The 113,837-nt window shown below is 68.7% G+C and carries 86 protein-coding genes and 13 pseudogenes; 44 read left to right on the forward strand and 55 right to left on the reverse strand.

The features are described 5' to 3' along the window. Window positions 1-211: 211 nt before the first annotated feature. Window positions 212-706 (forward strand): phosphatase domain-containing protein, encoded by a 495-nt coding sequence (locus CCL05_RS00005; protein WP_086558445.1) that lies wholly within the window; start codon window positions 212-214, stop codon window positions 704-706. A gap of 73 nt (window positions 707-779) precedes the next feature. Here CCL05_RS00005 and CCL05_RS00010 read toward each other — a convergent pair whose 3' ends face one another. The 5 genes from CCL05_RS00010 to egtA all read right to left on the reverse strand — a co-directional run bounded on the left by CCL05_RS00010 (window position 780) and on the right by egtA (window position 5,518). Then, window positions 780-995 (reverse strand): dodecin, encoded by a 216-nt coding sequence (locus CCL05_RS00010; RefSeq protein ID WP_020275707.1) that lies wholly within the window; start codon window positions 993-995, stop codon window positions 780-782. Window positions 996-1,120: 125 nt separating this feature from the next. Next, window positions 1,121-2,083 carry an L-histidine N(alpha)-methyltransferase gene (gene egtD / locus CCL05_RS00015; protein WP_086558368.1) on the reverse strand — a complete coding sequence of 321 codons (963 nt, stop codon included), beginning with the start codon at window positions 2,081-2,083 and terminating at the stop codon, window positions 1,121-1,123. Beyond that, on the reverse strand, window positions 2,080-2,871 hold the full coding sequence (gene egtC, locus CCL05_RS00020; RefSeq protein ID WP_086558369.1) for an ergothioneine biosynthesis protein EgtC: 792 nt from the start codon (window positions 2,869-2,871) through the stop codon (window positions 2,080-2,082). The genes egtD and egtC overlap by 4 nt, the downstream gene beginning before the upstream one ends. Continuing rightward, on the reverse strand, window positions 2,871-4,208 hold the full coding sequence (gene egtB, locus CCL05_RS00025) for an ergothioneine biosynthesis protein EgtB (protein WP_086558370.1): 1,338 nt from the start codon (window positions 4,206-4,208) through the stop codon (window positions 2,871-2,873). The genes egtC and egtB overlap by 1 nt, the downstream gene beginning before the upstream one ends. Further along, entirely contained in the window at window positions 4,205-5,518 is a 1,314-nt protein-coding gene (gene egtA / locus CCL05_RS00030) for an ergothioneine biosynthesis glutamate--cysteine ligase EgtA (RefSeq protein ID WP_086558371.1), read from the reverse strand. Before egtA ends, egtB begins: the two co-directional genes overlap by 4 nt. Before the next feature lie 291 nt (window positions 5,519-5,809). On the opposite strand from egtA, the gene CCL05_RS00035 reads away from it, so the two are divergent. Next, on the forward strand, window positions 5,810-6,661 hold the full coding sequence (locus CCL05_RS00035; protein WP_167409481.1) for a TIGR02452 family protein: 852 nt from the start codon (window positions 5,810-5,812) through the stop codon (window positions 6,659-6,661). On the opposite strand, the gene CCL05_RS00040 is transcribed toward CCL05_RS00035, so the two are convergent. Both CCL05_RS00040 and CCL05_RS00045 read right to left on the reverse strand, forming a co-directional pair. Further along, window positions 6,615-7,061 (reverse strand): type II toxin-antitoxin system PemK/MazF family toxin, encoded by a 447-nt coding sequence (locus tag CCL05_RS00040; RefSeq protein ID WP_086558372.1) that lies wholly within the window; start codon window positions 7,059-7,061, stop codon window positions 6,615-6,617. The two genes, CCL05_RS00035 and CCL05_RS00040, sit on opposite strands and share 47 nt — an antisense overlap. Before the next feature lie 72 nt (window positions 7,062-7,133). Next, window positions 7,134-8,561 carry an amidase gene (locus CCL05_RS00045; protein ID WP_086558373.1) on the reverse strand — a complete coding sequence of 476 codons (1,428 nt, stop codon included), beginning with the start codon at window positions 8,559-8,561 and terminating at the stop codon, window positions 7,134-7,136. A 240-nt stretch (window positions 8,562-8,801) separates the two neighbouring features. Between CCL05_RS00045 and CCL05_RS00050 the strand changes: the two genes are divergently transcribed. Further along, on the forward strand, window positions 8,802-10,190 hold the full coding sequence (locus CCL05_RS00050) for a glycoside hydrolase family 43 protein (protein ID WP_086558374.1): 1,389 nt from the start codon (window positions 8,802-8,804) through the stop codon (window positions 10,188-10,190). A gap of 7 nt (window positions 10,191-10,197) precedes the next feature. Here CCL05_RS00050 and CCL05_RS43750 read toward each other — a convergent pair. After that, window positions 10,198-10,487 (reverse strand): annotated as a pseudogene (locus tag CCL05_RS43750) (transposase); the annotation flags it as partial. Window positions 10,488-10,950: 463 nt separating this feature from the next. Between CCL05_RS43750 and CCL05_RS00060 the strand changes: the two are divergent. Next, complete coding sequence (locus CCL05_RS00060; protein WP_086558375.1) at window positions 10,951-12,774, forward strand: condensation domain-containing protein; 1,824 nt, start codon at window positions 10,951-10,953, stop codon at window positions 12,772-12,774. A 467-nt stretch (window positions 12,775-13,241) separates the two neighbouring features. On the opposite strand, the gene CCL05_RS00065 is transcribed toward CCL05_RS00060, so the two are convergent. The 3 genes from CCL05_RS00065 to CCL05_RS00075 all read right to left on the reverse strand — a co-directional run bounded on the left by CCL05_RS00065 (window position 13,242) and on the right by CCL05_RS00075 (window position 14,638). Continuing rightward, window positions 13,242-13,514 (reverse strand): acyl carrier protein, encoded by a 273-nt coding sequence (locus CCL05_RS00065; protein WP_086558376.1) that lies wholly within the window; start codon window positions 13,512-13,514, stop codon window positions 13,242-13,244. A gap of 38 nt (window positions 13,515-13,552) precedes the next feature. After that, window positions 13,553-14,203, reverse strand: coding sequence for a class I SAM-dependent methyltransferase (locus CCL05_RS00070; protein ID WP_158102398.1), 651 nt, complete (start codon window positions 14,201-14,203; stop codon window positions 13,553-13,555). Window positions 14,204-14,362: 159 nt separating this feature from the next. Further along, window positions 14,363-14,638, reverse strand: a complete 276-nt coding sequence (locus CCL05_RS00075) for a phosphopantetheine-binding protein (protein WP_086558378.1) — start codon at window positions 14,636-14,638, stop codon at window positions 14,363-14,365. Window positions 14,639-14,901: 263 nt separating this feature from the next. Between CCL05_RS00075 and CCL05_RS00080 the strand changes: the two genes are divergently transcribed. The 3 genes from CCL05_RS00080 to CCL05_RS00095 all read left to right on the forward strand — a co-directional run bounded on the left by CCL05_RS00080 (window position 14,902) and on the right by CCL05_RS00095 (window position 23,306). Next, window positions 14,902-17,373: a beta-ketoacyl synthase N-terminal-like domain-containing protein gene (locus CCL05_RS00080; protein ID WP_086558379.1), complete on the forward strand. Its 2,472-nt coding sequence runs from the start codon at window positions 14,902-14,904 to the stop codon at window positions 17,371-17,373. Beyond that, a complete protein-coding gene (locus CCL05_RS00085) occupies window positions 17,373-21,704 on the forward strand; it encodes a non-ribosomal peptide synthetase (RefSeq protein WP_086558380.1) in 4,332 nt (1,443 codons plus the stop codon). The genes CCL05_RS00080 and CCL05_RS00085 overlap by 1 nt, the downstream gene beginning before the upstream one ends. Before the next feature lie 969 nt (window positions 21,705-22,673). Further along, window positions 22,674-23,306, forward strand: a complete 633-nt coding sequence (locus CCL05_RS00095; protein WP_279629916.1) for an LmbU family transcriptional regulator — start codon at window positions 22,674-22,676, stop codon at window positions 23,304-23,306. A gap of 261 nt (window positions 23,307-23,567) precedes the next feature. Here CCL05_RS00095 and CCL05_RS00100 read toward each other — a convergent pair whose 3' ends face one another. Then, window positions 23,568-24,299 (reverse strand): class I SAM-dependent methyltransferase, encoded by a 732-nt coding sequence (locus tag CCL05_RS00100; protein WP_086558381.1) that lies wholly within the window; start codon window positions 24,297-24,299, stop codon window positions 23,568-23,570. A 445-nt stretch (window positions 24,300-24,744) separates the two neighbouring features. Between CCL05_RS00100 and CCL05_RS00105 the strand changes: the two genes are divergently transcribed. The 7 genes from CCL05_RS00105 (at window position 24,745) to CCL05_RS00135 (ending at window position 41,968) form a co-directional block, all read left to right on the forward strand. Next, on the forward strand, window positions 24,745-26,100 hold the full coding sequence (locus CCL05_RS00105) for a class I adenylate-forming enzyme family protein (protein ID WP_086558382.1): 1,356 nt from the start codon (window positions 24,745-24,747) through the stop codon (window positions 26,098-26,100). Beyond that, on the forward strand, window positions 26,097-26,843 hold the full coding sequence (locus CCL05_RS00110; RefSeq protein WP_208641283.1) for an SDR family NAD(P)-dependent oxidoreductase: 747 nt from the start codon (window positions 26,097-26,099) through the stop codon (window positions 26,841-26,843). The genes CCL05_RS00105 and CCL05_RS00110 overlap by 4 nt, the downstream gene beginning before the upstream one ends. Window positions 26,844-26,892: 49 nt before the next feature. Then, a complete protein-coding gene (locus tag CCL05_RS00115; RefSeq protein ID WP_086558383.1) occupies window positions 26,893-27,168 on the forward strand; it encodes an acyl carrier protein in 276 nt (91 codons plus the stop codon). Further along, window positions 27,165-32,519, forward strand: a complete 5,355-nt coding sequence (locus CCL05_RS00120) for a type I polyketide synthase (protein WP_086558384.1) — start codon at window positions 27,165-27,167, stop codon at window positions 32,517-32,519. Before CCL05_RS00115 ends, CCL05_RS00120 begins: the two co-directional genes overlap by 4 nt. Next, entirely contained in the window at window positions 32,516-34,366 is a 1,851-nt protein-coding gene (locus CCL05_RS00125; protein ID WP_158102399.1) for a condensation domain-containing protein, read from the forward strand. Before CCL05_RS00120 ends, CCL05_RS00125 begins: the two co-directional genes overlap by 4 nt. Next, entirely contained in the window at window positions 34,359-38,498 is a 4,140-nt protein-coding gene (locus CCL05_RS00130; RefSeq protein ID WP_086558385.1) for a beta-ketoacyl synthase N-terminal-like domain-containing protein, read from the forward strand. Before CCL05_RS00125 ends, CCL05_RS00130 begins: the two co-directional genes overlap by 8 nt. A gap of 128 nt (window positions 38,499-38,626) precedes the next feature. Then, window positions 38,627-41,968 carry an aminotransferase class III-fold pyridoxal phosphate-dependent enzyme gene (locus CCL05_RS00135; protein ID WP_244204099.1) on the forward strand — a complete coding sequence of 1,114 codons (3,342 nt, stop codon included), beginning with the start codon at window positions 38,627-38,629 and terminating at the stop codon, window positions 41,966-41,968. A 202-nt stretch (window positions 41,969-42,170) separates the two neighbouring features. On the opposite strand, the pseudogene CCL05_RS00140 reads toward CCL05_RS00135, so the two are convergent. The 13 genes and pseudogenes from CCL05_RS00140 to CCL05_RS00190 all read right to left on the reverse strand — a co-directional run. Continuing rightward, window positions 42,171-42,350, reverse strand: a pseudogene (locus CCL05_RS00140) (helix-turn-helix domain-containing protein); the annotation flags it as partial. 170 nt (window positions 42,351-42,520) lie between these two features. Next, complete coding sequence (locus CCL05_RS00145) at window positions 42,521-44,347, reverse strand: ATP-binding cassette domain-containing protein (RefSeq protein ID WP_086558387.1); 1,827 nt, start codon at window positions 44,345-44,347, stop codon at window positions 42,521-42,523. After that, entirely contained in the window at window positions 44,344-46,200 is a 1,857-nt protein-coding gene (locus CCL05_RS00150; RefSeq protein ID WP_086558388.1) for an ABC transporter ATP-binding protein, read from the reverse strand. The genes CCL05_RS00145 and CCL05_RS00150 overlap by 4 nt, the downstream gene beginning before the upstream one ends. Continuing rightward, window positions 46,197-46,790, reverse strand: coding sequence for an acyl-CoA synthetase family protein (locus CCL05_RS00155; RefSeq protein WP_086558389.1), 594 nt, complete (start codon window positions 46,788-46,790; stop codon window positions 46,197-46,199). The genes CCL05_RS00150 and CCL05_RS00155 overlap by 4 nt, the downstream gene beginning before the upstream one ends. 1,039 nt (window positions 46,791-47,829) lie before the next feature. Further along, complete coding sequence (locus CCL05_RS00160; RefSeq protein WP_086558390.1) at window positions 47,830-49,683, reverse strand: outer membrane protein assembly factor BamB family protein; 1,854 nt, start codon at window positions 49,681-49,683, stop codon at window positions 47,830-47,832. Continuing rightward, window positions 49,677-50,465, reverse strand: coding sequence for a hypothetical protein (locus tag CCL05_RS00165; RefSeq protein WP_143589791.1), 789 nt, complete (start codon window positions 50,463-50,465; stop codon window positions 49,677-49,679). The genes CCL05_RS00160 and CCL05_RS00165 overlap by 7 nt, the downstream gene beginning before the upstream one ends. 160 nt (window positions 50,466-50,625) lie before the next feature. Continuing rightward, window positions 50,626-50,863, reverse strand: a pseudogene (locus tag CCL05_RS45775) (hypothetical protein); the annotation flags it as partial. Window positions 50,864-51,514: 651 nt separating this feature from the next. Further along, window positions 51,515-51,676, reverse strand: a complete 162-nt coding sequence (locus CCL05_RS44675; protein ID WP_158102401.1) for a hypothetical protein — start codon at window positions 51,674-51,676, stop codon at window positions 51,515-51,517. Further along, window positions 51,666-52,165 (reverse strand): annotated as a pseudogene (locus tag CCL05_RS00175) (PadR family transcriptional regulator). Before CCL05_RS00175 ends, CCL05_RS44675 begins: the two are co-directional and overlap by 11 nt. Window positions 52,166-52,637: 472 nt before the next feature. Next, window positions 52,638-53,471 carry a PIG-L family deacetylase gene (locus CCL05_RS00180; RefSeq protein ID WP_086558392.1) on the reverse strand — a complete coding sequence of 278 codons (834 nt, stop codon included), beginning with the start codon at window positions 53,469-53,471 and terminating at the stop codon, window positions 52,638-52,640. Window positions 53,472-53,707: 236 nt separating this feature from the next. Beyond that, complete coding sequence (locus CCL05_RS45780) at window positions 53,708-54,268, reverse strand: Rossmann-fold NAD(P)-binding domain-containing protein (protein ID WP_244204100.1); 561 nt, start codon at window positions 54,266-54,268, stop codon at window positions 53,708-53,710. 61 nt (window positions 54,269-54,329) lie between these two features. Beyond that, window positions 54,330-54,659 (reverse strand): annotated as a pseudogene (locus tag CCL05_RS47355) (SDR family oxidoreductase); the annotation flags it as partial. Window positions 54,660-54,922: 263 nt separating this feature from the next. Then, the gene (locus tag CCL05_RS00190) at window positions 54,923-55,678 is read right to left on the reverse strand and encodes an MBL fold metallo-hydrolase (RefSeq protein WP_158102402.1); all 756 of its coding nucleotides are present in this window, start codon (window positions 55,676-55,678) and stop codon (window positions 54,923-54,925) included. Window positions 55,679-55,892: 214 nt separating this feature from the next. Here CCL05_RS00190 and CCL05_RS00195 point away from each other — a divergent pair, with 214 nt between their 5' ends. Continuing rightward, window positions 55,893-56,429 carry a TetR/AcrR family transcriptional regulator gene (locus tag CCL05_RS00195; protein ID WP_158102403.1) on the forward strand — a complete coding sequence of 179 codons (537 nt, stop codon included), beginning with the start codon at window positions 55,893-55,895 and terminating at the stop codon, window positions 56,427-56,429. 91 nt (window positions 56,430-56,520) lie between these two features. Then, window positions 56,521-56,906 (forward strand): annotated as a pseudogene (locus tag CCL05_RS47360) (helix-turn-helix domain-containing protein); the annotation flags it as partial. A 54-nt stretch (window positions 56,907-56,960) separates the two neighbouring features. On the opposite strand, the gene CCL05_RS00205 reads toward CCL05_RS47360, so the two are convergent. After that, window positions 56,961-57,539 carry a TetR/AcrR family transcriptional regulator gene (locus CCL05_RS00205; protein WP_086558397.1) on the reverse strand — a complete coding sequence of 193 codons (579 nt, stop codon included), beginning with the start codon at window positions 57,537-57,539 and terminating at the stop codon, window positions 56,961-56,963. A gap of 169 nt (window positions 57,540-57,708) precedes the next feature. Here CCL05_RS00205 and CCL05_RS00210 point away from each other — a divergent pair. Together CCL05_RS00210 and CCL05_RS00215 are read left to right on the forward strand one after the other, a co-directional pair. Beyond that, window positions 57,709-57,840, forward strand: a pseudogene (locus CCL05_RS00210) (transposase family protein); the annotation flags it as partial. A 35-nt stretch (window positions 57,841-57,875) separates the two neighbouring features. Further along, window positions 57,876-58,349: a nitroreductase family deazaflavin-dependent oxidoreductase gene (locus CCL05_RS00215; RefSeq protein WP_086558398.1), complete on the forward strand. Its 474-nt coding sequence runs from the start codon at window positions 57,876-57,878 to the stop codon at window positions 58,347-58,349. Window positions 58,350-58,453: 104 nt separating this feature from the next. Here the strand turns inward: CCL05_RS00215 and CCL05_RS00220 are convergent, their stop codons facing one another. Further along, on the reverse strand, window positions 58,454-59,215 hold the full coding sequence (locus CCL05_RS00220) for an SDR family oxidoreductase (RefSeq protein WP_086558399.1): 762 nt from the start codon (window positions 59,213-59,215) through the stop codon (window positions 58,454-58,456). Window positions 59,216-59,231: 16 nt separating this feature from the next. Next, window positions 59,232-60,410, reverse strand: coding sequence for a phytanoyl-CoA dioxygenase family protein (locus CCL05_RS00225; RefSeq protein ID WP_086558400.1), 1,179 nt, complete (start codon window positions 60,408-60,410; stop codon window positions 59,232-59,234). A 109-nt stretch (window positions 60,411-60,519) separates the two neighbouring features. On the opposite strand from CCL05_RS00225, the gene CCL05_RS00230 reads away from it, so the two are divergent. Further along, window positions 60,520-61,542 carry a LacI family DNA-binding transcriptional regulator gene (locus CCL05_RS00230; protein WP_086558401.1) on the forward strand — a complete coding sequence of 341 codons (1,023 nt, stop codon included), beginning with the start codon at window positions 60,520-60,522 and terminating at the stop codon, window positions 61,540-61,542. Between the two features lie 141 nt (window positions 61,543-61,683). On the opposite strand, the gene CCL05_RS00235 is transcribed toward CCL05_RS00230, so the two are convergent. From CCL05_RS00235 to CCL05_RS00270, 8 genes are all read right to left on the reverse strand, one after another. Next, window positions 61,684-62,400, reverse strand: a complete 717-nt coding sequence (locus tag CCL05_RS00235; RefSeq protein WP_086558402.1) for an SDR family NAD(P)-dependent oxidoreductase — start codon at window positions 62,398-62,400, stop codon at window positions 61,684-61,686. A gap of 64 nt (window positions 62,401-62,464) precedes the next feature. Next, entirely contained in the window at window positions 62,465-63,511 is a 1,047-nt protein-coding gene (locus CCL05_RS00240; RefSeq protein WP_086558403.1) for an ABC transporter permease, read from the reverse strand. Then, window positions 63,508-65,070, reverse strand: coding sequence for a sugar ABC transporter ATP-binding protein (locus CCL05_RS00245; RefSeq protein ID WP_086558404.1), 1,563 nt, complete (start codon window positions 65,068-65,070; stop codon window positions 63,508-63,510). The genes CCL05_RS00240 and CCL05_RS00245 overlap by 4 nt, the downstream gene beginning before the upstream one ends. After that, entirely contained in the window at window positions 65,067-66,068 is a 1,002-nt protein-coding gene (locus tag CCL05_RS00250; RefSeq protein WP_158102404.1) for a sugar ABC transporter substrate-binding protein, read from the reverse strand. The genes CCL05_RS00245 and CCL05_RS00250 overlap by 4 nt, the downstream gene beginning before the upstream one ends. A 121-nt stretch (window positions 66,069-66,189) precedes the next feature. Further along, complete coding sequence (locus CCL05_RS00255) at window positions 66,190-67,212, reverse strand: zinc-dependent alcohol dehydrogenase (RefSeq protein ID WP_086558406.1); 1,023 nt, start codon at window positions 67,210-67,212, stop codon at window positions 66,190-66,192. A 139-nt stretch (window positions 67,213-67,351) separates the two neighbouring features. Continuing rightward, the gene (locus tag CCL05_RS00260; protein ID WP_086558407.1) at window positions 67,352-68,152 is read right to left on the reverse strand and encodes an SDR family NAD(P)-dependent oxidoreductase; all 801 of its coding nucleotides are present in this window, start codon (window positions 68,150-68,152) and stop codon (window positions 67,352-67,354) included. 116 nt (window positions 68,153-68,268) lie between these two features. Then, the gene (locus CCL05_RS00265; RefSeq protein ID WP_086558408.1) at window positions 68,269-69,126 is read right to left on the reverse strand and encodes a sugar phosphate isomerase/epimerase family protein; all 858 of its coding nucleotides are present in this window, start codon (window positions 69,124-69,126) and stop codon (window positions 68,269-68,271) included. Window positions 69,127-69,897: 771 nt separating this feature from the next. After that, on the reverse strand, window positions 69,898-70,794 hold the full coding sequence (locus tag CCL05_RS00270) for a LysR family transcriptional regulator (protein WP_086558409.1): 897 nt from the start codon (window positions 70,792-70,794) through the stop codon (window positions 69,898-69,900). Between the two features lie 190 nt (window positions 70,795-70,984). Between CCL05_RS00270 and CCL05_RS00275 the strand changes: the two genes are divergently transcribed. The 9 genes and pseudogenes from CCL05_RS00275 to CCL05_RS00315 all read left to right on the forward strand — a co-directional run. Further along, window positions 70,985-72,166: an iron-containing alcohol dehydrogenase gene (locus tag CCL05_RS00275; protein ID WP_158102405.1), complete on the forward strand. Its 1,182-nt coding sequence runs from the start codon at window positions 70,985-70,987 to the stop codon at window positions 72,164-72,166. 72 nt (window positions 72,167-72,238) lie between these two features. After that, a complete protein-coding gene (locus CCL05_RS00280; RefSeq protein WP_086558410.1) occupies window positions 72,239-73,132 on the forward strand; it encodes an intradiol ring-cleavage dioxygenase in 894 nt (297 codons plus the stop codon). Beyond that, the gene (locus CCL05_RS00285) at window positions 73,129-74,202 is read left to right on the forward strand and encodes a maleylacetate reductase (RefSeq protein WP_086558411.1); all 1,074 of its coding nucleotides are present in this window, start codon (window positions 73,129-73,131) and stop codon (window positions 74,200-74,202) included. Before CCL05_RS00280 ends, CCL05_RS00285 begins: the two co-directional genes overlap by 4 nt. A 48-nt stretch (window positions 74,203-74,250) precedes the next feature. Continuing rightward, on the forward strand, window positions 74,251-74,628 hold the full coding sequence (locus CCL05_RS00290; RefSeq protein WP_086558412.1) for a nuclear transport factor 2 family protein: 378 nt from the start codon (window positions 74,251-74,253) through the stop codon (window positions 74,626-74,628). 1 nt (window position 74,629) lies between these two features. Next, window positions 74,630-75,385: a CoA transferase subunit A gene (locus CCL05_RS00295; protein WP_086558413.1), complete on the forward strand. Its 756-nt coding sequence runs from the start codon at window positions 74,630-74,632 to the stop codon at window positions 75,383-75,385. Further along, entirely contained in the window at window positions 75,385-76,029 is a 645-nt protein-coding gene (locus CCL05_RS00300) for a CoA transferase subunit B (protein ID WP_086558414.1), read from the forward strand. The genes CCL05_RS00295 and CCL05_RS00300 overlap by 1 nt, the downstream gene beginning before the upstream one ends. Then, the gene (locus CCL05_RS00305) at window positions 76,026-77,228 is read left to right on the forward strand and encodes a thiolase family protein (RefSeq protein ID WP_086558415.1); all 1,203 of its coding nucleotides are present in this window, start codon (window positions 76,026-76,028) and stop codon (window positions 77,226-77,228) included. The genes CCL05_RS00300 and CCL05_RS00305 overlap by 4 nt, the downstream gene beginning before the upstream one ends. A gap of 189 nt (window positions 77,229-77,417) precedes the next feature. Further along, the gene (locus CCL05_RS00310) at window positions 77,418-78,806 is read left to right on the forward strand and encodes a CoA transferase (RefSeq protein WP_086558416.1); all 1,389 of its coding nucleotides are present in this window, start codon (window positions 77,418-77,420) and stop codon (window positions 78,804-78,806) included. Between the two features lie 49 nt (window positions 78,807-78,855). After that, window positions 78,856-79,264 (forward strand): annotated as a pseudogene (locus CCL05_RS00315) (TetR/AcrR family transcriptional regulator); the annotation flags it as partial. Window positions 79,265-79,320: 56 nt separating this feature from the next. Here CCL05_RS00315 and CCL05_RS45785 read toward each other — a convergent pair. Further along, window positions 79,321-79,711: pseudogene (locus tag CCL05_RS45785) on the reverse strand (MFS transporter); the annotation flags it as partial. A 56-nt stretch (window positions 79,712-79,767) separates the two neighbouring features. After that, window positions 79,768-80,343 carry a CGNR zinc finger domain-containing protein gene (locus CCL05_RS00325; protein WP_086558417.1) on the reverse strand — a complete coding sequence of 192 codons (576 nt, stop codon included), beginning with the start codon at window positions 80,341-80,343 and terminating at the stop codon, window positions 79,768-79,770. A gap of 103 nt (window positions 80,344-80,446) precedes the next feature. On the opposite strand from CCL05_RS00325, the gene CCL05_RS00330 reads away from it, so the two are divergent. From CCL05_RS00330 to CCL05_RS00345, 3 genes are all read left to right on the forward strand, one after another. Next, on the forward strand, window positions 80,447-81,619 hold the full coding sequence (locus CCL05_RS00330) for an epoxide hydrolase family protein (protein WP_086558418.1): 1,173 nt from the start codon (window positions 80,447-80,449) through the stop codon (window positions 81,617-81,619). A 257-nt stretch (window positions 81,620-81,876) separates the two neighbouring features. Then, entirely contained in the window at window positions 81,877-82,599 is a 723-nt protein-coding gene (locus tag CCL05_RS00340; protein WP_086558420.1) for a dienelactone hydrolase family protein, read from the forward strand. Between the two features lie 347 nt (window positions 82,600-82,946). Beyond that, on the forward strand, window positions 82,947-86,081 hold the full coding sequence (locus CCL05_RS00345; protein ID WP_086558421.1) for an ATP-binding protein: 3,135 nt from the start codon (window positions 82,947-82,949) through the stop codon (window positions 86,079-86,081). On the opposite strand, the gene CCL05_RS00350 is transcribed toward CCL05_RS00345, so the two are convergent. The 5 genes from CCL05_RS00350 to CCL05_RS00370 form a co-directional block, all read right to left on the reverse strand. Further along, window positions 86,062-86,853 carry an ABC transporter permease gene (locus tag CCL05_RS00350; RefSeq protein ID WP_086558422.1) on the reverse strand — a complete coding sequence of 264 codons (792 nt, stop codon included), beginning with the start codon at window positions 86,851-86,853 and terminating at the stop codon, window positions 86,062-86,064. The two genes, CCL05_RS00345 and CCL05_RS00350, sit on opposite strands and share 20 nt — an antisense overlap. Then, window positions 86,850-87,821 carry an ATP-binding cassette domain-containing protein gene (locus CCL05_RS00355; RefSeq protein WP_086558423.1) on the reverse strand — a complete coding sequence of 324 codons (972 nt, stop codon included), beginning with the start codon at window positions 87,819-87,821 and terminating at the stop codon, window positions 86,850-86,852. Before CCL05_RS00355 ends, CCL05_RS00350 begins: the two co-directional genes overlap by 4 nt. 94 nt (window positions 87,822-87,915) lie before the next feature. Further along, the gene (locus CCL05_RS00360) at window positions 87,916-88,677 is read right to left on the reverse strand and encodes a ZIP family metal transporter (RefSeq protein WP_086558424.1); all 762 of its coding nucleotides are present in this window, start codon (window positions 88,675-88,677) and stop codon (window positions 87,916-87,918) included. A gap of 59 nt (window positions 88,678-88,736) precedes the next feature. Beyond that, window positions 88,737-89,759, reverse strand: coding sequence for a DNA-directed RNA polymerase subunit alpha (locus CCL05_RS00365; protein WP_086558425.1), 1,023 nt, complete (start codon window positions 89,757-89,759; stop codon window positions 88,737-88,739). Window positions 89,760-89,897: 138 nt separating this feature from the next. Beyond that, window positions 89,898-90,863, reverse strand: a complete 966-nt coding sequence (locus tag CCL05_RS00370; RefSeq protein WP_086558426.1) for a glycoside hydrolase family 6 protein — start codon at window positions 90,861-90,863, stop codon at window positions 89,898-89,900. Between the two features lie 245 nt (window positions 90,864-91,108). Here CCL05_RS00370 and CCL05_RS00375 point away from each other — a divergent pair, with 245 nt between their 5' ends. Continuing rightward, window positions 91,109-92,122, forward strand: a complete 1,014-nt coding sequence (locus tag CCL05_RS00375; RefSeq protein WP_086558427.1) for a LacI family DNA-binding transcriptional regulator — start codon at window positions 91,109-91,111, stop codon at window positions 92,120-92,122. A 109-nt stretch (window positions 92,123-92,231) separates the two neighbouring features. Here the strand turns inward: CCL05_RS00375 and CCL05_RS47365 are convergent, their stop codons facing one another. From CCL05_RS47365 to icmF, 4 genes are all read right to left on the reverse strand, one after another. Continuing rightward, window positions 92,232-94,649 carry an MFS transporter gene (locus CCL05_RS47365; protein WP_086558428.1) on the reverse strand — a complete coding sequence of 806 codons (2,418 nt, stop codon included), beginning with the start codon at window positions 94,647-94,649 and terminating at the stop codon, window positions 92,232-92,234. A gap of 138 nt (window positions 94,650-94,787) precedes the next feature. Further along, window positions 94,788-95,243, reverse strand: coding sequence for a MarR family winged helix-turn-helix transcriptional regulator (locus CCL05_RS00385; protein ID WP_167409483.1), 456 nt, complete (start codon window positions 95,241-95,243; stop codon window positions 94,788-94,790). 97 nt (window positions 95,244-95,340) lie between these two features. Next, a complete protein-coding gene (locus tag CCL05_RS00390) occupies window positions 95,341-96,201 on the reverse strand; it encodes a 3-hydroxybutyryl-CoA dehydrogenase (protein ID WP_086558429.1) in 861 nt (286 codons plus the stop codon). Between the two features lie 56 nt (window positions 96,202-96,257). Beyond that, on the reverse strand, window positions 96,258-99,485 hold the full coding sequence (gene icmF, locus CCL05_RS00395; RefSeq protein WP_086558430.1) for a fused isobutyryl-CoA mutase/GTPase IcmF: 3,228 nt from the start codon (window positions 99,483-99,485) through the stop codon (window positions 96,258-96,260). Between the two features lie 96 nt (window positions 99,486-99,581). Between icmF and CCL05_RS00400 the strand changes: the two genes are divergently transcribed. The 3 genes from CCL05_RS00400 to CCL05_RS00410 are packed head-to-tail and all read left to right on the forward strand — an operon-like array spanning window position 99,582 to window position 100,676. After that, entirely contained in the window at window positions 99,582-100,019 is a 438-nt protein-coding gene (locus CCL05_RS00400) for an SRPBCC domain-containing protein (RefSeq protein ID WP_086558431.1), read from the forward strand. Further along, on the forward strand, window positions 100,016-100,366 hold the full coding sequence (locus CCL05_RS00405) for an ArsR/SmtB family transcription factor (RefSeq protein WP_086558432.1): 351 nt from the start codon (window positions 100,016-100,018) through the stop codon (window positions 100,364-100,366). Before CCL05_RS00400 ends, CCL05_RS00405 begins: the two co-directional genes overlap by 4 nt. Before the next feature lie 34 nt (window positions 100,367-100,400). Next, window positions 100,401-100,676, forward strand: a complete 276-nt coding sequence (locus tag CCL05_RS00410; RefSeq protein WP_208641284.1) for an SRPBCC family protein — start codon at window positions 100,401-100,403, stop codon at window positions 100,674-100,676. Here the strand turns inward: CCL05_RS00410 and CCL05_RS00415 are convergent. The 3 genes and pseudogenes from CCL05_RS00415 to CCL05_RS00425 form a co-directional block, all read right to left on the reverse strand. Beyond that, window positions 100,660-101,316: a hypothetical protein gene (locus CCL05_RS00415; RefSeq protein WP_086558433.1), complete on the reverse strand. Its 657-nt coding sequence runs from the start codon at window positions 101,314-101,316 to the stop codon at window positions 100,660-100,662. The genes CCL05_RS00410 and CCL05_RS00415 overlap by 17 nt on opposite strands. Window positions 101,317-101,320: 4 nt before the next feature. Further along, window positions 101,321-102,025, reverse strand: a complete 705-nt coding sequence (locus CCL05_RS00420) for a YqjF family protein (protein WP_244204102.1) — start codon at window positions 102,023-102,025, stop codon at window positions 101,321-101,323. A gap of 96 nt (window positions 102,026-102,121) precedes the next feature. After that, a pseudogene (locus CCL05_RS00425) lies at window positions 102,122-102,496 on the reverse strand (alpha/beta fold hydrolase); the annotation flags it as partial. A gap of 1 nt (window position 102,497) precedes the next feature. Here CCL05_RS00425 and CCL05_RS00430 point away from each other — a divergent pair. Together CCL05_RS00430 and CCL05_RS00435 are read left to right on the forward strand one after the other, a co-directional pair. Then, a pseudogene (locus CCL05_RS00430) lies at window positions 102,498-102,683 on the forward strand (TetR family transcriptional regulator C-terminal domain-containing protein); the annotation flags it as partial. A gap of 163 nt (window positions 102,684-102,846) precedes the next feature. Then, the gene (locus CCL05_RS00435; protein WP_086558435.1) at window positions 102,847-103,584 is read left to right on the forward strand and encodes a flavodoxin family protein; all 738 of its coding nucleotides are present in this window, start codon (window positions 102,847-102,849) and stop codon (window positions 103,582-103,584) included. Between the two features lie 31 nt (window positions 103,585-103,615). On the opposite strand, the gene CCL05_RS00440 is transcribed toward CCL05_RS00435, so the two are convergent. After that, window positions 103,616-103,762: a hypothetical protein gene (locus CCL05_RS00440; RefSeq protein WP_244204103.1), complete on the reverse strand. Its 147-nt coding sequence runs from the start codon at window positions 103,760-103,762 to the stop codon at window positions 103,616-103,618. A gap of 10 nt (window positions 103,763-103,772) precedes the next feature. After that, window positions 103,773-104,190 (reverse strand): annotated as a pseudogene (locus CCL05_RS00445) (isocitrate/isopropylmalate family dehydrogenase); the annotation flags it as partial. A gap of 237 nt (window positions 104,191-104,427) precedes the next feature. On the opposite strand from CCL05_RS00445, the pseudogene CCL05_RS00450 reads away from it, so the two are divergent. From CCL05_RS00450 to CCL05_RS00460, 3 genes and pseudogenes are all read left to right on the forward strand, one after another. Then, window positions 104,428-104,622 (forward strand): annotated as a pseudogene (locus tag CCL05_RS00450) (LysR family transcriptional regulator); the annotation flags it as partial. 333 nt (window positions 104,623-104,955) lie between these two features. Then, window positions 104,956-105,387 carry an NfeD family protein gene (locus CCL05_RS00455; RefSeq protein ID WP_086558451.1) on the forward strand — a complete coding sequence of 144 codons (432 nt, stop codon included), beginning with the start codon at window positions 104,956-104,958 and terminating at the stop codon, window positions 105,385-105,387. A 4-nt stretch (window positions 105,388-105,391) separates the two neighbouring features. After that, window positions 105,392-106,435, forward strand: a complete 1,044-nt coding sequence (locus tag CCL05_RS00460; protein ID WP_086558436.1) for an SPFH domain-containing protein — start codon at window positions 105,392-105,394, stop codon at window positions 106,433-106,435. A 78-nt stretch (window positions 106,436-106,513) separates the two neighbouring features. Here CCL05_RS00460 and CCL05_RS00465 read toward each other — a convergent pair whose 3' ends face one another. Both CCL05_RS00465 and CCL05_RS00470 read right to left on the reverse strand, forming a co-directional pair. After that, window positions 106,514-106,888, reverse strand: a complete 375-nt coding sequence (locus tag CCL05_RS00465; protein ID WP_086558437.1) for a TraR/DksA family transcriptional regulator — start codon at window positions 106,886-106,888, stop codon at window positions 106,514-106,516. Between the two features lie 59 nt (window positions 106,889-106,947). Further along, window positions 106,948-107,262: a TraR/DksA C4-type zinc finger protein gene (locus tag CCL05_RS00470; protein WP_086558438.1), complete on the reverse strand. Its 315-nt coding sequence runs from the start codon at window positions 107,260-107,262 to the stop codon at window positions 106,948-106,950. A 271-nt stretch (window positions 107,263-107,533) separates the two neighbouring features. On the opposite strand from CCL05_RS00470, the gene CCL05_RS00475 reads away from it, so the two are divergent. The 3 genes from CCL05_RS00475 (at window position 107,534) to secD (ending at window position 112,483) form a co-directional block, all read left to right on the forward strand. Further along, complete coding sequence (locus CCL05_RS00475) at window positions 107,534-108,487, forward strand: HAMP domain-containing sensor histidine kinase (protein WP_086558439.1); 954 nt, start codon at window positions 107,534-107,536, stop codon at window positions 108,485-108,487. 2 nt (window positions 108,488-108,489) lie between these two features. Then, entirely contained in the window at window positions 108,490-109,173 is a 684-nt protein-coding gene (locus tag CCL05_RS00480; protein WP_086558440.1) for a response regulator, read from the forward strand. Between the two features lie 1,027 nt (window positions 109,174-110,200). After that, window positions 110,201-112,483, forward strand: a complete 2,283-nt coding sequence (gene secD / locus CCL05_RS00490) for a protein translocase subunit SecD (protein WP_086558442.1) — start codon at window positions 110,201-110,203, stop codon at window positions 112,481-112,483. Between the two features lie 83 nt (window positions 112,484-112,566). Here secD and CCL05_RS00495 read toward each other — a convergent pair whose 3' ends face one another. After that, window positions 112,567-113,004, reverse strand: a complete 438-nt coding sequence (locus tag CCL05_RS00495; protein ID WP_086558443.1) for a DoxX family membrane protein — start codon at window positions 113,002-113,004, stop codon at window positions 112,567-112,569. Between the two features lie 86 nt (window positions 113,005-113,090). Between CCL05_RS00495 and CCL05_RS00500 the strand changes: the two genes are divergently transcribed. Continuing rightward, window positions 113,091-113,792: a helix-turn-helix transcriptional regulator gene (locus CCL05_RS00500; RefSeq protein WP_244204106.1), complete on the forward strand. Its 702-nt coding sequence runs from the start codon at window positions 113,091-113,093 to the stop codon at window positions 113,790-113,792. The last annotated feature ends 45 nt before the right edge of the window (window positions 113,793-113,837 follow it).

A 113,837-nucleotide genomic window follows, 5' to 3' on the forward strand; every position in this document is an offset into this window, starting at 1 on the left:
AGATGTGTATAAGGGCCGGTTCCCCCGGGCCGGGGCGGACGTGGGAGTACTGCCGGTGCGGTCCGGGCCACGCACCGGCTCCGAGGGGTGCGGCTCGCGGGCCCCTGCCGGGCCCCGGGGAGAGGGCCGTCTCCGCCCGTCCCCGGCGCTCGCGCGGTCGGCGTGGCCTGGGCGGGCGACTGGAACCGCCGGACGGCCTAGGGTGGGCAGCGTGAGTGACGATCGCCGTGTGGCCCCGCTGGCCGTGTTCGACCTGGACAACACCCTCGCCGACACCGCGCACCGGCAGCGGTTCCTGGAGCGCCGGCCGCGGGACTGGGACGGGTTCTTCTCGGCGGCGCCCGAGGACCCGCCGCTCCCGGAGGGCATCGCCCTGGTCAAGGAGAGCGCGCGGGAGTGCGAGATCGTCTACCTCACCGGGCGGCCCGAGCGCTGCCGGCGGGACACGCTCGACTGGCTCGCCGCGCAGGAACTGCCGGAGGGGCGGGTGTACATGCGGCGCGACGCCGACCGCCGGCCCGCCCGGTTCACCAAGCTGGAGATCCTGCGGCGGCTCGCCCGCACCCGCGAGGTCCGCGTCCTCGTGGACGACGACGAACTGGTCTGCGAGGACGCCCGGCGCGCGGGCTTCACCGTCGTACGGGCCGACTGGGCGGCCAGGTCCGCCGAGCTGAAGGCGGCGCAGGAGCGGGAAGGGCGCACCTGAGGGTTCGCATGGGCAAAAGTGTTCACCTCTGCCGGGCGACTTGCCAGGAGCCGGCCTTGCGCAGGGCCGCTGGCTACTCGGACTCCTCCAGCCGGAAGCCCACCTTCAGCCCCACCTGCCAGTGCGCGATCTGCCCGTCCTCGAGCTGCCCGCGCACCTGCGTCACCTCGAACCAGTCCAGGTTGCGCAGCGTCTGCGAGGCCCGGTTGATGCCGTTGCGGATGGCCTCGTCGACGCCGTCGGGGGAGGTGCCGACGATCTCCGTGACCCGGTAGGTGTGGTTCGACATGCCGCTGCTCCTCTTCAGTGACGGGTGTCACACGTGACTCCACCGTGCCCCAAACGGCGGCGAAGCGCGAGACGTCGCCTCCCGCCCCGCCGCACACGCATGCGACAGATGTCAGCGCACCACGCTCATCGCACCACGCTCAGCGACAGCGCGAACCGGCCCGCCTCGTCCGTCCACCAGTGGGCCAGGTCCAGCCCCGCCGCGGACAGTTCGCCCCGCACACTCTCCTGCCGGAACTTCGCCGACACCTCGGTGCGCAGCTCCTCGCCCGCCGCGAAGTCGACGGCGAGGTCGAGCGCCGGCACCTTCACGGTCTGCGCCGTACGGGAGCGCAGCCGCATCTCGATCCACTCGTGCTCGGCGTCCCACAGCGCCACATGGTCGAACGCGGCGAACTCGAAGTCGGCGCCGAGTTCACGGTTGATCACGGTGAGCACGTTCTTGTTGAACGCGGCCGTCACCCCGGCCGCGTCGTCGTACGCCCGGACCAGCACCTCCTCGTCCTTGACCAGGTCCGTGCCCAGCAGCAGGGCGTCGCCCGGGGCGAGCAGGGTCCGCACGGACGCCAGGAACGCGGCACGCTCGACGGGCAGCAGGTTGCCGATCGTGCCGCCGAGGAACGCCACCAGCCGCGGCCCCGGGGTGTCCGGCAGCGTCAGCTCCGCGGTGAAGTCGGCGATCAGCGCGTGCACGTCGAGCCCCGGCCGCTCGGCGGCGAGCGCCTGCCCGGCCTGGGTGAGGGCGCTCTCGCTGACGTCGACGGGGACGTAGGTGTGCAGATCCGACAGGGCGTCGAGCAGATGCCGCGTCTTCTCCGAGGAACCGGAGCCGAGCTCGACCAGGGTCCGGGCCCCGGTCGCCGCGGCGATGTCGCCGGAGCGCGTGAGGAGGATCTCCCGTTCGGCGCGCGTCGGGTAGTACTCGGGGAGTTCGGTGATCTTCTCGAAGAGGTCGCTGCCGTGCGCGTCGTAGAACCACTTCGGCGGCAGCGTCTTGGGACGGCCGGTCAGACCCCGGTGGACGTCGGCGCGCAGCGCGGCGTCCGTGGCGTCCTCGGGCAGCGTGCGGGTGAGGCGGAACGGGCTCACGTACGGGGCTCCTTGGGTGAGGCGGGCACGAGGGTGTCGGCCGGCTCCTTCAGCGGCGTGAGCAGCACGTCCGTGCGGCTCGCCGTGAGCAGCGTGCGGTCGGGTACCTCCTGCCAGTGCGGATCGTCGTCGTAGGGCTCCGAGGCCACGGCGGTGCCGCCGCCGGGCCGGGTGAGATACCAGAGGGTGTCGCCCCAGGCGGTGGCGGTGATGGTGTCGCCGTCGGTGAGCAGGAGGTTGAGCCGGGAACCGGGCGCGGCGGCGGCGACCTCCAGAACCGTGTCGGCCAGCGCCTGGCCCTGCTCGTCGCCGCTCCTGAGCCGGGCCAGGACCAGGGCCCACACGAGCGCCGAGTCGTTGCGGGCCTCCAGCGACAGCAGGTCCTGTGGCGGCAGGGTGCGGGACACCGACGCGAGCGAGCCGGGCCAGCCCTTGACCGCCCCGTTGTGGCTGAACAGCCAGGTCCCCGCCGCGAACGGCGCCGCCGCGGCCTCCGCGTCCGCACCCGACAGCGTCGCGTCCCGCACCGCGGCGAGCAGTGCCGTGGACCGTACGACCCGGGCCAGATCGGCGAACGACAGGTCCGCCCAGATCGGCCCGGCCCGGCGGTAGCGTGCCGGCACCGGATCGCCCTCGGCGTACCAGCCCACGCCGAAACCGTCGGCGTTGACCGTCCCGTACTTCTGCCGCCGGGGCGCCCACGACTGCCGGTACAGGCCGTGCGCGGGCTCCACGAGGAACCGGCCGAGCGGCTCGGCCGGTCCCACGTACGCCACATGGCGGCACATCAGACGTCCTCCGAGCGGGCCGTGCGGAACCCGGAGAAGATCTGCCGCCGGATCGGGTGGTCCCAGTTGCGGAACGTGCCCCGGCAGGCCACCGCGTCCACGGCGAACGAACCGCCGCGCAGCACCTTGTAGTCGGACCCGAAGAAGACCTCCGAGTACTCCTTGTACGGGAACGCCCGGAACCCCGGATACGGCAGGAAGTCGCTCGCCGTCCACTCCCACACGTCGCCGATCAACTGCCGTACCCCGAGCGGCGACTCGCCGGCCGGGTAGCTCCCGGCGGGCGCCGGACGCAGATGCCGCTGGCCGAGGTTGGCGTGCTCGGGCCCCGGGTCGGCGTCGCCCCACGGGTAGCGCATGGAGCGGTCGCCGGCCGGGTCGTGGCGGGCCGCCTTCTCCCACTCGGCCTCCGTGGGCAGCCGGCGTCCCGCCCAGCGGGCATAGGCGTCGGCCTCGTACCAGCACACGTGCAGCACCGGCTCGTCCGGCGGGACGACCTCCGTGACGCCGAAGCGCCGCCGCAGCCACTGCCTGCCGTCCCGCCGCCAGAACAGCGGGGCCGTGAGGGAGTTCCGGCGGATGTGGGCCCAGCCGTCCGCCGTCCACCAGCGCGGGTCGTCGTAGCCGCCGTCCTCGATGAACGCCTGGTACGCGCCGTTCGTCACCGGCGTGGTGTCGATCCGGAAGGGCGCCACCTCGCGCCGGTGCGCGGGCCGTTCGTTGTCCAGGGCCCAGGGCTCGTCGGAGGTGCCCATCGTGAACGGGCCGCCCGGGACGAGGACTTCGGCCGGGCCGGTGAACAGCGGCACCGGGTCCGGGTCCGGCGCGGTCAGCGCCTGCGGGCCCCGGCGCAGCTGATGGGTGATCAGCATGGTCTCGTCGTGCTGCTGTTCGTGCTGCGCGATCATTCCGAAGGCGAACCCCGCCTCCGTCAGCCGCGTCCCGTGGAACGCGGCCTGCTCCAGCACGTCCAGGGCACGGCCGCGCACCTCGGCCGCGTACGCGCGTGCCTCGGCCGGCGGCAGCAGGGGCAGCTTCGGCCGCTCGGCCCGCGGATGCTCGAACGCGTCGTAGAGGCCGTCGATCTCGGGCCGTATCGCCTCGTGCCCGGCGACGGCCCGCAGCAGCCACTGCTCCTCCTGGTTGCCGATGTGCGCCAGGTCCCACACGAGCGGCGACATCAGCGGCGAGTGCTGCGCGGTCAGGTCGGGGTCCTCGACGCAGCTCGTCAGCAGGGTGGTGCGGTCGCGGGCGACGACCAGCGAGGCGACCGCGCGCTCGCGCAGCACCTCGGGGTCGGTGGGTTCGGTGTCGACGGCGGGGCTCGTGTCGGTCATGGGCGCGGGTCCTTCCCGTGGGCGCGACCGTCCGTGCCGCGCTGTCGGTCGAGCAGGTCGTCGGCGGGGCAGCGGCCCAGGACGACATAACGGTCCAGAAAGGCCGTGACGGCCTCGACGACCTCGGGTCCGGCGCCGAGCCGGGGCAGGGCGTCCAGCGCGGCCGTGAAGCACGCGACGGCCACCTCGCGCAGTTCGGCGTCGGCGAGCCCGCTGCGGGCCGCGTCGACCCACAGCGGGTTGTGCGGCGCGGGCAGCCCCAGGGTGCGCTCGGCCAGCGGCTTCACGGCCCGGTAGGCGGTCTCGGCGGCCTCCGGGTCGTCGAACAGCGCAGCCGTCACGGCCAGCGGCACGATCCAGCCGTCGTCACCGGGCTGCGCGTCGATCATGCGCAGTTCGAGGTGGCCGCGCGGCCTGACCGGCGGGAACAGCGTCGTGACGTGGTAGTCGAGGTCCTCCCGCGTGGGCGGCCGGGGGCCGCCCGTGCGGATCCACTCCCGGAAGGTGAGCCCCTCCGGGACGTCCCAGGGCCCGCCGTCGCGCCGTACGCACATCACGGGGGAGTCCAGCACGTGCCGGGCCCAGGCGTCGCGCGGGGCGGCGTCCAGGGGCGGTCCGCCCGCCCGGCCGGGGCCGATCCGGGTCCACGTCAGCTGCCGGGTGGACAGCCAGCCGGTCGGCCGGTGACCGGCGAGCGGGGAGTTGGCGAAGGCGGCCACCAGGACCGCGCCCAGGTGATGGGCCAGCCACCAGCGCCGCACATGGCCGAGGGGCCCCGGCTCCTCGTGGCCGGCGTCCACGCACACCTGCACGGAGGCCGAGGCGCACATCATGGCGCGGCCGGAGGGGCCGGTGCGGTCGAGGCAGGCCTCCATGGCGTCGTAGCGCGGTTCGCGCAGGAACCGGCGCGGTTCGTGCCAGGGATCGTGGCCGAGGCCGACCAGCGTGAGGCCGTTGTTGCGCAGGACCGCGCGGACGGCGTCGAGGTCGGCGGAGACGGTGGCGATGACTTCCGTCAGCGAGGCGGCGGGGAGCGAGCTCAGCTCCAGCTGGCCGCCGGGCTCGACGGTGAGCGCCGACCTCAGGGACAGGGGCCGCAGTGCGGCGTAGGCCGCGTCGAGTCGTTCGGGTGTGACGGGGAGCTGCGGTGCGCGCAGCTCGTGGACGAGCCATTCCACCTCGACGCCGAGGCGGCGCGGCGGGCCGGTCTTGAAGCAGATGCCGCGGACCAGAGCTTCGACCTCGGCTTCGGACAGGGCGGGGTGCGGCTGGGTACAGCCACCCGCCGGAGCAGTGGGCGCATCGGACATGTCGGGATCCTCCTGAGATTCCACCATGCCACCGGTTCGGGCACTTCGGCGGCCCGAGCCGGGATCACTCGTCCCACCCAAGTCCCTCGCGTCGCTCGGCACAAGGGGGCGTACCGGGGCGTTCCGGGGCGGTCATCCGGCCTGACCGGGCGTTTCCCGGCGCTTTCCCCGGTGTTCTCCCGTGGCGAAAACCCCGTTGCACCTGACAGCCGGCATAACCCACGATGCCTACGTGAGCACGACAAGACCGGCCGCGCGGCACGCGGCCACGGCGCACACGGGGGTGGCGCCGTGAGCGCGCGCCTGCGCGGTGTCGCACAGCAGACCGAGCAGATCGTGGCGGCGGGGGCCTACCGGGCACCGGACGGGCGCGAGGTGTCGATCGCCGACGAGCTGCGGGCCGCGCGTGAGGGCACGCGCATGTACGGTCCGGAACCGGTACCGGTGCGGATGCCCTCCATCCGGGTGACTCGGACGCTGGTCGAGGTCACGGGCGAGAGCAGCCTGGAGGCCGCCCGCCGGCTCGGCGGACACGTGGCAGTACTGAACTTCGCCTCGGCCCGCAATCCCGGCGGCGGCTACCTCAACGGCGCCCAGGCCCAGGAAGAGGCCCTGTGCCGGGCCTCCGCGCTGTACACCTGCCTGCTCCGGGCCCGCGCGTTCTACGACCACCACCGCGCCCACCGCGACCCGTTCTACACGGACCGTGTCATCCACTCACCCGCCGTGCCCGTCTTCCGCGACGACCGGGGCCGCCTGCTGGACGCGCCGTACACCGCCGGCTTCCTGACCTCGGCGGCGCCCAACGCGGGCGTGGTGCTCCGCACGGCACCCGAACGAGTCCCGGAACTGCCGCGGGCCCTGGCCGTCCGCGCCGAACGGGTCCTGGAGACGGCCGCCGCCCACGGGTACCGGCGCCTGGTGCTGGGCGCCTGGGGATGCGGCGTCTTCCGCAACGACCCGGCGCAGGTCGCCGGGGCGTTCCGGACACTGCTGCAACCCGGCGGGCGCTTCGCGCAGGCCTTCGAGCACGTGGTGTTCGGGGTGCTGGACCGGACGCCGGACGCCCGGGTGCGGGGCGCCTTCGAGCAGGCCTTCAGCTCCAGCCGTAGCGCTCCCGCAGCCGGTGCCGGACGAGGTTGAACCGCATCCTGTCCAGGGCACAGGCCTCCCGGCGCATGCCGTCCTCGTGCAGCCGCAGCACCCGGTCCACATCGACCCACGACTCGCGGCCCGACCGGTCCCACGGACCACTGCCGATCGGCACCCACTCCCGATCGCCGTCATGCCGCTTGCTGGACAACTGCACGGCGAGGAACGTCCCCGCCGGCTCGCGGGCGACCACGAGCACCGGGCGGTCCTTGCCGCGCCCGTCGTTCTCCTCGAAGGGCACCCACGTCCAGACGATCTCGCCGGGGTCGGGATCGCCGTCGTGCGCGGGCGAGTACTCGGTGCGCACCCGGCCCACCTCGCGCGGATCGGCCTGAGTGGTGGCGGAGGGGCCGGAGCGGCCCGGGACGTTCTCATCGGTAAACGCGGTCACGCGGGCACCCTAGACGTTGCTCCCGTGCGCCCGGCCACCGACCGGTCGCCATGCGGAACCGCGTACGGTCGCTCAGGCGGCAGCCGAACGTTCCGTGACCGGCGGGGGCGTGGGCCACTTCTCGTGCCAGCGCAGCTCCGCCTCCAACTGCGCGGCCACCCGCACCAGAAGCGGTTCGCTGTTCGCCGGGCCGAGCAACTGTGCCCCCACGGGCAGACCGTCCGCCGTGAAACCGGCGGGCACGTTGACGCCCGGCCAGCCCAGCACGTTCCACGGCCAGGCGTACGGGCAGGCGGCGATCATCGCCCGGTCGGTGGCGAAACCGCTGAGTTCCAGCAGGGCGCCGATACGGGGCGGGGGAGCGGCGGTGGTGGGCGCGAGGACGACGTCGTACGAGGTGAAGAACCCGCCGATACGACGGTGCAGGACGGCTTCCGCACGCCGGGCCGCCCGCAGCGGTGCCCCGTCGAGCAGCCGGCCCAGCCGGGCCGCTCCCAGGGTGCGCCGGTCCAGCAGCGCCGGGAAGGGCGCCTCGGCCACCCGCTCGGCGATCCCGGCCGTCGCGCGCGGCACGAAGGTCAGCCCGATCTGCCCGTACGGCGGGTCGGCCTCCTCGACGGTGTGCCCCAACGCCGCCAGTTGCTCGGCGAGTTCGACGACCCGGGTCCGTACCTGAGGCAGGAGCCGGGCGGGAACGGCCGTGAACGGCGGCTTGAGGGCGAGCGCGATGCGCAGCCGCCCGGGGTCGCGGCCGACGGCCGCCGACGCGTCGACGGCCGGGGGCCGGTGCGGGTCCAGCGGGTGGTTGCCGCTCGCCGCGTCCAGCAGCAGGGCCGCGTCGGCGACCGTACGGGCCAGGGTGCCGTTGACGGTGATGCCCTGGAAGGACTCCCCGCGCGGCCAGGTGGAGATACGGCCGCGCTGCGGTTTGATGCCGACCAGATGGGTCCACGCGGCCGGGATCCGCACCGAGCCGGCGCCGTCCGAGCCGAGCGCGGCGGGCACCAGTCCGGCGGCGACCGCGGCGGCCGAGCCGCCCGAGGAACCACCCGGCGTATGGGCCGTGCTCCACGGATTGCGCGTGGCCCCGAAGGCCGGTCCCTCGGTGAAGGGCCACTGCCCGAACTCGCACGTGTTGGTCTTGCCGATGATCACGGCCCCGGCCGCGCGCAGCCGCCGCACCGCCTCGCCGTCCTCGGCGACCGGCGGGAACTCCCCGCAGCAGCCGAAGGCGGTCGGCTCACCGGCCACGTCCATGTCGTCCTTCACGGCGACGGGCACCCCGAGCAGCGGCCCCCGCCCGCCCGCGGCGAGCTCCCGGTCGGCGGCCTCGGCCTCGGCGAGCGCCGCCTCGGCCCGGACGATCCGGAAGGCGTTGATGCTGCCCTGCGTCGCCTCGATCCGCGCCAGCGTCCGCTCGACCAGCGCCCGGGACGTCACGTCCCCGGCGGCCAGCGCACGGGCGGTCTCCGCCAGGCCTGCAGCACGGTCGAGCGTCATACGGACACCTCCGGAAGCAACCTCTCTACCGAACGGTAACGTCCGATGGCCGGTGGTGGTACGCCGACGACTGGAGTGGACGTTCACCCACGGGCCACTTCTACCTCACTGGGCGCATCCGCTCCTGTTCAAACCATTGACGCCCCTGCGCCTCGCCCTTACTTTCTGATCCCCCACGTCTGATCGAGTTGCCGAACCTTGTTCGGTATATCGATCCTTGTGTCTCAGGGAGAGCCGCCCGTGACCTCACGCCCCGCCGCCCCGTCCCGCCGTGCGCTGCTGCGCTCCCTGGCCGCCCTGCCCGCCTCGGCGGTGCTGCTGGGCGAGGCGCCCGGACTGCTCGGCAGCGCCCTGGCCGCAGCGCCCCCGAACGGCTCGGCCACGCGCTACACGATCGTGCCGTTCCTGAACAGCAACGACGGCACGGTCAACGTCTACCAGTCGGACGACGCCACCGACTTCCGGCTGCTGCGCTCCTCCGCGTACACGCCACCCGCCAACCGGATCCGCGACGCGAGCGTCATCAGACACACCGACGGTTACTACTACGTCACCTACACCACGCACACCTGGCAGGACACCAGCAGGACCATCGGCTTCGCCCGCAGCTCCGACCGCGTCAACTGGACGTTCCTGTACGACTACACCGTCCCCCTCGCGAACCTCTCCCGCGCCTGGGCGCCCGAGTGGTTCGTCGACAGCGACGGCAGCGTCAGCGTCATCGTGTCCTGCTCCACCACGAACGACGAGTGGATCTTCACGCCGTATCTGCTGCGCGCCACGAACTCCGCCCTGACGGCGTGGAGTTCACCGGTGGCACTGGCGGGCATCGGCGCCAACCACATCGACACGTTCATCGTGAAGACCGGCTCGACCTACCACGCCTTCCCGAAGAACGAGACAACGAAGTACATCGAGTACGCCACCGCCTCGAACCTCACAGGCCCGTACACGATCCGCAGGACGGGCGACTGGGCGGGCTGGGGCAGCTACCGCGAGGGCCCGGCGCTGGTGCGGCTCGACAACGGCGGCTGGCGCATCTTCTTCGACGGCTACGGCGACGGCACCTACTACTACTCCGACAGCTATGACACCTTCGCCACCTGGACGGCACCGGCCGCACTCCCCGGCATCTCCGGCACGGCCCGGCACTTCACGGTCGTCAAGGAGACGGTCTCCGGCGGCCCGAGCCTCGCCCGCAACACCACCCGCTCCTTCCGCTCGGCCAACTACCCGACCCGACACTGGCAGCAGCAGTCCGCACTCCTCAACCTGCCCGTGGTCAGCGGCTCCAGCACCACCACCGAGAAGCAGGCCGCCACCTTCACGGTCGTCGCCGGCCTGGCCGACGCGACCGGCTGCTCCTTCCGCGACACGGCCGGCAACTACCTGCGCCACTGGGACTTCCGCGCCCGCTTCGACCCGAACGACGGCACGAGCACGTTCGCCAAGGACGCCACGTTCGTCCTGCGGACCGGCACGGCATCGGGCACGGTCCGCTTCGAGTCGTACAACTACCCCGGGTACTACCTGCGCCACTACGCCTACCAGCTCCGCGTGGAACGCACCGACGGGACGGACCAGTTCCGCCAGGACAGTTCGTTCGTGCCGGTGGCATCCTGGGCCTGACCTGCTCCCTTCTGAGTGCTCCCGCGGCGTGCTGGTGGGCCCGGTCCAGCCGATGTCGTCGACGGCATCCGTTGCGGCGAGGACGGCGGCGAAGATCTTCTCCCACGTGCCGTCGACGGCCCACCTGATCAGCCGCTTGTGGGCCGTCTGGAACGAGCCGAGCTCCTCGGGGAGGTCCCGCCAGGGCGAGTTGGTGCGGTACTTCCACGCGATGGCCTCGAGCGTGCCGCGGTGATCGGCCCAGCGCCGTCCCCGGACCGGATCGGCCGGCATGAGCGGCTCGGTCCAGTCCCACATCGCATCAGTGATCACTCATCGGATAGACATATCCGATCAACTGACCAACCCATCAAAGAACACGCTCTAGTTGTGTGACATGGGTCAGCCATCAGTCCGGCTTCCGGTCCCATCCGCCCGTCCGGCACCCGCTGTGCAGACCCAGTCCGCCCTGCTGGCCCCGAGGGGTCCGCCGATGATGCCCGTCCTCTCGCCCCAGCAGTTGCAGGCCGCGTGCACGGAGCTGTCCTCGGCACTGAGGCAGACGTATGACTTGCCGTAGCGGGCGTGGCCGCAGGTTCGAGTCCGGGGCAGGAGCCCCCATGGAGTTTCCACCTTGACAGGCCTGAACCCCGGTGTGAATCTTGCACCGATTCGCTGTTGAAGCGCTTGCGCAGTAAGGGGAGCGGGACCGTTGGACGGTGGGAAGTCGACGGCTCGCAGGGGCCCGCTCGGTGGCGCGCAGGAGTTCGAATGGTGGAAAATGCAGGATACCCGCCTGCGCGCGGGGTCGAACGCCCTGGTCTGGATGACGCCCGAGTGCCCCATTGATCTCGGCCAGGCCCGCCGAGTTGTCGAACTTCTGGTCCATCGCCACGAGGCCTTCCGTACGCTGATCGTCCGAGGCCCCGACGGCCTGCCCGAGCAGCGGACCGATGCGCCTGCGCTGGACGCGCTCCATGTCCTGGACGAAGCGGCCGACGTCCGCAGAAGCCTCGAACTCGCCATCGCTGAGACCGAGTTCGACCTGTCCCGGGAGGGCCCGCTGAGAGTCGGGGCGGTGCGCGCAGGGGAGTGGGTGACCGAACTCCTCTTTGTGATCTCCCACTGTGTCTTCGACGGGCACAGTATCCCGCTGCTCCAGGCGGAGTTCGCGCTCGCCGTCCGCGAGGTTGCGCTTGGCGCGGAGCCGGCAGCGTCCCGCCGTCGGCACCAGCCGCTCGACTCTGCCTTAGCCGAGCAGAGCGGACCGCTCGCGCAGCATCGAGCCGCCTCGACCGCCTATTGGGCGAGGGCTGTTCGTGAAATCCCGAACCGTATGTTCGTCCCGGCCCAGGACGACCTGATGCACCACTACGGGGCGACGTACCGCACGGACCGCCTGGCACCGCTACTGGCACTCGCCGCGAGGCGCCATCGGACCACCCCGGCCGTCGTGCACGCCGCCACCGTGCACGCGCTGCTCGCCGCGCTCTCCGCTGCCCCGCACAGTGTCGTGCGTAATCACTTCGTCGGCCGGACGGATGCCGAGGCGGAGACCATCGGCTGCTTTCACTGCATCCTGCCCGTGGTCGTGGCGACCTCCGACCGGCCCGGTTTCGGCGCGCTCATCGAACGGGTGGCAATGCAGACGCTGCGCGCTCAGAGCCGTTACCGGATCGGCTATCTGACCCTTCGACAGCTCATTTCGGCGGAAGAACGTCGACGAGGTGCTGCCATCGCCGATGGCACCATTGTCAATTTCTCCTTCGATGAAGGTTTCGACTCTCTGCAGCGCAGCTCCGAGGAGGAGTTGCTGGCGGCGGCCGCCGGCGCCGTCGGTGAACTCGAACTGCTGATGGGCCGCAACGAAACCATGCCCGACCACCGAGGGCTGGACTGCTATCTCATGACCCGGATCACCGATGGCGTCACGGTGACCTCCGCCACGTTCAACGGCGCGGTGTTCACCGCTCCGCAGATGCGGGCCTTGCTGATAGGCCCGGAACAGCTGCTCGCCGCCCACCTGCAAGGAGACCTCGACTGGGACGGGATATGCCGGATCGCCCATAGCGGCGACCCCTACGCGCCGGCGCCGCCCGCCGTCCCGGTGGTGGGGGTCGACCTGGTGCTGCCCGAGCGGGTCGACGAGGCGCTCGTCTCGCACCTCGCGGTGCGGGCCTCCTCCACCACCGTGACCCCCGGCACCGAGGGCACGGTGGGGCTCGAGTGCCGGGTGATCTGCGAACCTGGGACCGAAGAGCCATTCAACGACGCCGAGTTGAGGGAGCATCTGCTCTGCCAGGTGCGGCCCGGGGCGGCGACGGTGGCCCCTCATCGCTTCCTGATCGAGGGCCAGGCGAAAGAGGGAGCCGGCCGGACCGAGCCGTCGGTCCTCGCCCTGGTCGCCGCGGTCCTGGAAGTCAACGGGATGTCCACGGTCGACGAAGGCCAGGGTTACGCGGAGAGCGGCGGCGCGCTGGGCGCCGTCCCCGCGATCATCGATCACCTCGCCGAACAGGGCTACACCGGCCTCGGGCCGCACGACTTCACCCTGCCGATGTCCTTGCGCAGTCTGGGCCGACGGCTGCACCGCCGTCAGGAGTGACTGGAAGCCGGAGGGTGGTACGGGAGTCCATGTCCGTGGTGCTGTCGCCTGACCGTGTGGCTCAGGTGGTCTCCGGCTGATCGTGTTGACGGAGGCCGTGCTGGATTCTCCGACCGGTACCACCAAGTCCACCTGGCCCGGCTCATGACCCGCCCGGATCTCACCCCACCGCGGTCCTGGCCCTGCTGGAGGCCCGCGAACAGCGGATCACCAGCGAGTGGGAAGTGCTCCGCGGGCAGATCACGGACCTGACCGGCTGGCCACCTCCCGCGGCACAGGCGGAGGCGACAGCAGGATGGCCTTCCCTTCGTGGCGTCGAGGCTTTGACTGCAAGGAAAGCGGGGGAGTCGGGGGCCAAGGCGGAGAAGCGGCAGTCGTACGATGCCGAGTTCGCTTGCGGCCGGGGCCCGCCGGCTGTGTCTGTCCACCCAAGTTCGGGCGACCCCGGCAGTCGCCGAGGCTCTGCGTCAGGAAGAGGGGCCACGACGGGAATGGAGGTCACGGTACCTGCGCGTGCATTCGTCGATGATGTCGGGCAAGGCCCGTCTGCGGAACAGCAGTTCCAGAGGGAAGTCGATCTCCAGGCGCGCTTCCACGCGGGTCATGAATTCGACTGCGGACAGCGAGGTGCCACCGAGCGCGAAGAAATTTCCCCCGTCGTCGGCGGCCTGCGCTCCGAGTGCTGCGTACCACGCCTCCTCGACGGTGCCGCGGATGTCACCATCCGTATCAGTCACCATGTCTCCCTGCCGGCCGAATCCGCCCCTGCGCCTCCTGCCTACCTGACACGGCCCTGAGCCCAGACACGGTCGCCGGGGCCTTCGATGCGGTCGGTCAGGATGCCGTCCCGGTAGATCTTCTCCTGCTTGATGTCCCCGGTCTCCAGCACCTCGGTCCAGGCGCGGGTGGGGCCCGTCCCCCAAGGCACCCAGGGGGTGAGGTCGTCCACGACGATGAGGCTTCCGGGACGGCACAGCACACGGCAGTAGTCGATGTCGGACTTGACGGCGTCGTACTCGTGCCCGCCGTCGACGAAAGCAAGGTCGAACAGGGACTCACCGTGCTCCGCGATGAATTTTGGCAAGGCGGTGCGGGAGTCCTCCACGATCAGCTGGTGGCGGCCGGGGAACCGCTGGTCGATGAATTCCTTTCCTATCAATGCCGCCTTGTTCTCCGGCAAATCGAAGGACACCACCTGAACGTTGTCCGAGGCGGACAGGAAAGCGTGGCTGGAGAAGCCGACATTGAATCCGATCTCGATTACGGTGCGCACCTCGGCCGTATGGACCAGCTCCATGAGATATGTCAGCTGTGGCACACTCGAGGACAGCTCGGAGATCGATATGCCGCTGGCCAGTACGTGATCCCAGAGTTCCTTCGTGAAAGTGCGGATCGTGTCGGGCAAGCTAACTGAGTGACGTTCTTCCATGTCGGTCTCCAAATCATGGGGAACATGCATGAGTGCGCACGAAGAAATCGATTTGCCGGGCTTCGAGAAGGCGCCTGACGCGAATCAATGGAGGCGGGCCAGGAAACAGTGCACTATGGAACGTGCCCTGGCAGATACTGTCAACACATGGCCCACACATCAGGCCTGACCGGCTCCTGTGTCCGCCTGCCCGCCGTGTCTACCCAGGGCTTCGCTGAGGTCTCTGAGTACTGGATTCCTGAAAACAACGCGGACGTCACGGCCTGTCCCGAGTTCCTCGCTCAAGGTACGCGCAAGCCGGATGGCGATGATGGAGTCGCCACCTACGTCGAAGAAGTTGTCATCGAGGCCGATGTTGGCGTTGCCCGTCAGGGTCCGCACGCTGTCAACCACCAATGCGTCCATAGAGTTGCGAAACTCGTTGTCGTTCGTCATGTTCCCGACGCCCTTCTGCGCGGTTCATCGTCCATCACCTTGATGGGTACGCCATGGCCCCCCTTGAATCAATCCGTGACTTCGGCGACGCAATGGCGGCAAAGCGTCGAAATGGGGCGCAGGTGTGGCTATCGCGAACCCGCGCTCCCCGTCGGGATAATTATTGCGTTCGTCTCGCTGGCGAGACAAGCTCGCTCGCAAGCCGGACGGCCAGCTGTCCGTATAGCCAATCTGGTCCATGCTATGTGTGAGGTGGCAGTTCAATGTCTGATCGTGTTGCCGTGGTCGGGATGTCGATTCGCGCGGCCAAGGTGCAGAGCGCGGCGGACTTTTGGCGTCTCATGATCAGAGGGCGTTCCGGACGGCGTGAAATCGACTCCACGGAATTGAAGCGGCGACGGGTTCCGAGTCGCACATATAAAGATCCAGCATATGTGCCTGTCACATATTCCATGGAAGATTCCCTCGGGTTCGATCCTCAAGCATTCGGATTCGGTCGATCTGAGGCAGAGCTGACCGACCCACAGCATCGCGCAGTGTTGGAAGCCTGTTACCGGGCAGTGGAAAGCTCAGGATGTTTCATCGGTTCACTGCCTGATCGCGTCGGGGTATTCCTTGGATCGCGTAAGAGTGGCTACGGTACACAGATCGAATACCTCTCAGCCGCAGCCGGCAGAAAGGTGGATCTCGCCGGGCTTGCCATAGGGACCGATCCCGACTACCTGTCCAGCAGAATTTCCTATACCTACGGTCTTGCCGGTCCATCGATGACTGTCCTGACCGCCTGTTCGTCCTCGAGCGTGGCAGTGCATCTTGCCTGCCAGGCAATCCTTGCAGGCGAGTGCGATTCGGCGCTGGCGGGCGGTGTCGCTTTGGACGTAACGGACGCGGGCTATACGTTCACCGCAGGCGGAATCTACTCGCCACGAGGTCGGTGCGAGCCATACATGGCCTCAGCCGACGGTACCGTGGAGGGCAATGGCGTCGCTGTCCTCTTCCTGCGACGGTTGGATGTGGCGTTGGCCGCAGGCAACCCGATCCTTGGCGTCATCGCCGGTACCGCGGTGAACAATGATGGCCGAGAGCGTGCAGGCTTTACGGCGCCAGGGGTTGCCGGCCAGTCCGAATTGATCGAAGAGGCCCTCGACGTCGCTGAGTTGAGGGCCTCCAGTATCGGTCTGCTCGAGGGGCACGGTGCGGGCACGAGCATCGGGGACGCACTGGAGATCGATGCCGCGATTCAGGCCTTTCGATCCACTGGAGCCAGTGCCGACGAGTGTCGGCTCCACTCCGTCAAGGCGAACATCGGGAATCTGACCGCGGCGGCTGGTGCAGCAAGCATCATCGGCTGTCTACTGGCCCTACAGCATGGACAGATTCCTCCCAACGCTCCCCTGGTGGAAGGAGCCCCGCCAACCGATCTGGGAGGCACACCGTTCAAGCTGGCAGATACGCCGATTGCCTGGCAGCGTTCGGACCAGGGCCGGTATGCAGCGGTCAGTTCGTTCGGGTTGGGCGGAACAAATGCGCATGTCATCATCGGCGATGCCGAGCGGGAATTGCGGCTTGCCTCTCGCAAGGGGCGGTACTGGCAACTGCTTCCGCTGTCCGCGGACGACCCGGAACGCCTTTCCGGAACCGTCGATGCTGTGCGTGTGGCAGTGGACGGAATCTCGGCCGAGGCTCGTCAGGACATCGGCCATACGCTGCGCACCGGTCGCCCGGAGCTCACCACACGCGCAGCTGCGCTGATCCCGGTCGACGCCGGGGCGGCCGGCGGGAAGTGGCCGGCGCCAGAGCAGTTCCATACGGTTCCCGAAGTGCCGCCGACACTCGTCTTCGTGCTCCCCGGCGAAGCGGTCAGAGCGCCGGACGTGGCGCTCGCTCTCTACCGGGCAGAGCCGGCTTTCCGGTCGACCGTGGACGACGGCCTCGAAATCATGAAGCAGGTGCTGGCTCCTGAGATGTTCGCGGCTGTGCGGGATGCGTTCCTGCACGGTAGGGATCCGGTCGCAACGAATGCGCTTCAGCCGGTGCTGCACCTGCTCGGCCTCGGACAGCACGCATTCCTCAGCGACCTGGAAGTCAGGCCGGACTTGCTCATGGGGCACGGCGTCGGCGAGCTAACCGCCGCTCAGCTGAGCGGTGTCCTGTCGTTCGAGGACGCAGCGCGGGCGGTGTGCTGGCGCAGCCAGGCCATGGCAGACCCGTCGGAACACGCCGAAGTCGTTGTCCGCTTCACCCGTCGGATGCGCGACGTACGGCTGAACTCTCCTACTACGCCGACACTTTCATGCGTTTCGGGGACATGGCTGACCAGCGAGGAGGCGTGTGATCCTGGGTATTGGGGAGCGCAACTGGGTGAGCATGGCCCTTTCGACGAGGTCCTGCGCTCTGTGGTGTCCGAGCACCCCGCGGCCGTGTACCTGCAGCTGAACAGCGGGACGAATCTGCTTCAGGCCGCTCAGCGTTGGGGAGTGCCTGAAGATGCTGCCGTGGCCCTGGCATCCGATGGAGAAGCCTCAGACAGCTGGTGCTCGCTGCTCCAGGCTGTCGGAACTCTCTGGGAACAGGGTGTCCGGATCAACTGGCAGGCCTATGCCGAGCGCGATCACGCACTCCGGGTCGACATGGCGCCACGGACCTTCGGGCGGATCCCGTACCTGCACCCTTCACTGCTGGAGCATTGCCCCGGGATCGACCCGGCGGAACTTTCGGGAAAGCGGGTCAGCTGATGACGTTCCAGGTAAGTGCAAACCCGGCCTCTCTGTCGCAGCAGCGGATTTGGTTTACTGAACAGTTGCTGCCCGGGACCTCCAGGAACAACCTGTGTGTGCAGTTCGTCGTACACGGCAAGCTGGATGTTCCGACTCTCGAGCGCGCGGTCAACGACGTTATCGAACGGCATGAGGTCCTGAGAACCAGATTCGGGATCATGGGTGATGCCCTCGTCCAGGATGTGCTGGACGAGGCCCGAGTTACTGTGCAAAAGCTTGACGCAGCCGATGAAGAATCTGTCTTCGCCAGAGCAGCGGAACTTGCCCGAGAGCCATTCGATCTGAGCGACGCGCCTTTGGTGCGTGCAGGCCTGGTGCAGGGCAGCAGTGGCACCAGAATTCTGGTGTTCGCGCTTCACCACGCGGTGGCTGACGTCCGGTCTCTGGACATCTTTCTGCGTGAGGTCATGGAGCTTTACCGAAAGGACAGGGCAGACGGCGTCCCGGACCTGCTTGATCTGCCGCCGACCCGCTTCGTCGACTTCGCGACATGGCAGCGTGAGTGGGTGAATACGCCGCAGGCCAGCGAACGACGGGCAGCACAGATACGCGAGCTTTCGGGATTCCCTGCTGTGGTCGACCTTCCGGTCGACCGCCCTCGGCCAGCCGTGCAGACGTTTGCAGTGGCGTCTTCGCACTTTCGTACCTCATCATCTCTGACACGCAAGCTCGAGAAGGTGACGCGAGAGCACGGAGCAACCCTCCAGACGATGGTTCTGGCTTCGTTCTCGGCAGTTCTGAGTCTCTGGTCGAGGCAGTCACGGCTACTGGTGGCGACCCCGGTAGCCAACCGCTCGGTTGAAAACGAACGGCTGGTCGGCCCCTTCGAGAACACCCTCGTGATCCCGACTGATATGGCTGGAGACCCATCTTTCGCCGCGTACCTCGAGCGCGTACGTGACGTGCACCGGAGAGCTGCGTCAGAGAACGTCCCATTCGAGGATATTGTCGACGGTATTGCGCCCGAGCGCAGCCTGTCTTATAACCCGCTGGTGCAGGTGATGGCGGCATTCGAAGAAGCCTCCGTGCTTCATACGGAACTTCCCGAGGCCGAATTGGAACTGATCGACAATCAGACGGGAACCTCACAGTTCGACCTGGTACTCAAAGTCACCCCGCTCGGCGGCGGCCTGGACTGCCGGCTTCAGTATTCGACCGATCTCTTCGACCAGGACACAGCGGAGCGGTTCATCAGGCATCTGCGGCGGCTGTGGGAGGTTGTCGCCGCCAGACCAGATGCCAGTGTCGGGAGTATCGACCTGGCGGACCTGGAGGAGCGGGCGGTGCTCTCCACACTGGGCACAGGCCCCACGCGCCCGGTCGATCCCCGCGCGCTCCCTGTCAGGCTGTCCGAGACAGCGCGCAGTCGACCAGACGCCGTTGCGGTGAAGGCATCCGACGGCAACTACACATACGCGCAGCTCATCGAGCGAGCAGAGACGATCGGTGCGGCACTGACGGCCCGTGGGCTGCGGCCGGGCGATCTGGTCGGCGTAGCTCTTCCGCGCGGCCGCGACCTGCCGGCAGGTCTGCTCGGCGTCTGGGCTGCAGGAGGATCCTACGTACCACTTGACCCTGCGTACCCCAGAGCCCGGCTGGAGCACATGACGCAGGACGCAGGCATCAAGGTCCTGCTGAGCACTTGCGACCTCGCGGACCGCATCCCTGTGCCCACAGATACTGAAGTGCTGGTGTTGGACGAACCTGCTTTCCCGCTCCCAGCCGGGAAGTCGACCCCCGTGACATGCGGCGACCACGTGGCCTACGTGATTTACACTTCCGGCTCGACCGGCCGCCCCAAGGGCGTGATGGTCAACCATAAAAGCCTCGGGAACCTTCTGGACGACTTCATGTCCGAGTCCGGGTTCGGTACGCGCGACCGGATGCTTGCACTGACATCCTTGTCCTTCGACATCGCAGGGCTGGAACTCTGGCTCCCGCTGCTGGCCGGAGGAACACTGGTGATCGGGCCGCCAGGTGTCGGCGGCGACCCGGAGCGGCTGCACAAACTTCTCTCCGACGAGAAAGTCACGGTGGTGCAGGCCACTCCGGCGACCTGGAAGCTCTACGCCTCGTCCCACCGCGTCGCGCCGCCTGCGCTACGGCAGATATGGAGTGGCGGCGAGCACTTGCCGCACTCGCTCGCCCGGGCGCTGACCGCGATGGGGCCCGAAGTGCACAACCTTTATGGACCGACGGAGACCACCATATGGTCGACGCGGGCAGTGCTGCGCCGGCTCGACAGCGTTACCGGAATCGGGCGGCCCATTTCCAATACTCGCCTGTTCGTCGTCAATGCCGACGGCCTGCAGGTCCCCATGGGGATACCTGGAGAGTTGTGCATCGGCGGTGCGGGGCTGGCGCTGGGCTACCTCGGCCGCCCCGATCTGACCGCACAGCGGTTTGTCGATATCGAAGGGCTGCCCGTCTACCGCACCGGAGACCTCGTCAGGTGGCGTTCCGACGGGAATCTCGAGTATCTCGGGCGTCTCGACGACCAGGTGAAGATCCGTGGGCACCGAGTGGAACCCGGGGAAGTCGATGCCGTGGCCCGAGCCTGCCCTGACGTCCGGGACGCCAGCACGCTGGCCGTGACGACCTCCGCAGGAGAGGAGCAGTTGGTCACCTTCGTGACGCCGGGGAAGGGCGCGGATCAAGCCGATAACACCACAGAGGACTGGCGCGCCATCTGGGAGAACGCCTATGCCGAAGGCGAACCTGCCGAAGAAGATGACTTCAATCTGAAGGGCTGGCAGAGCAGCTATTCCAAACAGCCACTGCCAGAGGCGGAGATGCGGGACTGGGTGACGCAGACCGTTGACAGAATCGCTGGAACGGGCGCTCGCACCTTCGCGGAGATCGGCTGCGGCACCGGATTGCTGCTGCTGCGCTTGGCTCCTGCGGCCGACCGCTATCTGGGTATCGACTTCTCCGCAGAAGCCATTGGTCATGTGAAGAGTGCGGTCGCCCGGCGAGGGCTCAGCGGCCGGGTGCGGCTGGCCACGGCAGCTGCGCTGGAGATCGGGGACGTCGCCGACGGAGAACTCTTCGATTGCGTAGTGATCAACTCCGTTGCCCAGTATTTTCCTGGCCGGGACTATCTCACGGAAGTGTTGACCGAAGCGAGCAAAATCATTGTTCCTGGCGGACATATTTACGTCGGCGACCTGCGGAGCCTGAAACTCGCAGAGGCGTTCCATATTAGTGTGCTGGAAATGGATGACCGGCTAGGAGCCGAGGAATTGCGCATCCTCGCTGCACGGCACGCACTGGAGGACGATGAGCTCCTCATCGACCCCGGGTACTTCGCAGAGCTTCAAGACGCGCTTCCTGCGGTGACCGGGATTCAGGTATCGCTCAAGGCCCCCGGATACGACAACGAGATGACGCGCTTCCGCTACGACGTCCTGCTGAAGATCGGTGGGGAGGTACCGGATCGGCCGCAGCCCTGTGAGTACCTCGACTGGGAGGTCTCCGACCTTGAGGGCCTGGACGGACTGCTCGGCGCGTCGAGTTCCGCCGCGGTCGTCGTCGACGGCATTCCGAATGCCCGCGTCGCACGCTTCGCCCAGCTCGCGTCGGGTGATGAGATGCCCCACTTCACGTGCTTGCCGGAGGAACTTGACGAAGTGGCGGCTCGGCATGGCTGGGACACTCGGCATGCCTGGTCCTCTCGCCTCCCGCAGCAAGGACGCATTCGAACGACCTTCACTCACCGGAGCCGGTGGAGCGGACACTTCATTCACGAGCGGCCGACGATCGACGGGCCGACGAACAACGACCCTGGGCAGGGAGCTCGGCTGCAGGTGCTGAAACACAGTGCGCGAGCCTTCCTGCGGCAGAGTCTGCCCGAATACATGGTGCCGAACCGGGTACTGACCTTGCCGGCATTTCCTCTGACCCCGAACGGGAAGACCGACCGGAATGCCTTGAAGGCCATCGCTCGACAGCAGGTTTCCAGTACGGATCACGTCCTTCCAAGTGGACCTGTTCAAAATCTTCTGCACGAGATCTGGTGCGAAGTACTGAACGTCTCTCGAGTCAGCGCTACGGAGAATATCTTCGACGTCGGCACCACATCCCTGCTTGTGGTGCGGATACGCCAGGAACTACGTGATCGGCATGGCATCGATATCCCACTGACTTCCTTCTTCACCTATCCGACGATCTCGTCACTCGCTCAGACTCTCGACCCGGAAATGGAACGTCACTACTCCGACGGTCGGCCTGCAAGCCCTCGTGCGCAAAATGCCACAGCTGCGCGGCGTCGGCAGCGCCGTCGGCAGTGAGCTTCTTCAGCGGTGGGGTCTTCTCGGTGAGGGTGGGTTCCTGCGGGGGCCTGCGTTGGCGGCCGGCTGCCCGGTTCGGTGACCATCTGCAGGTTCGCCCGGTGCCGGCGGTGCTTGGCCGAGTAGTCGGCCGGTGCGTCGCCGACCCGGTCGTACTCGGCGAGTGTGCAGTCCAGCAGGACGGAGGCCGCCTCGGCCTTGCGCAGGATCTTCAGCAGACCCGGTGCGCGTTCGACGGGCTGGTGGATGACCGCGCTGGTGTAGGCGTGGGCGGTGGACTCGCTGATCCCGAAGCCGGCAGAGATCTTCGCATGGGGCAGGTCGAGTGCGGCAGGACGGATGACCAACGAGGCCCCCGAGTGGCGTGGTTGAGGAGAGCGGAAGATTCCAGATGAGAGAGCGGTACACCGCATCTCATCCCGCCTGCCCCACCCCGCACGATCAGCCGGAGGCTGCCCGAGTCGCACGAACGGACGACAGCATCACGGACATCAACTCCCCTGCCGTCGTCCAAGCGCTCGTTCTCCTGCCGTAGTTGAAGCGCTTCGACACTGATCGAGAGTTGAGGCTCGTATCGTTCAACTTGCCTGGAGATACTGGGTGGTTCAGCCTGCAATGTCCCCTTGACAAGCCTGAACCTCGGTGTGAATCTTGCTCCGATTCAGTATTCAAGCGCTTCCGGGCCAAGGGGAACCGAGGCGGTTGGAGGGCTGGTGGTCGACGGCTCGCGGCGGCCTGCTCGGTGGCGCCCAGGAGTTCGAGTGGCGGAAGGTGCGGGGCGCCTGCCTGTACACGCGAGGTCGAACGCCCTGGTCTGGATGACACCCGAAGGTCGGACGATGTACGGAGAGAGCCCAGGGGGTAACAATGCGTAAAACCGCCAGCTTGGTAGGCCAGACCCCGCGACATATGGCAGCAGGAGCCGCGCGGCCGACGCGAGGTTCAGGTGTTCAGCTGCACAAAGCTGGCTTGCTGTTCACGGCCAAGCAGAGCTTCCGTACCTGGGAAGAGCTCGGTACCGAACTGTTCTCTTTTGCCGACTCCTCCACCTGGTGGATCGCCGATTGGCTGGTTTATGGAGAGTCCGTGTTCCATGACCGCTACGAGGAAGCCATCAAGCGAACGTCGCTCAGTTACCAGACTCTGCGCAACTACAGCTGGGTTGCGCGCGCCTTTCCGTTGTCCCGCAGGCGTCAAGGTCTGAGCTTCAGCCACCACCTCGAAGTTGTGGCACTGGAGGAACCGGAGCAGGACTACTGGCTGCGGAAGGCGCAAGAACTGGGCTGGAGCAGGAACAAGCTGCGTCGGGAAATTCGCAGCAGTCTGCTCATGCGGCAGAGCGAGCTGACGCAGTCGGGCGCCGGGTGCAACGAGGAGTCAAGTGGCACCGCCCGCACAGCAGCCGGGTCCACGTCGACGTTGCTCCTGCCCGACGCCACCTCCACGGCCGAAGCCCGCTCGCTGATACTTCAGTTCTCAGCCGATGAACTGGCAGGGATGGGGAGGGCCGCCAGGAGGGACAGTGAGTCGGTCGAGGCCTGGGTGGCGAAGATCGTACGGCGCGCCATCGACTGTTCAAATGAGCCAAGAACGCAGAGCTGAGACTTCCTTCGAGGCGTGCAGGCCCTGACTTGAGGGAAAGGATCTCCCTCCCGGCGCCCGGGAACGGCACGCTCTTCAGCCTCGGCCGGCTGCTTGCCGATCATCACGCCGGGTGAGACCTGGGCCCACGTCGTGTGAGGAGTACGGGCGGTCGGCGGCGGTACGGTCGATCGGAGGTTGAAAGACCTCACTGCAGACTGTGGCTACGCTGCCGTTCGCCCTGTGCAAGCTCGTTATCCGGTCCGAGCCGCATGAGCGGGTTCAAGATGCGGAGCCAGATCCAGCTGTATGCGCGCCACCGGCGTGGACCGCGAAAAGGCGCGCATCGAAATAGTCGTCATCTGGTGATTGCACCACGGGGCCGAAGGGCACCCACGGCGCTCGCCCTTCGACGACGGGAACGAGAGCCCGCCCCACCAGGCAGATGACGGCCGCTCGCGGGACGCGCGCAAGGGAGCGCTCGATATTTTCCAGCACCTGTTCTGCCACAGTCGAACTGAAGGGCTCATAGAAGTAGAACACTCCCGCATCGTCTGGGATTTCAAATTCTTCGGCACTCTGGTGGCATATGTCGATATCGTTGCACCTCTTTGAAGTGGAGTCATATTGCATCACATTTTGTGCGGCGATATTGCAGAGATGCCCGGAAAGCTCGACCCCGATGATTTTCTTGAATGGGAATTCAGAAGCCACGAGAAGCGCACGGCCCTTACCGGAGCCGAAATCGATGAACGTCACCTCCTCGTAGTTGACGGGAACCTGTGATATCACCGTCCTTAGGGTTCCAGTAGGCGATGGGGAGTATCGATAGTTGTTAAGCAGGTCGAAATTGTCGGCCTCGCCGGCGTCCCAGCTTTCGAAGGGAGTACTTGTTTCGACTCCGAAAGAAGTGTCGAAGCTGTCGATCTGGTCGATCTCTGCGACCTTGGCGTCGAATGCTTCCTGGACTTCCAGGTAATCGAGGAAGTTCTGCCGTTTATCCTTGTCAGTCACTGCACTCTCCTGGAAATTTCTAGGAATTCCATCTGAGGCCAATGGAATGTTTTTTATTGCGTACCAGGCCTGACGAGTCACCGTCCGGGTAAGTCTTATTGTTTCGCGGCGGATCGGGCGAAGCAAGCCATCGGGCTATTGATTGCGTGGTTGTGCAGGCGTTTGCATTGCTCGTGGCAGATCCGGTCAGCCCGTTCCGGCCGATGGCAAGAACACGCTTCATCGCTTGTCTCGCCGGCGGGACAAGCTCGGCGTGCCGCTCCATGCGTGCTGGCGTCAAGTAGCCTCCGCAGCCAGTTCGCGCTTAGATATGTCCGATCTGCTGGAGAGATTTCATGCCTAGAACACGGCGTGCCGATCTTTTGCAGACGAGTCCTGAATTCCAACCTCGTCGAGCTCGGCGCAGTCCCGCTGGAAGCAAAAACATGACAATGGGGGAGGCGCGATGGATTGGCTGTTGTCGCAACTGCAGGGTCGATCTGGCGCTGAGGCCATGGTCGGGCACGGCGGTAGGGTCACGTACGCCGAACTCGCGGAGCGGACCACCGGCTGGCTGGCGGAGCTGACCCGGCTCGGAGTAGCGGCAGGCGAGAGTGTGGCAGTCGTCGGGAACGCCTCACCGAACATGGTCGCGCTCTTCGTGGCACTCGCCGTCCGAGGCGCTGTCGTGGTTCCCCTCGCCCCCGCCGATCCGCCGAGGGAGCAGCGGGAGCGCCGGATCGCGGCTGCGCATGCGACCCGTGTCGTCGAGTTCAGCGGTCCGGATGAGTGGACTGTTCGGACCGTAGTGGCACCGGACGCGCCAACGCCACGCCTTCTGGCCGAGCTCGCCAGAAGCGGAGAGGCTGGGCTGCTGCTGTTCTCCTCAGGCTCGACGGGCGAGAGCAAGGCTGTCCTGCTCTCGCTTCCGCGGCTGCTCGACGGCTTCCGTGCATCGTCGCGCCCTCGGCGAACGCTGCAGTTCATGGCGCTCGACCACATCGGTGGAGTCAATACGTTGTTCCGCTCGCTCGTCGCTGGCGGCACGGTGGTCACCGAGCCGCAACGCACGCCTCAGCATGCGTGTGAGGCCATTCACCGTCATGGCGTCCAGGTTCTACCGACCACGCCGACCTTCCTCAACATGTTGCTGCTTTCCGGCGCTTATCGGAATTACGACCTGTCCTCGCTCGAGCTGATCACCTACGGCACGGAGCCCATGCGCGAGATCACCCTCGCGCACGCGGCCAGAGTGTTCCCTCATGTGAGGTTCAAGCAGACCTACGGTCTTACCGAGACCGGCATCCTGCCCACGCGGTCGATCTCGTCGAACTCGTTGCAGATGGACGTCGGGGGGCGGGGATTCCGGACGAAGGTGCGTGACGGGGTGCTCTGGATCAACTCACCGAGCGCCATGCTCGGGTACCTCAACGCGCCCAGTCCGTTCGACGAGGAAGGGTGGCTCAACACCGGAGACGCGGTCGAAGTGGCCGAGGACGGGACTCTCCGCGTACTCGGGCGGCTGTCGACGCTGATCAATGTAGGTGGAGAGAAGGTGTCTCCGGCCGAGGTCGAGAATGTGCTGCTCCGGGCCGGCAATGTCTCCGACGTCATCGTGACCGGACGGTCGAACGCCGTCACCGGGCAGATCGTCACGGCCACAGTCGAGCTGGTCGAGCCGGAGGAGAAGAGGGCGCTGAACCGTCGGCTGCGCCAGTTCTGTACCGAACACCTACCGCCCCACAAGGTTCCGGCCGTCATCACCGTCTCGGACACTTCGTTGCATGGCGAGCGATTCAAGCGCATGGGGGGTGCCGTATGAACCGCACCATGGATCAGCGACCGGTGGCGGTCATCAGCGGAGGCAGCCGAGGTCTGGGACTGGGCCTGGTGAATGACTTCCTGGAGCGCGGTTACCGAGTGGAGACCTTCAGCCGGACCGAGTCCGCCGAGCTCACCGCGCTTCGCGAATCGACCGCTTCAGACGCGCTGTTCTGGTCCTCGGTCGACGGAACGAACGCCGAGGCGGTCGAAGAGTTCGTCCGTGCAGCCGTGCGTCGCCACCGGCGCATCGACGTGCTGGTGAACAACGCGGCGATCGGGCTCGAGGGCCTGCTGACCCTGACCGCCCCGACGGCCATCGACACGGCACTGCAGACCAACGTGACACTGCCGGTTCTGCTCACTCGGGCCTGCCTCAAGCCCATGCTTGCCCGCCGGACCGGCGTGGTGATCAATCTGTCCTCCATCAACGCGGTGCGCGGACAGACCGGCGTCGCCGTGTACGGAGCGGCGAAAGCGGCACTCGACGGGCTTACTCGAGGTCTTGCCCGTGAGGTCGGCCCTGCCGGGGTCCGGGTGATCAGTGTCGCCCCCGGATATTTCGACAGCGAGATGACTGCGGGCATCAGCCAGGCCCAACGCCGCCGCATCGTGCGCCGGACGCCGTTGGGCCGACTCGGGTCGGTAGAGGACGTGCTCGGCGTCATCAGGTTTCTCACCTCGCCCGGGGCGAGTTTCATCACCGGCCAGACCATCACCGTCGACGGTGGTTACACCTGCTGAACCCCTGCTATGGGGGCCGGGTGGTGCATATGAACGGAGTGTGATTTCAATGAACAAGCGGGACACGGTCAAGGCCGCACTGCTCGAGATCGTGAACGAGGTGGCCGGCCCGGTCGAGCACCTGGACGAGGACCAGCTCCTTGTCGATCAGCTCGGTCTTGAATCGCTGCACCTCGCGCGGCTCGTCGCCGTACTGGAGATGGAGCTGGACACCGACCCGTTCTCCGACACATTGCCCATCACCAGTGTGCGCACGGTCGGTGACCTGCTGCAGGCGTACGACCCGGTTGTCCTGCCTCGCCTCGGTGCCGGCGAGCCGTCATGACGCAGCACGAACCGGACGGGCAACCGATCGCTATCGTGGGCATGGCCGCCCGTTTCCCCGGAGCCACGGACGTGGACCAGTTCTGGGACGTAATCCTGGCCGGACGCGAGACGATACGCGACCTCGGTCACGAGGAGTTGCTCCGTGGTGGTGCGGACTCGGAGTGGCTGAAGAACCCTGATTACGTGAAGGCGACCGCCTCGATGGACGACATCGACCTCTTCGACGCGGCCTTCTTCGACATCTCCGGCCGCGAGGCCGCTGTCATGGACCCTCAGCAGCGGATCTTCCTGGAGACCTGCTGGCATGCTCTCGAGAACGCGGGTCTGCGCACATCGGCCGGGACCGGGACTTCGGTCGGTGTCTTTGCCGGCAGCGGCGGTGTTCTCACCAGTTACCTTCCCGAGGTATTGAACAGCGCCGGGCCACTGGAAGATCCCACAGCCTCCCTCGAGCAGCTCGGGACCGACAAGGATTTTCTCGCCACCCGGGTGTCGTACAAGCTCAATCTGACCGGGCCCAGTCTGACGGTGCAGACGGCTTGCTCCACTTCGCTGGTCGCGGTGCACTTGGCCGTCCAGAGCCTGTTGCGCGGCGAGTGTGCCGCTGCACTGGCCGGCGGCGTGAACATCAGGCTCCCCCAGGCCGCGGGGTACTGGCACCGCCGGGGCGGCATCCTGTCGCCGGACGGGCGCTGCCGCCCATTCGATGTCAGTTCGCAGGGAACGATCTTCGGCAGCGGCGTGGGCGCCGTCGTCCTCAAACCCCTGGCCGACGCGCTGCGAGACGGTGACACCGTCTACGCCACCATCCTCGGAACCGCTGTCAACAACGACGGTGGCGGCAAATCGAGTTACGGCGCCGCGAGCCTGTCCGGCCAGCTGGCCGCGATGCGTCAGGCGCTCCAGGTATCCGGAGTCGATCCCGCCACGATCGGCTACATCGAGGCGCACGGAACCGGGGTACCGCTCGGTGATCCCACCGAGGTCGGCGCGCTCAAGCAAATCTTCGGACAAGCCGATCCCTGCGCCATCGGGTCGGTGAAGGCGTTGATCGGGCATATGGAGGCGGCGTCGGGCATAGCAGGCCTGATCAAGGCCGCTCTGTCCCTGCATCGGGGACAGATCCCGCCCAGCCCGTATTTCACGGCGCCGAGTCCTCGGCTGAAGCTGGACGATACGCGCTTGTTCGTCAATACGGCGCCGCTGCCCTTGCCGGGATCTCCCCGCCGGGCCGCGGTCAATTCCCTCGGCATCGGCGGCACCAATGCCTTCGCCGTGCTGGAACAGGCACCGGAACTCACGCGGGCGGATCGGCGTCCGGGGTACGAGCTCGTCACGATCAGTGCCAAGAGCGCGGACGCGTTGCGGGAACTGGCGGACCGGTGGGCGAACCGCCTGCGCGAGCCGGACGCAGCCCTGAGAGACCTGGCCTATACCAGTCAGGTCGGTCGCCGCCCGCTGCGACACCGGCTCAGCGTCATCGCCGACACCGGGAATGCGGCAGCCGAGCGCGTCGAAACGTGGCTGAGGGATGGGACCGGGGCAGCAGACGAGGGGGAATCCGCGCGGGCCAAGCCGAGGGTCGGGTTCCTCTTTCCCGGTCAAAGCTCCGAGTACGCCGGTATGGCCGTCGAGCTCCACCGTGAGCATCCGCTGTTCCGCGCCGCACTGGACCGGCACGCGGAAACCTTCCGCCGCCTCACCGGAGTTGGCCCCCTCGACGTGTTCGCCGACCCTGCGGCGCAGCTGCAGGCGGAACTGCTCCAGCCGGCGGTTTTCCTCCTGCAGGTCACGTTGGCGGAATTCTGGGCCTCGTGTGGGGTGCGGCCGGACGCAGTGGTCGGTCACAGCCTCGGCGAGTACGCGGCCGCCTGCGTGGCCGGCGTGTTCAGCGTTGAAGAGGGACTGGAGCTGGTCTGCGCGCGCGGCCGTGCCTTCGCGGCTGTTCCTGGCAGCGGCCGGATGGTCGCCGTCGGCTGCACCGACGGGGCCGAGCTGGAACGGCTGGTCAAGGCCAAGGGCGGTTCGGTGACAGTCGCCGCGTACAACGCGCCGGAACGGTTCACGGTCTCCGGATCAGACACCGAGACAGGCGAGTTGGAAGGCGAGTTTCGACAGCGGGGCTGGGTCACCGTCCCCCTGGAGACGACGCATGCCTTCCACTCACCGTTGGTCGCTCCGGCTGTCCCCGCACTCGTCCAGGCCGCAGGCCGGATCACCCACCGGCAGCCTGTCGTGCCGATGGCACTGAACCTCACCGGCACCTGGGCGGGCCGTGCGGAGATCGGTGCAGAGTACTGGGGACGGCAACTCACTTCACCGGTCAGGTTCACGCCCGGCATCCGCGAACTTCTCAGTGGGGGATGCACGGTCTTCCTCGAAATGGGCCCAGGCCGGACGCTTACCACCGCCGGCCGTACCCAGTCCGACGGCGATGTCGTCTGGTTGCCCGGGCTTGAGCCCAGGACCCCGGATCCCGTCAGGGTGCTCGCCCACCTGGCGCGTCTGGACAGGGCAGGAATACCAGTCGACTGGGCTGAGTACTACGCGCCCTTGCAAGCGGGCAGGGTTTCCGCTCCTCTCTATCCCTTCACGCGGGCCCGGCACTGGACCGCACCGGCGCCTTCCGGCGCAGAGCTGCCCGCGCCACCGGCCGGAGACCTGCCCGAGCTGAGCCGACTCGCGCTGCCGCAGTCCACACAGCGGCGTTACGAGACCACAGTGGCCGCGAGGGCTCCGCGTGCGCTCGCCGATCACGAGATTTCCGGCCGCCTCGTCGTGCCCGGGGCATACCACACCGCCTGCCTGGTGGAGGCTGTGGCCGCCGACTCCGCTGCGGTTGTCGAGGATCTGGTCTTCCCGCGAGCGCTGGAGATCGACGAGGCGCGACACCGGCTCCAGCTTGTGCTCACCCCGGCCGGGGACCACAGGTTTGTCGCACAGTCGCTCAGTCTGGCGAATGCGGACGATCCGCTGGCCGACGAGTCCTGGCAGGTGCACGCAGAGGGACGGATCCAGCGGACTGACGCCCTCGCACAGCCGATGGACCCGTCTTCCCACCTCGCAGGCCGGCCGGTTTCCCCGGCTGATCTCTACCCGCTGTTCGAGGCGGCGGGCTTCCGGTTCGGCCCGGCGTTCCAGTGGATCGAAGAGCTGCGGCTGGACGGTGAGGACAGCTCCGGCGACCTCAGCTTCGCGGCAGACTCTCCTCGGGAGCGCACCATGGCACTGCTTGACTCCTGCGTTCAGCTGGCCATTGCGGCACGGATCGTCCGTGCTGCCCCCGAGGACGGCGTGCTGCTGCCGTTCCGTATCGAACGGGCCGTGTTCCACCCGTCCCGTAACGCTGTGGAATCAGGAGTCGCGCGCATCCGGCACCGCGAGGCCGATGCCTCGGGAGCACTTGCCGATGTCTCCCTGACCGACCACGAGGGCAACCCGCTGCTCGAGCTGTTCGGCCTCCAGCTGAGAGCGGTCTCCTTCCGTTCGCCCGAGGCCGAGATCTACGCGGACGAATGGGAGTTGGCCGAGGCGGCCGGTGACACGTCGCCCGCCACGGGAACGTGGATCGTGCTCGCCGACCGTCAGGGGCACTGGCGTCCCGCGGCCGCAGTACTGGAGGCAAGCGGCAGCCGGTGTGTGATCGCCGAGGTGGGCACGGCCTTCACCTGTCTCGGCGATCGCCGATACGTGCTGGACCCCGCCGACGCGGAACACCTGGCGCAACTGTTCCGCGACACCGGGCCGGCGAGCGTACTGCATTGCCTCGGCCTGGACGCACAGAACACACAGACCGCCTGTGGCAGCGTGCCCGCGCTCGTGCAGGCCACCGAGCGCGCGGACTGGACGCCCGATTCCGTAGTACTGCTGACCCGCGGAGCCGTGGCCGTGCACGAGCCCGGGGAGGTCAGCGACCCTTACGGGGCGATGCTGTGGGGCCTTGGCCGGAGCACTGCGATGGAAGCACCTCAGCTGAATCTGCGGTTGCTCGACGCGGACCCACGCGACCTCACCGTCGCGCCGAGTGTCCCGCCCGAATGGCCCGGCGTTGAAGCCGCGATCCGCAACGGACAGCTTTACCGGCCCACGCTGCACCGCGTGTCGGCGCTGCCGACACGCCCTGGCCGGCTCGGCACCCACGGGTGCTACCTGATCACTGGGGGGACCGGAGCGCTCGGTCTGCGTACCGCGGCGTGGCTGGCCAGGCGCGGGGTGCGTCACATCGTGCTCGCATCGCGGCGTGCACATGAGGCACAGATCGAGGAACAGATCCGCGAGCTGGAGCAGTCAGGGGCTGAGGTCACCCTGGCCGGCCTGGATGTCACGGACGAGGCCGCGGTCAACCAGCTCGTCGAGCGTGTGCACCGGGAGCTGGGCGGCCTCAGGGGGGTCGTCCACGCGGCCGGTGTGCTCGACGACGCGGTGCTGTCGCAGCTGAGCTGGGACCGCTTCCGGTCGGTACTGGACCCGAAGGTTGCCGGTGGTTGGCACCTGCACCGCGCCACTCTGGATCTCGACCTTGAGCACTTCATCCTCTTCTCCTCCACGGCTGCTCTGCTCGGTGCGCCTGGGCAGGCCCATTACGCGGCTGCCAACGCTTTCCTCGACGGACTTGCCCACTACCGGCGCGGGTTGGGACTCCCTGCCCTCAGTGTCGGCTGGGGGCCGTGGGAGGCGGGTATGGCGGCGCAACTGAGTGAACGCCTGCAGACCCGGCTCGTGGAAGGCGGGTTCACTCCGCTGGAAGCCGATCCGGCATTCGCCGCACTCGACCGGCTCCTGGCCGGCCCCGGTGGTCAGTACGGTGTCTTCTCCGTGGACTGGTCCCGCTACCTGAACCGGTTTCCCACCGGGCGAGCAATTGTCATGGGCGAGGGAATGCCTGCCGGGGACGGAGCAGAGGCGGGCAGGCGGCTGCGGCGGGACTGGCTCGGCACCACGCCGGAACGTCGCCGAGAGCTGGTGCTCGCATACCTGCGCTCCATGCTGGCTACGCGACTTGCCATGTCCGAGGCCGCCATCGACGAGGACCTCTTGCTCCACGAAGCCGGGCTCGATTCGCTGGTGGCTGTCGAAGTACGCGGCCAGATCTTCCGCGACCTGGACGTCGACCTGCCGCTCACTGGGCTCCTCCAAGGCAAGGCCCTGCGCCTGCTTGTCGATGAGCTGGCGGAACGCCTGATGCTCGACGCCCCGGTCCAAGCTGTCGTGTCCACGGCGGTGCCGTCCGCGGTGGAGCCCTTCTCACCAGAGGAGGCGGAACGCCTCCTGGCCAACCTTGACTCGCTGACTGAGGACCAGATCCAGGCACTGCTGCCCTGGCTGGCCGATCAGGACGGACCCTCATGACCGACGACATGCAGAACTGGGGCGTACGGAAGAGGCTGGAGGCAGCACTCCGGGCGCGCGCCGGCCAGGCGCGGACCGAATATCCTCTCTCGTACGCCCAGCGCCCGCTTGTGTTGCTGCATCGGATGAATCCGGACAGCGCGTCCTACAACGTCGGGTTCACCGCGCAGTTCACCGGCGGATTCGACTCCGCCACGTTCGGCAGCGCGGTTAGGTCGCTGGTCGGGCGGCACGCGGCCCTGCGCACCACCTTCAGCGGCACCGACGGCCAGACAGTGCACGGGTGGCTCGAACCCGATATCGCCGAACTGGACGCCCGCCAGTGGAACCAGCAGCAGATCGAGGACGCGATACGCCGCGCCTATCTCGCTCCGTTCGAACTGTCGACCGGACCACTGGTCCGGGTGCGGACGTATTCGGTGGCGCCAGGAGAGGCCGTGGTGCTGCTGGCTGTGCACCATGCGGTGTGCGACTTCTGGTCACTCGGTGTCATGGTGGCGGAACTCGAGCAGCTCTACCTGGCGGAGGCGGAACGGAGTCCGTCCCAGCTGCCCGGAGGCAATGTCCCCTACAGCGATTTCGTCGCCTATCAGCGGGAGCTGATCCAGGGGGAGAAGGGCAGCAGAGCTCGTGCCTATTGGCATGCTCAGCTCGCCGGCCGGCTCGAGCCGGCCGAATGGCCCCCCTGCGAACTCGGCCCGGATACCGACGGGGGCGGATCGATCGTGTTCCCCATCGCCACAGAGCTCGCCGACGGTGTGTTCGCGCTGGCCAAGGAGGAAGGGGCCACGCCTTACGGCATCTTGCTCACCGTCTTTCAGGTCCTCATCGGCCGCTACACCGGACGGCACGACGTCCTGGTGGGGTCTCCCTTCGCCGGCCGGACCAGTCCGGCGATGGCCGAGTGCATCGGCAACTTCGTCAACCCCGTCGTGCTGCGTGCCGATCTCGGCGACGCGGTGGCGTTCCGGGAGCAGCTGGACCGTACTCGCCGTAACGTCATCGACGCGCTCGAGTACCAGGACTACCCGTTCGAGTTGCTTGTCGGCGAGCTGGCGCCGCGCCGGGTGGACGACCGTAACCCGATCTTCCAGGCGATGTTCAGCTACCAGAAACCCAGCCGGTACCCGGCGCTGGCCGGTCTCTACGTGGCTGACGATGGCGCGGCCCCGGTCGGCTGGGCGGGGCTGACCGCGGTGCCGTTCCGGCTGGACCAGCAAGACGACCAGCTTGAGCTCGTACTCGAGGTCGTGCACGACGGCGACCGGCTCGTCGGGCTGCTCAAGTACCGCAAGTCTGTCTTCTCGGCTCAGGCGGCTCGTCAGGTAGCCGAGAACTATCTGGCACTGCTGCAAGCCGCGCTCGCAGACCCCGGCCGCAGTGTGGCGGAACTGCCGATGGCGTCCGAAGTCACCCCCGGCACCGATCGGCGCACGGCCGCGGTCCGTGAGTCCGTCGGCGCGATCCCTCGGAGCGGCACTGCGCTGCGGGGTATCGAGCAGCGGATCACGGCCATCTGGCGGCAAGTGCTCGGGCGCGAGGCGATCGGGCGGGATGACAACTTCTTCGACCTAGGCGGCAACTCCATGCTGCTGGTGCAAGTGCACGAGATGCTCGCCGACGAAACCGCGGGCACTCCGCTGAAGATCAACGAATTGTTCCGCTACCCGACCGTGGCCAGTCTGGCCCGACGCCTCGGCCAGACCCCCGCTGGGGTCGGTCCGGCCCCTGACCGAGGTCGGGCGTCAAGCAGGCGGGCACAGCTGGCGGGCGGAACGGCCCGCAGCGCACGCCTGCGCGCACGGACACGTCGTCAGCTGGATACCGACAGGGGCAACGATGACTGACGGGAGCATGGTCGATCCGACGGCTCGGCCGAATGATGTGGCCGTGATCGGCATGTGCGGCCGGTTCCCCGGCGCCGGGAGTGTGGCTCAGTTCTGGAACCGGCTGCGTGCCGGAGACGACATGCTGACCACGTTCACAGACGCCGAACTCGCGGCCGCCGGGGTGCCGGAGCGGGTGTTGCGCGATCCCGGCTATGTCAAGCGAGCCGCATCCCTGCCGGACGCGTTCGACTTCGACCACGAGTTTTTCGGCTTCACCAAGCGCGAGGCGAAGCTGCTCGATCCGCAGCAACGAATACTGCTCGAGGTCGCATGGGAGCTGCTCGAGACCATCGGCTACTCCGGGGGAACGGACGCTCAGGACATCGGTGTGTTCGCAGGTGCGTCGATGAACACGTATCTGACCAATGTCGTGGCTCGTTCCTGTGACCCGCTGGGCTACGACGGAACCGAGCTCATGATCGCCAACGACAAGGACTACCTGACCACCAGGATCTCGTACAAACTGGGCCTCAACGGGCCGAGCGTCAATGTGCAGACCGCCTGTTCGACGTCACTGGTCGCGGTGCATATGGCCATGCAGAGCCTTGTCACAGGTGAATGTGACATCGCCCTGGCAGGTGGAGTGTCAGTCATCGCCAACGACTATCCGGGCTACGTCTTCAGCGAAGGAATGATCCTCTCCCCGGACGGGCGGTGCCGACCGTTCGATGCCGACGGAGCAGGGACGACATTCGGTGACGGGGTGGGTCTCGTCGCTTTGAAGCGGCTGGCCGAGGCAATCGAGGACGGTGATCAGATCCTCGCGGTGGTGAGGGGCTCGGCGATCAACAACGACGGCTCCGACAAGATCGGATACACCGCACCGAGCATCGGCGGGCAACGGGCCGTGATCGCCGAAGCGCAGGCGGTGGCCGAGGTGGACGCCAGCACCATCACCTACATCGAAGCCCACGGCACCGCCACAGCTCTGGGCGACCCCATCGAGTTCGCCGCGTTGAGCGAGGCCTTCGCCGACGGAGGTGCCCGGCCGGGCCAGTGCGCCTTGGGCTCGGTAAAGGCGAATATCGGGCACGTCGCCGCCGCGGCGGGAATTGCCGGCTTTATCAAGGCGGTGCTGGCGCTGCAGCACCGGGAAATCCCGGGGCACCCAGGGTTCACCCGGCCCAACCCCCAGATCGACCTGGTGGGCAGCCCCTTCTACATCAACACCCTGCCGATGGCCTGGCCAGCGGGTGAAACCCCCCGTCGGGCCGGAGTGAGTTCGTTCGGCATCGGTGGCACGAACGCTCATGTCGTCCTCGAGGAGGCTCCTCCCCCCTCCGGTCGGCCGGCGAGGACCAGCGGCCCGCAGACACTTGCTGTGAGTGCCCACAGCGACGTGGCGCTGCGCGAGCTGGCCCGTCAGTTGGCCGATGCGCTGGAGGAGCCGGACGCGCCCGACCTCGTGGACGCGGCTTTCACGCTGCGGCAGGGCCGACGCGGCTCGTCGCATCGCTACGCCGTCACCGCTGCGGACCGCGCCGGAGCCGCGGCCGGATTGCGTGCGCTCACCGACGGCAAGAGCACCGGCGGACGGGTGGCAGAGACCACCCCGACCGTATTGTTCCTGTTCGGCGACGTCCCGGCCGAGGAATTCAGTGTGCTGTCCACACGGCTGTCCGCAGTCGCTGACATAGAGGAGCGGTATACCGGGTGGGCCGTCCCGAGCGCAGACGACCCGTCGGCGGCTCTGCTGACCGCGAGCCGGGTGCTCGCGACGCTGTGGACGGAGTCCGGCGTTCGGCCGGCGGCGGTCGGGGGAGCCGGGGTGGGTGAACTCCTCGCAGCTTGCTTCGCCGGGGTCTTCGAACCGTCTGACGCGCTGGCACTGCTGTCCTGGCGAGCGGGAATGGCCGCGCACGTCCCCGAGGTGCGCCCGAGAGTTCCAGACATTCCCATCCTGTCGGCCGTCGTGGGCGGCGAACTGCCGCAGTCGCGGGTGCTCGACCCGCTGCACTGGACACGAGACATATGGGAGGGCGACCGGCTGGCCGAGGCGTTCACCGGCCGGGCAGCAGAGGGTGCGGCCGTGTTGGCCATAGGCAACCCCTCAGTGCTCCCGGCAGGCTCCGGCCTCGACAACGAACAAGTCCTGCCACCCTTGGATCGGCTGCTGACCGCCGCGGGACGGCTGTGGACCGAAGGCGTGCCGGTGGACTGGACTGCCTGGTACGGAGGGCATCAGTACCGCGTCCCCCTGCCGGTGCACCCGCTGGAGCGCAGCTTCCTCCGTCTCGAACCGCCGTCTGCCTCCGTCCAGGAAGAGCAGGGCCGTGGGCAGAACCCCTCCGAGTGGCTGTATACACCGTCATGGCAGCGCCTCGACCCAGGGGCGGGCGGTTACACGGAGAGCGCCTTGCCCATCGGCCCATGGCTGTTGTTCGGGGACTCCGGCGGGGTCGGCGACTCGCTGGCGGACTCTTTGCGTGAACAGGGCGCCGAGGTGGTGGTGGTACGTCAGGGCGGTGCTTTCAGGAGAGCCGACGCCACTTCCTTCATCGTCGATCCCATGGATTCCGGCGACTACGAGAAGTTGTTCGATGCGCTGGCCACGGACGGGCTGACTCCTGAGCGGGTCGTACACCTCTGGTCTCTTGACATCGTTCCAGGGCACCTTGCAACCGACAGTTTGGATCACGCCTGCGGTCTGGGGCTGTTCTCCGTTCTCGACGTCGCCAGGCAACTCGGCCGCAGTCCGGGCTGCAAAGGCGCGCACCTCGGGGTGGTAGCCCGTGACGTGCACGACATCACAGGCGGTGAAGTCCTTGCGCCTGCCGCCGCGATGACCGGCGCCGCACTGAATCTCATCTCCCAGGAATTCGCCGAGCTCCGTTGTCGAAGCATCGACATCGGCAGGAGCGCCCTCGTACCGGAAGCCCTCCTCGCGGAGATCGTCGCCCCGACCAGGGCGCCGATCGCGTTCCGGAACGGGCGCCGTTGGACGCAACGGTTCGTTCCTGCGGCGGCTGCCCCCGGCCCGTCGATCCCGGCCAGTCGGCTGCGGCCCGGTGGCGTGTACCTCGTCACCGGCGGTCTTGGACAGATGGGGCTGGCCCTCGCCGGCCACCTGGCCCGCGTCGCCGGGGCCAAGCTGGTACTCACCAGCGACTCCCCGCTTCCGCGACCCGACGAGTTCGACCGTTGGATCACCGAGCACGGAACAGCCCACCCGGTCAGCCGAAAGATCGAGGCCGTCCGCGACGTCGAACGTCTCGGCGGCACTGTCATGGCGGAATCCGTCGACGTCACCGATGCGGGAGCGATGCGGGAGCTGGTCGGCACCGCCCGTCAGCGGTTCGGCCGGATCGACGGATGGTTCCACTGCGCCGACGCACCACACGACCAGGCCCCTTGCCGGGTCGACCGCACTGACCGGGCCGCCTGGCGGCAGGCCCTGGCTCCCAAGGTCCGCGGAGCACTGGTGCTGGCCGAGATCTTCAGTGGCCCCCTCGTCGATTTCGGCGTCATGATGTGCTCACTCACCTCGGTGCCGGGCGCAGGCGACCTGTGCCGTTCGGCAGCCGACGGCTTTCTTCACGCACAGGCGTCGGGCGTGGACGGACTGATCACCGTCACCTGGGACGAGTCCCTGCCACCAGGGCAGCGCGCTGATGTCCTTGACCTTGTACTGCGCTCCGATATGCCGTCTCTGCTCTCGGTGTCCCTCACCAACCCGGAACGCCGCATCCAGGGGCAGTGGGCACTCCCGGACCCAGTGCGCCCCGCCCTCGCCTCCCCCAGGCAGCAGCTCCGCGGGAATGGGCTGAAGGCGGCTCTGGCGAAACTGTGGTCCGAAGTGCTGCAGACGGAGATCAACCGTTACGACGTGAGCATTTTCGACATGGGTGGCGACGAGCTGCTCGTGGTCAGGCTCGCCCGGCGAATCGAGGAAGAGCTTGGTGTGCCGCTGTCGGCTGTCGAACTCCTCGCGAACCCGACCATCGATCACCTGGCGGCAAGCCTCGGCCCTGTCGCGATCGTTCACGGTGGTGGCCTGCGGAGTGCCTTCGCGAAGAAATCTTCGCCTCGTACACGCCGAATGTCACCGCCACACCACGCCGGCGATCACGAAAGGGCCAAGAACGCATGACCGTCCACAGCAGCCCGAGGGGTCCGCTTGAGCCGGATGCGGGGACAACCCGCACGTCCGGTTCTGAGGGGGCCGAGGTGCGGCGATGCAATCCGGCTACCCGACTGTTCGACCACGAGGAGAGCGCCGTGGAACCCCTGCTCCAGGAAATTGCCGCAATCGTCGGTGACTACTTCGACGTTCAGCCCGAACAGCTGTACCCCGACGTCGTGCTCACGGACCTCGGGGACTCGATGTCGCTGCTCGGCATGGTGCAGCGTTTGGAGGACCGCTATGGCTGCAAAGTGCCGCTTCGGCAACTCTTCACCGACGTCCAGACTCTGCCTGATCTAGCTGCATATCTTCTCGCACACGCATCGACGGAGAAGCTGCCGCGAGGAGAGGCCGTATCGCCCTCCACCACTGCCTCCTCCACCACTGCCTCCACCACCGATGCCGTAGCCAGCTCGGCGCCGGCCCCGGTCTTGCCGCAGTCGATCGACAGCCGGCCAACGGTCACAGCAGCGCCATCAACCGAGTTGTCGATGGACATGTCCTTGTCGCCAGGCGCCTCGACGGCCGTGCAGGCCCTGATCAAGGAACAGCTCATGGTCATGCAGCGTCAGCTCCAGCTGCTGGCGGGCAGCGAGCCGGTCTCCGCGGCTGACCCGGCCATCGGGTCCGGGGCCGGAGCCGCTGCTTCGCCGCCTGTGGCGCTCTCCCCGGCGCGGCCGGTTTCGGCGAACATGGTGGTGCCACTCGCGCCCGGCGCCCGGAGCAGCGCGATCAGCCCCGTGGAGACGGCAGAGCGCGCCCGCTATCTGAAGAAACTCGGTGACCGCCTCAGTACTCGGACCAAGGGCTCGAAGGAATTTGCCCAACGGTTCCGGACGATGGTCGCGGACAGCCGGTCCACTGTCGGCTTTCGCCCCTCGATCAAGGAGATGCTGTACCCGATCGTCGCCGAACGCGGGCAGGGCTCACGGCTGTGGGACATCGATGGAAACGAGTATGTCGACCTCACCCTGGGATACGGTGTCCACCTCCTCGGTCATAATCCGCCGGCTGTCATGTCGGCTATTCGTGAGCGGCTGGACGTCGGTTTCAGCCTCGGGCCGCGCACTCAACTGGTCGAGGAAGTTGCCGCCGGAGTACTCGAGCTCACCGGCATGGAGCGCGTTGCCTTCCTCAACAGCGGCACAGAAGCGGTCATGACTGCGGTTCGGCTTGCACGGGCAGCAACCGGCCGCGACAAGATAGTGGTCTTTTCCACCGCATACCACGGTCACTTCGACAGTGTGCTCGCTGTGCCGACCCATGAGAACGGCGTATTCGGCACCCGGCCGCTCGCACCCGGCATCTCCCCGCACGCGGTGGAAAACGTGTACGTACTCGAGTTCGGCACGGACGAGGCGCTCGACTTCATCAACAAGCACGGCGCGGACCTCGCAGCAGTTCTGACCGAGCCGGTGACCCTGCGCACTCCTGGGGTCCAGAAGCCTGATTTCCTGCGCACGGTCCGGGAGATCACAAGGGCACACGGCACGAAACTCATCTTCGACGAGATGGTGACAGGTTTCCGTTGTCATCCGGCAGGCGTTCAGGGGCTGTACGGCATCGAGGCCGACCTGGCCACCTACGGCAAGATTGTAGGAGGCGGCATGCCGATCGGCGTGATTGCCGGACGCGGTGGCGTCATGGACTCAATCGACGGCGGCATCTGGAACTTCGGTGACGATACCGGCCCGAGGGTGGAATCCACCTTCTTCGGCGGCACGTTCAACCAGCATCCACTCACCATGGCGACGGCCAAGGCGGTCCTTGACCACCTCCGTGCAGAGGGACCTGATCTGCAACGGAACCTCGACCGCAAGACTGCGATGTTCACGGACCAGCTGAACGCCGACTTCCGCGAGCTCGAAGTGCCGATCGAAGCCCACAGGTTCTCCTCGATCTTCAAGTTCGAGCACCAGGCGAACATGGATCCGTTCTATTTCAATCTGCTCGACCGTGGTGTGTTCGTCTGGGAGCTGCGCAACTTTTTCCTCTCCACCGCGCATGAGCAGGCCGATCTTGACCATATCCGCACCGCGGTGCGTGAATCGGTCGAAGAATTGCGGGACCACGGCATGCTCGGCAGTAGCCGTACTGAACCAGCGGGTCCTCTGCCCCGTGAGGCAGCGCCTCGCAGCACCCACGCGCAGCGGCAACTACGGGCCCTCGACCAGGGCGGCGTGCCCGCCTTCGAGATGTCTGTCGGGTTCTGGCTGGACGGCTCACTCAACCGCGTTGCACTGCGTGCCGCCGTGCAGGACCTGGTCGCCCGCCACGAGACTCTGAGGACCACGTTCGGTTCGGACGGGGACACGCTTGTCGTCCATCCCGTGCGGGAAATGCCTCTGAGCGACGTCCTGACCGAGTACACCTGTGGGGACGAGGATGACCTCAGCCGCTTCCTGCGGACCTGGGCCGAACGACCGCTCGACCCGGTCGACGGGGAGGTGTTCCGCGCCGCTGTGGTGGAGGTCAACCCGCAACGGCACCTGCTGCTGGTAACGGTGCATCACGCGGCAGTGGATGGCTGGTCCTACAGCGTCCTGCTCGATGACCTCGCCGCGATGTACAACGCAAGGTGCCGCGGCATGAGTGCCGAACTGCCCCCGGCCGTGCAGTTCCGAGATTATCTCACCTGGCACGAGCGAGTCACCGCCGGCCCCACCGCTGCCAAGCACCGTGACTTCTGGCATTCTCTCCTGAAGGATGTTCCCGCGCCGGAATTGCCGTCGTCGGGACGGCCGAGCCAATTCCCTTACCGCGCGGTACGCCACCGTATTCTCCTCGACCCCGAGTTCTGCGGGCAGATGCGCGATGCCGCCCGCAATGAGGGGGTCACGGTCTTCGCCTATCTGGTGGCGGCCTGGGGGGCCTTGCTGCAGCGGCTGACGGGGCAGGACAAAATTCTGGTACCGGTCGCGTCCGCCCGGCGGCCGCAGGAACTGGACCGGACTGTCGGATATTGCTCGAATCTGCTGCCGTTGGTCGTTCGCCGACCTGCGGACACGTTGGTCGCGGACTACGTGGGTGAGGTGTTGATGCAATTGATCAGCGGGCTCGAGCGCCAGGACTACCCCTTCGCGGATCTGATCACGGAATTCGCGCCGCCGGGGGCGGGCTTGCGAAGCAAGTTGTTCACAACGGCAATGTCGTTTTACCGCCAGGTTGTGGTACCCCCCATGGACGGACTCACGGTCTCAGAAGCCGACTCGTTGCCGATCACACACACCGGAAATCCCATGGCATTGAACATCGTGGATAGTGCGGACGGGTTCCGGTGTGAATTCGATGCCGCAGTCGATGTCGTCGATCCCGATCTCGTCGAGCGCCTTCCGCGGTACTACCGAAACCTGCTCAGCGCTATGGTCGCCAACAATGAGCGCCCGTTGGCAGAGCTGGACCACGAAGGCGAGGAAGGCCTGGACGCGAGCTACTGACCTTCAAAGCATGGTGTCGGTAGCGCTGACGGTCTGCGGTCCCTGCGTATGCCTGTTGCATGAGGTATGCGCAGGGCGGTGGGCCGGCCGATCTGCAGACCTATCTCTGTACCGGGATCTGCGGAGGGCCCGGTTGAGGGTCTTCTCGGTGAGGGTGAGTTCCTGCGGGGGCCTGCGTTAGCAGCCGGCTGCCCCGATCGTGGATGACCGCGCTGGTGTAGGCGTGGGCGGTGGACTCGCCGATCCCGAATCCGGCAGCGATCTTCGCCAGGATGGTGTGTTCGCGGAGGTCCACCGGTGCCACCATCGCGCGCTGGGGCGGGCGGAGCTTACAGCGGCGGTCGCCCTCAGGGGTGCCAACGAGCGTGGTGGCCCACTCCACGAGCGCAGGGACGGATCCAGCCGGAAGCCGAGCTCACCGAAGAGGAGATCCTCCAGGTGATCGATCCCGGCTCGCAGCAGCAGGGTTCCCAGTGAGGTGTCCCCGCAGTCCCCATGGGTGAAAGTACTGACAGAGGTCATTGGTTCCTGCTCCATCGGTGTGCCGGTCGGTCATGCGGAGTAGGCATCGGCCTGGATGTCGTAGAGATCGGCGTATCGGCCTCCCACGATGCTGACCAGTTCGTCATGGGTGCCCGCCTCGATCAGTCGGCCCTTGTCGAGGGTGAGGATGAGGTCCGCTCCGGTGGCGGTCGAGAACCGGTGGGTGACGATCACCGTGATGGCGCCTGTCCGCCCGGCAACCTCCCGGGCACGGGCGATGTAGCGCTCAAAGATCTGCTGCTCGCTCGGGGCGTCGAGAGATGCCGTGGGTTCGTCCAGCATCAACAGCAGGGGACCGGGGCGCATCGACGCCCGGGCGAGGGCGACCTTCTGCCACTGTCCCTCGGACAGATCGACGCCCCCGAAGTCCCGGCTGAGCTGTGTCTCCAGTCCGTCGGGAAGCGCCCCGACCAGCTGCTCGGCGTCGGCTGCCGCCACGGCCCGACCGACTCTTTGGACATCCTGGGCGTGCGGCAGGTCGCCCAGGCCGACGCTCTGCCCGAAGGTCGTACGGAAGCGGCCGAAGTCCTGGAACGCCGCACTCGACCTCGCACGCCAGCCCTCCGTGTCCAGGGTGGCGAGGTCCACGCCGTCGACGAGAACTCGGCCACCGCTGGGCTTGTAGAACTTACAGAGGAGCTTGACCAGTGTCGTCTTGCCCGAGCCGTACTCGCCGACCAGCGCGACCACCGAGCCCGCCGGCAGATGGACACTGATGTCGTGCAGGGCGGGGCGTCGAGAGCCGGGATACCGGTAGGTGACGTTCTCGAAGGTGATTCCCTCGCGCAGGACCTGGGGTGAGGATTTGGTTCCGGCCGCGTCGGACCGTGCGGAGGCGGTGTAGTCGCGCATCCACAAGTAGGGCTCGACGAGCCGTCCTGCCCGGGCGACGTTCGCTGTGAAGTGCACGCCGTTGAACACCGACTGGCGCAGGCTGCTCGCCACGGTGATCGCCAGCACGATGTCTCCGGCCGAGCCGTGCCCACGCCGCACCTGAACGACGATCAGAGCCAGACCGGCGCCGAAGCCGAGCGTGAAGATGGTCCAGCCGCCGAGCTTCCAGGCCGCCGCGACAAGTCGCGCCCGGTAGCGGCCGGCCATGGCTGTGTCCCACGCGGCGGCCTGTCTGCGGGCCAGCTCGGTTCCCGCCCCCGACACGCGGATCTCCTTGCCCGCGGCTCCGTCCGTACCGAGGTCGAAGAGTCGGCGCTGGAGACGGAAGGGTTCGGCCGTGGCGGTTTCGGCCCGGATGATGGCGTTGCTGCCCTTCTGGTCGAACCAGAGCGGCAGCGCCGCGCAGACGAGCAGCAACAGCAGCCAGGGGTTGATCGTGCCCAGCAGGAAGAGCGTGACGACCAGTTCGATGACGACGAAGAGGACGCCGACCGCCTGCCACAGGCTGAGCACGAGTTCCCACGCGGAATTGCGTACTACGGTCAGCCGGTCGAGGTAGTCCGTGCGCTCCAGGTGTTCCAGACCTTCGAGGGTCGCGATGTCGCGGTAGATACCGGGATTCACATCGAGCACCGCGACCTTGCCGATGAGGATGCCGGCGGTATTGGCGTCGAGTGCCCCCAGCACCATCAACATGGTGCCGGCGAGTCCCGCCCCGGCCGCGCAGGCCACAGCGGGCCAGACCTCTCCGCGAAGCGTCGCGTCCACCGCGCCGCGCAGGGCCAGGGCGTTGCCTGCGACGGAGGCCACCATCAGGGCGGGAATGACGAACTGCAGGGACGTCAGCCACGGCGAACGGCGCCAGGACAGCCGTAGCAGTTCGTACCAGAGGGAGAAGTACCGCCGACGGCGAATCGGGTGCTCACTGGCCAGCTCGGTCATAGGTACTGGTCCTCCTCCAGCCGGTCCTCGAAGCCGCGACTGAACCGCGCGGCCTGGATCGTGAACATGGCCGCGTACCGGCCGTCGGCTGCCATGAGTTCGTCGTGCGTGCCCGTCTCCGTGATACGGCCGTCCTCCAACAGGACGATCCGGTCGGCCTGTCGCACGGTGGACAGCCGGTGCGAGATCAGGACGACGCTCGCGTCCGACCTGCGCGCGCCGAGCCTTGCGAAGACGTCGACCTCCGTCCGTACGTCGAGGTGGGCGGTGGGCTCGTCAAGAACCAGAATCCTCGCTCCCCGGCGCACCGCGTAGAGGACGCGGGCCAGGACGACCTGCTGCCACTGCCCGCCCGAAAGGTCGACGCCCCCCTTCGCGGCGCGGGTCAGCGGGGTCTCCCAGCCGGACGGCAGACCGGCCAGCACCGCTTCCAGCCCCGCTTCCCGGGAGGCGGCCTCGGCGTCCGCCCGTTCCGCTCCGCCCGTCCTGCCGATGACCACGTTGCCGTGGACGGACAGGGGGTACCGCACGAAGTCCTGGAAGGCCACTGCGATCCGGCGGCGCCAGGCGTCCGGGGCAAGCGTGGCGATGTTCCGCCCGTCCGCGGTGATGGCCCCGCCTGTCGGCAGGTAGAGCCCGCAGAGCAGTTTGATCAGGGTCGACTTGCCCGCTCCGTTGAGTCCGACGACGGCCAGCAGTTCGCCCGGCCGGATCTCCAGATCCAGACGGTCCAGAACCTGGCGTTCTGTCTTCGGATAGGCGAAGGAGACTTGTTCGAACCGGATGAGCGGTGGACGCTCGCGGTCCTCGGGTTCCAGTACCCCCCGGCCGTCGGTGCTGGGCACCGCCGCTCCCTCCGGGGCGAGCAGCTCGCGCAGCTCCCGCGTGGCGCGCAGGCACTCGGCGGAAGCTACCGCGCTCCTGAGTTCCTCGCTCCAGCCAAGCGCCTGGAACACCGTCCATCCGGTGACGAGTACCGCCGTTTCCACCGCGATGGTCGTCTCCCCCCGCACCGCGCTGTGCGCCACCATGGCGTACACGGCGCACAGCGGGATGCCGACGAGCAGAAGCTGGCTCCACTCGGCGCGCAGCATCCGCCCGATCGCCGCCCAGATGGGTTTCTCCATGGCCAGGCTGTGCCGCTGAATCTGCCCGACCGACCAACCACCCAGTCCGAAGACACGGATGTCCTTGCCCTCGGCCGGGGAGATCGCCGAGTCCTGCCACATCTGCGCCTTCGCGCCCTCCACCGTGCCGGAGCGCCACGTCCGGACGTACCGCAGCGCCTGTCTCTGCCGCAGCGCCCAATTGATCAGAGCGGGCACGAGCACTACGGGGACGAGCCACCAGGCATACCCCGCGAGGACCACACAGGATCCGGCGACGCCGAGGAAGCCCGTGAGGATGCGGAGGACGGCCACGGCGCCCTCACCCGGAGTGTGTTCGGTCCAGTTGTCAGGATCCGCCTTGGCCGCGCGGATCAGGGTGCGCGCCTGCGGGGTCTCCAACTGGTCGATCGTCGGGGTGGACGAAACCAGCTCGATGATCGACGCCCTGTGTACGCCGTCGATGGTGGCCTGGACCAGGAAGCCCAGTGGCTCCAGAACGGTGTCCATGACGTGCCCGAGCAGGAGGACGGTGACAAACGCCGCCAGCGGGGCCAGGGCCGCGGTCAGTGGTGGCAGCGTCGTACCCCCCGTCTCGAAGCGCCGTACCAATACCGCCAGAACGACGGCTGTCGCGGATGGGAGCAGACTGCTCAGCCCCATCAGCACGGCCAGAAGCCAGCTGTGGGACCGCTTGGCGCAGCTGAGAGTCCGCAACAAGCGGAGCCCGTCGGCAAGGGTGGTCACGTGGTCCTCTCTCCGTGCGGCCCGGTCATGGCCGAGGTGGTAGTCCGGCCGCGCGGGCGGGCCATGTCGCCGCGGTACAGACGGGGATACGGGGCCGCTGCGCGGGTCTCGGCAGGAAGCAGACCCGGTCGAGGTGAAACCATGTGCCGCTGTGGCTGCATGCCGACGTATCCGGCCGCGAGGGCCGGGCCACCGATGAAGAGTTCGCCGATGCCCGTGTGCGGGTCGACGTGCTTGACGACCCGGTGACGATGCGGCGGGGGACGGCCGATCGGGACACGCTCGCCGTCGGACAGCGAGGATCCGAACTCACCGCCGAGGGATACGGAACCGTCCGTGGCACACCGGTCGATGACGAGCGTGCCGCCCGCCAGGAGAATCGGATAGATCTCCTCGCCAGTGGTGTCCCGGACAAGCGAGGCGAAGCTCAGCACGCGGTCCCGCGCGGTCACGGCGAAGACGTCGATAGGGGACGACACGGATGCCATGAGCGCGCCGTGCACCATCACCCCCGTGGGCGTGCCGGTGGCGTCCAGGGCGGCCAGGAAGGCGACGACGCACCAGTACGAGCGTCCCACAGCGACGCCCACACGGTCACCCGGTCGCACACCCCGGTGGTGCAACTCCAGGGCCAGCCATTCCGTGTCCGACCTTGTGGGTGTGAGAGACGCCGTCGACTCCAGTCGCACGATGACTGATCGGCCGTTCGCGGGCGAATCAGTCACTTGGGGGCTGGACAGGACAGGACTCCCTTACGTGTGGTGTGCACGGAGTGAAGAGAGGGGGCGCGGATTGACTGCTCTGTCGAATCGCTTCGACTCTAACGAGCGTTGAAGCTAACACCAGAGCCGGTTCCGCGACAAGGTGCATATGCTGCACAACTTAACCTCTATGGCCAGGTTTTGAGCGCTCCGCTCATGGGCACGTGAAGAGGCCCCTTGACTCGTAGCTGGACCCAATGCAAGCCTCTTCACTTCTTATTTTCGAAGCGCTTCAACACACTCAACGCATCCAGTGCGCAGCGGAGCCTGAGGGGCCCTCACGGAGGCGGTGTGCGATCCGGAGTTGAACAGTCGCCCTCGTCACCCCGCGGGCGGCCTCCTCCGTGGTTGTGGCGGAACGGGCGGCGCCCAGGGGTTCGAGTGGTGGACGCCGGGCTGACGCGTACGTGTGGGAAGAGCGGGCGCATCAGCCACAACTACCCATCGCCCTGGACCGGGTGCGGGGGATCTTCGCGCAGCCGCCACGCCCGGCAAGGTGGGAGAGAGGAGCGACCGTTCGCCAGGCTCCCGCCGCACTCCCCAGAGACAAGTTCGCCCGCGTCTACCTCGACGAATACCGCACGCTCAAGTGGATCGCCGAGCACGCCGATGTGAACGTCGACGCCATCAAAGTTCTGGCTCCGCGCCCAACGGGCCGCTGGACGCACCTGCCGCGAGATCGCCGAGGAGACCGGCTTCTCCGCCGGGATGATCAGCTATCCGGGCCGGCGGCACGACATGCCCGGTGGCCGAACAAAGGCCAAGCGCGGGAGAAGCGCAAGGTGGTGTCGAGGACCATGCCGAGTTGATCGGCTTCGGAGCCGACTGTGCTGATGGATGAGTGTGGCCCTGCCCGACAGAGCTGCCTTCACGCGTGTGGGCCGGGATCGACTTGTTCGGCGAGATGCGTCGCCACGCGCCGTATCAGCCGCTGGGTTCGCGCTTCGTTGTTTCCTGTGCTGATCCCGAAGACATATCGGCCCGACACCACGGTCGCGTGAGCGACGGGGAGTTGTTCCAAGCCCGTTCTGTAGGTGTACAGATACACACCGCGCCGGGGCTTCGCGATCTCCGCAGTCACGCAACCGCCCAATGGGGGCGCACAGCCCCACGGAATCACGCTCGTCGCATAGGTCTCAGCAGCCTTCGCGTCAGGCGCTACCCATCGCACGGTGATGGAGAAGATGTCGTCGTCGGATCCGGATTCCGTGGCGAAGCGACAGACACTCGGGCGGGGCAGTTTCGTACCCAGCACCTTACGGCTCGATGACACTGGCAGCTTGACATAGTTCCGGCCGAGTTCGGAGAGCAGTTCGGCGCTGACCAGCCCACAGGCGTCAGGCCATTCCTGCCGCTCGACCCCATCCAGCGCGGCGGGTCTCTCCGCGTCCACGGCGCGGTGACTCGGCCGAAGCGCGGTGTAACGGGTTCCGTTCTTCTCTTCACTACGGACGATGAGCAGGTCTCCACTCATTCCCACGAACGTCCCCGCCACCGGCCAGGGCACGAGGGCGCTTCGCCTGCCCGCGAGATCCATCAAGCTGCTCGCGCCCGGCCCCTGCAGACGCGCGTCTCCAGGCGACCAACGAAGGTCTCCGCCGTATGCGCCGGCGACATTGACGTCACCGACGATGACCTCACTGGTCACACCGTTGATGGCCATGGGCCCTTGGGAGCGAGTCCACATGGTTCTCCCAGTGTCCGCTCGTACGGCGTGCAGGGTGTAAGACCCGAACGACCCTGAGCCCGACTGTGCGCCGTCGCGCGATTCCGAGAGGTACACCACGCCTCGGGCCTCTCCCACGGGCCAGAGACCGGACTCCCGCTCCGCCTTCCGCCGCAGGATTCGCTCGCCTGACTCCGCGAAGAGGCGCAGGTCGTTGTCGAGGCTCACACCGATCACACCGCGGACCGCGCTCAACTTGACGGAGTCGCGCGAACGCCCTAGATCCCTCTTCCAGACGCTGTCGCCGTCCTTCGCGTCCACCACCTCGAGTTCCGCGGTCCGGCCTGGACAGCCCTTGAGTACGACAATGTAATTCGACATTGTGGCCACGTTGAAAGGGGAAGGGGGTAAACCGAGATCGCCTGGGTCGGATTGCTCGCACGGCGCGAGCGCGGGCTTCCGCTTACTCCAGGTGACCGCACCGGTCCGCGGCGCAACTCCCGCCAGTCGGCCATCGGCCAACTCGATCGCGGGTCCCGGATCCAGCAGGAAAGGCGCCTGCCCCAACCAAGCGTCCTCACCTCCCTTGCGCGGGGTCGGGCTCGCGGTTTTGTGCCACAGTTTTCGCCCGGTCGTGGGGTCGTACGCGTTCAGAACAGTCTTGCCGCCTTGCCCGAAGTGCTGTTCCATAGCGAGCATCACGCCGCCGGAAAACCCGATGGGCGTGAAACGGTCCGCGGAACTGGTTGCCGTGGAGAGAAAACGGCCGTCGCGTGTGTCCACGACGCTCACCGTCCTGCCCTGCGGGATTGCCATCATCCTGTCGCTCACCGCCGCCGGCAGATCCGAAACGTCCAGTGCCCGTCCAGAGGTTCGGAACGACCACGCCACGTTCAGCGAGTTGGGGCGTTCCAGCGGCCTACCTGACGTGCCGCCGTCGCTGACCAGCAGCCCTACGAGGCTGATGGTGAGCAGGGACCCGCACCCGGCGCGCCAGACGAGGCGCGCGCGCTTCGCAACCATTCCGCTCCGCCGTTCGTCGAGATCGGTCAGCATCCCTGTGATTCAGGCAGCCACGGGCAAGGGCGGGGATCCTCGAGCTGACGGTAGACGCCACCGGTAGACCCCTCGTACACGGCTCCGTATTGCGTGGAAAAGCCGGTCACCGCGTAGCGTCCCCCCCGTGGGGCGGGGACCGGCACGGTGCCCTCCTTCCCGTTCTGCACGTAACGGATGAGCAGTTCGAATTCCCGAGAGCCCTTCTCCGACAAGAAAGTCGCCGACAGGTTGACCTGTTCTCCAGGCTTGAGCGTGACGACCTTTTCCTTGAAGTATTTCTGTGTGGAGTTCTTCCCCTTGAGAAAGATGGGCTCCGGGCTGTCCATGTCCGCGAACAGCTGGATCTTCGGCTCTCCTCCGGCGTTCGGTTCGCACACCAGCGTTCCGGCGAGCGGCTCGACGGCGCGGGGCGACTTCGGCTTGATCTCGATCGACGTGATGGTCAGGGAACTCGCGCCTCCCTCGAGCGTGAGACCCACGTTCAGTTCGCCGACTCGCGCGCCCCGGTTACGCCGGATGACGGCGTTCACGTCGCCGCCGGTCACGAGTTCCGCGCGGTCCTCCGGCGAGGACACCTGACGCGGAAGAGCCGTGCATCCGGCCTCGTTCTCCTGCCGCGCGGTCACGACGAACGGCGCCGTTGAAGGGCTCCCCGAGGGCGTACCGGCACCGGCCGATGCGGGGCTCGGCTCGGACTCACCGCTCAGGCCGAGTAACTGGAGGGCGATTGCGGTCAACACTGCACCGATCAGGGGGATGCCCGCGCCGAGCCAGAGCACCCTCGCGTGCCTCTTCCACCACGGCTCAGGTGTCTCCGGCGGCGTCGGCCGCTGCGTACGAGGCTGACTACGCCCACGCAGCGTGGTCCGGTTCCTCAACTCTCCCCCATTGAGTGGCGAGGCGGTTCTGACCGCGTGTCAGCTGCAGCCCAGGAAAGGATCATCGGAGGAGCCGACGCGGGTCGGCACTTTCACCAACCTCACACAAACGACCCGCCACCCGCTGCGACGTCGGGAAGACAGTCAAAAAGCCAGAGGTCGATCCCGATTCCAGGATGTCGGCCCGGCGTTCCCAGCGAATGCGCAGGGCGTCGGAAGCCGTGGAGCCAGGCGAAGGTCCGCTCGATCACCCGCCGGTAGGTGCCCAGTTCTGTGCCGTGCCGGGTGGCGGCAGCAGCGGCTCCAAGCGGTCCATAGCTCATCCCCACCATCCACGGCGAACTCTCCACACCAGGACGAACGCTCAACTCCCGTGGCGGCAACGGCCGTCAGGGTCGACCCACCTCATTGTGTCAGCCGTTCTAAGACACCGTACAGCCGTGCTGTGATACCCATGGGCTCGTTCCTCGTCGAGGAATTCGAGACACACCGCTCGTCACTGTGACGCGCCGGAGCACACCGCTGCGACGCAACACGCTGTCCGAGGCATTCAACCGACCGAAAGACAGGGCACGTGCCAGGGGCGTCATGGTTCCCGTCACGGCGACGTTCCGAGATCTACGGGACTTTATGACGCGGTCCTGATCGCCGCGGGCGTACCTCCCCGGAGCGTGCAGGCTCGGATGAGGCATGGCACGCTCGCCGAGACGCTGGACACTTACGGCTTCGCCCTGGAAGTGGACTGAGAACACGCACCGGCTTCCTTCGAGGACCTGTTCGGTATCCCGGCTCCTGCGGGGCTGCCTGCGGCGGCGTTGCTACCGCGCTGACAACGGAGTAGGCGTCCAGCTGCCATGACGCGTCGCCACCGGCCCGGCGGACTGAGCAAGCGATCACCGAGCTTAGCTGTCGCAGCTCGCAGGGGGAGAAGGAAGCCGTGATCTGCGGACTCATCGTGCACGCGCCCAGCGCTTTGCGTCCGCCCTCGGAAGTACGGTCCCGATCACCGTCGCGCCGCCCCACCGGGCGAGCTGCGCGGCCAGGGAGCCGACGCCGCCGAGCACCCCGTGCACGAGCACGAGCTGTCCGTCGACGAGGCCGTCACTGAACACGATCCGCGGGTACGACAGTGCCGCGGCGGTAGGGGTCCGGGACCTCCTCGGCTCGCAGCGGCCTGTCACCGGAGTAGAAGAAACTCGCCGGCTCCTCCAGGAACTCCAGCCGTCTGCACGGCACCGCGTGCTGTTCGGATACGGCGGACAGGTGGGAGAGGAACGCCAGGACGGTGAAGAAGCGGTGAAGTCGGTGATCTCATGGTCGGCCGGCTTGCGCAGCCGATTCAGCAGCTCAGTGCGCCCGGCGTCGGTCAGGCTCAGTACAAACCGCGCAGGGCCCGCACCCGGGTCGGCGCGCCGCTCCAGCAGGTCCGCCTTGGCGAGGCGGTTGATTGCCGGATACAGACTGCCGTCGCTGACCGGCCGCGTGTATCCGGTCAACTGCGAGACCCGGCGGCGTAGCTCGTGTCCGGGCAGGGAGCCCTCGGCCAGGAAGCCTGAGGCGGCGCTGTACGAGATTCCCGAGGAGTGCCGCCGCGAGGCCATGGAGCTGGTCGCGGCGGCCCTCGTCCGACGGGAAGAGTGGTCAGCCCCTGCCCTGGACGGCATCGACGTCCTGCGCATCGGGTGGGTGGGCAAATCCCGCAGGGCTGTAGCGTCTCGCGGTTGGTGTCGGAGACCGCCCTCGTGACCTGCTGCTTCCTCCGTTGCCTCACGGCGTGTCGGACATCGGCACCTCAGCTTCGTGTCGCCTCCTCGGCGGTCTGTCTTGATCGGAGCAGGCCGCCGGGCTTGTGATCTGGGCTGTCGCGCACCTTCCGAGTCAGCAGCCTGCAGGTCTCCCACCTGTGCGGTTGCCAGGTGGTTTGGGGACGAGCGCGGTGTCGGGTCGGAAGTCGGGCACGCGTCGACGCCGTCGGCGAGGGCCTGGACGCGGACTGCCGGAGCGGAACTCGCATGCACAAGCCTCCGGGTGTGACCCGCGCGATGCGCTGCGCCGGCCGGTCGGACGGGCGGATCAGCGCAGTCCGGCGAAGAGATCGTTCTCGGGTACGGCCGCGCCGGTGGCGTCCTGGACACGTACGAAGGTCTCCATGCCCATCAACTCGCCGAACCTCTCCGTGCCCATCTTGAGGAAGAAGATGTTTTCGCCCTGACTGGCGTGCGCGGCCAGCGCGTCGAACTTCTGGCCGCTGAACGCGGTGGTGTCCACCCACGTGGTGATCTCATCGTCGGGGAGGCCGATCTCGGCCATCGCGGCGGCCTCGGCAGGATCCGGCTCCGGCATGTCCGGATGAAACTCGCGCATGATCTCGCCGAACCGCTGCATCGTCGAGCGGGGCATCGTGGTCCAGTACACCTTCGGTGTCAGCGCGGTCATCTCCAGCGCCGCCATCGTGATGCGGTGGGCCTGGATGTGGTCGGGGTGGCCGTAGAAGCCGTTCTCGTCGTAGGTGACGACCACATCAGGTCGGTAGTGCCGCATGAGTTCCGCGAGCCGGGCCGCGCCTACTTGCACGGGGGTCTGCCAGAAGGACCCGGGGGCGTCGTTGCTCGGCCAGCCCATCATCCCGGAGTCGGCATAATCCAGCATCTCCAGATCGCTGACCTTCAAGACGTCACAGCTCGCCTCAAGTTCTTGACGGCGCATCAAGGCGACCGCCGCCGGATCATGCCCGGGATCACCCGGCTTGACACCTCCCGGTCCGTCACCGCAACCGCCGTCGGTACACGTCACGAGAACCGTGCGGATACCTTCCGCCGCGTACCGCGCGAGGACCCCTCCGGTTCCGGTGGCCTCGTCGTCGGGGTGGGCGTGTACTGCCATGAGCGTCAAGGGCCGGCCAGTCATGAAACAGTCCTCCAGAGAAATACGCTTGGTCCGAGTGCGCGGCGGGCGTACCGCGATCCTTGGGCCCGAATCCTGGGTGGGGCGGACGACCTTGTGGTCTCCTCTAGTTCCCCACCCGTGCGGCGCCGGTCCCTCGGTCGATGCAACCGTGCGGTCGGACCGGCTGTTCCCGGCGCCACGTCGGATCCGACTTCCATCCGGCGCGGCCGTGAAATTCCGACACGAAATTTGCGGCCCTACAGGAGCGGCAGACGCAGAAGTTCGTGTCCTTTGACAGCGAACCCAGTCGCCATGTCAATCATTCGAGTCGACGCGAAGGCGCACACGACGGCTTCAGCCGGAGAGGGCGACGGCAGGCTGCCTTGCACGGGCCTACGGGGATGCGACGGACCGTAGCCGCCGAGGGGTGTGGCGAGGGCCGCTCCGGCGAATGGCGCGAGGGCTGCGGCGGTGGTTGCGTTGTGGACCAGGAACAGAGCGGGGGGGGGCCGCCCAAGCACGGCCTCAACGGTTGAGGTCTTTTCGGTGCTGGCGCCCGACGCAAAGGCCTCGACGTCGATGCCGACGAGGAGTCCGACGATCATGTCGGGCAGTCCGAGTGACAGCAGCAACGCTCGCTGCTCGTCGGAAGTTCGATGCGTGTAGTTCACCGTGCGTCCGATCGCCAGCGAAAGGTGCTCCGCGATGGCATCCATGCTCAGCCCGTCGGGCCCGGTGAGGTGGTAGGGCCTGCGGACCGAGCAACTCGCTTCGCCGCTCAGGATCAGATGGGTTGCCACATCTGCGACATCGCGCACATCGATGAGGTTCGCGGGCAGAGTCCCCCTGGGCGCCCATGACTGCACTGAAGGTCATGGGGCGCAGCAGGCTGTAGCCGATGTCGACCTTGCTGAGGTGGTCCTCTACCTGCAGGTGCCAGTCGAGTGGGTGCATGGGGGAAGGCCAGGCCCACGAACTCACCTTCACCACATGCTCGACGCCGGTGTGGGCAGCTGCGTCGATGAGCGCTATCTCCTGATCAGCTTGGTCTTCGGAACTACCCAAGGTGACGACCAGCACGCTTGCGCCGTCAACAGCGGACGCTATCGAGCCGGCGTCCGCGTAGTCGATTTGGAGGCTCGTGGTCTGGGCACGGGCGGTGTCCAGACCTGACGGTGTCCGGCTAAGTGAACGTACCGCGGCCCTGATACTTCATTCATATCGGCATCTGCCTTCTCTCATTAGTTACGGCTTGGGCTGGGCGCGGAGTGCGCCGACACCGCCAACAACGGCTGACCGTGTCGAGCCGCAGCAGTCTCAGACCCAGAGCGGCATTGCGATCGCGAACATCCGCCCGTACGCCACGGCGGGAGTCCCTCGCATCAACATCCCGAAGACCTGTGTGACGGCGCCGGGAGTTGCCGGGTGGCAGTTGGAGTTCTCCGTGGCCGTTCCCCGTCAGCCGAGTCGGCTCAGCCTCGCTTGGCGACGGCGGTGCGGGCGGAGTGCCACAGGGCGCGGGGGTTGTCGCGGTCACCGTGGAGCTTGAGCATCGCGTTGACGACATCCTCGACGCTGCCTTGCTCGTTGACGATGCGGCTGAAGTCGCGCAGGTACTGCTGGCTTGCGCCGATGCTCTCGGGCAAGTCGGGTGCACCGACGCTCTTGTGTCCCGCGACGACGATCTTCGGGTTCAGGGCGGCGACGGCATCCAGGCTGGCGATCCACGCCTCGCGGCTCTTCTCGTCGGTCTCCCCGGTCATCATGTGCACGCCGTTGTAGACGACGTCGCCCCCGACCACCGCGGCGGCCGACGGCACGTGCAGGACAGTGGAGAACTCGGTGTCGCCCTGGCCTACCGAGACTGCCCGCAGCATCTGGCCTTCCAGCTCGAACCGGTCGCCGTTCAGAGGCTCCGGCAGTACCGCGGTCTGCGGCAGTTCGCCAGGGAAAATGGCCTTCCAGTAGGCGGACAGTCCCGGGTTGGTGGCCTCGAACCGGGCGCGTTCGACCACCTCGGGGGTGGCGATGCCGCGGGCCTCGGGGAAGTGCTCCTGGATGCGGGAAAGGCCGATCCAGTGGTCCTGGTGGCCGTGGGTGATGTAGACGCCGGTGACGCGCTTTCCGAAGCCGCGCACCCACTCGGCGAGCGCGTCGACCTGGTCGAGTGTGACGAGCGTGTCGACGAGGACGGCTTCCTCGGCGCCGGCGATCAGGGTGCTGCTCATGGGCGACCACATCGGGTCGTCCCCCGGCCCCTGCGCGGGGGCACCTGCGAACGGACGCATCGGCGCGACGTACACGTCAACAGTGAGGGCGTCTGAGCTCATGGTGAATACCTCCGAATGTGGGGGAGGCTTCCACCATCCCGACTATGCTATGCAACATAGCATAGTCAGGTGACGGTCCAGAGGCCGTCCACGATGAGAAAGAATGGCCTGCATGTCAGAGGGCGTGCGTGAAGCAATGATCAAGGCGGCATGGCTGCTGATCGCCGAGCGAGGACTTGAGGGCATGTCGACCCGCGAGGTGCTCGCACGTACCGGAGCACCGCGCGGCTCCGTCTACCATCACTTCCCCCGCGGCCGCGCCGAGCTGATCGAACTCGCCGTCGACCACTCCCTGCAGTGGATGCAGGACCAGATCGACGCGATCGACGCGCGGACCCCGCAGGACGTGGTCTCCGGCTACATCGACATCTGGCGCAGAGTGGTCGAAGGCACGGACTTCCGCGCCGGCTGCACGATGGCCGGGATCACGACCGGCGGACACGACCCCGCGATCCTCGACCGGGCGGAGGCCGCCTTCACCGCCACGGGCGAGGCGCTGGCCGCCCGGCTCGAACAGGTCGGAGTAGCGCCCGCCGAGGCCGCATCACGCGCCACCCTGCTGGTGATCGCCGCTGAAGGAGCCGTCATCCTGGCCCGCGCACGACGCAGCAGCGAACCACTCGCCCTCGTCGCCGCACAGCTGGGCTGAGCTCAAGCTCAGAACTTCGCGGTCTCCGTACCGCCGTCGGCCACCGCCCTGCGGCCGCGAGGAAGCGGGGCGGTACCACTCGCTCCTGGGGATGCGGTATCCCGATGGGGGGCCTGTCGGCGAAGCAGCGGGCCCGGCGGGAGCAAGTGCGGTTCGATGCTGCCGATTTGTTCGCGCAAGGGGTGACGCCGCCGCAGGTCGCGTGGCGATTACGGGTCTCTCGGAAGCCTGCCTATGCCTGGCATGCCCGCTGTCGAGAAGACGGTGTGCAGGCGCTGGGGTCCAAGGGGCCGTCCGGGCGTCCGTCACGGATGAAGCCGGAGTGGCTGGCCTGGCCGGCGGTGGAGCTGGAGAACGAGCCGGCCGCGCACGGCTGGACGCAGGACCAGCGCTGGACGTGGCCACGTGGATCAAGGAGACGTGGTCGCGGGTGGAAAGACGGTGAGGGACCAGGACGCATGGCTGTGCTTCGCGGAAACCTCAGTAGCTGGTGGCCGACAGGGGACCTGGCATGCGCCGAGCTGCCGTGACTCAGCCTCGCGGTCCTGCGCCATGCAGCAGGGTGTCGATGACGAGCGCGGCCAGCGCGTCCGGGTCCTGCGCTGCTGGAGCCTGATCGGCGCCGGGCCTGTCGAGGGCTTCGCTGAGGAGGGCGTAGTACACCTGCCGCGTCCACTCCAGGTCGGCGTCCGGAGCAAGCAGTCCCTCTCCCTGCGCACGGCTCAGGAGTTTCACGGTGTGCGCGTCGATCTCGGCCCAGAGGGCGACCGCGGCGGGGGTGTGGGCCGTGGCGTGGCTGAGGGTGAAGCGCCAGGTGCTCTTGACCCGCAGTACGTTCGCGGTCACCCGGTACAGCGCCACGAGCGCGGGGGCGGAGTCGGGCCGGGCTTCCTCGATCGCGTCGATGATCTGCTGCTTCGCGGAGACGGCGAGCGCCTCCAGCAGCGCCCGCCGGTTCGCGAACCGGCGGTGAACGGTGATCCTCGTCAGCCCCGCCGCCTCGGCGATCTGCTCCATGGAAGCGCCGGCGTCCTGGGCGAGGACCCGCTCGGCCGCCTCCAGAATCGCGCGCACACTGCGCTCGGCATCTGCCCGCAGTGCTCGGCCCATGTCTGTCTCCTGTCTGGTTCGCTACCCGGCTCCCTTGTAGAGGATACGTGAACGCTACGGGTACCTCATTAACTGATTCTCCAATGTTGCAGGTTTAGATATATTCGATACGCTAGTGACACGGATAAGGGGTCACTCCGCACCACTGAGCCTTTGCCAACCTGGCTGACGGTGGCGTGAGCTCGGTACCCGATGGCGTCGGCTCCCGGCGGACCGGCAGGCTCTGCTGGTGCTGGCCCACCTGCGGTGCGGACACGCGTATGCCCGGCTCGCGGCCGGTTTCGGCGTCGGGACCAGCACAAACGAAGACTCTTCGACAGTATGGAGATAGGCGACATGCCACTTGAAGGCGAGTATGAGCCGAGCGCGATGCAGTTGGTACGTGACCAGGTGGAGCTGTACGAAAGCTCCGGTGGTACGGAAGGAACGACGCTGAACGAGCTGATGGGTCCGGAGGCGGGGCGGGACCTTCCTGTCGTCATCCTGACCACCCTGGGCGCGAAGAGCGGCAAGATCCGCAAGTCCCCGGTCATGCGGGTGGAGCACGACGGCTGCTACGTCGCCGTCGCCTCCATGGGAGGAGCCCCCAAGCACCCGGTCTGGTACCACAACCTGGTGGCCGACCCCCGGGTGGAGCTTCAGGACGGGCCGGTGCGCCAGGACATGGTGGCACGCGAGGTGACCGGGGGCGAGAAGGCCGTCTGGTGGGCTCGCGCCGTCGAGGCGTTCCCGGACTATGCCGACTACCAGAAGAAGACGGACCGGGAGATCCCGGTCTTCGTTCTGGAGCCGGCGGTCGAGGAGCACTGACGCGGCACAGCTGGTTCATATCCGAAGAGGGGCCATGGCGTTCGCAGTGCCATGGCCCGCCTACGCACACGTGGGTGCGGCTCAGCCCGGCAAAGGGCGGCGGTTCACTCCTGGCCGCCGAAAACGTTCTGGTCCCAGTCGATGACCGAGCCGGTCACCACACCGCTGCGGTCGGAGAGCAGGAAGACGACGAAGTCGGCGATCTCGTCGACCTGTCCGAGCTTGCCCATGGGCTGGGATGCGGCGGCTTTCTCCCGCCAGTCGTCACCAGCGTCGTGGAAGGTGCGCTGGGTCGCGTCCTCGCCCTCGGTGTCCGTCCAGCCGATGTTGAGGCCGTTGATGCGGATGCGGTCCCAGCGGTGGGCGTGGGCGGCGTTGCGGGTCAGTCCGGCCAGCCCGGCCTTGGCCGCGGAGTAGGGGGCCAGGTACGGCGGTCCGCCATGGGCGCAGTTGGAGCCGATGTTGACGATGGTGCCCGGCGCCTGGCGGGCCTTCATGTCGGCCACCGCTGCCTGCATCGAGAAGAACGGCGCCCGCAGGTTGATCGCCATGTGCTGGTCGAACAACTCCGGCGTGGTGTCCAGGAGCGAGCCGCGTGACGTCAGCCCGGCCGCGTTGACCAGGCAGTCGACACGACCGCGCGCGTCCACGGTCCGTGCGACGGAGGTGCGTGCCTGCGCCGGATCGGCGAGGTCCGCCTGCACGAAAAGCGCACCCGTGTCCGCAGCCAGCTTCTCGCCCACCTCGGCCCGGCGGCCGGTGAAGACGACGGTCGCGCCCTCCCGCACAGCAGCCCGCACGATGCCGGCCCCGACGCCCTGGCTGCCGCCGTTGACCAGAACGATCTTGTCCTGAAGAAGTGCCATGAGTGCTGTGTCCCTTTCAGCCGCGGCGGCGCTCGGTACCGGCCTGCAGTTCCTGGCGAAGTCGGTCGTGGGTCCAGCCCTCGGTTACGGCTTGCCAGACGGTGTCCGCCGGGGAGGGCGGTGAGAGACCGTCGACCGGGGGGTCGAGGTCCAGGTTGGTGGGGAAGGGGTAGCCGTCAGCGGTGGCGGCGACCACGCGGCGCAGCCAGTCCTGCGAAACCCCCTCGGCCTTGCGCCGCAGCAGCACCGGGAAGAGCGCGTTCGCCATCGCCTCGCGGTCCACTGTCTCCATGGCGCGGCCGAATGCGGAGGAGATCTGCAGCAGGTTGGCCATGCGCCGGATGTCGGCCGAACGGTTGTGTCCGGCGGCGTGGAAGAGCGCGGGGTTGAAGAAGGCCGCGTCGCCCTTGGCCAAGGGGAGCTGCACATGGTGGGCGTCGAAGTACTCGACGAACTGCGGGAGTCGCCAGGCGAGGTAGCCGGGCTCGTACTTCTGCGAGTGCGGCAGGTAGAGCGTCGGGCCGGACTCGACGGGCATGTCGCAGTGGGCGACGGCGCCCTGGAGGGTGAGCACGGGGGAGAGGCGGTGGACATGCGCCGGGTAGGCGGCGGCGCGTTCCTGGGTGAGGAAACCGAGGTGGTAGTCGCGGTGCACGCTCTGCGCGGCCCCGCCCGGGTTGACGACGTTGACCTGGGAGGTCACCTGGTAGGCAGGGCCCAGCCAGGCCTCGGAGATCAGCGCCAGCATGTCGTTCGCGTAGTAGTCGGCGAACACCTCGGGGGCTCGTACGGCCACCTTGTCGAGGGCGTTCCAGACTCGGTCGTTGGCGCCCGGCTTGGCAAAGTGATCGCCGCGGGCGGTCCCGCCCGCACGCTCTTCCTCGATCAGCGCGGTGAAGGCCTCGGAAGCCCGGTCCACGACGGTCGCATCGGGGAAGGCACCATTGAGGACCACGATGCCGGGTCCGTCGAGTAGCGCGCGGATCAGCTCGGTCTGTACCTCGCGCCGGCCGTCGGCGGTGGCAGTGAGGCTACGGAGCCGGTCGCTGTCGTAGAGGGGCACGTTCTGCTCGATCCGCTCGGCCGAAGGGTGGTCGGCCAGGTCGGTGTCTTGCTCGACGAGCGAGCGGAACGCGTCGAGATCGCAGTCGTCCTCGGTCAGCCAAGTCCGTGATCGCGTAGTGGTGAGGGACATGCGGGGTCCTTTCGCCGTGCCTGCATTTCTGTCAGTCTTGAGGGATCACGCCCATCAATCAATCCTCTGCAATAAATCAAAAGCCCATCATCATCTTCAGGGAACCGTCATGCGCCACCCCTACCCCATCAGGGAAATCGCCCGCCAGGCCGGGCTGAGCACGGCGACGGTCGACCGGGTGCTCAACAACCGGGGCGGCGTCACCGAAAGCACGATCAGGGAAGTGCATCAAGCGATCAAAGACCTGGACCGTCAGCAGACCCAGGTCCGAATCGGGAGCCACACCTTCATGATCGACATCGTGATGCAGGCACCAGAGCGGTTCTCCGCCGCCGTACGCGCAGCACTGGAGGCCGAACTGTCTGCCCTGCACCCCGCTGTCGTCCGCTCGCGTTTCCACTTCCGCGAGACCTGCCCGCCCGACGAGATGGCCGGCATCCTCGACAAGATCGCCAAGCGTGGAACGCACGGCGTGATCCTCAAGGCTCCCGACGTGCCGGAGGTCGCCGCCGCCGTAGGGCGACTGGCCGAGGCCGGCATTCCTGTGGTCACCTTGGTGACCGACCTGCCCCACAGCGCGCGCCTGGCCTACGTCGGCATCGACAACCGCGCGGCAGGCGCCACCGCCGCCTACCTTCTCGAACAGTGGCTCGGTGACCGACCCGGCAATGTGCTCACTACCATCAGCCGGGGCTCCTTCCGAGGCGAGGAGGAACGCGAAATGGGATTCCGCAGTGCAATGCGCCTCGCGCAGCCCAGGCGTTCCCTGATGGAGGTCACCGACAGCGACGGCCTGGACGCCACCCAGCACGACCTGGTGCTCGAGGCGCTCAAGCGCGACGAGGACATCGTCGCGGTCTACTCAATGGGAGGGGGCAACTTCGCCACGCTGGACGCGTTCGACGCGCTGGGCAGGCCGTGTGCCGTCTTCATCGCCCACGACCTCGACCACGACAACACTCGTCTCCTGCGCGAGCGCCGCCTCTCCGCGGTCCTTCACCACGACCTGCGCCAGGACGTGCGCCGCGCTTGCCAGACCGTCATGCGCGCCAACAAGGCACTGCCGGACGACGGCCCGCCCCTGCCCTCGGCGATCCAGGTGGTCACGCCGTTCAACCTGCCACCCGCGTGACGACCGTTACGTACCTCGGATGAAGCGGCCGGTGTGAGCGAGCAGCCTTCAGGCTGGACCTCACGTTGGGCGTTCGGGGCGGGCGGCCGGGTTCACGTCAAGGGAACCTGGCCGCCCGTGTATGGTCCGGGCCCTGGCCGGTCATGCCGTCGTGTACCCCCCGTCCACCATGTACTGCGACCCGGTCACGTAGGAGGCCTCGTCGCTGGCCAGGAAGAGGATGACGTTGGCCACCTCGGTGGGCTGTCCGATCCGTCCGAGAGGTGTTGCTGCGATCACGGTGTCGGAGACGGCCTGGTCCTGCCCATCGATCATGGGGGTTGCGATGAGTCCGGGGTGCACGGAGTTCACGCGGACCTTGTGTCCGGCGTAGGTGAGCGCCGCGTTCTTCGTCATCTGCGTGACCGCTCCCTTCGATGCGGTGTAGGCGGCGACGCCCGCTGCCCCCACCGCGCCCCAGATGGAGGAGACGTTGACCACGGACCCACCGGTCTTCGTCATCTGCGGGATGAAGGTCCGCATGCCGTAGAACACTCCGGTCTGGTTGACCGCGATGATGTTGTCCCAGTCCTTGAGGTCGATGTCGGTGATGCCCGCGTAAGTTCCCACCGTGCCGGCGTTGTTGACCAGGATGTCGGCGCCCCCGGCGTCTGCGACCTCCGCCGCGAGCCTTTCCCACGACGCGAGCTCTCGCACGTCGAGCGGGCGGTGGTGGATGGTGCCCTCGTCGTAGGGGGAGGTGTGGGCGAAGTCCGCGGCGTAGACCTGCGCGCCCTCGGCGGCGAACCGCTCGGCGGTGGCTTTTCCGATCCCGGCCGCCGCGCCACTGATCACGGCGATCTTGCGTTCGAGTCTCACTGGCTGCTCCTGGGGAATCTGGTTCCTGTAGCGGCCCGGCCGCGCGGACCGCTACAGGTGTCGCCTACGCGCCTTTGTCTGCTCCGCTGATCTTGCTGATGAGCAGGGCGATCAGGATGATTCCGCCGGTGGTGGCGCTGATCCAGTACGCGGGGACGTTGGAGAGGACGAGCACGTTCTGGATGAGGACCAGCAGCAGGACGCCGCCGCAGGCCCCGGCCACAGTGCCGCGGCCGCCGTTGAGGCTGACACCGCCGAGGACGGCGGCGGCGAAGGCGTTGAAGATGAGGTTCTGTCCGAGCGACGACGGGATGGAGGCGATGCGTCCGGCCTGCAGCAGGCCGGCGAGTGCCGCGAGCACGCCTCCCACGATGAAGACGCCCATGATGACGCGTTCCACCCGGATGCCGGCGACCCGGGCTGCCTGCGGGTTTCCGCCGACCGCGTAGAGCATCCGTCCGACGCGGTGCCGGGAGAGGAACAGCGTCAGGGCCACGAGTACCACCAGCGCGATGAGGAACGACAACGGCAGCTGCGCGACGCTGGCCTGTCCGGGGATGGTCATCACCGACGGCAGTCCGGACAGGGTGGCGCCGTGGGTCAGCCCGAGGCTGACGCCGCGCAGCAGGATCAGCGTGGCGAGGGTGGCGATGAAGGCGTTGAACTTCAGGCGCACGACGAGCACGCCGTTGAACGCTCCGATGAGCGCGCCCACGACGAAGACGGCGAGGAGGGCCACGATGGGAGAGTTCATGAGCCCGAGGCTGCCGCCGGCGGCCTGCAGGAAGCAGAAGGCCGCGACCATCGGCGCCAGCCCGAAGATCGACTCCAGTGACAGGTCGAACTTGCCGGTGATGAGCACCAGCGTGAGGCCCATGGTGAGGACGGCCAGTTCGCTGGTCTGCTGCAGGATGCCGTAGATGTTGTTGTAGGAGAGGAAGGTGGGGTTCAGTGCCGCGCCGATGACGATGACGACCACGAGGACCGGAAGGACGGCCCATTCGGGCTTGAGGAAGTCCGCGAGGGTGCGGCCCCGGGCGGGATGTGCGGCGACAGGTGAGGTGCCGCGCTTGGGCGGGGCGACGTCGTTGTGGTGGGTGCTGGTGCTCATGATTCCTCGCTGGACAGTTCGGAGCCTTCCATGGCGGCGACGAGTTCGCTCTCGGTCATGCCGCTTCCTTCCGTTGTCTTCCTGCCGCGGACCCAGATCTGGATCCGGTCGCAGAAGGCGAGTTCCTCCGGTTCGTCACTGACCAGGAGAACGGCCAGTCCCTCTTTGCGTCGTTGCTCGACGATGTCGAGGATCGTGGCCTTGGAGGCGATGTCGACGCCTGCGGTGGGGTGCAGCAGGACGAGCACGGCCGGATCGGTACTCAGTGCCGAGCCCAGCAAGACCTTCTGCTGGTTGCCGCCGCTGAGCTCGCCCACGGGCTGGGCCACGGAGGAGCACTTCACGCCGAGGTCGGTGCGGTTGGTCTCGGCGAACCGGCGCCGGGCACGGCGGTCCAGGAGGACGCGCTTGGTCAGCTTCTTCAAGGCCGGCATGGTGATGTTGTCCTCGATGGACATCCCGCCGACCAGGCCCGTGTTGATGCGGTCCTCGGGCAACAGGCTGACACCGGTACGCACTGCCGTGTAGGGGTCCCAAGTACGGGGCACCGGTTTGCCCTGGACCGTGATCGAGCCCTTCCAGCCGCGGTTGTGTCCGGCCAGAGTCAGGGCCAGGCTGCGGGTGCCCGATCCCAGGTGCCCGGCCAGGCCGACAACCTCGCCGGCCCTCAGCGACAGCTCCATCGTGTCCTGATAGCCGTCTACGTTGACTGCGGCGTCGAGCACGACGGGTGCGTCATCGGGCAGTGGCGGGCGGACGATCTGCTTCTTGCCGGTGAGGACAGTGCCAGAGCCCTCGTCGCCGACCATCGCGGAGACGATGTCGGAGGTGGTGAGCTTGTGCGCATCTCCGCTCAGGACGTCCCTGCCGTTGCGTAGCACGGTCACCGCGTCGCACACCTGCGGGACTTCATCCAGGTGGTGGGAGATGAACAGGAACGTGACGCCGCGTTCGCGCAGCTGGTTGACGCGGGTCATGAGGGCGTCGATCTCGCCGGCGACGAGCTGGGCGGTCGGTTCGTCCAGGATCACGAACCGTGAGCCATGGCTGAGGGCTCGTACGATTTCGATCATCTGGGCCTCGCCGACGCCGAGGTCCATGACCTTCTTCGTCGGCGGGATGGGGATGTCCCAGTTCTCGAGTTCCTCGGCTGCGGCCTTGTTGAGCGCGCTCCAGGAGATCGTCTGCTTGTTCTGGTACGTGCCCAGGTACAGATTCTCCGCGACGCTGAGGCCGGGTACGAGGGTGCGGTGCTGGTAGACACAACTGACTGCGGACAGCCAGGCCTTGCGGTCCGAGCGCGGTGGCGGTTGGGTGCCGCCCAGCAAGAACCTGCCCGAGTCGATCTCGTTCAGCCCGGTCAGGACGGACACCAGGGTGGACTTGCCGGCGCCGTTGCGGCCGACGAGTCCGTGAGACTCGCCCCGCCGCACGGTGAGCGACAGCCCGTCGAGTGCCGTAGTGGCTCCGTACCGTTTGACGGCGTCCTTGATATCCACGATGGTTTCGCCCGCGCCGAGCAGGTCGTGCGCGTCAGCGGTGTGGTTGGGTATCGTCATGACCTGTTGCCCCACAGGGTGGAGTCGTCGACGTTCTTCTTCGTCACCACGGGTGCGGGCAGCTCGTCGATGAAGTAGGAGCCGTTCTTCTCGACCGTGCTGTCGTGGTCGGTGGCCCCGGCCTTCATCTTCTTGCCGTCCAGCGCGTCCTGGAGATAGTCGACGCCGTACTTGGCGTAGTCGAGCACGGGCTGCGAGACGGTGGCGTCCAGGTAGCCCTTGCGGATCGCGTTGAGCGATTCCACGCCGCCGTCGATGGCGACCATCGGCAGGTGTCCGGACTGCCCCGCGGGAGTCAGGCGCCCGCGGGCCTTCAGAGTCGCGGCGACCGGCTCGTAGTAGAGAGTGTCGGTGGCCAGGAACACGCCGTTCAGCTGTGGAGTGCCGCTGAGGACGGCGGACATGACGTTCGCGCTCTTCGGGCCGTCCCACTCGGCGGACTGCTGGATGACCTTGACGCCGGGAGCCTTCTTCTTGAACTCCTTGTCGAAGCCGGTCTTGCGGTCCTGTCCGTTGGTGGTCGTCAGACCGCCCATGACTTCCAGGACCTTGCCGGTCTTGGGCACCTTGGCCGCCAGTACGTCCGCGGCCTGGGCCGCCATCGCCTCGTTGTCCGCCTTCACGACGGCGTACACGTCTCCGGCGGCGGGGGCGTCGTCGACGATGACCACCGGGACGTTCTGGCTCTTCGCGTAGTCCAGAGCGGGCTGGATCGCCGACCGGTCGACCACGCCGGCCAGGATCACGTTGGCGCCGGCCGCGATGAGGTTACGGAAGTCGTTGACCTGCTGGCTGGCGTCGCGGTTGGCGTTCGTCGTCTGCACGACCTTGCCGCCGTGGGCCTTCGCCTGGACTGTCGCCTCCTTGACCAGGACCGTGAAGAAGGGGGTGTTGAGCGTCGGCATGGACAGCCCGAGCTGCATCTTCGATCCCTTCGCAGCCCCGGCGGCGGTGGGGCCGGTGGCGCTGCATGCCGTGGCGCCGCCGATCAGGGCCACGCTCAGGCATATTGCTGCAAGGCGCCTGCCGCGAGCGGTCGTCAGGGTTCTGGGGTGGGTGAGCGGGGACATCTGGGGCCTCTTTTCCGGGGACGGGCTGTGCGGATGATGGATAAGGCGGTCAAGCGGCGGTTCCAGTCTTGATCAGTGCCTTGATGGTGAATTCAGGCTCTCGAAGTGCGGCGAACGCCGCCTCGTGTTGATCGAGCGTCACGACCGTCGAGGTCAGCGAGACGACGTCGACAGCGTCCCGGCGCAGGAGCTCGATGGCATGGTCGAACTCCTCGACATAGATGAAGTTCGCCGAAATGGTCACTTCTTTGATGAGCGCGTCCATCGCGGAGAACGCGACCGGTGCCGCGGCGACCCCGATCAACTGGACCCTCCCGCCCGGCGCGATCAAGGTGATCGCGGTCTGTACCGCGGTTGGGTGCCCAGAACACTCGTAGACTCGGTCGACGGGCCGGAAGTCTCTGGAGGCGACGGCCTCGTCGAGCGACTGCGGGGTATAGACCGCATCCGCGCCGAGCCGCATCGCGACGTCACGGCGAAAGCTGGACGGTTCGATGACGTCGATCCGCGCGGCACCGGCGCGCCGCAACAACTGCACGGTCAGCAGGCCGATGGGGCCGCCTCCGATGACCACGGCTGAGTCGCCGAGTCGGATGCCTGATCCGCGTACGGCGCGGCTCGCGACGGCGAGCGGCTCGGTCCACGCACCGCGCTTGCTGTCGACGGAGTCGGGCAGCCGGTGCAGGTGGACCGCGGGGATCGTGGCGTACTCGGCCATGCCCCCGTCACGGCGGACGCCGAGGCCGTTGTCGAAGACCGCTGACTTGCACAGGTTGGTGCGGCTGGCGCGACATGCCTCGCACACGCCGCAGATGTTCCCGTTGGGGTTCACCGCCACCCGGTCGCCGACATTCCAGCTGGTGACACCATGCCCGATCGCGGCGATCGTGCCGGAGAACTCGTGCCCGATCGTGACGGGCGGCGCGAAGAGGTCCAGCTCGGCGGCGTGCAGGTCGGTGCCGCAGATACCGCAGTACTCCGAGGCGATCAGTACTTCGCCCCGGCCGGGTTCCCGGACCGGCCGGTCCTCCAGCGCGAGCTTGCGGTCCGGTGAGAGCACGACCGCCTTCACGACGCGGCCCCATGTGTCGCGTTCGTCCGTACGCGGGATGCGGTGATCATGGTGGTCTCCGTCTATGCACTGGGGAGAAGGGCGGGTTCGGTTCAGGTTTCGGTCGCCGCCGACCGGCAGGGCGGTGCGGGTGTCACGGTCAGAGCAGGCTGCGTACGCTGCCGCCGTCCACGCCCCACACCGACCCGGTCACGAAGCTCGCGGCATCGCTGGCGAGGAAGGTGATGACCCGGGCGACCTCCTCGGGCGTGCCGAGGCGGCGCAACGGCAGCTGGCGCAGGCTCATCTCGTGCTCGACCGCGGCCATCGGTTCCATGCCGTGCACGTCCCCGAAGGTCTCGGCGAAGCCGCCGGGTTTCGTCCAAAACGGTGTCCAGACCGGGCCGGGAGCGACGGCGTTGACCCGAAGGGCCGGCCCCTCCGCTCGTGCGAGTGACTTGGTCAGGGAGAGGACGGCGGCCTTGCTGGCGGAGTAATCCGCAGGTACCGGCTCGGGTTGGCGCGCCAGGTCGGAGGCGTTGTTGACGATGACGCCGGAGGTGGCCTTGCGCAGCGTGGGCAGGCACGCGCGGGTGATGCGCACGCAGCTCATGAAGTTCAGATCAAGCGTGCGCTGCCAGTCATCGTCGGTGAGGGCGTCGAAGTGCCGTACGGCACCCGAGCCGACGTTGTTCACGAGGATGTCCAGGCCGCCGAGTGCCTCCAGGGCCTGGGCCGCTCCTCCAGAACACCCCGCCGCGCTCGACAGGTCGGCCGGTACGGCGACGACCGAGCCGGCAAGTTCCCCAGCGGCCTCTTCGAGTTCGTGCAGCGCCGTCTCATCGATGTCGAGCGCGGCAACCCTGCAGCCCTCGGCGGCCAGGTGTTCCGCGGTGGCGCGGCCGATGCCGGTGGCGGCACCGGTGACCAGGGCCTGGCGGCCGTTCAGTTGCAGATCCATGTGAGTCATCCGTCCAGGCGGGTGCGGTTTGGTGAGGCGCGGTCAGGCCGCAGGGCACAGGCCTGGGCTAGGAGGAGGCACATCGGGCCATGGCGACGCGGATCGGCCCGGCGTGCTCAGCCGGCGGGCCGGTCGAGGAAGGACAGAGTGGTCGTGTAGGCCGCGTTCACCGCCTCCTCAAGGGGCAGCTTGCGATACTCCGCACCCAGGATCTCCACGCCCCAAGGCCCCTGGTAGCCGGTGCTCTTGATGGCGTCCACGAAGCCGGCCACGTCGAACTCGCCTTCACCACACAGGCGTCGGCCGTTGAAGGTGTCCGCCAGAAGGTCGCCCTCCCAGGTGGCCGGTGCGTCGTCGAGCTCGATGCTGGTCAGGTGCTCGGCCGGAAAATCGGCCAGGGTGGCGAAGTCGACGCCGGCACGTTGCGTGTGCCAGATGTCGATCAGGAGTCCACCCGCCGGGTGCCCGGCCCGCTGGACCACCTCCAGTCCCTCCTGGGGGGTCTTGATCGCGCCAAAGGGCATCGGCTCGAGAGCGAGACGTGTGCCCGCCTCAGCGGCGTCGGCGGCCAAGCCGGCAAAGCTCTCGGCGAGCCGGTCGACACTGATCTTGGCGCCGGTGTGGTCACCGCACTTGATGTGGCGGGCCCCGACCGCTTCAGCCGCGCGGAGCATGTCGGCGCGGATCTTGTCGGAGCGTTCCCTGTCCTCACCTGTGGTGAACCAGTTCATGAGGAACTCGATCTCGAAATGCTCGATGCCGTTGTCGGCGAGCATCCGCTTCAGGTCCGGGAAGCCGACGGTTCGCTCCGCGTCGAGCAGGTCGAGGTGGCCGATACCGAAGCCCTTGAAGCCGGCGCGGCCCGCGGCCTCGATGCGCTCGCGGACGCCGAGCGGGCTGCGGTCGTTTTCCGCCCCTGCGGGCGCGTCTCCCGCGGTGACCCAGCAGGCTGCAATGAGTTCGTAGGTGCTCAAGGTCAGTTCCTTTCGATTGATACTCGGCGATTACCTGGTTGGCGGAGATTGTTCGCCCCATCGAGGGCGGTGCCTGGCATCGAGGCATTCGGCGAGGCGGGGAATGTCCGTTTGTGCAGGTGGGGGCCTCGGGGCGCCATCACGTCGTGCCGCACGCTGACTGTGGCCGGTCAAGGCGGGACTGAACGACTCGGCACCAATGGGCATTATTGGGTCTTATGCGACAAGCCTGGGCAGGAGCGGCGTAAACTCTGCGTTACATACTTGGGCCCGCTACTCAGACTGTCCAATACTTGTTATTCGAGCGATTTATACGGCTGGCAAATAGATCCAGTGCCGCGTCGGAGATGCCTTCGCAAGGCGACGCCGTGACGCCCTCGCCGCCGCGCCGGGGTTCTCCCTCGCCGAGAATGTGGTCGGTACGAACGGGCGTCGTCGACCTCGCCGGCGAAGCGGCCGACGCCGGTCCTGAGACAGAGGCCCTGATGCGCAAGGCAGGGGTCGCCATTGAGGGGCGGATATCGGAGCAGGCCACACAGCGGGAGTGTCTCCTGCTCGAGACATACCGTCGGACCACGCGCCGCGCGGGGGCGCCGGCCGTGGCCGGAGAGCCCCTGGACGGAGTCGATGTTGCAGGAGAAGGCCATCGAGCTCATCGCACTCGGCGGGAGGGCTGCCGTCGAGGTCGTCCTCGGGGACGGTCCGTCCCGCCGTCTTTGACAGGCTCCACACTGCCGGCGTCGAGTCGGCTGCGACATGGGGCACAGGACGTCATCCGGCCCGCGTTGCTCCATCGATGAAGCCGGTCAGCACCGGGCTGTTGTTCTCCCGCATCCAGATGAGGCCCATCTCGACGCTGAGGGGATCATTCTGGAGCGCACGGTAGGTGACGCCGATCTTCTGGATGCGACGCACCGAAGCGGGAATGAGTGCGACGCCGACCCCGCTGGCCACCAGCCCCGCGATGGTCTGGATCAGGGCCGCCTCCTGAACGACGCGGGGCGCGAATCCGCCCCGACGGCACTGCTCCTGAATGATCTCGCGCAGCCCTTGGCCGGTGTGGCCGCTGACCGTCACGAACGGTTCCTCGGCAAGCTCGCCGACGTGGATCTTCCGCTGCGCCGCAAGTCTGTGACCAGGTGGAAGCGCCGCCACCAGAGGTTCGCTGGAGATGGCCGCGGACCTGAGGTTCCGGTCACCGAACGGATGCATCTCGGCGAACGGAAGGTAGAAGCAGGCGCAGTCCAGTGATCCGTCCCGCAGCCCGGAGACCTGCCGCTCCGGCGTGAGTTCGTGCAGGTCGAGGCGCACATTGCTGAACCTCGCCCGAAAGTCGCGAAGGATGGGCGGGAGGGTTTCGATGGTGGCGGAGGGAACGAAGCCCAGAGCCAGCCTGCCCCACTCGCCTTTCGCTGCTCTCCTCGCGTCCACGATGTTCGTGTCCAGCTGGCTCAACAGCTCCTGCGTGCTCTTCTGAAAGTGACGGCCTGCCGCCGTGAGCTTCACCTTGCGCGTGGTCCGCTCGAAGAGGGCCACGTCGAGCTCCTCCTCAAGCTGGCGGATCTGAGCGCTCAAAGGCGGCTGAGTCATGTTGAGCCGGTCCGCCGCCCTGCTGAAGTTCAGCTCGTCGGCCACGGCCAGGAAGTACTGGAGTTGTCGCAGTTCCATTCGTGTGATCCGCCCTCAGTCGCTCGGTGCCGGGAGCGCCGGGCGTGATGTAGTCGTCAGTCGTATAGATCAGAGGCAAAACGAGTATTGGACAGGATCAATACTGCACGACAACCATGTGACGCAACGTTCACAGGAGCGCGGAGGCGGTCCGTCCCCCGGGCAGAGGCACAGACGAGGAGGGAGTTTCATGCTCACCATCAACTCCCTTCTCGTACCGGAGGCCCCGTGGCGACCGTGCGGCGCCGACCGGAAGAAGGTTCTCGTGACGGCGAGATCGATGTCGGAGGTCGTCGCGGGCTTCACCCATGACGTGCACGCGGTCAGGGTCGTGTTCGCGGTCGATGCTCACCGTACGTCTGTGCAGCCGGAACTCGACCGTCTCGGCGCCAAGGCGGTCCTCGTCATGGCCTCCGCCTCGCAGAAAGCCGTGGCCGGCGCACTCACGGCGGCGATGCCGGGTGGGCGCGCGCAGCCGTTGGCGTTCTCGCGAAGCCGGTCGGTCGTGGGGCAGATCTCCCGGGCGTACGAAGTCGCGGCGCGCGAGGAGGCTGACTGCATGGTCGCGATCGGGAGCGGTGCGGTGATCCACGCTGCCAGACAGGCCGCGCTGCGTGCGGAACTCCCCCTGATCGCCCTGCCGACCTCGTACGCCGGTGCGGAATTCGTTTCCCCGTCGGGCACCCCGCCGCTGTCTCCAGGGAGGAGCGAACCCGCCGCAGACATGTCACCGGCGGCCTCGAGGGTGGTGATCTACGACCCGGCTCTCACCGTCGGGCTTCCGGACCACGTCACCGCCCGATCCGCGATGCGCGCGCTCGCGTACGGCGTGGACGTCCTGTGCACGCCGGATGCGAGTCCGGTCGCCGCGATGATGGCAGAGGAAGGGATCCGTCAGATCGCCGATGGCATGCCGGACGCGATCCTGCATCCCCACGGCCTGGTCGGCCGGTCCCGGACCCAGTACGGCGGATACCTCACCGCCAGCTCGCTCGCCGTGACCCCTCCGGGACCCCATCGCGCACTCTGCGAAGCCGTGGAACGAGTCTGCGGACTGCGCCACGCCGATGTACGCCCGGTCCTCCTGCCGCATCTGCTGGCGGCCACCCGTGTGAAGCGGCCGCTGGCTCTCGCTCGTGTCGCTGAAGCCCTCGGCTGCAATGACGCGGTGCAGGGCATCACCGAACTCGCCCACGAGGTCGGCGCCGCGCGGAGCCTGCGGGAGCTGGGGATGGGACTCGACGGGCTGGACGCCGCCCTGGAGGCACTGCGGCGCGACGAGACGGCCGCGCGGGACGCCGAGCTGGAGCCGGAGGTCCTCACCCTCGTCGTGGAGAACGCCTACCACGGGCGTACACCCGTCGGCCCCTGACACGGCTCGACGACGCAAGCCCCATCGGGGCGCCAGACGCACACGTTACGTATGAAAGGTCGGGAGGGTCCCATGAGTGCGCCTTCGCTGTTCACCGAGGACAGGTCCGCGGAGATCGTGGTCGAGAGTTTCGGCTCGGACACGGACCCGAGACTGCGGCAGGTTCTGGGCTCCCTCGTCCGGCATCTGCACGACTTCGTCAAGGACGTGGACCTCACCAACGAGGAGTGGGAAGCGGCCATCGCCTTCCTCACCGAGACCGGTCAGGCCTGCACCGACGTCCGGCAGGAGTTCATCCTGCTGTCGGACGTACTGGGTGTCTCCATGCTGGTCGAGACGATCAACAACCGCTCCCTGGAACTCGCCACCGAGTCCACCGTCCTCGGCCCGTTCCACATGGTCGAGTCACCACCCAGGCAGCCCGGCGACCTCATCGCCCTGGACGGCAAGGGCGAGCAGTGCCTGGTCACCGGGCGTGTCACCAACGAGAAGGGCGACCCGATCGCGAACGCCACCGTCGACGTCTGGCAGGCGAACGCCGAGGGCTTCTACGACGTACAGCAGCCCGGCATCCAGCCCGAGCGCAACCTCCGTGGCCTGTTCACCACCGACGACAACGGCGAGTTCTGGTTCCGCTCCATCGTCCCCCGCTTCTACCCGATCCCCGTCGACGGTCCCGTCGGCCGCCTGCTCGAGGCGACGCACCGCCACCCGAACCGGCCGGCGCACCTGCACTTCCTGGTGAACGCCCAGCGCCACCGGCCGCTGATCACCCACCTGTTCGTGCGGGACTGCCCCTATATGGGCTCCGACGTGGTCTTCGGCGTCAAGGAAAGCCTCGTACGCGACTTCGCCCAGGTCGACGACCCCGTCCGCGCGGCCGAACTCGGCTTCGACAACCCGTACCGCGCCGTCCACTTCGACATCACCCTCCTCAGCGACGACGGCCAGGAGGCCAAGCGATGAGCCAGGCCCGCACCTTCACCTACCAGTCGTTGCCCATGCGCGTGGTCATGGGACCCGGCGTGCTCAGCCAGCTGGCCGACGAGATCGACAAGGCCGGACTCAAGCGCGTCCTCGTCCTGTGTTCCCCGCCGCAGCAGGAACTCGGCGAGACCGTCGCGCAGATGATCGGCGAGCGTGCCGTGGGAGTCCACCCACACGCCCGCATGCACGTTCCGCTCGAATCCGCTGCCGCGGCCCGCGACCGGGCGGCGGAACTGGGCGCGGACGGCTGCATCGCGGTCGGCGGCGGATCGGCGATCGGACTCGGCAAAGCCATCGCCCTGGAACACGGCCTGAAGATCATCGCCGTACCCACGACGTACGCCGGTTCGGAGATGACCTCTGTGTGGGGGCTGACCGAGGACGGTCGCAAGCGCACAGGCAAGGATCCACGGGTCCTGCCCGTCAGCGTGCTCTACGACCCCGAACTCACGCTGAGCCTTCCGGCAACTGTCTCCGCGACCAGCGGAATGAACGCGATCGCGCACGCCGTCGAGGCCCTCTACGCCCCGGACGCCTCGCCGATCATCAGCCTGATGGCCGAAGAAGGCGTACGCTCGCTCGCCGCCGCCCTCCCCGCCGTAGTCGCAGATGGCAAGGACATCCAGGCACGTGCCGAGGCCCAGTACGGGGCGTGGCTGTGCGGGGCCTGTCTCGGCGCCACCACGATGTCCCTGCACCACAAGCTGTGCCACGCCCTCGGCGGCACGCTCGACCTGCCGCACGCCGAGACCCACACCGTCGTCCTGCCGTACGCCCTGGCCTACAACCAGCCCGCCGCCCCCGACGCCGTCTCCGCACTCCAGTGGGCCTTGGGCCAGGTCTCCGATCCGGCCACGACCTTGTGGGAGCTCGCCCGGCGCCTGGGCGCCCCGAGCTCACTGCGTGAACTCGGCATGGAGGAAGACGACATCAGCCGGATCGTCGAGCAGGCGCTGGCCCAGCCGTACGCCAACCCGCGGCAGGTCACCGAGGACGGCCTCACGCGCCTCCTGAGCCGCGCCTGGGCCGGCGAACCGCCGACCTCGTGACCTGCTCTGCCTCTCACTCACGCACCGACCGCACCGAAGGAACCACTCATGACTGCAGATGACGCGGCAATCATCCGTGCCCTGGAGAACCGGCGCTTCGACGCCATCGTCAACCAGGACTTCGACACTTTCGCCGAACTCGCTCACCACGGCCTCTCCTACACCCACTCCAACGGGGCCCTGGACACGCTGACTTCGTACCTGGACAAGTGCAAGAGCGGGTATTACATCTACCACCGGATCGACCACCCGATCGAGACGATCACCGTGGTCGGGGACACCGCAGTCGTCATCGGCGAGATGAACGCCGACCTGACCGCCGGAGGCGTTCGGAAGCAGCTGTCGAACCGCTCGCTCGCCGTGTGGACGCGAGCGGACGGCACCTGGAAGTTCCTCGCCTACCAGCCGACCGTCAAGCAGGTCTGACATGGACAAGGTGGTCGCCTCCGCCGCACAGGCCCTGGCCGATGTCCACGACGGCGCGTCCCTCGCCGTCGGCGGGTTCGGCCTCAGTGGCGTCCCGGACGTGCTGATCAACTCACTGCACGAGCTCGGCGTGACCGACTTGAGGGTGGTGTCGAACAACTGCGGCGCGATGGACTCAGGGCTCGCCGTCCTGCTGGCCGCCGGGCGGATCGCCCGGGTGACCGGTTCTTACATCGGCGCCAACAAGGAGTTCGCCCGGCAGTACCTGGCCGGTGAGCTGGAGGTCGAGCTGATCCCGCAGGGGTCGCTGGCCGAGCGGCTGCGGGCCGGTGGCGCCGGGATCCCCGCCTTCTACACCCCCGCCGGCGTGGGCACACAGGTCGCGGAAGGCGGACTGCCGTGGCGGTACGACGGTGAGGGCGGCGTCGCGCTCGCCTCACCGCCGAAGGAGGTGCGGGAGTTCGAGGGCGTGGAGTATGTGCTGGAGCGCGGTATCCGTACCGACTTCGCCCTGGTGAGGGCGGCGAAGGGGGACCGGCACGGCAACCTCGTCTTCAACAAGTCCTCCCGCAACTTCAACCCGCTGGCCGCGATGGCGGGCCGGGTCACGATCGCCGAGGTCGAGGAACTCGTGGAACCCGGCGAGATCGACCCGGACGCAGTGCACCTGCCGGGAATCTTCGTGCAGCGGGTTCTCGCACTCACCCATCAGCAGGCGGCGGACAAGAAGATCGAGCAGCGGACGGTGAGCACCTGATGGCCTGGAGCAGGGAAGAGATCGCAGCCCGCGCGGCGCGCGAGCTGGGTGATGGCCAGTACGTCAACCTCGGCATCGGTCTGCCCACCCTCATACCGAACCACCTCCCCGAGGGTGTCGAAGTCGTCCTGGAGTCCGAGAACGGGATCCTGGGCACCGGCCCCTACCCCGCCGAGGACCAGGTCGACCCGGACCTGATCAACGCCGGGAAGGAGACCGTCACGGTACTGCCCGGGGCGTCCTTCTTCGACTCCGCGCTGTCCTTCTCCATGATCCGGGGTGGCCACATCGATGTCGCCGTGCTGGGCGCCATGCAGGTGTCCGAACAGGGCGACCTGGCCAACTGGGCGATCCCCGGCAAGCTGATCACCGGCATCGGCGGCGCCATGGACCTCGTGCACGGCGCCCGCCGAGTGATCGTGGTGATGACCCACACCGCCAAGGACGGCTCGCCCAAGATCTTCACCGAGTGCGCGTTGCCGCTCACGGGCAAGGCGTGCGTGAACCGGATCATCACCGACCTGGGCGTGCTCGACGTCACCGACGACGGTCTGCTGCTGGCCGAGACGGCGCCGGGTGTGACCGTCGACGAGGTCATCGCCAAGACCGACGCCAAGCTGACCGTTGCGGAGGGCCTGCAGTGAAGGACATCTACATCGTCGACGCCGTCCGTACCCCGATCGGCAAGTACAACGGATCCCTCGCATCCGTACGCCCCGACGACCTGGCCGCCCACGTGATCCGTGAACTCCTCACCCGTACACCGAACTTGGATCCTCAACGGATCGGCGACGTGTACTTCGGCAACGCCAACGGCGCCGGCGAGGAGAACCGCAATGTCGGCCGCATGGCGGGGCTGCTGGCCGGACTGCCCACGTCCGTGCCCGGCGTGACGGTGAACCGGCTGTGCGCCTCCGGCCTCGAGGCCGTCATCCAAGCCGCGCGGGCCATCGCACTCGGCGACGTCTCCATTGCCCTGGCTGGCGGCGTCGAGTCGATGACCCGCGCCCCCTACGTCCTGCCCAAGAGCGAGCGCCCTTTCCCCGCGGGGCACGCGGAGCTGTACTCCACCACGCTCGGCTGGCGGATGGTGAACCCGAGGATGGAGCCGCAGTGGACCGTCCCACTGGGGGAGTCGGCCGAACTCATCGCCGACAAGCACGGGATCTCCCGGGAGCAGCAGGACGCGTTCGCGCTCTCCTCGCACCAGAAGGCCGCCGCCGCACAGGAGAACGGCCTGCTCGACGCGGAGATCGTCCCTGTGACCATCGAACGGCCCAAGAGTGCCCCCGTGGTCTTCGACCGTGACGAATGCGTACGCCCCGACGCCTCACCGGAGGCCATGGCCAAGCTGAAGCCGTCCTTCCGTAAAAGCGGTGGCACCGTCACAGCGGGCAACGCGTCTCCACTCAACGACGGCGCCGCGGCCCTGCTCCTGGCCGACGACGAGGGCCTGAAAGCACTCGGAAGCGAACCGCTGGTCCGGGTATCCACGTCGGGCGTTGCCGCAGTCGACCCGCACTACTTCGGTCTGGCACCCGTGGAGGCAGTCCACCGCGCGCTGGCCAAGGCGGGCAAGAGCTTCGCCGATCTGACCACTCTCGAACTCAACGAGGCCTTCGCCGCCCAAGTGCTCGGCTGCCTCGCCGAATGGCCCGAGCTCGACCCCGCGATCCTCAACCGGCACGGCGGTGCCATCGCCCTGGGCCACCCGTTGGGCGCGTCCGGCGCTCGCCTGGTCGGGACCGTAGCCCATCAGCTGAAGGCAGCCGGGTCAGGCACCGGCGTGGCAACCCTGTGCATCGGCGTCGGCCAGGGCCTCGCCCTCGTGTTGGAGCGCTGAGCAGCTCGCGAAGGGCACCCAGCTACACGACGTCGGGGCGCTCCGCGAAATGAAGTCGCCGCCGACCCGGCGGACTGAGCAAGCGACAACGCGGCCCTGCGTGAGGGGGCAACCGCCCAGGTCAGCGCGGTGCCCAGAGATATCACCCCGGGGCCCTTCCCGATGGGCGGTCAGTGCCATAGTGCGGGTATGCGCTGTCTCATCTCCGCAGCCACGTCGCAGGCTTGGGCGGCACTGGGTGCCGATGCCTCTCTGCTCGACAGGGTGTCCTACGGCGGCCCGTCCGGAGGACTGCCGGCGCGGCTGCCCGTGATGGAGCTGGCGCGCGCCACCGTCGCGGTGTGCTCGCTCGCGGCCGCCGAGCTCACTTCCGTACGCACGGGGCGGGCCGTGCCCAGGGTGCGGGTCGACGACGAGTCGGTCGCGACGGCGTTCCTCAGCGACCGGCTGGTGCGGGTCGACGGGCAAGCGTGGCCGACCTTCGCGCCGCTGTCCCGGTTCTGGCGGTCGGCCGATGGATGGGTCCGTACCCACGCCAACTACCCGCACCACCGGGCCCGGTTGCACGCCGCTCTCGGAGTGCCGGGGGACGCCGGCGAGGAGACGGTGGATGCGGTGGCCGAGGCGATCGCGGGGCGTACCGCGCTTGAGGTGGAGGAGGCCGTCTACGCGGCGGGCGGTCTGGCCGTCGCGGCACGCGGCCCCGAGGAATGGGCCAAGAGCGAACAGGGGGCGCTGGTCGCGGGGCAGCCGCTGCTGACGACTTCGCGCGTCGACGACGCCCCGGACCGGGTGCTCGGTGACGCCGCGCTGCCCTGCTCGGGGCTGCGCGTCCTGGATCTGACGCGGGTGCTCGCCGGGCCGGTCGCCACCCGAACGCTGGCGCTGCTCGGCGCGGACGTGCTGCGGATCGACGCCCCGCAGCTGCCGGAGAGTCAGGAGGCCCACAACGACACGGGGATGGGGAAACGCTCGACGACCCTGGACCTGGGTGACGCCACCGGCCGCCGGGTCTTCGAGGAACTGCTCGACGAGGCGGACGTAGTCGTCACCGGTTACCGGCCGGGCGCGCTGGACCGGTTCGGGCTGACGCCCGAGGCGCTCGCCGGGCGCTGTCCGGGTCTCGTGATCGCCCAGCTGTCCGCGTGGGGCCGTTACGGGCCGTGGCACGAGCGGCGGGGCTTCGACAGCCTGGTCCAGGTGGCCACCGGCATCGCCGAACTGGAGGGCTCGCCGGACTCGCCCGGCGCGCTGCCTGCCCAGGCGCTCGACCACGGCACCGGCTATCTGCTGGCGGCCGGGGTGCTGCGCGCGCTCACCGAGCAGCACCGCACGGGCGGCACCTGGCTGGTCCGCCTGGCCCTGACGCAGACCGCGCACTGGCTGGTCCACGACCTGGTCTCCGCTCCGGGCGAGGACGACGGGTTTGACGCCGGGCGCCGGCTGACGGAGATCGACAGTCCCATGGGCCGGCTGCGGCACGCGCTGCCGCCGGTGTCGTACGAGGGAGGCCCGGTGAACTGGGCACGCCCGCCGGGCCTGTGGGGCACGGACGCCCCGGTCTGGGTCGGCGCCTGACGGCACCTGCTGACGCGCGACCGATGTGTTCGGTCGACCTTGTTGTGCGATGACCCGTCAGGGCGTGGCTGCCGGGAGCACGCGCGCCATCGCCGCCGAACGGGGGTGGCCCAGGCCACGGTGCACTACACCTTCGGGACGAAAGAAGGGCTGTACCGCGCCGTGATGGAGCAGCTCACGGACGATCTTGTCCCCAGGTGAGGAAAGCCGCGCCGGAGAACGCGGGGTTCGAGGAGACGCTCGGCGCCCTGGCGGCGGCACCGTGGAGGACCGTGCGCGATCAGCCTGGCAGCCACCACCTGCTGACGGAGGCCGCCGTCCGCACGAGTCGCTCGCTCGCCCACCCGGCGGAGACCATCGCCCGGTTCTTCCTCGCCGGCTTCGACGGACTGACGAGCCAGCGCCTCTCCCTGCCCGATGAGGAATCCGAACGAGTCTGCCTCCAGGCGCTTCTCTCCCCACCCTGGCCCTGGCCAACGGGCAGTTGGACCTGGTGACCGTGCCCGGCCGCCGACACCGCCCCGACTCCCAGGATCGCCGCGCCCACCAGGCTGGTGTGAGCCACCGCGTCCGCGAAGGACGAGCTGACGGCGTGCGCCAGCTGGTAGGCGCCGCCGGCGAGTTGGCCGGCCTGCTCCTGGCGATGCCGATCGCCCCGCCCAGTTCCTGCGCGGTGTCGTTGACCGCGCTGCCCACGCCCAGCTCCTCCTCAGGGAACGCACCCATGATCGCGTCCGTGCAGGGCGAGAGCGCCAGGCCGATCGCGAGCCCGAGCGCGATGAGGGCGCCACGAAATCGCCGTACGACGAGGACTTGTCGACCTGGGTGAGAAGCGCGAGGGACATCGTGCCGCCGGCCATACCCGTGACGATCGTCGCTTTCCTGCCGATGCGCGGGGTGAGGTAGGGGAGGCCGCGCGAGTCCCTGCGGGCAGGGGCGGGTGCGCGGAACGACAGGCATGTCACTCCGTTGAACTGGAGTTTTTGCGCCGGTTGGCATGGAAGCGCGCCTTCTTCTGACGGTTCCCGCACGTGTTCATGTCGCACCATTTGCGGGTGCGGCTTTGGCTGGTGTCGAAGAAGGCGGCTCGGCAGGTCGGCGATGCGCACAAGGCCAATTTCCCGTCCCGCTCGCCTGCGATGATGCTGATCGCGTCGGCGGCGATCACGCTGAGGGCGTCTTCCACACAGGAAGCCGAGCTGAGCTGCCATCGCCGCTCACCGTCGGGCGTCAGGATCGCCGCGGCCCGACCCTGAGCGCTGCAGTCGTTGATGACGTGGACAGCATCCGCGGGGAGAGCGTCCTGGAGCGCGGCCGCTGTCGCGGCGGCGTGAATCGACTCCCTCAGTTCCCGAGCGAGGTCGAGTTGGGCTGTGGTGCAGGAGTCCACGGCGAGGCCGTTCACTTCCAGCCAGTCCATGAGTCGCTGCGGCGTGGGAATGCGCTCCACCGCGTTGCCGTGACGCTCCGACAGGGTCCCCGTGAAGCTGGTCGCCAGCACGTTGCCGAGGCGGAAGTCAGGGAAGGCAGCACGCATGGAACCAGCTTAGCCGGTTGCAGCGTGGCACGGAGAACTGTTAGAACCGTCTTAGCCGGTTCGCGGTAGGTCGTGGCCGGTTTCACGACGGCCAGGAGGTCTCATGCCCCGTCCGACCAGCGATGTGCAAGCCTTTGAAGCCCACGCGACTGACGCCGACCTCGACGATCTGCGCGCGCGACTGGCCGCCGCGCGGCTTCCGGAGGCTGAGACGGTCCATCGCGCCGCGCCCGGCCCTCGCCGATGGGAACAGGGCGTTCCTCTCGCCGACCTCGTCGATGTCGTGAACTACTGGCGCACCGGGTACGACTGGCGGTCGTTCGAGGAGCGCCTCAACCGGATCGGTCAGTTCCGTACGACCGTCGATGGTCTGGGGATCCACTTCCTGCACCGCCGATCCGCGCGCGCGGATGCCACTCCCGTGATCTTGACGCACGGCTGGCCGGACAGCATTGCCCGGTTCATCGACGTAGTGGACGAGCTGGCAGATCCGAAAGACGCGGACGCGCCGGCGTTCCACGTCGTGGTCCCGTCGCTGCCAGGCTTTGGTTACAGCGACAAGCCGGCCACCACCGGGTGGGGAACCGAAAAGATCGCGGCCGCATGGGTGGAACTGATGGAAAGGCTCGGCTACAGCACGTTCGTAGCCCACGGCGGCGACTGGGGAGGCAATATCACCACCGTTCTCGGTGGCAGGTTCCCGGCGCACGTTCTCGGTATCCACACGACGTTCGCGGAGGGACCGCCCGGGTTGACAACGGACGGCCTGACGGCGGTCGAGCGTCAGTGGATCGAGGAAACCCGCGATTTCTGGCGCTATCGCGCGGCGTACGCCAAGCAGCAGGCGACCCGACCGCAGACCATCGGCTACTCGCTCGTCGACTCACCGGTCGGGCTTCTTGCCTGGATCCTCGACAAGTTCGCCGAGTGGTCAGATACCGAGGACAGCCCATTCGAGAGGATTTCCAGAGACAGGGTTCTCGACGACGTCACCCTGTATTGGCTGACCCGGACCGGCGCTTCGGCGGCCCGCATCTACTACGAAAGCCACAACTCGCTGGACCCCGAACTTCGGGTCGACGTCCCGTCAGCACTCACGATGTACCCCCGCGACGTCGAGAAGTGTCCGCGCCCCTGGGCGCAGGAGCGGTACCGGCAGATCGTCCGATGGAGGACGCCCGAAGCCGGGGGACATTTCCCGTCGCTGGAGGTGCCCGAGTATTTCGTCAAGGACCTGCAAGAAGGCCTCGCGGCGGTGCTGGCCGCTCATCGGTGAACGCGGCTCGGCGATCGGGCATTCGGTCACCGCCTGATCCGGCTCAAGGCGTTGCCCGACCCCCTGCCGGCGAAGCCTGCGCGAAAACCCGTTGGCGGACCACGGCGGCCACTGCTAACGTCCCGAGGGCCGTGCGAGAGAACGAGGAGGTGGTACCCGTGAACGCAGTATCGACATGGGTGCTCCCCTCTGGGGTCACGGTCGGGCGATAGGTCGTCCGGGAGCGCCGATCACGAGCCCTCCCGAAAGGCACGACCATGCACTTCACTTCCGAACAGCGCCTCGATGACGGCGTCCTCGAGCGCGAGTTCACCCTCGGCGAGATCCCCGGCACGCTGTGGACGTCTGGATCCGCACCTGCCCCGCTGGTCCTGATGGCCCACAACAACGGCCTGCCCAAGGCGGAACCCCGGCTGGTGGCCCGGGCCCGCTACACCGCGGCGCGCGGCTACGCGGTGGCCACCATCGACGCCGCCGGGTGCGGTGACCGGCCCCGTTCCGCCTCCGACGAGCAGGCCCGTGCCGACCTCCGGCGGGCGATGCAGGCCGGCGAGCCGGTCGACGAGATCTTGGAGTCCTTCATCGGCCCGCTGGTCGACAACGCGGTCCCGGAATGGCAGACCACTCTGGACGCCCTCCTTGAACTGCCAGAGATCGGCGGCCCGGTCGGGTACTCCGGGGGGTGGACCGCCCTCGGCATTCGGCTGGCGGTGGTCGAGCCGCGCATCGCGGCCGCAGGCTTCTTCGCCGGGGGGTACGTGCCCCGCGCCCAGCGCGAGGAGGCCCGGCAGGTCACCATTCCGCTGCTGTTCCTGCTGCAGTGGGACGACGAAGGGAACCCCCGGCAACGGGCCCTGGACCTGTTCGAGGCCTTCGGCAGCAAGGAGAAGACGCTGCACGCCAATCCGGGCGGGCACACCGGCACCCCGTGGTTCGAGCTGGAGGACGGGTGCCGGTTCCTGGACCGACACCTGAAGTGAGGCCGGGCCGTCCGGCGGGCAGCAGACGGTAGGCCCTGTCGGCCAGGATGCCGCCATCGAGGACAGGTCCCGGCCCTCCTCGATGGCGGCGGCCGGCGGACGCACAACGTCCGCGGCTGATGAGAGGCGGCTGCCTCGGACATGCGTTGCCCGATCCGCGCAGCCCTCCACCCCCTCGGCCGCCACTGCGACCGGCTGCTCGATGCATCGCGGCCCCCGCCCGGCGGCAGCCGACAGATGAGTGCCTCGGCCAGTGTGCGGCGCTGGTCGGGGGTCAGGCGCTCAGCCGACGGGCAGGTGGACGCTCGCGAGAGGGCGGTGGCGGCCGCCTTGGCTAACCTGCACGCGTGACCACCGACCTCACCCTCCTGCCGCGTGTCGCCCATCGCGGACAGGAGATCACCGCGCCCCGGCTCCGCGGCCTCCTCGCGCTGCTCGCCGGTGACTTGCGCACGGGCTGCAGCACCGAGCGCCTGGTGGCGGGACTGTGGCCGGACGAGTTGCCGGAGCGGCCGGCGAAGGCGGTGCAGGTCCTGGTGTCCAGGGCGCGGGCGCAGCTGGGCGCCGACGTCATCGCCGGCACGCCGACCGGATACCGGCTCACCCTCGCCGAGGACCAGGTCGACAGCTCCGCCCTGCTGCTGCACGCCGCCGCGAGCGCGGACCGGGCCAGGGCCGGGGACCACGCGGGTTCGCTGGCCGCGGCCGAGGCCGGACTCGCCCTGTGGGAGGGCGCCCCTGACGGGGCGTACGACACCGACGACCCGGTAGCCGCGCTGCGCACCGACCGCGCCCCCGTCCGCGGCACTCTCATACGCGCGCGGGCGCTCGCGCTCGCCCGCCTCGGACGGCACGCGGAGGCGGCCGGGCCGCTGGCCATGGCCGCCGCGGAGCGTCCGCGCGACGAAGAGGTGCTCGTCGAGCTGCTGCGCTGCGAAGCGGCGACGGCCGGCCCGTCCGCCGCGCTGGCGCGGTACGAGGCCTACCGCCGTGAGCTGCGCGAGACACTCGGCACGGATCCGGGCGCCGGGCTCAAGGCCCTCCAGCGGGAGCTGCTGAGCGGCGAGGCGCCCGTGGCCAGGCACGGCGTGCCGCACGAGCCGAACCCGCTGCTCGGCCGGGACGACGACATCGCGGCGGTGCGGCGGCTGCTGCGCGCCTCGCGTGCCGTCACCGTGGTCGGCCCCGGCGGCCTCGGCAAGACCCGGCTCGCCCACGCCGTCAGCCGCCGGGCCGAGCAGCGCGTGGTGTACGTCGTGCCGCTCGCCGGCGTCACCGCCGACGCGGACGTGGCCGCGGAGGTGGCTTCCGCGCTCGGCGCGGGCGAGGGACGGCACGGCGCCGTGGGCGGCCACGCCTCGGCCGACCCGGTGTCCGGCATCCTCGGCGTGCTCGGCTCCGAGCCCGCTCTGCTGGTGCTGGACAACTGCGAGCAGGTCATCGAGGGTGCCGCCGGCCTCGTACGGGCCCTGGTGTCGTCCTCGAAGGACCTGCGGGTGCTCGCCACCAGCCGGGCCCCGTTGGGCCTCACGTCGGAGGCGGTGTACGCACTGCCGGAACTCCCTCTGGACACCTCGGTCGAGCTGTTCACGCAGCGGGCCCGGGCCGCCCGGCCCGGCGTGGAACTGCCGCCGGACGAGGTGTCCGAGCTGTGCCGCCACCTCGACGGGCTGCCGCTCGCCGTGGAGTTGGCCGCGGCGCGGGTGCGGGTGCTGTCGGTGCCGGAGATCGCCCGCCGCCTCGGCGACCGGTTCGCGCTGCTGCGCGGCGGGGCACGGGACGTGCCGGAGCGTCACCGCACCCTGCACGCGGTCGTGGACTGGAGCTGGAACCTGCTCGACGAGGAGGCCAGGGCGGCGATGCGCATGCTGTCCGTCTTCCCCGGTGGCTTCTCGGGCGAGGCGGCGGAGCAGGTGCTGGGCGAGGACGCGCTGTTCCTGCTGGAGCAGTTGGCCGACCAGTCGCTGCTCACCGTCGCCGACACCCCGGCCGGCGTGCGGTTCCGGATGCTGGAGACCGTACGGGAGTTCAGCGCGGCCCGGCGTGCGGAGGCGGGTGAGGAGACGGAGGCCGTCGGCCGGTTCCTCGCCTGGGCGCGTGGCTTCGGGGTCGCGTACCACGACTGGCTCTTCCGGTCCGAACCGCTGACCGCCTGGGAGCGGGTCAGGGCCGAGCAGGACAACCTCGTGCTGGCCCTGCGGCACGCCCTGGCCCGTACGGACGGCCCCACCACCGCCGCCCTCACCGCCGTCCTCGCCGCCCTGTGGTCCACCGGCTCCAACTACCCTCGCCTCACCGCCCTCGCCGCGGACACCGGCCCGCCGCTGTCGCACTACCGCCCCGAGCCCGAATACGCCGAAGTCGCCCGCGCCGCCGCGGTGTTGTCCACGACGAGCCTGTTCATGGGCTTCGGCCCGCACGTCGTACGCCAGCTCGTCACGCTCCGGAGGCTGCCCCCGGCCCCGCCGGACACGCTGCTGCGGGCCATCGCGGTGGTGGTGAGCGCGATCCCGGAGATGCTGCCGCCCGACTACGACGTGCTGCACCGGCTCTGCCAGAGCGAACAGCCGCTGCTCGCCGGCATCGCGGAGGGCGTCGCCACGTACGTCTGGGAGGCGGAGCACGACATCGACCGCGCGCTCGCCTCCGCCCGGCGGATGATCGACGTACTGGCGCCGGTCGAGAATCCGTTCCTTCAGGTCATGGGGTACGCCCGGCTGAGCGAGCTGTGCTTGCAGACGGAGCAGGGCGAGGCCGCGTACGGACACCTCAAGGCGGCGCTCCAGGCGTTGCCGCGGCTCGGCGACGACCACGACCTCATCGGCGTCCGCTGGGGCCTCGTCCTGGCCTGCCTGCAGCGCGGTGATCCCGACGAGGCCGAGTACTGGCTGCGGCAGGCCGAGGGCGCCCACACCGCGCAGCAGGAGGACTACAGCATGGCCCTCCTCGGGCGCGCCGAGATCGCGCTCGCCCGCGGACTGACGGAGGTCGGGCTCGGTTTGTGGCGCAGCGCTGTGCAGCCGCTGGTCGCAGCCGACTCGCTGCACGGCGGCGACCCCTTCTTCGACCGGTGGGTGCTGCAGGTCCTGGCGGTGGCGGTGACGGCGCACGCGCACGCCGGCCGTCTCGAACTGGTCGCGGAGCCGGTCGGCCGGCTGCGGCAGTGGCTGCGGACCCTCCTCTCCGGTCCGTCCGGCTCTCCCATGGAGCTCCCTGTGCTCGGGACGGTGCTGCACGCGCTCGGCATGGCGGGGCTCGCCTCCGGTGACGCCGGTGCCGTACGAATGATCGCGCTGGCCGAACGGCTCCGGGTGCTGCGCGACTTCCAGCCGACGATGTCCGCGGACCGCGCCCGGAAGGCGGCCGAGGACGCCGACCGGGCGGCGTACGCCGACGCGGTGTCGGAGTACGCCGCCCTGGGGCGGGACGAGCTGCGGGAGGCGGCCCGCGCTGTCATGTCGGCTACTTCGGATCGCGGTTGAACAGTGCCGTCGACCAGCGGTAGCCGAGCGCGGTCAGACCGACGCACCAGGCCATCGCGATCCACCCGTTGCTGTCGATCTCGCTGCCGAGCAGCAGGCCGCGCAGGGTCTCGATGACCGGCGTGAACGGCTGGTACTCGGCGATCGGCTGGAACCAGCCCGGGATCGCGTCGATGGGGACGAAGGCGCTGGAGATGAGCGGCAGCAGGATCAGCGGCGTCGCCATGTTGCTCGCCGCCTCGGGGTTCGGGCTCGCCATGCCCATACCGACCGCGATCCAGGTGAGCGCCAGGGCGAACAGGGCGATCAGTCCGAACGCCGCCAGCCACTCCAGAGCCGTGGCGTCCCTGGACCGGAAGCCGATGGCCACGGCGATGGCACCGACCAGGACCAGACTGGCGAGCACCTGCAGCACGCTGCCGACGACGTGCCCGACGAGCACGGACCCGCGGTAGACCGCCATCGTGCGGAAGCGGGCGATGAGGCCCTCGGTCATGTCCATGGAGACGGAGATCGCGGCCCCGATCACGGTGGAGCCGATGGTCATGATCAGCAGGCCCGGCACGAGATAGGCGATGTAGTCCGAGCGGTCGGCGCCGCCGCCACCGATGCCCGCGCTCATCACGCCTCCGAAGACGTAGACGAAGAGCAACAGCAGCATGATCGGCGTGAGGAGCAGGTTCAGGGTCATGGACGGGTAGCGCCGTGCGTGCAGCAGGTTGCGGCGCAGCATCGTGGACGAGTCGCGGACGGCGAGGGAGAGGGCACTCATCGGACATTCTCCTTGGACTGGTTGGGGAGCTTGGTGCCGCCGGTCAGGGCGAAGAACACGTCGTCGAGGTCGGGGGTGTGCACGGTCAGCTCGTCCGCCTCGACGCCGGCCGAGTCCAGCCAGTCGAGGATGGCGCGCAGCTCCCGCTGGCTGCCGTCGCTGGGGATCTGCAGCGACAGGGCCTCGTCGTCCCGGTTGGCCTCGCGCAGGGCGACGGCGGCGGACCGGTACGCGGCCGGGTCGGTGAAGCGGAGCCGCACGTGCCCGCCCGGGACGAGCCGCTTCAGCTCGTCGGCGCTTCCCTCGGCGGCGATCTCGCCGTCGCTCAGCACCGCGATGCGGTCGGCGAGTTCGTCGGCCTCCTCCAGGTACTGGGTGGTGAGGAAGACGGTGACGCCGCCGGAGACCAGTTCGCGGATGATCTGCCACATGTTGTGCCGGGAGCGCGGGTCGAGGCCGGTGGTCGGCTCGTCGAGGAAGATGATCCGCGGATCGCCGACCAGCGTCATGGCGATGTCGAGGCGGCGCTTCATGCCGCCCGAGTAGGTGGAGACGGGCTTCTTCGCCGCCTCCACCAGGTCCAAGCGCTCCAGGAGTTCGGCGGCGGTGCGGCGGCCCTCGCGACGGGAGAGGTGGTGCAGGTCCGCCATGAGGAGCATGTTCTCCTCCCCGGTGATCAGCCCGTCCACGGCGGAGAACTGCCCGGTGACACCGATCGCGGCCCGCACCGCCTGCGGCGCGGTGGCCAGGTCGTGGCCGCCGACCTGCAACTCGCCGGCGTCGGCGGTGATGAGGGTGGAGAGGATCTTGACGGCGGTGGTCTTGCCGGCGCCGTTCGGGCCGAGCAGGGAGAAGACGGTGCCGGTCGGCACCGCCAGGTCGATGCCGTCGAGCACCGTCTTGTCCCCGTACGCCTTGCGCAGTCCCTCGGCCGCGATGGCGAGTGGGCGGGATGTCGTTGTCGTCATGCCGCAGAGCGTGCGGCAGGGCGCATTCAGCGCGGTTTCAGGGTGCTTTCAACGCCCTGAAACCGGCGGTTGCCGTCAGGCCCCGACGCGGCGGTCAGGTGTGGGAGAGGGCGAAGGACACGAGGAAGCCGCTGACGGTGACGAGCCCGATGGCCAGGTGGGCCTCGTCGAACGCCTCGGGGATCATCGTGTCGGCGATCATGGCGAGGATCGCCCCGGCCGCCACCGCGGTCACCGCGGCGATCACGGCGGGGGAGAAGGAACCGACCACCGTGTAACCGAGGACGGCCGCCACCATGCTGGCCGCGGCGATCGCCGCCCAGACGCCGAAGACGTACCCCTTGGTGCGGCCGGCCTTCTTCATCCCCGCCGAACTGGACAGCCCCTCGGGAACGTTGCTGATGAACACCGCGGCCACGGTCACGAGGCTGACCGCGCCGCCGTCGAGCAGGCTGACGCCGATCACCGCGGACTCCGGCACACCGTCGAGCAGGGCGCCGAGAGCGAGTGCCGTCCCGGACCCGCCCTGCTCGGCCTCCGACGGCTGCGCCTGCCCCCGATCGCGACCGGAGCGCTTGCGGTGGCGCGCGCCCCGGCGGGCCAGCCACACGTTGCCGCCGGTGTAGGCCAAGGCGCCGACGAGGGTGCCGACGGCGGCGGGGGCAAGCCCCGCCTGCTCGTACGCCTCACCGACCAGCTCGAAGGAGACCGCTGAGATCAGCACTCCGGCCCCGAAGGCCATCACGATCGCGATCACCTTCTGCGGCACCCGCAGCCCGTATCCCAGCGCGGCACCCAGCAGCAGCGCCGAGCCCGCCACCAGCCCCCACAGTCCAGCCTGTACCACTTCAGCCATGCCGACCCGTCTACCCGCTCAGGATGTGGATCAACGGGCCGGAGGACAGAGCGACGGGTTCAGTATTGCTCGTTCTCCATGAACGATCCGTCCGCGTGAGGGTCCGCGCCCAGGGCGTCGGCGGCGACGGTCGGGTCGAATCCGGGCGGGCTGTCCTTCAGGGCCAGGCCCATGCCGGCGAGCTTTACCTTGACCTCGTCGATGGACTTCGCACCGAAGTTGCGGATGTCGAGGAGGTCGGCCTCGGAGCGGGTGATGAGCTCACCCACGGAGTGGACGCCTTCGCGCTTGAGGCAGTTGTACGACCGGACGGTGAGGTCGAGGTCCTCGATCGGCAGTACCAGGTCGGCGGCGAGGGCGGCGTCCGTGGGGGACGGGCCCATGTCGATGCCCTCGGCGTCGATGTTGAGCTCGCGGGCCAGACCGAACAGCTCGACCAGGGTCTTGCCGGCCGACGCCATGGCGTCACGCGGACGCATGGCCTGCTTGGTCTCGACGTCGACGATCAGCTTGTCGAAGTCGGTCCGCTGCTCGACACGCGTGGCCTCGACCTTGTACGTGACCTTGAGCACCGGCGAGTAGATCGAGTCGACCGGGATCCGGCCGATCTCCTGGCCGATCTGCTTGTTCTGCACGGCGGAGACGTAACCGCGGCCGCGCTCGACCGTCAGCTCCATCTCCAGCTTGCCCTTGCCGTTGAGCGTGGCGAGGACGAGGTCGGGGTTGTGCACCTCGACACCGGCCGGCGGCGCGATGTCGGCGGCGGTGACCAGACCCGGGCCCTGCTTGCGCAGGTACATCACGACGGGCTCGTCCTGCTCACTGCTCACGACCAGCTGCTTGATGTTGAGGATCAGATCGGTGACGTCCTCCTTGACGCCCGGCACGGTCGTGAACTCGTGCAGGACACCGTCGACGCGGATGGACGTGACAGCCGCACCCGGGATCGACGACAGGAGGGTGCGGCGGAGGGAGTTGCCGAGGGTGTAGCCGAAGCCCGGCTCCAGCGGCTCGATCACGAACCGGGAGCGGAACTCGTCGACGACCTCTTCGGTCAGGGACGGACGCTGAGCAATCAGCACGGGGTGTTGCCTCCTGTGGTTTGGCGCCCGCTATGTGACGCCGTAGACACCAGAAGGGTACGGGCCCGGCCGGGATATGGCGGACGGCACCGTGGCCCGGTCGTGGGGAAGCGCGTACCGGGCCACGGGCGTCCGGGATCAGTAGCCGTAGATCATCTTATAGGCGACCTCGGGGAGGAACTGCCCGGCCGAGGAGCCGCCGCCGACGCCGCAGTTGCCGTCGGACTCGCCCGGAACCTTGATCCACAAGAGCATCTCGGCGCCGCCGCCCAGCCGGGTGGGGGTGCCGATGCGGCGGCCCGAGGGGTTGCACCACTGGCCGTCGGAGCCGTTCCCGTTGCGGCTGGTGTCCACGACGAACGGCTTGGTGTAGCCGTAGCGGGCGCTCAGTTCACGGTTGACGGCGTTGCCGTAGGCGGTGTTCTCGTCGGTGGCGATGTAGTTGGAGATGTTGAGCGAGAAGCCGTGGGCCTGTCGCAGGCCGGCTTCGTGGAGGCGCCGGGCCATGGTCGCCGCGTCGGCCCAGCGCGGATTGCCGGCGTCCATGTAGACCCAGGTGTTGGGGGCCTGCCGGCTGAACTGGGTGAGGGCGCCGGAGAGCATGCCCTCACGTTCGTCGATCTGGGCCTGGGTCATGCAGCCGTAGTCCCCGAGGGAGTCCGGTTCGAGGATGACGACGGCAGGGCGGTTGGCGATTCCGCCGGCGAACTGGGCGATCCAGTCGGCGTAGGCGGACGGCGAGGCGGCGCCGCCCGCGGAGTGCCCGCCGCAGTAGTCCCGGTTGTAGATGTTGTAGGCGACGAGGAGGGGGAGCTTGTCGACGCGGTCCGCCGCTCCCGCGAACCCGCCCGTGGCGGTGCCGATGGTGCCGCTCCAGGAGCCGAACCAGCGGGCCATCGGGGTGTTGGCGATGTTCGCGTTGATGGCGGCGGCTCGGCCGTCGCCCGGATTGGCGGCGGCCCACCGTTTCGCGCTGGAGTCGGGGTCCACGTAGAACCCACTGGTCATGGTGGTGGGGTCGGCCGCGTGGGCGGACGGGGCGGCGGCCAACGCCAGTGGCAGGGCGAGGAGCGCTGTGGCCAAGGCGCGGATTCTGCGGCGCATGACTGAACCTCGATTTCCTGGCAGGGATGCGTCTGACCTGATCTTGGGAGCGCTCCCACTGGAAGCGCTCCCAGCAGCAGGCGAAAATCGTTGGGGTGTGTTCGGTATGGTGTTGCGGGGTAGTTGAGGTGTCAAGAGCTGATGCCCAGCGCGATTCGTATGGCGAGAACACACCCCAATGGCCACAGGACTGGAAGCGATTCCAGACGTGCGGACGTCGAGGTCCGGGGAAAGGCTCATGCTTCATGGCAGACGTTGCGCCGCGTCGGCAGCCGACGCTCGACGAGGTGGCCGAACGCGCCGGTGTCTCCCGTTCCGTGGCTTCCCGCGCCCTGAACAACGCTCCGCATGTCAGCCGCGCCAAACGGGAGGCGGTGGAACGGGCGGTCCGGCAACTCGGTTACGTCCCCAACCCGACCGCCCGTGCTCTGGCCACGCGTCAGACGGGAGCGGCCGCCCTGGTCGTCTCGGGAGAGGATCCGTCGATCTTCGCGGACCCGTTCTACGCCCAGGTGATCGTGGGGGCGTCGAGCGCTCTGGAGGAGGCCGATCTGCATCTGATGCTGTGCCTGGCCGCTTCCGACCGGGGGCGCAAGCGGGTGCGGGAGCTCTTCCGGTCCAAGGGGGCCGACGGTGTCATGCTGATGGCGCTGCGCGAGGACGATCCGCTGGCCGCTGTGGCCGAGGAGGCGGAGATGCCCGTCGTGTTCGGAGGGCGCCCGGTCGGTTCGACTCCCCGGTGGTACGTGGACGTCGACAACGTCGGCGGAGCGCGCGAGGCGACCGAGTACCTGGTGTCGCGCGGCCGGACTCGCGTGGCCGCGATCTGCGGGCGTCTGGACACCGAGGCCGGGCGCGCCCGGTACCGCGGCTACCGGGACGCCTTGCTGGCGGCCGGCCTGGAGCCGTTGCCGCCGCAGGAGGGGGACTTCACCGAGCCCAGCGGAGCCGCCGCCATGGCCGTCCTGCTGGCCCACCACCCCGACGTGGACGGGGTGTTCGCCGCCAACGACAACATGGCGGCGGGGGCGCTGCGCACCTTGCGCTCGGCCGGCCGGGCGGTCCCCGCCGACATCGCTGTGGTCGGTTTCGACGACCTGACCGTCGCCCAGGTCGCCGATCCGCCCCTCACGACCGTCCATCAGCCCATAACGGCTCTCGGGCGGGAGATGGCGCGCATGCTCGTCGCGGTCGTCAACGGACACGACCCCACCCCGTTGATCCTGCCCACGCGCCTGGTCGTCCGCACGAGCGCCTGACGGGCCTGAACGGGCGAGCACACCGGTGAGCGGATACGTGCACTGCGGGGTCGGTGATTTCGCCGGGCCGGCCACCCTTCCGCTCCTGGCGCGTCCGGCCCGGCGACTGTCACTCGCCCGGGTGGGAGAGCTCGATGTCGTGGCTCTCCACACCCGAGCCGCGCACCGTCAGGCGGGTGGCCTTCGGCGGGTAGCCGGCCGCCGTGACCGTGTACTCGCCGCCGTCCAGGTCGGTGAAGGCGTAGCCGCCGTCCTCGCCGGTGGTCGCGGTGGCCACCACGTTGCCGGCCACGTCGACGAGCGTGACCCGCGTGTCGTTCAGCGGCCGGCCCGCGGCCTGGACCACGCCCTGCACCTGCAGGCCGGAGAACAGTTCGACCTCGGTCCTGGTGACGCCCCGCGCGGCGATCTCGACGGGCAGCGCGACCGGCCGGTGGCCGGCCGCGGTCACGGCGAGGGTCAGCGGGCCGGGCACCAGCTCGGAGAAGCCGAACGTGCCGTCCGAGTCGGTCAGTCCGGCGGCGAGCACGTCGCCGCGCACGTCGGCCGCGACCACCATGGCGCCGGCGACCGGCTCCTTGCGGGCCGCCGACCTGACCGTGCCGGCCAGGCCGCTGGTGCCGGAGAGCAGGATGTCGTACGAGACCGGCTCCTCGCCGACCACCACCGTGGAAGCCTGTGGCTGGTAGCCCTCGGCGGAGGCGATGAGCACGTAGTTTCCCGCGCCCGGCGCGTCCACCGTGTACGAACCGTCCGGGCGGGCCACCACGCGGCCCTCCTGCCGCCCGCCCAGCGAGATCAGGGTGACGGACGCACGCGGTACGGGTGCCGACTCGGCGCCGATGACGTGGCCGCTGACCGGGATGCCGCCGGAGGACCGGACCGCGGCAGCGGCCGGGCCCGGCACGATCTCGTCGCTCTCCGTGCCCTCGTCCGTCTCGTCGGCCTCGTCCGTCTCCTCCTCCCGGCCTCGGAGGCCGAACGCCGCGAGGACTGCGCCCACGAGGGCGAGGAAGCCGGTCACCAGGACGGCGGTGTGGACGCCGTTCATGAAGGCGCTGTGGCTGCCCTCCACCACGGCCGCCCTGAGCTGCGCCGGCATCGCGTCGGAGACCGGGGCGACGCCCATCGCGACCGCGTCCTTCGCCTCCTCGAAGCGAGCGGCTGCCGAGTGGGGCACACCGGCGTCGGTCAGTGAGCCGGCGAGGGTGGAGCCGACGCGGCTGCTGATGAGGGAGACGAGCACCGATGTGCCGAGCGCCCCGCCGACCTGCAGCGAGGTCGCCTGGAGACCGCCCGCGATGCCACCGTCCTCGACGGGGGCGTTGCCGACGATCGCGTCGGAGGACGCGGACATCACGATGCCGACGCCGAGCCCGAGCGCGACGAACGAAGGCCACAGGGTGTGGTACGACGAGTCGTCGCTCCACGCGAGCATCGTGAACGTGGCGCCGGCCTGGAGCACCATCCCGAGCGGCATGGTCAGGCGCGCGCCGAACTTCTCGGTGAGCTTCGCGCCGAGCGGCGAGGCCACCATGGAGGCGAGGCTGAGCGGCAGGGTGCGCACACCGGACTCGACGGGCGTGAAGCCGCGCACGTTCTGCAGGTACAGCATCACGAAGAAGATCACACCGAGCAGGACGAAGAAGTTCAGCGCGGTGACGAGCGTACCGATGGTCAGGGCCGGGTTGCGGAACAGCCGCATGGGCAGGAGCGGGTGCGTGACGCGGGTCTCGTACCAGCCGAAGAGGGCCAGGACGACGACGCCGCCGACGATCGCGCCGAGCGTGCCGGCCGAAGTCCAGCCCCACGTCTCGCCCTTGACGACACCGAAGACGACGGCGAGCAGTCCGAGCGCGAGCAGCACGACGCCGGGCACGTCGAACTTCTCGCTCGCGGCGGCCTCGTTCCTGGACTGCGGCAGCACCACGAGGCCGAAGACGAGGGCGATGACGCCGATGGGGGCGTTGATGTAGAAGACCGACTCCCAGTTGACGTGCTCGACGAGCAGTCCGCCGACGATCGGGCCGAGCGCGGTGGAGACGGACGAGATCATCGCCCAGATTCCGACCGCCATGCCGAACTTCTTCGGCGGGAACACGGCACGCAGCAACGCGAGGGTGTTGGGCATGAGCATCGCACCGAAGAGGCCCTGTACGGCCCGGAAGGCGATGACGCCCTCGATCGAGCCGACGAGGCCGATCGCGACGGACGCGGCGGTGAATCCGACGACGCCCACGAGGTAGACCGTACGGCGCCCGAGGCGGTCGCCGAGCTTGCCGCCGAGGATCAGGGCGGCGGCGAGGGCGAGCAGGTAGGAGTTGGTGACCCACTGCAGTTCGGCCGTGGAGGCGTTCAGGTCACGGGCGATCTCGGCGTTGGCGATCGAGACGACGGAGCCGTCGAGGCCGACCATGAACAGGCCGAACGCGACGGCGACCAGCGTCAGCCAGGGGTTGGCGCGACGACCGCGGGGGAGGGGGTCGGCAACGGGAGTGGGCGCTGTGGAAACAGCGGTGACAGACATGGGTGAGCTGTCCTCGGGACGTGCGGCGCGCGGCTGGGGCGCGTGGACATGGGGGGGGGAGAGCTGTGAAGGGGCGCAGCACGCCCGGCCCCGCCGCGGCAGCGGCAAGGGCAGCGGGCGTACGACGAGCCGGACCGGTCAGGCGGAGTGGTCGCGCAGGTGCCGGGTGAGAGCTTCCAGGGCGCCGAGCGCCGAGCCGAGGGCGTCGCGGTCACCGTCGGTGAGGGTACGCAGCGCCGACGCGAGCTGCGTCGCCGCGATGTTCTCCACCTCGCCGATACGCTGCCGCGACTTGGCGGTGACGCGCAGGTGCGCCACACGCTTGTCGGTGTCGTCCCGATGCCGCTCCAGCAGGCCCGCTTCGGTGAGGCGGGTGACCAGGGCGCTGACGTTGTTCGGCATCATCCGCAGCGCCTCGGACGCCTGGTGGACGGTCGCGCCGTCGTGCTCGGCGACGTACTGAAGCAGGGCCAACTGCCGCTCGGGGAGCGCGGGATAGGGCAGTTCCCGGTCGATGCCCTGTTTGACGTACCGGTTCAGCGCGGGCAGGCACGCCACGAGGCCCGCGGCCACATGGTCGACGCCCTGGCTCATGCGAGCCTCACTGATTCCGGTCACACCGGCAAGGTACCTATGACGAGAAACCTATGTCAACATACTGAATGTGGGAACCGGCAGGCGCGCCCGGCGTTCAGGCGTCGTAGGTGTGGAAGCCCCGGCCGCTCTTGCGGCCGAGGTGGCCCGCGGCGACCATGCGGCGCAGGAGGGCGGGCGGTGCGTACAGCGGCTCCTTGAACTCCTCGTACATCGACTCGGCCACGGCCTGGGCGGTGTCGAGGCCGATGAGGTCGAGCAGCCGCAACGGCCCCATGGGGTGGGCGCATCCGAGTTCCATGCCCCGGTCGATGTCCTCCGGCTGCGCGGAGCCCGACTCCACCATCCGTACCGCGCTGAGCAGGTAGGGCACGAGGAGGGCGTTGACGACGAAGCCGGAGCGGTCGGGCGCCTGGATGGCCTGTTTGCCCAGCTGCTCGGCGAAGCCGCGGGTGCGCCGCACGGTGTCCGCGCTGGTGGTGAGGGCGGGAATGAGCTCCACCAGCTGCTGCACGGGCACGGGGTTGAAGAAGTGCATGCCGATGACCTGCGCGGGCCGCTCGGTGACCACGGCGAGATCGACGACGGGGATCGAGGAGGTGTTGGTGGCCAGGACCGCCGCGGGGTCTTCGACCGCCTTGTCCAGGGTGCGCAGGACGTCCGTCTTGATGTCACGGTTCTCGGCGACCGCCTCGACGACGAACTGGCGGTCGGCCATGTCGCTGAGGTCGTGGGTGAAGGACAGCCCGGCGAGGGCCTGGTCCCGCTGCTCCTCGCTGAGCTTGCCACGCCGTACGCCTCGGTCGAGCGAGGCGGTGAGCCGGCGGCGGCCTGCGTCGAGCGCGTCCGGCGTGGCCTCGGCGACGCGGACGTCGATGCCGCTGCGGGCCGCGACTTCGGCGATGCCGGAGCCCATGAGGCCGCATCCGACCACGCCGAGACGAGTAACGGGATCCATGTGAGGTCCTCTCTGCTGAGTCGCTGCGGGGTGGTTTCGGGGGTTACGGGGCTGGGTCAGACGTTGCGGCGGTACTGGCCGCCCACCTCGAAGAAGGCCTCGGTGATCTGCTGGAGCGAGCAGACCCGGGTGGCGTCCATGAGGACGGCGAAGACGTTGTCGCCGCTCGTCGCCGCGTGCTTGAGCGCGGCCAGGGCGTCAAGGGCCTGGTCGCGGTGGCCGGTGTGGAAGTCCCGCACGCGCTCCAGCTGGGACTGCTTCTCCTCCTCGGTGGCCCGGGCGAGTTCCAGCTCCTGAGGCCGGCTGTCGCCGCCGGGGCGGAGGAAGGTGTTGACGCCGATGATGGGCAGGGTGCCGTCGTGCTTGCGCTGCTCGTACAGCATCGACTCGTCCTGGATGCGGCCCCGCTGGTAGCCGGTCTCCATCGCACCCAGGACGCCGCCGCGCTCGCTGATCCGCTCGAACTCCTGGAGGACGGCCTCCTCCACCAGGTCGGTGAGTTCGTCGATGATGAACGATCCCTGGAGGGGGTTCTCGTTCATCGCCAGGCCCCACTCGCGGTTGATGACGAGCTGGATCGCCAGCGCCCGCCGCACCGACTCCTCGGACGGGGTGGTGACGGCCTCGTCGTAGGCGTTGGTGTGGAGCGAGTTCGCGTTGTCGTAGATGGCCGTGAGGGCCTGGAGGGTGGTGCGGATGTCGTTGAAGTCCATCTCCTGGGCGTGCAGGGAGCGTCCGGAGGTCTGGACGTGGTACTTCAGCTTCTGGCTGCGCTCGTTCGCGCCGTACTTCTCCTTCATCGCGACGGCCCAGATGCGGCGGGCGACCCGGCCGAGGACGGAGTACTCGGGGTCCATGCCGTTGGAGAAGAAGAACGACAGGTTCGGGGCGAAGTCGTCGATGTGCATGCCCCGGGCGAGGTAGGCCTCGACGTAGGTGAAGCCGTTGGCCAGGGTGAAGGCGAGCTGGCTGATGGGGTTCGCCCCGGCTTCGGCGATGTGGTAGCCGGAGATGGACACGGAGTAGAAGTTGCGGACCTTGTGGGCGATGAACCACTCCTGGATGTCGGCCATCATCCGCAGCGAGAACTCGGTGGAGAACAGGCAGGTGTTCTGCCCCTGGTCCTCCTTGAGGATGTCGGCCTGCACGGTCCCGCGCACGCTCGCGAGCGCGTGGGCCCGCAGCTCGGCCGCCTCCTCGGGCGACGGGTCACGGCCCTCGGCGGCTCGGAACTTCTCCGTCTGCTGGTCCATCGCGGTGTTGAGGAAGAACGCCAGGATCGTCGGCGCGGGGCCGTTGATGGTCATGGAGACCGAGGTCGTGGGCGCTGTCAGGTCGAAGCCGTCGTAGAGGGCCTTCATGTCCGCGAGCGTGGCCACCGACACCCCGGACGTGCCGACCTTGCCGTAGATGTCGGGGCGTTCGTCCGGGTCGCGGCCGTAGAGCGTGACCGAGTCGAAGGCGGTGGACAGGCGGGTGGCCGGCTGGCCCTCGGAGAGCAGCTTGAAGCGCCGGTTCGTGCGGAACGGATCGCCCTCCCCGGCGAACATCCGCGCCGGGTCCTCGCCGTCGCGCTTGAAGGGGAACACCCCGGCTGTGAAGGGGAAGTAGCCCGGCAGGTTCTCCCCGCGCCAGAACCGCACCAGCTCCCCGTGGTCGGTGAAGCGGGGCAGGGCGACGCGCGGGACCTTGTTGCCGGACAGGGACTCGCGGGTCAGCTTGGTGCGGATCTCCCTGTCCCGGACCTTCACCACCTGCTCGTCGCCGGAGTAGGAGGCGATGACGGCCGGCCAGTTCCCGATCTGCTCCGCGATCCGGTGCGGGAGCTGCTTGCGGGCGTCGTCGAGGAGCGACTGCACGTTCGCCGCGTCGGAGCCCGCCTCGACGAGCGCGTCCCTGACCGCCTCCAGGTGCTGCACCCTCCTGGCTGCGTCCACCAGGCGCTCGGTCTCGGCGTGGTACGCGCGGACCGTGTCGGTGATCTCGGCGAGGTAGCGCACCCGGGCGGCGGGGACCACCTGCCGGATGCCGGAGGAGTGGCGTACCCCGACCGGCGCCAGCGCGCCCTCGGACAGCGGCAGGCCCTTCTCGGCCAGGCCCGTCTTCAGGTGCTGGTAGAGCGCCGTGACACCGTCGTCGTTGAACGTCGCCGCCGACGTGCCGAACACCGGCATGTCCTCGGGCCGCATGCCGAACGCCTCACGGTTGCGGACCAGTTGGCGGCCCACGTCGCGCAGCGCGTCCTGCGCGCCGCGCCGCTCGAACTTGTTGATCGCCACCACGTCGGCGAAGTCGAGCATGTCGATCTTCTCCAGCTGCGAGGCGGCACCGAACTCCGGTGTCATCACATACAGCGAGGTGTCGACGAACGGCACGATCGCCGCGTCGCCCTGGCCGATGCCCGGCGTCTCCACGATGACCAGGTCGAACCCGGCGGCCTTGGCCACGTCGATGACGTCGGACAGGTGCTCGGGCAGCTCGCGACTGCCACGGGTGGCCAGGCTGCGGAAGAAGACCCGGTTCCCGTCCAGGGAGTTCATCCGGATCCGGTCTCCGAGCAGTGCCCCGCCACCGCGGCGGCGGGTCGGGTCGACCGCTATCACGGCGATGCGCAGCTTGTCCTGCTGGTCGAGGCGGAGGCGGCGCACCAGCTCGTCCGTCAGTGACGACTTGCCCGAGCCGCCCGTGCCGGTGATGCCCAGCACCGGCACGACCCGTGCCGCGGCGGCGGCACGCAGCCGCTCCAGGAGATCCGGGGGCAGCTTGCCCAGTTCCGCGCCGGTGATGGCGCGGGCGATCGCGAACCGGTCGCCCGCCAGCAGGGCGGCGGCGTCGGCCGGCTTGCCGTCCCAGAGGTCGAAGTCGCAGTCCTTCACGACCGAGTTGACCATCCCGGCCAGGCCCATCCGCTGCCCGTCCTCGGGGGAGAAGATGGTCACCCCGCTGTCACGCAGCCGGGCGATCTCCTCGGGCACGATGACGCCGCCTCCGCCGCCCACCACACGGATGTGGTCGGCTCCCGCCGCGCGCAGCGACTCGACCAGGTACTCGAAGTACTCCACGTGCCCGCCCTGGTACGACGAGACGGCGACTCCGTGGGCGTCTTCCTCCAGAGCGGCGTCGACGACCTCCCGCACCGACCGGTTGTGTCCGAGGTGGATCACCTCGGCGCCCTGGGACTGGAAGATGCGGCGCATGATGTTGATCGACGCGTCGTGCCCGTCGAACAGAGCCGAAGCCGTGACCAGGCGGACAGGGTGCACGGGCCGGTGCAGATCGCTCATGGGGGGCCTTCCCGGACGGGGCGGGGGTACTGCCGACAGAAGAGATACTAGGACGTCCTAGTAAATTGCTGGGGGTGATCGCGGTCACAGACTCATGTGCAACCAAACGTTGCGCGTCACACTTCCGTGGTCTTCGAGGTCGTCAGCCGGCCGGAGCACATGCGGGAGTGGTGGCCGGACGATGCCCGGTTCGAGTCCGCCGCAGGGGCGCCCGGTGAGCTCTTCTGGCGGGACGGGACGACCGGCGAGACGATGACCGTCGCGCTCACCGTCGTCGAGGTCGATCCGCCGTCGCGGTTCTCGTTCAGGTGGTGCTACACCGACGCCGGACGGGGCGGGGACTCGTTGCTGGTCACCTTCGACCTGGCGCCGACGGAGCAGGGGACCCGGGTGCGGATGACCGAGACCGGGTTCCGCGAGATGGGCTGGGAGATCGCCGTACTCGAGGAGCACTACCGCGATCACGCGACCGCGTGGGACCACTACATCCCCCGGCTGGGCGCGTACATCGCGCGGCTGGTGTCGGCCTCGTGAGCACGTCGGTCGACGACGAGCTGTGGTCGGCGATAGGTGACCCCACCCGGCGCACGCTGATCGACCTGCTCCTCGCGTCCGGAGCCGGAACGGCCACCTCGCTCAGTGCGGACCTGCCCCTCACCCGGCAGGCCGTGTCCAAACACCTCGCCGTCCTCGACCGGGTCGGGCTGGTCCGTGCCGAACCGGCCGGCCGCGAGCGGCGCTACCGGGGCGACGCGGCGCAACTCGCCCGAGCGGCCGCACAACTGGCCGCGGTCGGCACGTCCTGGGACGCCCGGCTGCGCCGGATCAAGCACATCGCGGAGGCGATCGAACGCCGCCGCGACCACACCGAAGGAGCATGAAGATGGCCGACATCCTGCATCGCAGGGCTTCGACATGGAGATCCTCGAACTCGACCCCGTCGGCCGGGTGCGGTGGCGTGTCACGGGCGGCCCCGCGGAGTGGATCGGGACCGAGATCGACTGGAACCTCAGCCGGCGCGACGCGTACACGATCGTCCTGTTCAAACACGAGGGCTGGCGTGAGCCGGTCGAGTTCGTGCATCACTGCAGCACGAAGTGGGCGACCTTCCTGATGAGCCTCAAGGACTTCGTGGAGACCGGACACGGCAGGCCGGCACCCGACGACGTCCGGATCAGCGACTGGCACTAGGCGCACCCCGGCCCGGCTCCACGGTCGTCGTGACCCGCGTGAGGGTGGGTTTCCGGGGCACCGAACCGAACCCGAAGCGCACGGGCGGTGCGACCGGCGCCATGACACCGAGGTCGACTCCCTCGAAGACCGCGGACACCGCGCCGACCGGCCGCATGTCCCGGACGCCGTACCACTCGCGGCGTCGCGCGCCGCTACGGCCGCGGGTTCGCACGTGGGCCGGCAGCAGGTGGGCGGGCCCGTTCGTCAGGGCGGCCCATGCCGGGCGGGCGGCGAGTACGCCGGGTACGGCCCGCAGGAGGACGCCCGCCGGCCGTCGCGGGCCCACAGTGAAGCGCAGTTCGAGCGGTCCCGCGGCGACCGTCCAGGTGTCGTCCGCGACGCTCACGTCGACCGGCACGACACGCACCGTGTCGAAGCTGTAGGTGCCACTGACGAAGTCCGCCGTCCGGTGCGAGGGGGCGAGCAGCAGCCGTTCCCCGTCCGCCCGCTCGATCATCACGTCGCTGAACGGCCCGAACGGCGAGCGCTGCCAGTGCCCCACCACGACGCGCGTCCCGGAAGAGGTGCCCACGCCCGCGATCCAGCCGTCGAAGCGCAGCCGCGAGCGCCTTCCGCGGATGCCGCGCGTGCGGCGCACGATGCTACTCCCCGGACCGGCCCGGCGTCGGGACACGCGGCCTCGACACCCCCAGCCGCACGTGCCGTACCCCTTCCGAGAAGTGCACCACGGGCTCGGCGGTGGGCGCGGGCAGGCCTGCCGCGGTGGTCAGCGTCTCCTCGAGCACGTCGACGGCGGCGTCCGCCAGCGGCCAGGGCTCATGTTCCACCGGCGTCTCCCAGAGCATGCCGAACCGACGGGTGTACGCCCGCCAGCGCGAGGTCAGCCACACGTCCCGCTCGGTGGGCGTGATCGGGGTGCCGGGCCGGACCACCAGGCGGTAGGCGGCCTCGCCGGTCCGCCTGGACCCGGCGTACGACACGGTGTCCCCGTCCAGGGAAACGCTCAGCACGCCCGGGTGGTACGGCGCGCCGACGGCCCGGGCCGCCAGCATCAGCGGGCAGGCCACCTCGATGGACAGGAACCACAGCCCGTCCGTCCCGTCCCGGCGCTGAACGAAGGTCCGCAGGTTGGTCTCCGCGAACGTCGGGAGCCCGGGCACCACAGCGGGCACCGGGGAAGGGCGCACATCCGCCATCACGAAGGGAGTGAGCCCCACCCAGGCCGCCCCCTCGTACTCGTCCACCACCAGGCCCCCGGGCAGCAGCGCCTGGACCGCGTCCGGCGGGAAGGCCCAGTGGACGAACGTCTGCCTCACCCAGCCGGCCCGAAGCGCGGGAACGCGCACCCGCTGCTCCGCTCCATACGCGACCACGCATCGCGAGTCCCCCCGGCGTGAGCGGCGGAAACGCCCGGTGCCCATGGCGCACCCGGTCTGACGTTGTCAGTCGATGGAGGACATGAAATCCAGCATCCTGCGGTTGGTTTCCTCCGCGTGGTCGATCTGCGGCCCGTGGTCCGTGTCGGAGATGATCTCGGCCCGGGCGCCGGGGATCAGGCGGGGTACGCGCTCCGCCTGCCGCCGCGGGTGCACGAGGAGGCTTCGCTTGCCGAGCACCAGGTAGAGCGGGGATCGGATGGTGGACAGCTCCTCATCGGACAAGGGGAGCGGCGCCGGGCGGCGTATGCGGTAGGCGCGAACGGCCGTTCTGATCATCGAGCGCAGCTCCGGCATGACGAGGACCGGCTGCTCCAGCCAGGCCGCCAGCCGCGGGCGGAACGCCTTGGGCGCGAAGGTCGCGAAGAAGCCGGCGAAGAGCCTCCGGCAGGCGCAGGAGGCAGCTCTCCTCCAACCCGGTGTGGACGCACGGTTGGAGGCGGCCGGCTTGCTCGCCCTGTCCGCGGGACTCGGCACCGGCATCCTCGTCGGCCAGCGCAGCCCGGAGTCCGCGACCGCGGTCCTGGAGCACCATCTGAACCGAGTCTTCCGCGCCGGTGACGCGTGACCTCGCCCTCGCGGCGATGGGGCTCAGCCGGGGCGAGGGGACAGGTGATTCCGCGAACCCACCGCGTGCCGGTGCGTCGTAACGGGACAGCGCGTGATTTCCGCGAGACGCTGCCGCTGGCACCCGCCTCTCGCCCCTGACCGCTCTCCCCCCGGAGTCCGCCATGGCAGCCCCGCCGACCCCGTCCACTGAGGACGGATACCGCTTCGACGACCTGCGTGCTCTCTTCATCAACTGCACGCTCAAGCCGTCGCCCCAGCTCAGTCACACCCAGGGACTCATCGACAGGAGCCGGGCGATCATGGACGCGCACGGGGTGAGCACGGAGCTCGTCCGCGCGGTCGACCACGACATCGCGCCGGGCGTCTACCCCGACATGACCGAACACGGCTTCGCCACCGACGCCTGGCCGGCGCTGTACGAGCAGGTGATGGCCGCGGACATCCTGGTTCTGTCCGGACCCATCTGGCTGGGCGACAACAGCTCCGTCACCAAGCAGGTCATCGAGCGCCTGTACAGCTGCTCCAGCCTGCTCAACTCCCAGGGACAGTACGCCTACTACGGACGTGTCGGAGGGTGTCTGATCACCGGCAACGAGGACGGCGTCAAGCACTGCGCCATGAACGTCCTCTACAGCCTTCAGCACCTCGGCTACACCGTCCCGCCGCAGGCGGACGCGGGCTGGATCGGTGCCGCGGGGCCCGGCCCCTCGTACCTGGACCCCGGCTCGGGCGGCCCGGAGAACGACTTCACCAACCGCAACACCGCCTTCATGACCTGGAACCTGATGCACCTGGCGGCCCTGCTCAAACGCGCCGGTGGGATTCCGGCCCACGGCAACCAGCGCACGGAGTGGGACGCGGGCTGCCGACCGGGGGCGGACAACCCCGAGCACCGCTGAGCGCGGCGATCGGTGACGCCGCAGGAGAGGGTCAGATGCCGAGCATGGTGTTGAGCTCGTCCAGGGACTTCACCGGCACATAGTCGTAGCCGTGGGTCACGGGGTCGCAGCCGCGGTCCAGCAGGATGAGGTTGCGGAAGCCCATGTCCTGCATCGGCATCAGGTCGTTGTGTGGCACGGGGGATGGCTCAGAGGAGCTCGATCCGCTTGTCGGTGAACTCGGCGGTGGTCGCCGTTCCGCCCAGGTCACGGGTGCGGACATCGGTCTTGGCCAGGACCGAGGCGATCGCGTCCGTGATGTCCCTGGCCGCGGCGGGATGGCCGAGGTGGTCGAGCATCATCGCCGCGGACCAGATCGCGCCAAGCCGGTTGGCGAGGCCCCGACCCACGATGTCGGGCGCGGAGCCGTGCACCGGCTCGAACATCGAGGGGAAATCCCGCTCCGGGTTGAGGCTGGGCCGCCGGGGCGATGCCGATGGATCCGGCGACCGTGGCCGCGAGGTCGCTGAGGATGTCGCCGAAGAGGTTGGAGGCGACGACGACGTCGAAGTGGGCGGGGTCGAGGACGAACTTGGCGGCGAGCGCGTCGATGTGCTCCTGGTCCCAGGCAGGCTGAAGCCGTGGCGGCGGCCGAGGACATCGAGCACCTGCTGTGCCGGGGCAGCACCTCGGCACCGATGCCGTCGCGGGGGATCAGGGCAATGCGGTGGTTCGTCGTCATGCGCTGATTGCAGCAAGGCGGCCCGTGGGGCGTCCACGATGCAAAGCGGATCTCCCATATAAGGGGTGCCTATCAGCCGTCGGCGGCGGCCGAGGTCGCGCTCCTGACGAACGCGGCGGCCGCGGGCGACAGGCTGCCGGGAGCTCGCGGGACAGCGGCTGATCGTCGGGCAGCGGGGTACCGGGATGCGCGCCTACGTCGACGCGGTGCGGGAGCAGGGCATCGAGCTCACCGTCGCGGCCGAGACCGAGCACCGCGTGTCGCTCATGCCGCCGGTACTGGCCGGGGTCGGGCTCGCGGTCGGCTCGGAGTCGTTCCATCGCATCGGCGCGGGCGAGTGTCGCGGCGGTGCGTGAGCTGCGTGTGGGGCGCCTGGATGTGGCGTCGATGCCGTCGCAGGCGGTGGAGCCGCTGACGACCTTGGTGAGTGCCTTCAGCTACCGGTATCCCGGCGTCAGATCACGCTCCAGCGCCCGCACGGCCTGCGACAGCGATCGACAATCGCAAGGAAGTGCTCCAGCTGCCGAATGTCCATACGCGCCCTCTGCCCCTGAAGAATACCTTTCCGAGGGGTATCGCGGCCGTCCCGTATGGGGGTCCAATGGGAGGGAGTCAGGCTCTCCGCGCAGCGCCGGCAGAAGAGGCACGCAATGGATCCATGGCTGATCTGGTTGATCATCGCCGCCGTGCTGGCCGCGGCGGAGATCTTCACTCTTACGGCTGCACTCGGAATGCTGAGTGCGGCCGCTTTGGTCACGGCGGGGTCCGCCGCGGTCGGGCTGCCGGTGCCGTTTCAATTCCTGGTGTTCACCGTCGTCGCGACCGTCACCGTGCTGTTCGTACGCCCCATCGCGCTGCGCCACGTCTTCCAGCCCCAAACGGAACGCTTCGGCGTCGACGCACTGGTCGGCAGGGCTGCCTATGTCGTCTCGGAGGTGACGGGCCTGGGTGGCAGGGTCCGCATCGACGGCGAGGAGTGGACGGCCCGCGCCTACGACGAGACGCTGGTGATTCCTGCCGGAAAGACCGTCGACGTCATGGAGATCAGCGGCGCGACAGCGATCGTCTACCCCCGGGACTGAAACCATGGAAACCTCGGCGTTCTTGATTGCCGGCCTGATCGTCGCGCTGATCGCGGTTTTCACCGTGGTGCGTGCGGTCCGTATCGTTCCTCAGGCACGCGCTCGTAATGTCGAGCGGCTCGGCCGTTACCACCGGACCCTGAGTCCCGGCCTCAGCCTCGTGATCCCTTACATCGACCGAGTTCATCCGGTGATCGACCTACGGGAACAGGTCGTCTCGTTCAAACCGCAGCCGGTCATCACCGAGGACAATCTGGTCGTCGAGATCGACACCGTTCTGTATTTCCAGGTCACGGATCCGCGAGCCGCTTTCTACGAGATCGCGAATTTCCTTCAGGCGGTCGAGCAGCTCACCGTCACCACCTTGCGCAACGTCGTGGGCTCCATGGACCTGGAAAAGACCCTCACCTCACGCGACACCATCAACAGCCAGCTCCGCGGCGTGCTGGACGAGGCCACCGGCAAGTGGGGACTGAGGGTCAACCGGGTGGAGATCAAGGCCATCGACCCCCCGCAGTCCATCAAGGACGCGATGCAGAAGCAGATGCGAGCCGAGCGGGACAAACGAGCCGCGATCCTCGGAGCCGAAGGACAGCGCCAGTCGCAGATTCTCACCGCCGAAGGCGACAAGCAGGCCGCCGTCCTGCGCGCGGAGGGAAACCGCACGGCCGCGATCCTCCAGGCCGAGGGCCAGTCCCGGGCCATCGACGAGGTGTTCCAGGCCGTGCACCGCAACGACCCCGACCCCAAGCTGCTCGCCTGGCAGTACCTGCAGACGCTGCCCCAGCTCGCGCAGGGCCCGGGCAACAATTTCTGGGTGATCCCCAGCGAGATCACCGCCGCACTCCAGGGCATGTCCCGCGCCTTCACCGAGGTGCTGCCCCCGTCGCCGGCCACCGTCGAGAAACCCTCGGACGACGACATGGCCGCCCAGACCGCCGACGACACGGCACAGGCAGCGCAAGCCGCTGCCGCCGCCCTCGCCGACGCCGCCAAGGCCGAGGGCGTCACCACCCCCGACGCCTTCCCGTCTCACCCGCCTCGCTGACGGCCGGCGGCGTCTTCGCCGGCCGTCCTCGACCACGCCTCTGCCGGGCAGCGGCGTCGGCGAGGTTCTGTGCGCCGGTCAGGGGATCGCCTCCTTCACCTGCTGGCAGCGTGCGCAGTAGCGGGCCTGCGGCACGATCATCAGCCGTTGCCGGTCGACGGGGCGCCGGCACAGGTGGCAGGTGCCGTAGGAGCCCTCCCGCATGCGGGCGAGGGCCGCCTCGACGTCGGCGAGGACCATACGGGCGGACGCCGCGAGCTTGACGCGGACCTCCACCTGCGCGGCGGCCTGCCGCCCGCGCCGGTCCTCGGCTCGGGAGGTGGCCGGTCCGGCGAGCTGACGCAGTTGCTCTTGGCGGAACAGACGCTGCTCGTGCAGGTTCTCGCGCAGCGCCGCGAGGTCGGCGGCCGACAGATGGGCCGTGCTCTCGCCGATGGTCTGGTGGGTCACCACGTCACCCCTTTTGAGGCAGGGCGTAGGAGGTCGGTACGGGCGTCGGGCAGTCGGGTCGGTCAGGCGGCGCGGCGCCGGCAGGCGACGCAGTAGCGGGTGTAGGGGAGGATCTCCAGGCGTTCCGGGGGGACGGGTTTGGCGCAGCCCAGGCACGTTCCGTACGTCCCGTCCTCGATGCGGGCGAAAGCTTCCTCGATCTCTTTGAGGACCCGCTCCATCGCGGTCTTCTGGACGGCCAGCAGGTGCTCGTCGTCCGCGCTGGTCCCGGCCTCGTCGAGGGCCTGCAACTGCGCCAGCCGTGAGGTGCGGGCGTGTTCCAGGCGTTGACGGGCGTCGTGAAGGTGGGGCTCGGCCCGGGTGACATCGAGCGACATGGTCGGTCCCTTTCTCGGCGGCACAGGCGGCATACCTGGGCGGTTTCGGGTGTCTTCCACCCTGGCCGGGCCGGTGACGGATACCTATCGGGCGCGGGACCCATTTGTGCCGGGGCGGGGGATCCACGCGGCCGCGTCGTGGGTGGTGCACCACCGGGGAAATGGGGGCCGGACCCCATCGACGGGGCGCTCGGGACCGGGCAGGCTCTATACAGGGGCTTCCGGGGTTTCCAGGGTTCCCAAGGGTTTTCCAGGGAGAGGCTGAGGGCGGTTGTCCTTGTTCTGGCGGATCTTCGCCCTCAACGCCGTGGTGCTGGGCATGGCCACGGCCCTGCTGCTGTGGGCCCCGGTGACCGTCTCCGTGCCCGTCCTGCTCACCGAGGCGATCATCCTCGTCGGGGGGCTGGTCGTCATGCTGGTCGCCAACGCCGCGCTGCTCAGGCTCGGCCTGGCCCCGCTGGGCCGGCTCACGAAGCTGATGACCACCGTGGACCTGCTGCGTCCCGGCCAGCGCCTGCCCGCTTCCGGCGGCGGCGAGATCACCGAGGTGATCCGTACGTTCAACGCCATGCTGGAGCGGCTGGAGCACGAAAGGGCCACCAGCAGTGCCCGGGCCCTGCTGGCCCAGGAGGCCGAACGGCGCCGCATCGCGCAGGAACTCCACGACGAGGTCGGCCAGAGCATGACCGCGATCCTGCTGGAGCTCAAGCGCGCCTCGGACGAGGCACCGCCGCCGCTGCGCGAGCAGTTGCACGAGGTGCAGGAGATCACCCGCGAGAGCCTGGACGAGGTGCGCCGCCTGGCCCGCAGGCTGCGGCCCGGAGTGCTGGACGACCTGGGCCTGGTCAGCGCGCTGATCTCGCTCACCGAGGACTTCGCCACCCACACCGGGTTGCAGGTCACCCGCCGTCTCGATGCCGACCTGCCCGCTCTGGAGCCCGAGACGGAACTGGTCCTGTACCGCGTCGCCCAGGAGTCGATGACCAACGTCGCCCGGCACGCGGACGCCACCCAGGTCACCCTCGCCCTGCGCCACGCCGACGACCGCGTGGTGCTGGCCGTCACCGACGACGGCTGCGGCGTCGAGGCCCCCCGGGAAGGCGCCGGCATCCGCGGCATGCGCGAGCGGGCGCTGCTCATCGGCGGCAGTCTCGAGATCACCCCGGCACCCGACACCGGCACCCGGGTCCAGCTCACCGCGCCCGTATCCAGGAAGCAGCCCTGACCATGCCCGAAGCGACCACGACCGCCACGGCGGGAACGCGCACGATCCGCATCCTGCTCGCCGACGACCATGCGCTGGTGCGCCGCGGCGTACGGCTCATCCTCGACCGGGAACCGGACCTCGAAGTGGTCGCCGAGGCCGGGAACGGCGCCGAGGCCATCGACATGGCCCGCACCCACGACGTCGACCTGGCCGTGCTGGACATCGCCATGCCGCGTCTGACCGGCCTCCAGGCCGCCCGTGAACTGGCCGCCCTCAAGCCGGGCCTGCGGATCATGATGCTCACGATGCACGACAACGAGCAGTACTTCTTCCAGGCCCTGAAGGCCGGCGCGAACGGGTACGTGCTGAAGTCCGTCGCCGACCGGGACCTGGTCGCCGCGTGCCGGGCCGCGATGCGGGACGAGCCCTTCCTGTATCCGGGCGCGGTCACCGCGCTGATCCGCAACTACCTCGACCGGGCCCGCCACGGCGAGGAGACGCCCGACCAGATCCTCACGCCCCGTGAGGAAGAGGTCCTCAAGCTGGTGGCCGAGGGGCATTCGTCCAAGGAGATCGCCGACCTGCTGTTCATCAGCATCAAGACCGTCCAGCGGCACCGCGCCAACCTGCTCCAGAAACTCGGGCTGCGGGACCGCCTGGACCTCACGCGGTACGCCATCCGCGCCGGCCTGATCGAAGCCTGAGACGCCGGTTCGCACCGCGCACCACCAGGAAAGGGGGGACGGCGCATGCACCTCACCGCGCCCACCGCCCCCGCTACCGGCGGCGCCCGGCCCGGCGTCACGGCCCTTGCAGCCGTCCTCCTGGCACTGCTGACCGCGCTCGGCATCACCGCTCCGCCGCCCGGCACGACGACCGAGCCGACGGCCACCGCGGCGGCAACGGCCTACCGGCAGGGGGCCACCGGCCCGGGCGTGGGGGAGGGGCGTGGCGCGGTCGGCGCCCATGGGCCGCGCACCGGTGACGGGTGTGGCGCGGTCGGGGCCCAGGGGCCGCGCACTGGTGAGAGGTGTGGCGTCCTCGGGGTCCACAGGCCGGGTGTCGGCGAGGGGCGTGGCGCGATCGGGGCCCAGGGGGCGCGCACTGGTGAGAGGTGTGGCGTCCTCGGGGTCCACGGGCCGTGTGTCGGCGAGGGGCGTGGCGCGATCGGGGCCCAGGGGCCGCGCACTGGTGAGAGGTGTGGCGTCCTCGGGGTCCACGGGCCGTGTGCCGGCGAGGGATGTGGCGCCGTCGGGGCCCACGGGCCGCGCACTGGCGACGGGTACGACAGCGTCGGGGCCCATCAGCCGGGTGTCGGCGAGGGGTGTGACCTCCGGGCCCACGGGCCGGGTGCCGACGACGGGTGTGACGCTGTCGGGGGCGCCGGGCCATGTGCCGGCGGCGGCGACTCCGTCGGGGCCCACGGGCCGCGTGCCGACGACGGGTCCGGCACCGCTCTCGCCATCCGCGCGGCAACCCGCCCGGAGTCGCACAGTGAGCATCCCGCCCCCCGCGGGCACCTCGTCGGCACTGACGTCAGCCCGGCCGACCGCGCCGCGCGGCTCCCCGCGCCGGCCGCGCACACGCCCTCCTCGGATCCCCACACGCCCCGTGACCGCGGGCGGGCACCCCCTGCGGGCTCCGGCATCTGACACCCCCTTCCCCTCCCTCTCCTCGACAGCACCCCGGCCGCGCCCGCGTGGCCGCGGTCGCGCCTGCCGGAGGCCCCCGTTGAACCGTTCCGTGCGCGTGAGGGCGTTGCTCGCCCTCGCCGTGATCGCCCTCTCCCTCTACATCGCCGCCACCGTGCCGGTCCGCCTCGGACTCGACCTGCGCGGCGGTACGCAGCTCGTGCTGGAGACCCGCTCCACCCCCACCACCGACGCCGGCCGTGAGGCCACCGACCGCACCCTGGAGGTGCTGCGCGGCCGTATCGACGGACTCGGCGTCGCCGAACCCACCCTCGTCCGCTCCGGCGAGAACCGGATCATCGTCGAACTGCCCGGCGTGCAGGACCCGAAGAGGGCGGCCGAGGTGCTGGGCCGTACCGCACAGCTCACCTTCCACCCGGTGCTCGGCATCGCCGACCAAGCCGTCGACCGCACCGGCGACGCCTCCCGGCCGCTGCCGAAGCGGCCCCGGGAACAGGTCCTGCCCGACGAGTCCGGCACCCCGCTGCGCCTCGGGGCCGCGGCGCTGACCGGCGAGGACGTCAAGGAGGCCGCCGCCCGGTTCGACCAGCAGGGCGGAGCCGGATGGCACGTCACCGTCGGCTTCGAAGGGGAAGGCCGGGCCGGCTGGGCCCGGCTGACGGGTGAGGCCGCCTGTCACCCGGCGGGCGACCCGGCGCGGCGCGTGGCCATCGTCCTCGACGACAAGGTCATCTCCTCGCCGCAGGTCGAGCCGTCCGTCGCCTGCCGGACCGGCATCCGCGACGGTGCCACGCAGATCACGGGCTCCTTCTCCTCGGAGGAGGCCCGGGAACTCTCCCTGCTCGTCAACGGCGGGGCCCTGCCCGTGCCCGTCGAGACCGTGGAGCAGCGCACCGTAGGCCCGACCCTCGGGGCGCAGGCCATCACGGCGAGCGCCTGGGCGGCGGCCATCGGCACCGCGCTGACTTCTCTGTTCATCATCGGCGTCTACCGGCTGATGGGTGTCCTGGCCGCCGTCGGCCTGGTCTGCTACGGCCTCGTCTCCTACGCCGCCCTGGCCGCGCTCGGCGCCACCCTGACCCTGCCGGGCCTGGCCGGTTTCGTCCTGGCGATCGGCATGGCCGTGGACGCCAACGTGCTGGTCTTCGAACGGGCCCGCGAGGAGTACGCGGCCCGCCGCCGGCCCAGTACGCGCTCGGCGCTGGCGGCCGGGTTCCGCAACGCCTTCGGCGCCATCGCCGACTCCAACATCACCACGCTGATCGCGGCCGCCCTGCTGTTCTTCCTCGCCTCGGGGCCGGTGCGGGGCTTCGGCGTCACCCTGGGCATCGGTGTGCTCGCCTCCATGTTCAGCGCGCTGGTGATCACCAGAGTGCTCGCCGAGGTCGCCGTGAGCCGCCCCCGGGTACGCCGCCGCCCCCGCGTGACCGGCATCGCCACCACCGGCGTGGTCCGCGACCGCCTCACCCGCCGCACGCCCCGGCTGATGCGCCGGCCGCACCGCTGGCTCGCCGTGTCGGCCGCCGCGCTGGTCCTGGCCGGCTCGGGCATCGCGGTGCGCGGCATCGACCTCGGTGTGGAGTTCACCGGTGGCCGCCTGATCGAGTACGCCACCACCGGCCCCGTCGACCCCGACCGGGTCCGCACGGCCCTCGCCGACGCCGGGTTCGCCCGGGCCGTCGTCCAGTCCTCCGGGGCGACGGGTCTGACCGTACGCACCGATCCGCTGACCGACGCCGAGGAGACGGAGGTCACGGGTACCATGCGTGATCTCGCGGGCGGAGCCGACAAGGTCCGTGACGAACTGGTCGGCCCCAGCCTGGGGGAGGAGCTGCGCCGGGGTGCCCTGATCGCACTCGCCGTGGCGCTCGGCGCCCAGTTCGTCTACCTCGCGGCACGCTTCCGGTGGGTGTTCGGCACGGCGGCGGTCGTCGCCCTCGCCCACGACGTGGTGATCCTCGTCGGTGTCTTCGCCTGGCTGGGCAGGCCGGTCGACGGGGTGTTCCTGGCGGCCCTGCTCACCGTCATCGGCTACTCGGTCAACGACTCCGTGGTCCTCTTCGACCGCGTGCGGGAACTCGCCCGCAGGACTCCGGGAGCGCCGCTGCCCGACCTCACCGACCGGGCCATCGCGCAGACCCTGCCCCGGACCGTCAACACGGGCATGGGCGCCGCGTTCATCCTCACCGCCCTCGCCGTGCTCGGCGGGTCCTCGCTCACCGACTTCGCCCTGGCCCTGCTCATCGGCCTCGTGGTCGGTACGTACTCCTCCGTCCTCACCGCCGCCCCCGTCGCGATCCGGCTCGATCGCCGCACCCGTCCCGCCGGTAACCCGGCAGCCCGGCAGCCGGAGCGCGTCTGACCCCGGCGGGGGACCGGGCACGGGTGAGGCGGGTGAGCATCAAGTGGCTCACCCGCCTTCCCCCGTCCGTCCGCGCCGCCGTGTCAGTGCGGCTGCCGCTCGCCGTGGTAGCGCTGGGCGAGCCGGGCGAGGGCGACCGCGCCGAGCAGGAGGCCGAAGTCCCGCAGCGCGATGTCGTAGTAGTCCGGAATGGTCAGCAGGTTGACGATGATGCCGGCCAGCCAGCCGGCCACCAGCCAGCCCCCGAAGCGCGGGGCGAGAGCGACGACGAGACCGGCGACGATCTCGACGACACCCACGGCGTACATGGCCGCCTGGGCGCTGCCGGGCACGATGTCGTTGATCCACGGCGCGAGGTACGCGGGCCAGTCCACGAGCAGGTTGGTGAACTTGTCCAGCCCGAACAGGATCGGCGCCACCGTGAACCCGACGCGCAGGATGACGAACGCCTGGTAGCCGGGGTCGCCGAGCGCGGCCCGCCGGGACGCGACGGACGGGGAGGGGCGGGTTGTGGACGTCATGACGCACCGTTCCTTCTATCGACAACTCTCGCTATCAATAGAAGCGAGGGTGGCTTCTTTAGTCAATGCCCATGGGTTTTACACTGGTGTTCGTGGACCACCCGAAAGAAGCACCCCGCCCCGACGTCTCCGCCGTCGCCGCCCTGGACGAGCCCACCCGCAGGCGGCTGTACGACCACGTCGTGCGCCAGCCGGGTCCGGTCAGCCGCGACGAAGCCGCCACCGCGCTCGGCCTGGCGCGCCAGACGGCGGCCTTCCACCTGGACCGCCTGGCCGACGAGGCGCTCCTCGACGTCGTCTACGAACGGCGCAGCGGACGCACCGGTCCCGGAGCGGGCAGGCCGGCCAAGCTCTACAAGCGCTCCGCCAAGCAGGTCACGGTCAGCCTGCCCGAGCGGAACTACGAGCTGGCCGGACGGCTCCTCGCCCAGGCCCTGGAGGAATCCGAGGCCACGGGCGAACCGGTCCGCGCCGTCCTGCACCGAAAGGCCCACGGTCTCGGCGCCTGGCTCGCCGGGCAGGGCGGCCCGGACGTGTTCGACCTCCTGGAGCGGCACGGGTTCGAGCCCCGCCTCGACGGGGACGCGATCGTGCTGGGCAACTGTCCCTTCCACGCGCTCGCCCGCGAACACACCCAGACGGTGTGCGGCATGAACCTCCATCTGCTCCGGGGCGTCCTCGAAGGACTCGAGGACAGCAGCCGCCACGCCTGCCTGGCGCCCAGCCCCGGCCACTGCTGTGTCCGTCTGGAGCCGGCTTCCTCCCCGCCCGCGACCGCGAGTCCCTGACCCGCCACTCGCCGCCCGCCAGCCCCCTTTCCCCCGCCATACGAG

The organism is Streptomyces africanus, from assembly GCF_002150735.1.
Lineage (GTDB): Bacteria > Actinomycetota > Actinomycetes > Streptomycetales > Streptomycetaceae > Streptomyces > Streptomyces africanus.

What these genes read in the sequence shown, in the direction of transcription:
- CCL05_RS00010 (WP_020275707.1), bottom strand. Translation starts at nt 995, where the DNA reads ATGTCGAACCACACCTACCGGGTCACGGAGATCGTCGGCACCTCCCCC.
- egtC (WP_086558369.1), bottom strand. Translation starts at nt 2,871, where the DNA reads ATGTGCCGCCATGTGGCGTACGTGGGACCGGCCGAGCCGCTCGGCCGG.
- egtB (WP_086558370.1), bottom strand. Translation starts at nt 4,208, where the DNA reads ATGACCGACACGAGCCCCGCCGTCGACACCGAACCCACCGACCCCGAG.
- egtA (WP_086558371.1), bottom strand. Translation starts at nt 5,518, where the DNA reads ATGTCCGATGCGCCCACTGCTCCGGCGGGTGGCTGTACCCAGCCGCAC.
- CCL05_RS00045 (WP_086558373.1), bottom strand. Translation starts at nt 8,561, where the DNA reads ATGACGCTCGACCGTGCTGCAGGCCTGGCGGAGACCGCCCGTGCGCTG.
- CCL05_RS00060 (WP_086558375.1), top strand. Translation starts at nt 10,951, where the DNA reads ATGCAGGATACCCGCCTGCGCGCGGGGTCGAACGCCCTGGTCTGGATG.
- CCL05_RS00065 (WP_086558376.1), bottom strand. Translation starts at nt 13,514, where the DNA reads ATGGTGACTGATACGGATGGTGACATCCGCGGCACCGTCGAGGAGGCG.
- CCL05_RS00070 (WP_158102398.1), bottom strand. Translation starts at nt 14,203, where the DNA reads ATGGAAGAACGTCACTCAGTTAGCTTGCCCGACACGATCCGCACTTTC.
- CCL05_RS00075 (WP_086558378.1), bottom strand. Translation starts at nt 14,638, where the DNA reads ATGACGAACGACAACGAGTTTCGCAACTCTATGGACGCATTGGTGGTT.
- CCL05_RS00080 (WP_086558379.1), top strand. Translation starts at nt 14,902, where the DNA reads ATGTCTGATCGTGTTGCCGTGGTCGGGATGTCGATTCGCGCGGCCAAG.
- CCL05_RS00085 (WP_086558380.1), top strand. Translation starts at nt 17,373, where the DNA reads ATGACGTTCCAGGTAAGTGCAAACCCGGCCTCTCTGTCGCAGCAGCGG.
- CCL05_RS00105 (WP_086558382.1), top strand. Translation starts at nt 24,745, where the DNA reads ATGGATTGGCTGTTGTCGCAACTGCAGGGTCGATCTGGCGCTGAGGCC.
- CCL05_RS00110 (WP_208641283.1), top strand. Translation starts at nt 26,097, where the DNA reads ATGAACCGCACCATGGATCAGCGACCGGTGGCGGTCATCAGCGGAGGC.
- CCL05_RS00115 (WP_086558383.1), top strand. Translation starts at nt 26,893, where the DNA reads ATGAACAAGCGGGACACGGTCAAGGCCGCACTGCTCGAGATCGTGAAC.
- CCL05_RS00120 (WP_086558384.1), top strand. Translation starts at nt 27,165, where the DNA reads ATGACGCAGCACGAACCGGACGGGCAACCGATCGCTATCGTGGGCATG.
- CCL05_RS00125 (WP_158102399.1), top strand. Translation starts at nt 32,516, where the DNA reads ATGACCGACGACATGCAGAACTGGGGCGTACGGAAGAGGCTGGAGGCA.
- CCL05_RS00130 (WP_086558385.1), top strand. Translation starts at nt 34,359, where the DNA reads ATGACTGACGGGAGCATGGTCGATCCGACGGCTCGGCCGAATGATGTG.
- CCL05_RS00145 (WP_086558387.1), bottom strand. Translation starts at nt 44,347, where the DNA reads ATGACCGAGCTGGCCAGTGAGCACCCGATTCGCCGTCGGCGGTACTTC.
- CCL05_RS00160 (WP_086558390.1), bottom strand. Translation starts at nt 49,683, where the DNA reads ATGCTGACCGATCTCGACGAACGGCGGAGCGGAATGGTTGCGAAGCGC.
- CCL05_RS00180 (WP_086558392.1), bottom strand. Translation starts at nt 53,471, where the DNA reads ATGACTGGCCGGCCCTTGACGCTCATGGCAGTACACGCCCACCCCGAC.
- CCL05_RS00190 (WP_158102402.1), bottom strand. Translation starts at nt 55,678, where the DNA reads ATGAGCAGCACCCTGATCGCCGGCGCCGAGGAAGCCGTCCTCGTCGAC.
- CCL05_RS00195 (WP_158102403.1), top strand. Translation starts at nt 55,893, where the DNA reads ATGTCAGAGGGCGTGCGTGAAGCAATGATCAAGGCGGCATGGCTGCTG.
- CCL05_RS00205 (WP_086558397.1), bottom strand. Translation starts at nt 57,539, where the DNA reads ATGGGCCGAGCACTGCGGGCAGATGCCGAGCGCAGTGTGCGCGCGATT.
- CCL05_RS00215 (WP_086558398.1), top strand. Translation starts at nt 57,876, where the DNA reads ATGCCACTTGAAGGCGAGTATGAGCCGAGCGCGATGCAGTTGGTACGT.
- CCL05_RS00220 (WP_086558399.1), bottom strand. Translation starts at nt 59,215, where the DNA reads ATGGCACTTCTTCAGGACAAGATCGTTCTGGTCAACGGCGGCAGCCAG.
- CCL05_RS00225 (WP_086558400.1), bottom strand. Translation starts at nt 60,410, where the DNA reads ATGTCCCTCACCACTACGCGATCACGGACTTGGCTGACCGAGGACGAC.
- CCL05_RS00230 (WP_086558401.1), top strand. Translation starts at nt 60,520, where the DNA reads ATGCGCCACCCCTACCCCATCAGGGAAATCGCCCGCCAGGCCGGGCTG.
- CCL05_RS00240 (WP_086558403.1), bottom strand. Translation starts at nt 63,511, where the DNA reads ATGAGCACCAGCACCCACCACAACGACGTCGCCCCGCCCAAGCGCGGC.
- CCL05_RS00245 (WP_086558404.1), bottom strand. Translation starts at nt 65,070, where the DNA reads ATGACGATACCCAACCACACCGCTGACGCGCACGACCTGCTCGGCGCG.
- CCL05_RS00260 (WP_086558407.1), bottom strand. Translation starts at nt 68,152, where the DNA reads ATGGATCTGCAACTGAACGGCCGCCAGGCCCTGGTCACCGGTGCCGCC.
- CCL05_RS00270 (WP_086558409.1), bottom strand. Translation starts at nt 70,794, where the DNA reads ATGGAACTGCGACAACTCCAGTACTTCCTGGCCGTGGCCGACGAGCTG.
- CCL05_RS00275 (WP_158102405.1), top strand. Translation starts at nt 70,985, where the DNA reads ATGCTCACCATCAACTCCCTTCTCGTACCGGAGGCCCCGTGGCGACCG.
- CCL05_RS00280 (WP_086558410.1), top strand. Translation starts at nt 72,239, where the DNA reads ATGAGTGCGCCTTCGCTGTTCACCGAGGACAGGTCCGCGGAGATCGTG.
- CCL05_RS00285 (WP_086558411.1), top strand. Translation starts at nt 73,129, where the DNA reads ATGAGCCAGGCCCGCACCTTCACCTACCAGTCGTTGCCCATGCGCGTG.
- CCL05_RS00290 (WP_086558412.1), top strand. Translation starts at nt 74,251, where the DNA reads ATGACTGCAGATGACGCGGCAATCATCCGTGCCCTGGAGAACCGGCGC.
- CCL05_RS00295 (WP_086558413.1), top strand. Translation starts at nt 74,630, where the DNA reads ATGGACAAGGTGGTCGCCTCCGCCGCACAGGCCCTGGCCGATGTCCAC.
- CCL05_RS00300 (WP_086558414.1), top strand. Translation starts at nt 75,385, where the DNA reads ATGGCCTGGAGCAGGGAAGAGATCGCAGCCCGCGCGGCGCGCGAGCTG.
- CCL05_RS00310 (WP_086558416.1), top strand. Translation starts at nt 77,418, where the DNA reads ATGCGCTGTCTCATCTCCGCAGCCACGTCGCAGGCTTGGGCGGCACTG.
- CCL05_RS00325 (WP_086558417.1), bottom strand. Translation starts at nt 80,343, where the DNA reads ATGCGTGCTGCCTTCCCTGACTTCCGCCTCGGCAACGTGCTGGCGACC.
- CCL05_RS00330 (WP_086558418.1), top strand. Translation starts at nt 80,447, where the DNA reads ATGCCCCGTCCGACCAGCGATGTGCAAGCCTTTGAAGCCCACGCGACT.
- CCL05_RS00340 (WP_086558420.1), top strand. Translation starts at nt 81,877, where the DNA reads ATGCACTTCACTTCCGAACAGCGCCTCGATGACGGCGTCCTCGAGCGC.
- CCL05_RS00350 (WP_086558422.1), bottom strand. Translation starts at nt 86,853, where the DNA reads ATGAGTGCCCTCTCCCTCGCCGTCCGCGACTCGTCCACGATGCTGCGC.
- CCL05_RS00355 (WP_086558423.1), bottom strand. Translation starts at nt 87,821, where the DNA reads ATGACGACAACGACATCCCGCCCACTCGCCATCGCGGCCGAGGGACTG.
- CCL05_RS00360 (WP_086558424.1), bottom strand. Translation starts at nt 88,677, where the DNA reads ATGGCTGAAGTGGTACAGGCTGGACTGTGGGGGCTGGTGGCGGGCTCG.
- CCL05_RS00370 (WP_086558426.1), bottom strand. Translation starts at nt 90,863, where the DNA reads ATGCGCCGCAGAATCCGCGCCTTGGCCACAGCGCTCCTCGCCCTGCCA.
- CCL05_RS00375 (WP_086558427.1), top strand. Translation starts at nt 91,109, where the DNA reads ATGGCAGACGTTGCGCCGCGTCGGCAGCCGACGCTCGACGAGGTGGCC.
- CCL05_RS47365 (WP_086558428.1), bottom strand. Translation starts at nt 94,649, where the DNA reads ATGTCTGTCACCGCTGTTTCCACAGCGCCCACTCCCGTTGCCGACCCC.
- CCL05_RS00385 (WP_167409483.1), bottom strand. Translation starts at nt 95,243, where the DNA reads ATGAGCCAGGGCGTCGACCATGTGGCCGCGGGCCTCGTGGCGTGCCTG.
- CCL05_RS00390 (WP_086558429.1), bottom strand. Translation starts at nt 96,201, where the DNA reads ATGGATCCCGTTACTCGTCTCGGCGTGGTCGGATGCGGCCTCATGGGC.
- icmF (WP_086558430.1), bottom strand. Translation starts at nt 99,485, where the DNA reads ATGAGCGATCTGCACCGGCCCGTGCACCCTGTCCGCCTGGTCACGGCT.
- CCL05_RS00410 (WP_208641284.1), top strand. Translation starts at nt 100,401, where the DNA reads ATGGAGATCCTCGAACTCGACCCCGTCGGCCGGGTGCGGTGGCGTGTC.
- CCL05_RS00435 (WP_086558435.1), top strand. Translation starts at nt 102,847, where the DNA reads ATGGCAGCCCCGCCGACCCCGTCCACTGAGGACGGATACCGCTTCGAC.
- CCL05_RS00455 (WP_086558451.1), top strand. Translation starts at nt 104,956, where the DNA reads ATGGATCCATGGCTGATCTGGTTGATCATCGCCGCCGTGCTGGCCGCG.
- CCL05_RS00460 (WP_086558436.1), top strand. Translation starts at nt 105,392, where the DNA reads ATGGAAACCTCGGCGTTCTTGATTGCCGGCCTGATCGTCGCGCTGATC.
- CCL05_RS00470 (WP_086558438.1), bottom strand. Translation starts at nt 107,262, where the DNA reads ATGTCGCTCGATGTCACCCGGGCCGAGCCCCACCTTCACGACGCCCGT.
- CCL05_RS00480 (WP_086558440.1), top strand. Translation starts at nt 108,490, where the DNA reads ATGCCCGAAGCGACCACGACCGCCACGGCGGGAACGCGCACGATCCGC.
- CCL05_RS00495 (WP_086558443.1), bottom strand. Translation starts at nt 113,004, where the DNA reads ATGACGTCCACAACCCGCCCCTCCCCGTCCGTCGCGTCCCGGCGGGCC.